The sequence below is a fragment of the Allobosea lathyri genome (assembly GCF_900108245.1).
Lineage (GTDB): Bacteria > Pseudomonadota > Alphaproteobacteria > Rhizobiales > Beijerinckiaceae > Allobosea > Allobosea lathyri.
In genome coordinates, this window is record NZ_FNUY01000012.1 from 1 (window position 1) to 112,669 (window position 112,669).

Annotated in this window: 106 protein-coding genes, 1 tRNA gene and 2 pseudogenes (1 of these 109 cut by a window edge); 58 read left to right on the forward strand and 51 right to left on the reverse strand. The window is 64.8% G+C overall.

The genetic code is table 11. The features are described from left to right. The coding region (locus tag C4S73_RS28530) for a hypothetical protein (RefSeq protein ID WP_210201406.1) at positions 1–192 on the forward strand (192 nt) is incomplete at its 5' end. Between the two features lie 19 nt (positions 193–211). Here C4S73_RS28530 and C4S73_RS22705 read toward each other — a convergent pair. Together C4S73_RS22705 and C4S73_RS22710 are read right to left on the reverse strand one after the other, a co-directional pair. Then, complete coding sequence (locus C4S73_RS22705) at positions 212–1,036, reverse strand: OmpA/MotB family protein (protein ID WP_103874881.1); 825 nt, start codon at positions 1,034–1,036, stop codon at positions 212–214. 13 nt (positions 1,037–1,049) lie between these two features. Continuing rightward, on the reverse strand, positions 1,050–1,820 hold the full coding sequence (locus tag C4S73_RS22710; protein ID WP_103874882.1) for a motility protein A: 771 nt from the start codon (positions 1,818–1,820) through the stop codon (positions 1,050–1,052). Positions 1,821–1,957: 137 nt separating this feature from the next. Here C4S73_RS22710 and C4S73_RS22715 point away from each other — a divergent pair, with 137 nt between their 5' ends. The 3 genes from C4S73_RS22715 to C4S73_RS22725 all read left to right on the forward strand — a co-directional run bounded on the left by C4S73_RS22715 (position 1,958) and on the right by C4S73_RS22725 (position 5,539). Continuing rightward, positions 1,958–3,781 (forward strand): glucan ABC transporter ATP-binding protein/ permease, encoded by a 1,824-nt coding sequence (locus C4S73_RS22715; RefSeq protein ID WP_103874883.1) that lies wholly within the window; start codon positions 1,958–1,960, stop codon positions 3,779–3,781. Between the two features lie 124 nt (positions 3,782–3,905). Then, complete coding sequence (locus tag C4S73_RS22720) at positions 3,906–4,250, forward strand: DUF1330 domain-containing protein (protein ID WP_103874884.1); 345 nt, start codon at positions 3,906–3,908, stop codon at positions 4,248–4,250. A 164-nt stretch (positions 4,251–4,414) separates the two neighbouring features. Beyond that, positions 4,415–5,539 (forward strand): calcium:cation antiporter, encoded by a 1,125-nt coding sequence (locus C4S73_RS22725; RefSeq protein ID WP_103874885.1) that lies wholly within the window; start codon positions 4,415–4,417, stop codon positions 5,537–5,539. Between the two features lie 16 nt (positions 5,540–5,555). On the opposite strand, the gene aroB is transcribed toward C4S73_RS22725, so the two are convergent. Next, positions 5,556–6,695: a 3-dehydroquinate synthase gene (gene aroB, locus C4S73_RS22730; protein ID WP_103874886.1), complete on the reverse strand. Its 1,140-nt coding sequence runs from the start codon at positions 6,693–6,695 to the stop codon at positions 5,556–5,558. Then, positions 6,692–7,297, reverse strand: a complete 606-nt coding sequence (locus tag C4S73_RS22735) for a shikimate kinase (RefSeq protein WP_425290369.1) — start codon at positions 7,295–7,297, stop codon at positions 6,692–6,694. Before C4S73_RS22735 ends, aroB begins: the two co-directional genes overlap by 4 nt. Before the next feature lie 186 nt (positions 7,298–7,483). Between C4S73_RS22735 and C4S73_RS22740 the strand changes: the two genes are divergently transcribed. Beyond that, positions 7,484–7,630 (forward strand): histidine kinase, encoded by a 147-nt coding sequence (locus C4S73_RS22740; RefSeq protein ID WP_103874888.1) that lies wholly within the window; start codon positions 7,484–7,486, stop codon positions 7,628–7,630. After that, a complete protein-coding gene (locus C4S73_RS22745) occupies positions 7,627–8,571 on the forward strand; it encodes a site-specific tyrosine recombinase XerD (RefSeq protein ID WP_103874889.1) in 945 nt (314 codons plus the stop codon). Before C4S73_RS22740 ends, C4S73_RS22745 begins: the two co-directional genes overlap by 4 nt. 110 nt (positions 8,572–8,681) lie before the next feature. Here the strand turns inward: C4S73_RS22745 and C4S73_RS22750 are convergent, their stop codons facing one another. Beyond that, positions 8,682–9,569, reverse strand: a complete 888-nt coding sequence (locus tag C4S73_RS22750; RefSeq protein WP_103874890.1) for a LysR family transcriptional regulator — start codon at positions 9,567–9,569, stop codon at positions 8,682–8,684. After that, on the reverse strand, positions 9,566–10,441 hold the full coding sequence (locus tag C4S73_RS22755; protein ID WP_103874891.1) for a LysR family transcriptional regulator: 876 nt from the start codon (positions 10,439–10,441) through the stop codon (positions 9,566–9,568). The genes C4S73_RS22750 and C4S73_RS22755 overlap by 4 nt, the downstream gene beginning before the upstream one ends. 117 nt (positions 10,442–10,558) lie before the next feature. Here C4S73_RS22755 and C4S73_RS22760 point away from each other — a divergent pair, with 117 nt between their 5' ends. Genes C4S73_RS22760 through C4S73_RS22775 form a run of 4 tightly spaced genes read left to right on the forward strand, consistent with a single transcriptional unit; the run spans position 10,559 to position 14,856 of the window. Continuing rightward, a complete protein-coding gene (locus C4S73_RS22760) occupies positions 10,559–12,085 on the forward strand; it encodes an ABC transporter substrate-binding protein (protein ID WP_103875028.1) in 1,527 nt (508 codons plus the stop codon). A gap of 43 nt (positions 12,086–12,128) precedes the next feature. Continuing rightward, positions 12,129–13,064: an ABC transporter permease gene (locus tag C4S73_RS22765; RefSeq protein ID WP_103874892.1), complete on the forward strand. Its 936-nt coding sequence runs from the start codon at positions 12,129–12,131 to the stop codon at positions 13,062–13,064. Positions 13,065–13,068: 4 nt separating this feature from the next. Next, positions 13,069–13,881: an ABC transporter permease gene (locus tag C4S73_RS22770; protein WP_103875029.1), complete on the forward strand. Its 813-nt coding sequence runs from the start codon at positions 13,069–13,071 to the stop codon at positions 13,879–13,881. A gap of 36 nt (positions 13,882–13,917) precedes the next feature. After that, complete coding sequence (locus tag C4S73_RS22775) at positions 13,918–14,856, forward strand: serine hydrolase (protein ID WP_103874893.1); 939 nt, start codon at positions 13,918–13,920, stop codon at positions 14,854–14,856. A 237-nt stretch (positions 14,857–15,093) separates the two neighbouring features. On the opposite strand, the gene C4S73_RS22780 is transcribed toward C4S73_RS22775, so the two are convergent. From C4S73_RS22780 to C4S73_RS22790, 3 genes are all read right to left on the reverse strand, one after another. Then, entirely contained in the window at positions 15,094–15,465 is a 372-nt protein-coding gene (locus tag C4S73_RS22780; protein ID WP_103874894.1) for a response regulator transcription factor, read from the reverse strand. A gap of 61 nt (positions 15,466–15,526) precedes the next feature. Further along, entirely contained in the window at positions 15,527–16,132 is a 606-nt protein-coding gene (locus tag C4S73_RS22785; RefSeq protein ID WP_103874895.1) for a response regulator transcription factor, read from the reverse strand. Position 16,133: 1 nt separating this feature from the next. Then, positions 16,134–18,278 carry a sensor histidine kinase gene (locus C4S73_RS22790; protein ID WP_160115880.1) on the reverse strand — a complete coding sequence of 715 codons (2,145 nt, stop codon included), beginning with the start codon at positions 18,276–18,278 and terminating at the stop codon, positions 16,134–16,136. A 527-nt stretch (positions 18,279–18,805) separates the two neighbouring features. On the opposite strand from C4S73_RS22790, the gene C4S73_RS22795 reads away from it, so the two are divergent. The 5 genes from C4S73_RS22795 (at position 18,806) to C4S73_RS22815 (ending at position 23,466) form a co-directional block, all read left to right on the forward strand. Then, entirely contained in the window at positions 18,806–19,150 is a 345-nt protein-coding gene (locus C4S73_RS22795) for an HdeA/HdeB family chaperone (RefSeq protein ID WP_103874897.1), read from the forward strand. A 29-nt stretch (positions 19,151–19,179) separates the two neighbouring features. After that, complete coding sequence (locus C4S73_RS22800; RefSeq protein WP_244595737.1) at positions 19,180–20,169, forward strand: formylglycine-generating enzyme family protein; 990 nt, start codon at positions 19,180–19,182, stop codon at positions 20,167–20,169. A gap of 15 nt (positions 20,170–20,184) precedes the next feature. Then, positions 20,185–21,930: an arylsulfatase gene (locus C4S73_RS22805; protein ID WP_103874899.1), complete on the forward strand. Its 1,746-nt coding sequence runs from the start codon at positions 20,185–20,187 to the stop codon at positions 21,928–21,930. A gap of 92 nt (positions 21,931–22,022) precedes the next feature. Then, positions 22,023–22,247 (forward strand): hypothetical protein, encoded by a 225-nt coding sequence (locus C4S73_RS22810; RefSeq protein ID WP_146071470.1) that lies wholly within the window; start codon positions 22,023–22,025, stop codon positions 22,245–22,247. A 181-nt stretch (positions 22,248–22,428) separates the two neighbouring features. After that, positions 22,429–23,466: an HAD family hydrolase gene (locus C4S73_RS22815; RefSeq protein ID WP_103874901.1), complete on the forward strand. Its 1,038-nt coding sequence runs from the start codon at positions 22,429–22,431 to the stop codon at positions 23,464–23,466. Positions 23,467–23,472: 6 nt separating this feature from the next. On the opposite strand, the pseudogene C4S73_RS22820 reads toward C4S73_RS22815, so the two are convergent. Then, positions 23,473–23,674, reverse strand: a pseudogene (locus tag C4S73_RS22820) (DDE-type integrase/transposase/recombinase); the annotation flags it as partial. Between the two features lie 483 nt (positions 23,675–24,157). On the opposite strand from C4S73_RS22820, the gene C4S73_RS22825 reads away from it, so the two are divergent. The 9 genes from C4S73_RS22825 to C4S73_RS22865 are packed head-to-tail and all read left to right on the forward strand — an operon-like array spanning position 24,158 to position 33,465. Beyond that, on the forward strand, positions 24,158–24,961 hold the full coding sequence (locus tag C4S73_RS22825) for an ABC transporter ATP-binding protein (RefSeq protein ID WP_103874902.1): 804 nt from the start codon (positions 24,158–24,160) through the stop codon (positions 24,959–24,961). Continuing rightward, the gene (locus C4S73_RS22830; RefSeq protein WP_103874903.1) at positions 24,958–25,815 is read left to right on the forward strand and encodes an ABC transporter permease; all 858 of its coding nucleotides are present in this window, start codon (positions 24,958–24,960) and stop codon (positions 25,813–25,815) included. The genes C4S73_RS22825 and C4S73_RS22830 overlap by 4 nt, the downstream gene beginning before the upstream one ends. Before the next feature lie 18 nt (positions 25,816–25,833). Beyond that, complete coding sequence (locus C4S73_RS22835; RefSeq protein WP_160115881.1) at positions 25,834–26,847, forward strand: ABC transporter substrate-binding protein; 1,014 nt, start codon at positions 25,834–25,836, stop codon at positions 26,845–26,847. Positions 26,848–26,873: 26 nt separating this feature from the next. Then, positions 26,874–28,520, forward strand: coding sequence for a phytoene desaturase family protein (locus C4S73_RS22840; RefSeq protein ID WP_160115882.1), 1,647 nt, complete (start codon positions 26,874–26,876; stop codon positions 28,518–28,520). Further along, a complete protein-coding gene (locus C4S73_RS22845; RefSeq protein WP_103874906.1) occupies positions 28,520–29,527 on the forward strand; it encodes a LacI family DNA-binding transcriptional regulator in 1,008 nt (335 codons plus the stop codon). Before C4S73_RS22840 ends, C4S73_RS22845 begins: the two co-directional genes overlap by 1 nt. Positions 29,528–29,560: 33 nt before the next feature. Beyond that, positions 29,561–30,592 carry a dipeptidase gene (locus C4S73_RS22850; RefSeq protein ID WP_103874907.1) on the forward strand — a complete coding sequence of 344 codons (1,032 nt, stop codon included), beginning with the start codon at positions 29,561–29,563 and terminating at the stop codon, positions 30,590–30,592. A gap of 31 nt (positions 30,593–30,623) precedes the next feature. Next, positions 30,624–32,051, forward strand: a complete 1,428-nt coding sequence (locus C4S73_RS22855; RefSeq protein WP_103874908.1) for an aldehyde dehydrogenase family protein — start codon at positions 30,624–30,626, stop codon at positions 32,049–32,051. Then, positions 32,048–33,043, forward strand: coding sequence for an amidohydrolase family protein (locus tag C4S73_RS22860; protein WP_160115883.1), 996 nt, complete (start codon positions 32,048–32,050; stop codon positions 33,041–33,043). Before C4S73_RS22855 ends, C4S73_RS22860 begins: the two co-directional genes overlap by 4 nt. Positions 33,044–33,081: 38 nt before the next feature. Then, positions 33,082–33,465, forward strand: coding sequence for a RidA family protein (locus tag C4S73_RS22865; protein WP_244595739.1), 384 nt, complete (start codon positions 33,082–33,084; stop codon positions 33,463–33,465). A gap of 540 nt (positions 33,466–34,005) precedes the next feature. Here C4S73_RS22865 and C4S73_RS22875 read toward each other — a convergent pair. Beyond that, positions 34,006–34,698 (reverse strand): carbonic anhydrase, encoded by a 693-nt coding sequence (locus tag C4S73_RS22875; RefSeq protein WP_103874910.1) that lies wholly within the window; start codon positions 34,696–34,698, stop codon positions 34,006–34,008. A gap of 72 nt (positions 34,699–34,770) precedes the next feature. Beyond that, positions 34,771–35,112: a DUF167 family protein gene (locus C4S73_RS22880; protein ID WP_342210589.1), complete on the reverse strand. Its 342-nt coding sequence runs from the start codon at positions 35,110–35,112 to the stop codon at positions 34,771–34,773. A 127-nt stretch (positions 35,113–35,239) separates the two neighbouring features. Here C4S73_RS22880 and C4S73_RS22885 point away from each other — a divergent pair, with 127 nt between their 5' ends. Both C4S73_RS22885 and C4S73_RS22890 read left to right on the forward strand, forming a co-directional pair. Continuing rightward, positions 35,240–36,733, forward strand: a complete 1,494-nt coding sequence (locus C4S73_RS22885; RefSeq protein ID WP_103874912.1) for an amidase — start codon at positions 35,240–35,242, stop codon at positions 36,731–36,733. A gap of 77 nt (positions 36,734–36,810) precedes the next feature. Beyond that, positions 36,811–38,397: an ABC transporter substrate-binding protein gene (locus C4S73_RS22890; protein ID WP_103874913.1), complete on the forward strand. Its 1,587-nt coding sequence runs from the start codon at positions 36,811–36,813 to the stop codon at positions 38,395–38,397. Between the two features lie 51 nt (positions 38,398–38,448). On the opposite strand, the gene C4S73_RS22895 is transcribed toward C4S73_RS22890, so the two are convergent. Then, on the reverse strand, positions 38,449–40,053 hold the full coding sequence (locus C4S73_RS22895; protein ID WP_103874914.1) for a gamma-glutamyltransferase: 1,605 nt from the start codon (positions 40,051–40,053) through the stop codon (positions 38,449–38,451). A gap of 240 nt (positions 40,054–40,293) precedes the next feature. Next, a complete protein-coding gene (locus tag C4S73_RS22900; protein WP_103874915.1) occupies positions 40,294–40,584 on the reverse strand; it encodes a YggT family protein in 291 nt (96 codons plus the stop codon). 121 nt (positions 40,585–40,705) lie between these two features. Here C4S73_RS22900 and C4S73_RS22905 point away from each other — a divergent pair. Both C4S73_RS22905 and C4S73_RS22910 read left to right on the forward strand, forming a co-directional pair. Next, positions 40,706–40,781: transfer RNA gene (locus tag C4S73_RS22905), tRNA-Ala, on the forward strand. Between the two features lie 667 nt (positions 40,782–41,448). Further along, a complete protein-coding gene (locus C4S73_RS22910) occupies positions 41,449–50,643 on the forward strand; it encodes a glycerophosphodiester phosphodiesterase family protein (protein ID WP_103874916.1) in 9,195 nt (3,064 codons plus the stop codon). 355 nt (positions 50,644–50,998) lie between these two features. On the opposite strand, the gene C4S73_RS22915 is transcribed toward C4S73_RS22910, so the two are convergent. Then, positions 50,999–51,649, reverse strand: a complete 651-nt coding sequence (locus tag C4S73_RS22915; RefSeq protein ID WP_103874917.1) for a Vgb family protein — start codon at positions 51,647–51,649, stop codon at positions 50,999–51,001. 9 nt (positions 51,650–51,658) lie between these two features. Beyond that, positions 51,659–52,879 carry a helix-turn-helix domain-containing protein gene (locus C4S73_RS22920; protein WP_103874918.1) on the reverse strand — a complete coding sequence of 407 codons (1,221 nt, stop codon included), beginning with the start codon at positions 52,877–52,879 and terminating at the stop codon, positions 51,659–51,661. A gap of 131 nt (positions 52,880–53,010) precedes the next feature. Between C4S73_RS22920 and C4S73_RS22925 the strand changes: the two genes are divergently transcribed. Both C4S73_RS22925 and C4S73_RS28495 read left to right on the forward strand, forming a co-directional pair. Next, positions 53,011–53,781 (forward strand): DUF899 domain-containing protein, encoded by a 771-nt coding sequence (locus C4S73_RS22925; protein WP_103874919.1) that lies wholly within the window; start codon positions 53,011–53,013, stop codon positions 53,779–53,781. A 5-nt stretch (positions 53,782–53,786) separates the two neighbouring features. Further along, a complete protein-coding gene (locus C4S73_RS28495; protein ID WP_425290367.1) occupies positions 53,787–54,068 on the forward strand; it encodes a hypothetical protein in 282 nt (93 codons plus the stop codon). Here the strand turns inward: C4S73_RS28495 and C4S73_RS22935 are convergent. From C4S73_RS22935 to C4S73_RS22980, 10 genes are all read right to left on the reverse strand, one after another. Continuing rightward, positions 54,025–54,312, reverse strand: coding sequence for a hypothetical protein (locus tag C4S73_RS22935; protein ID WP_103874920.1), 288 nt, complete (start codon positions 54,310–54,312; stop codon positions 54,025–54,027). The two genes, C4S73_RS28495 and C4S73_RS22935, sit on opposite strands and share 44 nt — an antisense overlap. A gap of 47 nt (positions 54,313–54,359) precedes the next feature. Further along, positions 54,360–54,629, reverse strand: a complete 270-nt coding sequence (locus C4S73_RS22940) for a hypothetical protein (protein WP_146071471.1) — start codon at positions 54,627–54,629, stop codon at positions 54,360–54,362. Between the two features lie 174 nt (positions 54,630–54,803). Beyond that, on the reverse strand, positions 54,804–55,199 hold the full coding sequence (locus tag C4S73_RS22945) for a PRC-barrel domain-containing protein (protein WP_103874922.1): 396 nt from the start codon (positions 55,197–55,199) through the stop codon (positions 54,804–54,806). A gap of 162 nt (positions 55,200–55,361) precedes the next feature. Next, the gene (locus C4S73_RS22950) at positions 55,362–55,952 is read right to left on the reverse strand and encodes an HdeD family acid-resistance protein (RefSeq protein ID WP_103874923.1); all 591 of its coding nucleotides are present in this window, start codon (positions 55,950–55,952) and stop codon (positions 55,362–55,364) included. A gap of 332 nt (positions 55,953–56,284) precedes the next feature. Continuing rightward, positions 56,285–57,229: a threonine ammonia-lyase gene (locus C4S73_RS22955; RefSeq protein WP_103874924.1), complete on the reverse strand. Its 945-nt coding sequence runs from the start codon at positions 57,227–57,229 to the stop codon at positions 56,285–56,287. Further along, positions 57,226–58,266: a succinylglutamate desuccinylase/aspartoacylase family protein gene (locus C4S73_RS22960; protein ID WP_103874925.1), complete on the reverse strand. Its 1,041-nt coding sequence runs from the start codon at positions 58,264–58,266 to the stop codon at positions 57,226–57,228. The genes C4S73_RS22955 and C4S73_RS22960 overlap by 4 nt, the downstream gene beginning before the upstream one ends. A 220-nt stretch (positions 58,267–58,486) precedes the next feature. Further along, positions 58,487–59,287 (reverse strand): transporter substrate-binding domain-containing protein, encoded by an 801-nt coding sequence (locus tag C4S73_RS22965; RefSeq protein ID WP_103874926.1) that lies wholly within the window; start codon positions 59,285–59,287, stop codon positions 58,487–58,489. Between the two features lie 47 nt (positions 59,288–59,334). Continuing rightward, the gene (locus C4S73_RS22970) at positions 59,335–60,066 is read right to left on the reverse strand and encodes an amino acid ABC transporter ATP-binding protein (RefSeq protein WP_103874927.1); all 732 of its coding nucleotides are present in this window, start codon (positions 60,064–60,066) and stop codon (positions 59,335–59,337) included. Next, positions 60,053–60,703, reverse strand: coding sequence for an amino acid ABC transporter permease (locus C4S73_RS22975; protein WP_103874928.1), 651 nt, complete (start codon positions 60,701–60,703; stop codon positions 60,053–60,055). Before C4S73_RS22975 ends, C4S73_RS22970 begins: the two co-directional genes overlap by 14 nt. Then, entirely contained in the window at positions 60,700–61,362 is a 663-nt protein-coding gene (locus C4S73_RS22980; protein WP_103874929.1) for an amino acid ABC transporter permease, read from the reverse strand. Before C4S73_RS22980 ends, C4S73_RS22975 begins: the two co-directional genes overlap by 4 nt. A 170-nt stretch (positions 61,363–61,532) precedes the next feature. Between C4S73_RS22980 and C4S73_RS22985 the strand changes: the two genes are divergently transcribed. Then, positions 61,533–62,318, forward strand: a complete 786-nt coding sequence (locus C4S73_RS22985) for an IclR family transcriptional regulator (protein WP_160115884.1) — start codon at positions 61,533–61,535, stop codon at positions 62,316–62,318. A 130-nt stretch (positions 62,319–62,448) separates the two neighbouring features. Here the strand turns inward: C4S73_RS22985 and C4S73_RS22990 are convergent, their stop codons facing one another. Next, positions 62,449–63,705: an aminopeptidase gene (locus C4S73_RS22990; protein WP_103874931.1), complete on the reverse strand. Its 1,257-nt coding sequence runs from the start codon at positions 63,703–63,705 to the stop codon at positions 62,449–62,451. Between the two features lie 273 nt (positions 63,706–63,978). Between C4S73_RS22990 and C4S73_RS22995 the strand changes: the two genes are divergently transcribed. Next, positions 63,979–66,408 (forward strand): transketolase-like TK C-terminal-containing protein, encoded by a 2,430-nt coding sequence (locus C4S73_RS22995; RefSeq protein WP_103874932.1) that lies wholly within the window; start codon positions 63,979–63,981, stop codon positions 66,406–66,408. A gap of 152 nt (positions 66,409–66,560) precedes the next feature. Here C4S73_RS22995 and C4S73_RS23000 read toward each other — a convergent pair whose 3' ends face one another. The 3 genes from C4S73_RS23000 to C4S73_RS23010 all read right to left on the reverse strand — a co-directional run bounded on the left by C4S73_RS23000 (position 66,561) and on the right by C4S73_RS23010 (position 68,831). Further along, positions 66,561–66,866 carry a hypothetical protein gene (locus tag C4S73_RS23000; protein ID WP_103874933.1) on the reverse strand — a complete coding sequence of 102 codons (306 nt, stop codon included), beginning with the start codon at positions 66,864–66,866 and terminating at the stop codon, positions 66,561–66,563. 89 nt (positions 66,867–66,955) lie between these two features. After that, positions 66,956–67,726: a hypothetical protein gene (locus tag C4S73_RS23005; protein WP_146071472.1), complete on the reverse strand. Its 771-nt coding sequence runs from the start codon at positions 67,724–67,726 to the stop codon at positions 66,956–66,958. Positions 67,727–67,751: 25 nt separating this feature from the next. Further along, entirely contained in the window at positions 67,752–68,831 is a 1,080-nt protein-coding gene (locus C4S73_RS23010) for a hypothetical protein (protein ID WP_146071473.1), read from the reverse strand. A gap of 499 nt (positions 68,832–69,330) precedes the next feature. On the opposite strand from C4S73_RS23010, the gene C4S73_RS23015 reads away from it, so the two are divergent. Both C4S73_RS23015 and C4S73_RS23020 read left to right on the forward strand, forming a co-directional pair. Continuing rightward, the gene (locus tag C4S73_RS23015; protein WP_103874936.1) at positions 69,331–70,365 is read left to right on the forward strand and encodes an aspartate-semialdehyde dehydrogenase; all 1,035 of its coding nucleotides are present in this window, start codon (positions 69,331–69,333) and stop codon (positions 70,363–70,365) included. Positions 70,366–70,752: 387 nt separating this feature from the next. Continuing rightward, positions 70,753–71,661, forward strand: a complete 909-nt coding sequence (locus tag C4S73_RS23020) for a DMT family transporter (RefSeq protein WP_425290368.1) — start codon at positions 70,753–70,755, stop codon at positions 71,659–71,661. Positions 71,662–71,683: 22 nt separating this feature from the next. On the opposite strand, the gene C4S73_RS23025 is transcribed toward C4S73_RS23020, so the two are convergent. Further along, positions 71,684–72,346, reverse strand: a complete 663-nt coding sequence (locus C4S73_RS23025; RefSeq protein ID WP_103874938.1) for a TetR/AcrR family transcriptional regulator — start codon at positions 72,344–72,346, stop codon at positions 71,684–71,686. Between the two features lie 143 nt (positions 72,347–72,489). Here C4S73_RS23025 and C4S73_RS23030 point away from each other — a divergent pair, with 143 nt between their 5' ends. The 7 genes and pseudogenes from C4S73_RS23030 to C4S73_RS23060 all read left to right on the forward strand — a co-directional run bounded on the left by C4S73_RS23030 (position 72,490) and on the right by C4S73_RS23060 (position 77,799). Then, positions 72,490–73,689 carry an HlyD family secretion protein gene (locus C4S73_RS23030; RefSeq protein WP_103874939.1) on the forward strand — a complete coding sequence of 400 codons (1,200 nt, stop codon included), beginning with the start codon at positions 72,490–72,492 and terminating at the stop codon, positions 73,687–73,689. 22 nt (positions 73,690–73,711) lie between these two features. Continuing rightward, entirely contained in the window at positions 73,712–75,295 is a 1,584-nt protein-coding gene (locus C4S73_RS23035) for a DHA2 family efflux MFS transporter permease subunit (RefSeq protein ID WP_103874940.1), read from the forward strand. Positions 75,296–75,442: 147 nt separating this feature from the next. Then, positions 75,443–75,976, forward strand: a complete 534-nt coding sequence (gene irrA / locus C4S73_RS23040) for an iron response transcriptional regulator IrrA (protein WP_103874941.1) — start codon at positions 75,443–75,445, stop codon at positions 75,974–75,976. Next, the gene (locus C4S73_RS23045) at positions 75,973–76,260 is read left to right on the forward strand and encodes a (2Fe-2S)-binding protein (RefSeq protein ID WP_200828078.1); all 288 of its coding nucleotides are present in this window, start codon (positions 75,973–75,975) and stop codon (positions 76,258–76,260) included. The genes irrA and C4S73_RS23045 overlap by 4 nt, the downstream gene beginning before the upstream one ends. Positions 76,261–76,365: 105 nt before the next feature. Next, a complete protein-coding gene (bfr, locus tag C4S73_RS23050) occupies positions 76,366–76,851 on the forward strand; it encodes a bacterioferritin (RefSeq protein WP_103874942.1) in 486 nt (161 codons plus the stop codon). A gap of 190 nt (positions 76,852–77,041) precedes the next feature. Further along, a pseudogene (locus C4S73_RS28795) lies at positions 77,042–77,149 on the forward strand (Crp/Fnr family transcriptional regulator); the annotation flags it as partial. Between the two features lie 107 nt (positions 77,150–77,256). Next, complete coding sequence (locus tag C4S73_RS23060) at positions 77,257–77,799, forward strand: MOSC domain-containing protein (protein ID WP_103874943.1); 543 nt, start codon at positions 77,257–77,259, stop codon at positions 77,797–77,799. Positions 77,800–77,897: 98 nt separating this feature from the next. Here the strand turns inward: C4S73_RS23060 and C4S73_RS28955 are convergent, their stop codons facing one another. Continuing rightward, positions 77,898–78,548, reverse strand: a complete 651-nt coding sequence (locus C4S73_RS28955) for a cold-shock protein (RefSeq protein ID WP_103874944.1) — start codon at positions 78,546–78,548, stop codon at positions 77,898–77,900. A gap of 313 nt (positions 78,549–78,861) precedes the next feature. On the opposite strand from C4S73_RS28955, the gene C4S73_RS23070 reads away from it, so the two are divergent. Then, entirely contained in the window at positions 78,862–79,464 is a 603-nt protein-coding gene (locus tag C4S73_RS23070; RefSeq protein ID WP_160115885.1) for a GNAT family N-acetyltransferase, read from the forward strand. Between the two features lie 18 nt (positions 79,465–79,482). On the opposite strand, the gene C4S73_RS23075 is transcribed toward C4S73_RS23070, so the two are convergent. Further along, positions 79,483–80,190 carry an AprI/Inh family metalloprotease inhibitor gene (locus tag C4S73_RS23075; protein ID WP_244595741.1) on the reverse strand — a complete coding sequence of 236 codons (708 nt, stop codon included), beginning with the start codon at positions 80,188–80,190 and terminating at the stop codon, positions 79,483–79,485. A 174-nt stretch (positions 80,191–80,364) separates the two neighbouring features. Here C4S73_RS23075 and C4S73_RS23080 point away from each other — a divergent pair, with 174 nt between their 5' ends. Further along, positions 80,365–80,772, forward strand: coding sequence for a RidA family protein (locus C4S73_RS23080; RefSeq protein ID WP_103875032.1), 408 nt, complete (start codon positions 80,365–80,367; stop codon positions 80,770–80,772). A gap of 14 nt (positions 80,773–80,786) precedes the next feature. On the opposite strand, the gene acs is transcribed toward C4S73_RS23080, so the two are convergent. From acs to tsaD, 5 genes are all read right to left on the reverse strand, one after another. After that, positions 80,787–82,739: an acetate--CoA ligase gene (gene acs, locus C4S73_RS23085; protein ID WP_103874946.1), complete on the reverse strand. Its 1,953-nt coding sequence runs from the start codon at positions 82,737–82,739 to the stop codon at positions 80,787–80,789. A 326-nt stretch (positions 82,740–83,065) separates the two neighbouring features. Further along, positions 83,066–83,473 carry an EVE domain-containing protein gene (locus C4S73_RS23090; RefSeq protein WP_103874947.1) on the reverse strand — a complete coding sequence of 136 codons (408 nt, stop codon included), beginning with the start codon at positions 83,471–83,473 and terminating at the stop codon, positions 83,066–83,068. Continuing rightward, positions 83,473–83,802: a hypothetical protein gene (locus C4S73_RS23095; protein ID WP_103874948.1), complete on the reverse strand. Its 330-nt coding sequence runs from the start codon at positions 83,800–83,802 to the stop codon at positions 83,473–83,475. Before C4S73_RS23095 ends, C4S73_RS23090 begins: the two co-directional genes overlap by 1 nt. Positions 83,803–83,813: 11 nt before the next feature. Beyond that, positions 83,814–84,812 carry an NAD(P)H-dependent glycerol-3-phosphate dehydrogenase gene (locus C4S73_RS23100; RefSeq protein ID WP_103874949.1) on the reverse strand — a complete coding sequence of 333 codons (999 nt, stop codon included), beginning with the start codon at positions 84,810–84,812 and terminating at the stop codon, positions 83,814–83,816. Further along, on the reverse strand, positions 84,809–85,912 hold the full coding sequence (gene tsaD, locus C4S73_RS23105; RefSeq protein WP_103874950.1) for a tRNA (adenosine(37)-N6)-threonylcarbamoyltransferase complex transferase subunit TsaD: 1,104 nt from the start codon (positions 85,910–85,912) through the stop codon (positions 84,809–84,811). Before tsaD ends, C4S73_RS23100 begins: the two co-directional genes overlap by 4 nt. A 213-nt stretch (positions 85,913–86,125) precedes the next feature. On the opposite strand from tsaD, the gene C4S73_RS23110 reads away from it, so the two are divergent. The 4 genes from C4S73_RS23110 (at position 86,126) to rpoH (ending at position 92,135) form a co-directional block, all read left to right on the forward strand. After that, positions 86,126–88,126 carry a uroporphyrinogen-III synthase gene (locus C4S73_RS23110; RefSeq protein WP_160115886.1) on the forward strand — a complete coding sequence of 667 codons (2,001 nt, stop codon included), beginning with the start codon at positions 86,126–86,128 and terminating at the stop codon, positions 88,124–88,126. 16 nt (positions 88,127–88,142) lie between these two features. Next, positions 88,143–89,921 carry a heme biosynthesis protein HemY gene (locus C4S73_RS23115; protein WP_103874952.1) on the forward strand — a complete coding sequence of 593 codons (1,779 nt, stop codon included), beginning with the start codon at positions 88,143–88,145 and terminating at the stop codon, positions 89,919–89,921. Positions 89,922–89,985: 64 nt separating this feature from the next. Then, on the forward strand, positions 89,986–91,026 hold the full coding sequence (locus C4S73_RS23120) for an RluA family pseudouridine synthase (protein ID WP_103874953.1): 1,041 nt from the start codon (positions 89,986–89,988) through the stop codon (positions 91,024–91,026). Positions 91,027–91,238: 212 nt separating this feature from the next. After that, complete coding sequence (rpoH, locus tag C4S73_RS23125; RefSeq protein WP_103874954.1) at positions 91,239–92,135, forward strand: RNA polymerase sigma factor RpoH; 897 nt, start codon at positions 91,239–91,241, stop codon at positions 92,133–92,135. Positions 92,136–92,413: 278 nt separating this feature from the next. On the opposite strand, the gene C4S73_RS23130 is transcribed toward rpoH, so the two are convergent. Further along, entirely contained in the window at positions 92,414–93,460 is a 1,047-nt protein-coding gene (locus tag C4S73_RS23130; protein ID WP_160115887.1) for a DUF2125 domain-containing protein, read from the reverse strand. Between the two features lie 139 nt (positions 93,461–93,599). Here C4S73_RS23130 and C4S73_RS23135 point away from each other — a divergent pair, with 139 nt between their 5' ends. After that, positions 93,600–94,163 (forward strand): gamma-glutamylcyclotransferase, encoded by a 564-nt coding sequence (locus C4S73_RS23135; RefSeq protein ID WP_103874956.1) that lies wholly within the window; start codon positions 93,600–93,602, stop codon positions 94,161–94,163. Positions 94,164–94,187: 24 nt separating this feature from the next. On the opposite strand, the gene C4S73_RS23140 is transcribed toward C4S73_RS23135, so the two are convergent. The 5 genes from C4S73_RS23140 to ftsE all read right to left on the reverse strand — a co-directional run bounded on the left by C4S73_RS23140 (position 94,188) and on the right by ftsE (position 98,038). Beyond that, positions 94,188–94,580: a hypothetical protein gene (locus tag C4S73_RS23140; protein WP_103874957.1), complete on the reverse strand. Its 393-nt coding sequence runs from the start codon at positions 94,578–94,580 to the stop codon at positions 94,188–94,190. Between the two features lie 104 nt (positions 94,581–94,684). Continuing rightward, positions 94,685–95,449 (reverse strand): lysophospholipid acyltransferase family protein, encoded by a 765-nt coding sequence (locus tag C4S73_RS23145; RefSeq protein ID WP_103874958.1) that lies wholly within the window; start codon positions 95,447–95,449, stop codon positions 94,685–94,687. Between the two features lie 50 nt (positions 95,450–95,499). Next, on the reverse strand, positions 95,500–96,276 hold the full coding sequence (locus C4S73_RS23150; protein WP_244595742.1) for a YdcF family protein: 777 nt from the start codon (positions 96,274–96,276) through the stop codon (positions 95,500–95,502). Between the two features lie 153 nt (positions 96,277–96,429). Next, positions 96,430–97,392 (reverse strand): cell division protein FtsX, encoded by a 963-nt coding sequence (locus C4S73_RS23155; protein ID WP_103874959.1) that lies wholly within the window; start codon positions 97,390–97,392, stop codon positions 96,430–96,432. Further along, on the reverse strand, positions 97,379–98,038 hold the full coding sequence (ftsE, locus tag C4S73_RS23160; RefSeq protein WP_200828079.1) for a cell division ATP-binding protein FtsE: 660 nt from the start codon (positions 98,036–98,038) through the stop codon (positions 97,379–97,381). Before ftsE ends, C4S73_RS23155 begins: the two co-directional genes overlap by 14 nt. 283 nt (positions 98,039–98,321) lie before the next feature. Between ftsE and C4S73_RS23165 the strand changes: the two genes are divergently transcribed. The 3 genes from C4S73_RS23165 (at position 98,322) to C4S73_RS23175 (ending at position 100,238) form a co-directional block, all read left to right on the forward strand. Next, positions 98,322–99,137, forward strand: coding sequence for a zinc-ribbon domain-containing protein (locus C4S73_RS23165; protein WP_160115888.1), 816 nt, complete (start codon positions 98,322–98,324; stop codon positions 99,135–99,137). Positions 99,138–99,290: 153 nt separating this feature from the next. Continuing rightward, positions 99,291–99,851 carry a hypoxanthine phosphoribosyltransferase gene (gene hpt / locus C4S73_RS23170; RefSeq protein ID WP_103874961.1) on the forward strand — a complete coding sequence of 187 codons (561 nt, stop codon included), beginning with the start codon at positions 99,291–99,293 and terminating at the stop codon, positions 99,849–99,851. Positions 99,852–99,863: 12 nt separating this feature from the next. After that, on the forward strand, positions 99,864–100,238 hold the full coding sequence (locus C4S73_RS23175) for a response regulator (RefSeq protein ID WP_103874962.1): 375 nt from the start codon (positions 99,864–99,866) through the stop codon (positions 100,236–100,238). Between the two features lie 126 nt (positions 100,239–100,364). On the opposite strand, the gene C4S73_RS23180 is transcribed toward C4S73_RS23175, so the two are convergent. Continuing rightward, positions 100,365–100,874: a TspO/MBR family protein gene (locus tag C4S73_RS23180; protein WP_103874963.1), complete on the reverse strand. Its 510-nt coding sequence runs from the start codon at positions 100,872–100,874 to the stop codon at positions 100,365–100,367. Between the two features lie 113 nt (positions 100,875–100,987). Between C4S73_RS23180 and C4S73_RS23185 the strand changes: the two genes are divergently transcribed. Beyond that, on the forward strand, positions 100,988–102,142 hold the full coding sequence (locus C4S73_RS23185; RefSeq protein WP_103874964.1) for a trans-sulfuration enzyme family protein: 1,155 nt from the start codon (positions 100,988–100,990) through the stop codon (positions 102,140–102,142). A 93-nt stretch (positions 102,143–102,235) separates the two neighbouring features. Here the strand turns inward: C4S73_RS23185 and C4S73_RS23190 are convergent, their stop codons facing one another. Together C4S73_RS23190 and C4S73_RS23195 are read right to left on the reverse strand one after the other, a co-directional pair. Next, positions 102,236–102,829 (reverse strand): glycoside hydrolase family 19 protein, encoded by a 594-nt coding sequence (locus tag C4S73_RS23190; RefSeq protein ID WP_103874965.1) that lies wholly within the window; start codon positions 102,827–102,829, stop codon positions 102,236–102,238. 133 nt (positions 102,830–102,962) lie between these two features. Beyond that, a complete protein-coding gene (locus C4S73_RS23195) occupies positions 102,963–103,484 on the reverse strand; it encodes a cysteine dioxygenase (protein WP_160115889.1) in 522 nt (173 codons plus the stop codon). Positions 103,485–103,681: 197 nt separating this feature from the next. Between C4S73_RS23195 and C4S73_RS23200 the strand changes: the two genes are divergently transcribed. After that, complete coding sequence (locus C4S73_RS23200) at positions 103,682–104,152, forward strand: Lrp/AsnC family transcriptional regulator (protein WP_103875035.1); 471 nt, start codon at positions 103,682–103,684, stop codon at positions 104,150–104,152. Between the two features lie 88 nt (positions 104,153–104,240). After that, positions 104,241–105,545 (forward strand): aminotransferase class V-fold PLP-dependent enzyme, encoded by a 1,305-nt coding sequence (locus tag C4S73_RS23205; RefSeq protein WP_103874967.1) that lies wholly within the window; start codon positions 104,241–104,243, stop codon positions 105,543–105,545. A gap of 136 nt (positions 105,546–105,681) precedes the next feature. Here the strand turns inward: C4S73_RS23205 and C4S73_RS23210 are convergent, their stop codons facing one another. From C4S73_RS23210 to C4S73_RS23225, 4 genes are all read right to left on the reverse strand, one after another. Beyond that, complete coding sequence (locus C4S73_RS23210) at positions 105,682–107,304, reverse strand: peptide chain release factor 3 (RefSeq protein ID WP_103874968.1); 1,623 nt, start codon at positions 107,302–107,304, stop codon at positions 105,682–105,684. A gap of 77 nt (positions 107,305–107,381) precedes the next feature. Beyond that, positions 107,382–108,143: an ABC transporter permease gene (locus C4S73_RS23215; RefSeq protein ID WP_103875036.1), complete on the reverse strand. Its 762-nt coding sequence runs from the start codon at positions 108,141–108,143 to the stop codon at positions 107,382–107,384. A gap of 11 nt (positions 108,144–108,154) precedes the next feature. Continuing rightward, positions 108,155–109,081, reverse strand: a complete 927-nt coding sequence (locus C4S73_RS23220; protein ID WP_103875037.1) for an ABC transporter ATP-binding protein — start codon at positions 109,079–109,081, stop codon at positions 108,155–108,157. Between the two features lie 318 nt (positions 109,082–109,399). Further along, positions 109,400–110,026 carry a hypothetical protein gene (locus C4S73_RS23225; protein ID WP_103874969.1) on the reverse strand — a complete coding sequence of 209 codons (627 nt, stop codon included), beginning with the start codon at positions 110,024–110,026 and terminating at the stop codon, positions 109,400–109,402. A gap of 245 nt (positions 110,027–110,271) precedes the next feature. Between C4S73_RS23225 and C4S73_RS23230 the strand changes: the two genes are divergently transcribed. The 4 genes in view from C4S73_RS23230 to C4S73_RS23240 are tightly spaced (at most 34 nt apart) and all read left to right on the forward strand, a layout consistent with a single transcriptional unit that may run on beyond the window. After that, complete coding sequence (locus tag C4S73_RS23230; protein WP_103874970.1) at positions 110,272–110,643, forward strand: DMT family transporter; 372 nt, start codon at positions 110,272–110,274, stop codon at positions 110,641–110,643. 9 nt (positions 110,644–110,652) lie between these two features. Beyond that, the gene (locus C4S73_RS28960) at positions 110,653–110,784 is read left to right on the forward strand and encodes a hypothetical protein (protein ID WP_280177617.1); all 132 of its coding nucleotides are present in this window, start codon (positions 110,653–110,655) and stop codon (positions 110,782–110,784) included. Between the two features lie 34 nt (positions 110,785–110,818). Continuing rightward, the gene (locus tag C4S73_RS23235) at positions 110,819–111,823 is read left to right on the forward strand and encodes an NAD-dependent epimerase/dehydratase family protein (protein WP_103874971.1); all 1,005 of its coding nucleotides are present in this window, start codon (positions 110,819–110,821) and stop codon (positions 111,821–111,823) included. Next, positions 111,820–112,669, forward strand: the 5' portion of a protein-coding gene (locus C4S73_RS23240) for an aspartate aminotransferase family protein (protein ID WP_103874972.1). The gene runs 605 nt beyond the window's last position; 850 of the gene's 1,455 nt are visible here — the first part of the coding sequence; its start codon is at positions 111,820–111,822; its stop codon lies off the right edge, out of view. Before C4S73_RS23235 ends, C4S73_RS23240 begins: the two co-directional genes overlap by 4 nt.

Here is a 112,669-nt window from a genome sequence, read left to right on the forward strand (position 1 = left end):
AAGAAAGCTCATCACCGTCCTCAACGCCATGCTCAAAACAAACACAGCCTTCCAGACATGACCCCAAACGACACAGTTGCCGGATCGGCGCCGCTATGCTCTGTCCGGGATGACCAACCGCTTCGACTTGAACGCGAAATGATCGAACTGTCCTTTCGAGACGCCATTTCTGCGAAATGGCTCCTCAGGTGAGGGTTCGGAGAAGGAAACGCTACGGCGTGATCCCGAAGAGCAAAGACGGCGCGTCCGCCTTCAGCACTATGCCGACACGGCGGTTGAAGGCGAGATAGGGATTGTCCTTGACCAGCGCCTCGGTGTCGCCCTTGCCGGTGACCGAGGCGAAGCGCTCGTTTGGCACACCGGCATTGGCGAGGATCTCGCGGACCGCTCCGGCCCGGCCGACGGACAGCGTCCATGGGTCGCCCTCGGGGGCGGCTCCGGGGCGCGGTGTCGCGGTGTGGCCTGATATTGCGATCTTGTTGGGCATGCGCCGCAGCGTCGGCGCGACCGCGGCCAGCACCTTGCGCATGCGCTCGTTGGGCTGGACCGAACCTTCGGCGAACATGGCGCGGCCGTCCTGATCGACCAGCTGGATATCGATGCCGGCCTCGGAAACCTCGACCAGAATGTTGCGCGAGATCTCGGCGATCTCCGGCATCTCGCGCAGGGCCTGGCGCAGCGAGGCTGCGGCGAGCGCAAAGCCGCGGTCATGCGTCGCTGCGATCAGGCCGTCTTCCTTCTGGGTGTTCTGGTTGGGCGCGGTGTTGTCGGAGGCGTCATCGAGCGGACGCACATAGGCATTCTTGATGTGCGTCTTGGTTGGAATGCCGTCGAGCTCGACGATACCGGCGAGACGGACGTCCTTTTGCGTGCCGAAGGCCTCCCGCATCGAGCCGGCGACGATCTGGAGCTTCTGCTTGTCCTGGCTCGAATAGGCCGCGACCATGACGAAGAACGCCATCAGCAGCGCCATCAGATCGGCGAAGGTCACGAACCAGCCGTGACCGCCATGGGCGCCGCGTTTCTTTTTCGCCATCGCTAGGCCCTGATCATGCCGCTGCGGCCATCTCTGCGCGATGGTGATCTGGCAGATAGGCAAGCAGCATTTCACGCACGAGGGTCGGGCTCTTGGCGTCGCGCATCTGCAGCACGCCGTCGATGATCAGCGTGCGCGAGATCTCCTCCTCCTCCAGCTTGATGTGCAGCTTGTCGGCGATCGGGAGGGTGAACATATTGGCGACCATCGCGCCGTAAAGCGTTGCCAGCAGCGCCGTTGCCATGGCCGGGCCGAGCTTGGACGGGTCGCTCATATTGGCGAACATCGTCACCATGCCCAGAATCGTGCCGATCATGCCCCAGGCCGGGGCGCAGTCGCCGATGGCGCGGTAGACCTTGGAGCCTTCGTCGAGCCGCTGCAGGAAGTTGTCGCGGTCGCGCTCCATCGTGTCGCGGATGAAGTCCTTGTCGTAGCCGTCGGCGATGTAGCGCAGGCCCTGGGCCAGGAAGGGATCGGAGACCTGGACGTTTTCCAGCGCGACCGGGCCGCTCTTGCGCGCGATTTCGGCGACGCGCGTGATCTCGTCGATCAGCTCGCGCGGGTGGATCGAGCGCATGGTGAAGGCGAAGCGGAGGCCCATCGGGAGGCCGTGGGCGATGACCGAAAAGGGAAAGCGCAGCATCGTCGCCGCAGAGGCGCCGCCGAAAATGATGATCGCGGCGTGCTTGTCCCAATAGGCGGCGAAGTTGCCGCCATCGATCATGATGAGCGCGACGATCGTGGCGATGCCGCCGATAATGCCCGCGCCGGTTGCGATATCCATGGAAAGCACCCTGATGCGCGCGACGCACCGGAGCTGGCGGTCGGCTCTTCGCAGTGGAAACCATAAGAGGGGTGGATTGAACGAAGCCTTAAGGTTCAGGCCTTGTTCGCGCGATGCGGTCGGTTAAGAGTTGGCCGATGTCATTGTTCTCGATCTACGCCCGCGTCCTCGGAGAGCTTGGCCCTGAAAAGCGGCTCGGCCTGATCCTGGCGTTCGCCAACATCCTGCTCGCGGCGGCCGCTTTCGCCGAGCCGATGCTGTTTGGCGCGCTGATCGACAAATTGTCGTCGGTGCAGGGGGCCGGCCATAAGCTCGCCTGGAGCGATCTCAACACGCTGATCCTGGCCTGGGTGGGCTTTGGCCTGTTCTCGATCGCAGCCAGCGTCTTCGTTTCCCTGCAGGCCGACAGGCTGGCGCATCGGCGCCGGCTCGCCGTGATGGCGAATTATTTCGAACACGCGCTGACCCTACCGCTGGCCTATCACACGCAGACCCATTCCGGCCGCGTGCTCAAGGTCATGCTCGACGGCACCAGCGGCATGTGGGCGCTGTGGCTGTCCTTCTTCCGCGAGCATTGCGCCAGCCTGGTCGCGCTGTTCATCCTGCTGCCCTTCACCTTGTGGAAGAACTGGCAGCTCGGGCTGCTGCTGATCTCGCTCGTCGTGCTGTTCGGCTCGCTGACGGCCTATGTGCTGCGCAAGACCGACAAGCTGCAGAGCAATGTCGAGGCCTATCATTCGAACCTCGCCGAACGGGCCTCGGACGCGCTCGGCAACGTGCCGGTGATCCAGAGCTTCACCCGGATCGAGGCCGAGGTGCGCGGCTTGCGCTCGACCATCGCCAATCTGCTCGAGGCGCAGCTGCCCGTGCTGTCCTGGTGGGCGATCGCGACGGTGGCGACGCGCGCCTCGGCGACCCTGACCGTGCTCGCGATTTTCGTCGTCGGCGCATGGCTGCTGATGCAGGGGCTCACCACCGTCGGCGAGATCGTCACCTTCATGGGCTTCGCGACCATGCTGGTCGGGCGTCTCGAGCAGATCGTCGCCTTCGTGAACTTCATCTTCATGCAGGCGCCGAAGATGCGCGAGTTCTTCGCGGTGCTGGATACGTTGCCGGCTGTGCGCGATCTGGCCACCGCAAAGGATGCCGGCCGGCTCGCAGGGGCCGTCGCCTTCGAGGATGTGTCCTTCTCCTATGATGGCAAGCGCGCGGCCGTGCGCGATGTCTCCTTTGCGGTGAAGCCGGGCGAAACCATCGCCATCGTCGGCTCGACCGGCTCTGGCAAATCGACGACGCTCGGGCTGCTGCATCGCGCCTTCGATCCGCAGTCTGGCCGCATCACCGTCGACGGGATGGATATCCGCGACATCTCGCTGATCTCGCTGCGCCGGAACATCGGCGTGGTCTTCCAGGAGCCGATGTTGTTCGCGCGCTCGATCCGCGAGAATCTCACTGTCGGCAAGCCCGACGCGACCGATGCCGAGATGATGGAGGCGCTCGACCGGGCCCAGGCCAGCGAGGTGATGGCGCGCCAGAGCGAGGGGTTGGACACGCTGGTCGGAGAGCGCGGCCGCACGCTGTCGGGCGGCGAGCGCCAGCGTCTCTCGATCGCCCGCGCGCTCCTGAAGAACCCGCCGATCCTGATCCTCGACGAGGCGACCTCGGCTCTGGACGCAGCGACCGAGGTCAAGCTCCAGAAGGCGCTGGAAGAGGTGATGAAGGGCCGCACCACCTTCGTCATCGCCCACCGCCTCGCCACCATCCGCAACGCCGATCGTATTCTGGTGTTCGAACACGGCGAGGTGCTGGAAATGGGCTCCTTCGAGGAACTCGTCGCCAAGGGCGGTCGCTTTGCCGCGCTGGCGCGGGCGCAATACCTCGTGACCGACAAGGCTCCGGAGAAGGCGCCGGTCGAAGTCGAGGTGGTGAGCCCGCTGGGCCAGAAGATCGACGTCGATTGACGCGCTGGCGGGCGGCCGCGCGCTGGATCGACTACCCCCGAGGTAGTCGACCGGAGGCGGCGGCCCAAGCATCATCATTCGCAGCGGTGGCCTTGCCGCCCCATGTGAATGATGGAGAAGACCAATGGCTTCCTATGCAATCGGCCGGCTTCGTGATGTGCGGCTCGGGCCGCAAATTGTCGCCTATCTCGAGCGCATCGATGCCACGCTGGCGCCTTTCGGCGGCCGCTTCCTGATCCATGGCGACCCGCCGGAGGTGCTGGAAGGCGCCTGGACCGGCGATCTCATCGTCATCGCCTTTCCCGATCGCACGCAGGCGAGAGCATGGTACGCGTCGCCGGCCTATCGGGCTATCCTGCCGCTGCGGACGGGGAACTCCGTCGGTGACGTCATCCTGATCGACGGCGTTTGCGAAACGCATCGAGCGGTCGACGTGCTCAAGTCGGCTGCCTCCGAAAGCGCGGCATGAGCGCGCGGAAGCGCGGTTTTGGTTCGGTGCCGAACGAAAACGTGCTTCATGGGTTGGATATCGTAAGACTATCCTCCCGACGGCCGGTTTTCTGCCGCCGGTTCCCCGAGCCAAGTCATTTCCGCCCACGCTGTTTTTGAAAGAGTACCGATTTCGTGTCGAGCATGATCATCCGCCTCGTCTGCGCTTGGGCGACTGTCGCCGCATTCCAGCTCTTCGGAGGCAGTTTTCTCGGCCAGCTCGGCGCGCCGCTGGTCTCGGCCCTGATCTTCGTGTGGCTCCTGGGTGTCATCATCTGGGCGGCGTTCGGGGTGGTGCATGAAGCGGAGATCCTCGCGACCCGGTTCGGAGAGCCCTACGGCACGCTGATCCTGACCCTCTCGATCGTGATCATCGAGGTCGCGCTTATTTCCGCCGTGATGCTCGGCGCCAAGGGCGCGCCGACGCTTGGTCGCGACACCATGTTCGCCGTTCTGATGATCGTGCTCAATGGCGTCGTCGGCATTGGCCTGCTGCTCGGTGGCCAGCGTCATTTTGCGCAGAGTTATAATCTGAAGGGGGCCTCGTCCTATCTGGCGGTCATCATTCCCTTGACGGTCATTCCGCTGGTGCTTCCCAACTTCACGACCTCGACTGCGAACGGCACGCTGACGACGCTGCAATCGGTCAGCTTCTCGGTGTTCACGGTGGCGCTATATGGCGCCTTCCTCGTGCTCCAGACCGGACGCCACCGCACATTCTTCCAGGAGCCGACCCGAGATCAGGCTCCGAAAGCGCGCACTGCCGGAGAAGAGGACGGCTTCGAGGAGGACGATCATGGCCATCCTGATCCCGGCGGCGCGACCTTGACGCATGTCGCGCTCCTGCTGGCCAACATCCTGCCGATCGTCATCCTGGCCAAAAGTCTGGCCACCGTGCTCGATTTCGGCATCATCAAGCTTGGCGCGCCGGTTGCGCTCGGCGGAATTCTGATCGCGATGGTCGTGTTCACGCCGGAATGCATCGCGGCGCTGCGCGCGATCACCGCCAACCAGCTCCAGCGCGCCATCAATCTGTGCCTTGGCGCGGCGGCGTCGACGCTCGGGCTGACCGTGCCTGCCGTGCTGGCTATCGGCCTGTATACCGGTCAGGAGGTCGTGCTCGGCCTTTCCGGCACCAACATGATCATCCTCGCCATGACGCTGCTGCTGAGCACCCTGACCTTCACAGGCACGCGCACGACGATGCTGGAAGGTGCGGTGCACCTCTCCGTGTTCTTCGTCTTCCTGGTGCTGGTGTTCAGCCCCTGAACCTGCGCGTGCCGCGTCAGGCGGCGAGCTCGGCCTCGACAAAGGCTCTGACCTCGTCGGCTGCGACGCCGGGCGCGATGAAGCTCTTGCCAATGCCGCGCGCCAGGATGAAGGTCAGCACGCCGCGCTTGACCTTCTTGTCCTGCGCCATGGCCGAGACGATCTCCTCCGCATTGCCCGCTCCGCCGGGAACCTGCTGAAGACTGCTCGGCAGGCCGACCGCATCGAGATGGCGCGAGACGCGCAGTGCATCCTGACCGGGGCAGAGATCAAGCCGCTGCGAGAAGCGGAAGGCGAGGGCGAGCCCGATCGAGACCGCCTCGCCATGGACCAGTCGCTTGGAATCGTAACCCGTCAGGCGCTCCAGCGCATGGGCGAAGGTGTGGCCGAGATTGAGCAGGGCCCTGTCGCCCTCCTCGCGCTCGTCGCGGGCGACGATCGCTGCCTTGGCGCGGCAGGAGACCGCCACCGCATGGTCGCGTTCGGGCCCGCCGGCGAGGATGCGGCTCCAGTTGGCTTCGCACCAATCGAAGAAGTCGGGATCGTTGATCAGGCCGTATTTCACCACCTCGGCATATCCCGCCTTGAACTCGCGCTCGCTGAGCGTGTCCAGCAAGGCGGTGTCGGCGATGACGAGCGCCGGCTGGTGGAAGGCGCCGATCAGGTTCTTGCCATGCGACGAGTTGATGCCGGTCTTGCCGCCGACCGAGGAATCGACCTGGGACAAAAGCGTCGTCGGCACCTGCACGAAGCGCACGCCACGCCGCAGTACAGCCGCGGCAAAGCCGGTGAGATCACCCACGACGCCGCCGCCCAGCGCGATGACGAGGTCGTTGCGCTCGATCTTGGCCTCCAGCAGCGCGTCGCAAAGACCGACGAACTGAGCATAGGATTTCGAGGCCTCGCCGGGCGGGATCGTGATCCGCGTCGTCGCGATGCCTTCCTGATGCAGGCAGGTTTCGAATGCCGGCGCGTGCAGTTCCGCGACGCTCTCGTCGGTGACCAGCGCTGCCTTGGCACCGGGTGCGAAAGCGGCGATCAGCGCGGCGGCCTCGCAAAGCTGGTGGCGGCCGATATGGATGTCGTAGGCGCGTCCCTCCAGCGCGACGGACACCACGATCCGTGCGCCAGGAGCTTCTTTCGTCTTGGTGGTCATGGCGTGTCCGATCTGCCGGGTGTCGCGCGCAAGTGCTGCTCGAGCGCAGCGACGGCGTCGGCGACGACGACATCATGGGGGGCGTCGCGCGACATCAGCGTCAAATCCGCCAGAGCATAGAACGGTTCACGCTCGGCCAACATGTGGCGCAGGGTCTCCTCGGGGTCGGCGGTCTGGAGCAGCGGCCGGTTCGAGCGCTTGCGGACGCGACGCATCAGTACATCGGCCTCTGCCTTGAGCCAGATCGAGATGCCGTATTGCGCGATGCGCGCGCGCGTCTCCGCGTTCATGAAAGCGCCACCGCCAGTCGCCAGCACCAATGGCGCACGCGTCATCAGGATGCGGCTGATCACCCGGCGCTCGCCGTCGCGGAACTCGGTTTCGCCGCGCTGCGCGAAAATCTCCGGGATCGTCATGTCGGCGGCGGTCTCGATCTCGGTGTCCGCATCGACGAAGGGAAGGCCGAGGCGTGAGCTCAGGCGCCGTCCAACGGAGCTCTTGCCCGAGCCCATCATGCCGACCAGCACGATGGCGCGCTGGCCGAGCGCGGCGCGCAACTCCGTGTGATCAAGGCTCTCGATGGGTTCGGCTATGGTCATTATGGCATTTCCTCAGGAGCGCGTTTAGCATGAGTGATCACGTGACGTCATGCCCTCCGCGCGGCGGATTCGTCTGGTGTCGTGACGCATTTGCTCTTGCGTCCCGCATCCGGCCTCGGGAATAACCGCCCGGTTCCGTCTCGCATGGTTTTGCCCTGGGGCAGCGAGAGAGTTCGAGGGCCGCCTGCCGTGCCGACACTGTTCCGATTCGTCGCTTTCGTCGCCATCCTCGGCGGGCTGGTCTTTGGCGGCATGATCGCGCTCGTGACCTTCGTCCAGCCGGTGCCGCGCGAGATGGTCGAGATCGTGCCGCCTGCCAAATTGCAGCCGCGATGAGCCGGCTGGCGCGCGCAAGGCTCGTCACCTTCCTCGACATGCTCGCAGCCGAGCGTGGCGCCGCCCGCAACACGCTCGAAGCCTATGAGCGTGATATCGACGACTATCTCGAGTTTCTGGGTGGACGGGGCCTGGGCGATGTCACGGCCGATGATATCCGCGGCTGGCTCGGCGACATTGCGGCGCGCGGATTGAAGGCGTCGTCGGCGGCGCGGCGGCTTTCCGCTGTGCGCCAGTTCCACCGTTTCCTCTATACCGAGGGCCTTTCCGCCAACGATCCCTCCGCCGCCATCGAAGGGCCGCGTCAGGGCCGCCCCCTGCCGAAGGTGATCTCGGTTGCGGATGTCGACAGGCTGATCGAGACCGCCCGGCTGATGTCCGAGCAGGAAGGGCTGTCGAAGGCGGCCCGGCTCAAGGCTCTGCGCATGCGCTGCCTGATCGAAATGCTCTACGCCACGGGTCTGCGCGTTTCGGAGCTGATAGCGCTGCCGCTATCGGCCGCGACGACGCGCGAGCGCTTTCTCGTCGTGCGCGGCAAGGGCGACAAGGACAGGCTGGTGCCGTTGAACGATGCGGCGCGCGATGCCGCCCGCGCCTGGCTTGCGGCGTTGCGCGATACGGGCGTCAGCGACGGCCGCTGGCTGTTTCCCTCCGACGGGGAGAGCGGGCATCTGACCCGGCAGGCCTTTGGCCGCGATCTGAAGAGTCTGGCTGGCGCTGCTGGCCTTTCGGCCTCGGCCTTGAGCCCGCATGTGCTGCGCCACGCCTTTGCCAGTCACCTGCTGCAGAACGGCGCCGATCTGCGCGTGGTGCAGGAGTTGCTGGGGCATGCCGATATCGCGACGACGCAGATCTACACCCATGTTCTCGACGACCGGCTGAAGAGCATGGTGCGCGATCTGCACCCGCTGGCGGATGATCTCGAATCTCACCAAAAGTGAGACTGAAAGATTCAGAAGGTCCGGTTCCGGGCGACGATCCAGGGTCCGCTCCTGGCGCAACGGAGCCCCGGTAAAGCTCAATGCGGCGATCTGGGTAACGAACAAGTCGGTTAGCTGGGCTTCCGATCTCCTACGAGGATCTCGACGAAGCGCGCCGCCAGTCGGGTCAAAGGCCGGCTCCGCACCGTCATCAGGCATATCGTGATCGGCAGTTCCGGCGTCACATCCAGCCTGACCAACCCCTCGAAGCGCTGGGCCTGGGTCAGCAGGCTGTCGATCAAGATGACATCGCCCTGGCGCGCCAGCAGATGGGCGGCGGAAATGCTATAAGGCACGGTCATGAAAGGCGCATAGGCGATACCGGCCTGCTCATGGGCGCGGGCGATCAGCCATCCCAGCGGCGATTTCTCGCGATCGAAGCAAATCAGCCGCCGGTCGCTGAGCTCGGGCAGGCTAACCCGGCCGCGATGGGCCAGCGGGTCGTCCTCGCGCACAACGGCGATGATCGAGGCCTGCGCGAAGGGTGTCAGGGCGATGTCGTCGGTGACGCGGGGCGAGAACATCACACCGAGATCGGCAGCGCCCTTCGACAGCTCCGTCGGCGCATCACCCATGATCAGCTCGATGCGAGCCTGGGGATAGTCCGTCACCAGCCGCCGGATCGCCTGCGCGATGAGCCCCTGGCCGATACTGGGCGTCGATGCGATCCGCAGCGGCAGGGCGCGCCCGGATCGCACGTCGCCGACGGCTCCACGCAAGGCGCGCCACTCCTGCTCGACATGGCCCAGCGCCGACATCAGGCTCTGGGCCTCGGGACGCAGGACGAGGCGGCCATCGCTGCGATCGAAGACCGGAACGCCGAGGGCCACTTCGCTGCGGGCGATAATCTTGCTGACGGCCGACTGCGTCAGGTGAAGCTGCCGCGCAGCCTCGACGGTGGTGCCGCAACGGTCGACGGCGCGCAGCACGGTCGCGTGAGATGGCGTCAATGCCTTCATGCGCCCGCTCCCACGAGATGCTCTAGCAGGACGCGCGCAGCATAGTCGAGCGGCGCGCTGTCACGGTGATGCGCGAAGGCCGTGACGAGGGGGCTCTCGTCGAGCGGCCGCACCGCCAGCCCTTGCGTCAGACCGCTGCTGATGACGAAGCCGTCGACGAGGGCGATGCCGACGCCCTCGCGCGCCAAGTGGCAGGCGGTGTCGGTGTGACGGACGGTGATCGCGATCCAGTCCGACAGGCCGATCCGGCCCAGTGCGTCCTGAAAGCTGTCGGCCAGGCTGATGCCATCGGGCCCATAACTGATCAGACGCTGGCCTTCGAGCGCCTCGCGCGACAGCTTGTCATAGGCAGCGAGCGGATGCGTCTCGTCGAGCACGCAGACGAGCGGACTGCTGCGCAGCACAATATCCCGCAATCCTTCCGTCGCCATCGGGCCGTAGGAAATCGCGAGATCGACTTCATTGGCGCTGAGGTGATCGCGGACGTGGTCGAACATCACTTCGACGGCGGCCCGGTCGGCCAGGTCGCGGCGCGCACCGGCGATGGCCGGTGGCAGGATGCTGTGCGCCAGTCCAGGCACGGTCGCGATCCGCAGGCGATCGGCCATGCCGACGCGGATCATATCAGCTTCATGATGGGCCCGGCGCAAGGCGCCGAAGGCCGGCCGGGCGAGCCGGTTCAATTCCAGCGCCTCGGGCGTCGGGGTCAGCCGCCCCTGGACGATCGCGACGAGGCTGAGATCGAGCTCCCTTTCGGCCAGGTGCAACGCCTTGATCACAGCGGACTGGCTGACGCCGAGCCCTTGCGCAGCTTCGCCGGTGCCGCCAAGCCGGACGAAGGCGTCGATCACCTGCAGCGCACCCAGCTTCATCTAGGCTATTCCATTTAGTTGATAATCTCGCCCAATGTTTCATTTGCGAGACTAGGTGCGCCTGTGGAAGGTTGCAAGCTGCCGCCGAGGCAGAGCGGCCAAGATCAGGGGATCTCGATGACCACATTCCGTTCCATGGTGTCGGCTGCCGCGCTTGCGCTCTCGATTTTCGGTCCGGCTCTCACCGCCGCGCCCTCCAGCGCCTTGGCTCAGGGCGTCCTCAAGTTGGCGCAGACGCAGGACCTTGTTTCGCTCGATCCGATCGCCACCAGCGACAACCCGTCGATCCACGCCCAACTCCTGATCTACGACACCTTGCTGCGCCCAAGCACGGACGCCACCAAGCTGGAGCCCGGCCTCGCTGAGAGCTGGACCGTGAGCGAGGACGGCCTGACCTATACCTTCAAGCTCAGGGCGGCGAAGTTCTCGGACGGCACGCCTGTCACCGCCGCCGATGTCGCGTTTTCGCTGAAGCGCGCCGGCAGCGACGCGTCGAGCTGGAAGCGATTCTTCGCCGGGATCGGTGCCATCGAGACGCCCGACGAGCGCACCGTCGTGCTCAAGCTCAAGACCGTGTTCACGCCGCTGCTCAACAACCTCGCCCTGTTCTCCTCGGCGATCCTGCCGCAGAAGGCGTTCGAGGCGGCTCCCGACAAGTTCTTCGAGAAGCCGATCGGCTCCGGCCCCTTCACCGTGGCGGCCTGGAACAAGGGGCAAGCGCTCTCGCTGAAGAAGAACGCGCATTACTGGCAGGCAGGCAAGCCGAGCCTCGACGGCGCCGAGATCCTCGTCCTGCCCGAGGGCAACAGCCGTGTGCTGAAGCTGCAGGCCGGCGAGATCGACGCCGCGCTCGAGATCCCGCTCAACCAGATGCAGAGCCTCGGCCGCGCTGGCACCATCAAGACCGCCGTCGCGAATGTACTGCGCACCGATTTCGTGCTGCTGAACACCAAGAAGAAGCCCTTCGACGATGCCCGCGTCCGGCAGGCGCTGAACTACGCCATCGACAAGGAAGGTCTGGTCAAGGCGCTGCTCTACGGCGCCGGCAAGGTGGCGAACTCGCCGATGCCGCTGATGGCCTATGCCGATCCCGATCTGAAGCCCTATGCGCATGACATCGCCAAGGCCAAGGCCCTGCTCAAGGAAGCGGGCTATGGCGACGGCTTCAAGACCTCGCTCCTGGTGCATTCGGGCCGGCCATTGCACCGCCAGGTCGGTCAGGCGCTGCAGAGCGCGCTCGCGCAGATCGGCGTCACCGCCGAAATCCGCCTCGTCGAGGGCGGCACGCATTGGTCGACCACCAAGGCCGGCGACTACGAGATGGCCGTCTCCTACGCCTCCAGCGACACGATCGACCCTGACCAGATGGCCGGCTTCCTGATCGTCAACCCGGAGCGCGCCAACGCCTACCACACCGAGTGGAAGAACGAGCGCGTCAACGAACTTTACGCGAAGGAGCGCGCCGCCAAGGACGGGCCCGAGCGCGGCGCGATGTTCAGGGAGATGGTCAAGCTCTCGCATGAGGGCGCCCCGTCGATCTTCCTGTTCTATCCCGGCACGCCTTACGCGCATCGCAGCAATGTCAGCGGCTTCGAAGTGCTGCCGACCGGCAATTTCCGCCTCGAAGACGTCAAGTTGAAGTGAGGAAGGGGCGTTCTCCGGCTGCCCTGCTCCCTGGCCTGCAGCCATGCTGACCTACATCCTCAAGCGGTTCGTCCAGCTCGTCCCGGTGCTGCTCGGCATCACGCTGGCCTGCTTCTTCCTGCTGCGGGCGTTGCCGGGAGACCCGGCGACGCTGCTTCTGGGCGCGCGCGGCGGTCCCGAAGAGATCGCGCTGATGAAGCAGCGGCTCGGGTTCGACCTGCCGTTGTGGCGGCAATACCTGCTCTTCCTCGGCGACATCCTGTCCGGCAGCCTCGGCCGTTCGGTCGTCTACGGCCAGCCGGTGATCTCGCTGGTACTGGAGCGCCTGCCGGCGACGCTGTGGCTCGTGGCCTATTCGACCGTGATCGCGATCGTGCTAACGATCCCGCTGGCGCTGTGGTCGGCAGTCAAGCGCGACCGGGCGCCGGATATCCTGGTCAAGCTCGTCTTCACGGTCCTGCTCGCGATCCCCTCCTTCTGGCTCGGGCTCGTGCTGGTCATGATCCTTGCCATCTGGGTGCCGCTGTTTCCGACCTCCGGCTACGGCACCGGCCTCTTCTCGCGCCTGCATCACCTGACGCTGCCGGCCTTCGTGATCGCGTTGGCGACGGCCTCGCTGACGATCCGCAGCCTGCGCAGCGGCATCCTCAACGTGCTCGGCTCGGACTATGTCACCACCGCCCGCGCCAAGGGCAACACGACCGGGCGCACCATGCGTGTCCATGTGCTGCCGAACGCGCTGATCAGCTCGATCTCGGTGCTCGGCGCCCATACCAGCTGGGTGATCGGCGGGACGGTGGTGATCGAGACCGTCTTCGCGCTGCCCGGTCTCGGTTCGCTCTTCGTCGAGTCGATCTTCGCCCGCGACTACCCAATGATCCAGGGGCTGACAATCGTCTTCGCCGTGCTGGTCGTCCTGATCAATCTCGCGACGGACATCGCCTATGCGCTGGCCGATCCGCGCATCAGGCTGGATTGAAGCGATGAGCCAACGCCGCCTCGATCCGACGCTTCTCGTCGGCCTCGTCATGCTCCTGCTGCTCGCCCTGCTCATCGGACTCGGGCAGGTCTGGACCCCGCATGACCCGTTCCTGGTCGATTACGGCAACACGCTGCAACCGCCTTCCGCCAAGCATTGGTTCGGCACCGACGATCTCGGCCGCGACGTCGCATCGCGGGTGATGGCCGGCGGCCTGGTCGACCTGCGGGTCGCGCTCATCTGCGTCATCGCGCCGGCGCTTCTCGGTATCGCGATCGGCGCGCTTGCAGGCTTCGTCGGCGGGCGGGTCGACACCGTGATCATGCGGATCACCGACGTCTTCTGGGCCTTTCCCTTCCATGTGCTGGTGATCGCCATCGTCGGCGTGCTCGGGCCGGGCGAGGCCAATCTCTATCTCGCCTTCCTGCTGGTGAACTGGATCTCGTTCGCCCGCATCACCCGCGGCGAGGTGCTGGTGCTGCGCGAGCTCGAATATGTGCAGGCGGCGCGCAGCTTCGGCTCCACCGATAGCCGCATCATCGCCGCGCATATCCTGCCCAATGCGGTGACGCCGGCGATCGTCTACGCCATGGCGGATGTCGTGCTGACGATCCTGGCCGTGACCTCGCTCTCCTTCCTCGGCCTCGGCATCCAGCCGCCAACGCCGGAATGGGGACTGATGATCGCCGACGGGCGCCAGTTCATGTTCGACGCCTGGTGGATCGCGACTGCTCCCGGCCTCGCCATCATCTACACCGGCGTAACCTTCGCCCTGATCGGCGAAGGCCTCGACACCGCGCTCCGTCCCAAGGGCTGACCCATCTTCCAGACCGACCTACCTCGCGAGACGACCATGAGCTTCTTCACCGACAGTTCCGACCTCCAGCGGATCGGCGCCCTGATCGAGGCCCATGCGGCCCCGATCTATGCGGCGCGCAACATCCCCTTCACGCAGTTCGCCTATGTACTGACCCAGCCCGGCCAGGAGGGCGCCGCCAAACCCAAGGGCGCCGCGCTCCGGCAGGATTGGCGTGCCTATCCCTGTTCGCTGGTAAAGGTGTTCCATCTCGTCGCCGCGCAATTGCGGCTGGAGGACGGGCGGCTCTCCGCCCATGGCGAGCTCGACCGAGCCATGCGCGACATGATCCTGTGGTCGTCCAATTCCGCGACGAACTACATCATCGACCTGCTCACCGGCACGACCGGCGATACGCTGCTGAGCGACGCGGAGATGAGCGCCTGGTGCGAGCGCCGCGAGGAGATCAACCGGATCTTCGCCGGGCTGGGCTGGCCGGAACTCGCCGGCATCAACCTCAACCAGAAACTGATGGACGATCTACGCTACGGCCGGGAGAAGGTCGCGCTCGATCGTTCGGCAGCCGGGCATAACTGCCTGACGCCGATCGCCATGGCACGGTTGATGAACGAGATCTTCAGCGACTCCGCCCTGTTGCCGCCGGCGCGCCGCGCTGTCATCCGCGACTATCTCGCCCGCGACGCCAACGATCCCGACCGCGGCCGCGGCGCCTATCAATTGCTCGGCTATCTCGGCGACGCGCTGCCGGAGGGTACTCGAATCTGGTCCAAGGCGGGACGGACACGCTGGCTCGGCGACGACCGCGCCTCCTTCCGCCGGCACGACATGCTGCGTGCGATCCTGCCCAACGGGCAGGAATTCCAGCTCACGGTCTTCACCCAGGGCGAGGCCATCGCCGAGGACGACACCTTCCTGCCCGGAATCGGTGCGCTGGTCGCGACCGCGGTGTCGTCTCTCTCGCGGGAAGGGTCCTAATGCCGTCCGCAGCTCTGGAGTGACTGGTGCCTATTCAGCGCCGACCTCCGGACGTAAAGTTCGCAATGTCCGGTTTCAGACCAATGCTCAATGTCCGAAAATGGCGGCCCTCAGCAGAAGTCGAGATGATGCGCTGCGCTACGATTGGCGCTGTGGCGACGGTTCCCGCAGACGAATCTGCCGAAAGCATCATCTCAGGAGGTCATCGTTAGGAATCGATTGTCAGGCGCCCAAACATTATTTTTCGCCGATCGCCAGATTGATCGCGCCAAATAGCTCCGTATTGAGCAGTGGTTTCGTAAGAACCGCAGTGATGGCTTTAGATTCAGGGCGTTCCAAAATCCTGCTGGTATTTGCCGTAATCACGATTGTTGGAATGTGGATTCCGGCGGTCATCAAATGCTGGATCAGCTCTATACCGGTCATACCGGGCATCTGCACGTCGACGATCAGGCATGCAGGTGTCTTACCGGTGAGCGATGCTAGGAAGTCGCTAGCGGATTCATAGGCGTAGGTTTGGTACCCGCGAACTCGCAACGTCCGGCTCAAGGATTTTAATACGGACGGATCATCGTCCACGATCGCAATGCAAGTCAGCTCTTGCGCCATGCGCACAAAATGCAGCTATTACTGCCGGCTGTCGACCTGACCGTTGGGCCAGTACCATCACCTAAGTGGCAATGCCGGCCTTCTGCGCGATTCGCAGGAGATCGGTGACGGAGCGGACGCCAAGCTTTCTCGTAATCGCGCTGCGGTGAAATTTTATAGTTTTTTCGACTGTCCCCAGATCGCTAGCGATCTGCTTGTTGAGCTTTCCGACCACGACGTGAGTTAGCACTTCGCGCTCGCGTGGGGTCAGAGTTGCTATTCTAGCTTCAATGGACGTCAACTCGGCTTGAGCCTGGCGCGCCCGGTCATCCAATTCCTCCGCGCGCTGTATCGCTCCAATCAGATTGCTGACGCTCACGGGCTTGGTGAGGAAATCCACGGCACCTGCCCTCATGGCACGAACGGTGGTCGGAATGTCGCCCTTGCCAGTCAGGAAAATGATAGGCCGATCTACTCCCGCAGCCGACAATGCGTGCTGCAGCTCGAGACCGTCTAGACCCGGCATGGAGACATCTAACACGGCGCAGCCGGGAACCGACGCATCGTGATGGTTCAGGAAGTCCCGCGGCGATGTGTAGGCCTCGGCGTTGTAGCCTTTCACCCGCACGAGCCGCGACAACGCCTTGACCACCCTGGCATCGTCATCGACCAGAAAGACTGTGAACATGTCACTGGGCCGCGATAAGCAACGAGCGCACCGGAAGCGAAATCATCGCGACGGCCCCGCCAAAGTTATCGTTCGAGAGTTCGATGTTGCCGCCATGCGCCTCGATGATTGTCGAACAGATCGGCAATCCCAGGCCGAGGCCGTGGGCTTTGGTCGTATAAAACGGCTCGAAAATACGGCTCTCTCCCGCGGGTGGGATGCCGGGACCGCAATCCTTTACCCGTACAACGATTGCATTCGCTCGCCACAGAAGCGTCGACACAGTGACGAGTCTTTGCGCCACCGCCGTTGAAGCCATTGCATCCATCGCATTCATCACCAGGTTAAGCAGGACCTGTTGCAATTGCACCGGATCCCCGATCGTCGTGGGCAATGATTGTGTTAAATCCAGCTTGACGCTGATCCTACGGCTAATCAATTCATTGTTCAGCAACCTGAGCGTCGACGTGACCAGTTCATTGACGTCGACTGACGCGATCGTCGCCTGATCCTTCTTCAGCAGGTTGCGGAGGCGCTGGATGACCTCGCTGGCCCGGCGGTTGTCGTCAACGATATCCTGGAAGACGTCGCGGATCTCGATTAGGTCCGGGGTGTCCGCCGCAACTAGGTCCAGTCCCGTTTCCGCATTCGACTGGATCGCGGTCAACGGCTGGTTGATTTCATGCGCAATCGCACCTGAAAGTTCGCCGAGCACGGAAACGCGCATGAGATGGGCAACTTCCTGCCGCTGCAGGGCGGTCTCAATTTCAGCCGTCTTCTGTTCGGTGATGTCGACGAAAACGCCGCTCAACTGCTTCGGCGCGCCTTGGTCGTTGGGGTGGAAGCGTGCCCGAATCCGGATCCAGCGCTGCTTTCCATCCCGCGCGACGCGAACATCGGTGACTGCTGATTGATCCTCTCTCGACGCCTTGCTGAACGAGGCGAGAGCCGTTTCACGATCCTCAGGAAGGATTGCGGTCAGGAACGCCTCCCGGGTGAGCGGAATGCCGCTCCCGAGGCCGAACAGCACCCGAGAATGCTCCGTCGCCCACAGCTCGCTGGTTTCGCGATCGAATTGCCAGATGCCAATATTCACGGACGCGGCCGCCAAGGTCATGCGCTCTTCGCTCTCCTTAAGCAGTGTCTCGGCACGGCGACGCCTGCGTCTTTGGATCAGCAGCGCGGCGGCGACGCTCGTCTGCAAGGCGAACATGAAAACCGAAGCGAGCACGAGATTGCGATGCGCCTCCCAAATCGTCGGGGCTTTGAACAGGACGATCGTGCCCGTTGGAAGATTACTTTCGCGAAGGTTCCAGCGTTGCAGTGCTCTTGCATCGACCCTGAAGGCTTGTCCCGGACTGACGCTGGGCGGAATGGTGGCGGGGTCTTTGCCGCCCATGATATCCAAGGTCAGGTCTGCGGCAGCGGTGCCAATCGATTCAAATGTATCGACGGAGCCGCCTATAACGCCGTTACCGAGGAAAGTGTCATAGGGCGAGTAGGTCGGGGCGGGAGAAAGAGCTGCAAGCGCAGTGGCGACTTCGACGGGGACAAAGGCCTTGCCCGAGCCATCAAGGAAAACTGTCAAGATGATGACGATTGCGTCGGGAGGAACGCGTTTCAACTCCGCGACAAGCGCGTCATAGGATAGTTCGAAAAGGTAGGTCGTCTCGAACCTGTCGCCGCGCCCACCCATCAGGGTCCGCGCTTGAGTCTGCCATCGGCGGTCGACACCGCCGCTCCCTGCTATGAACACGACCTGGCGTGAGCTGGGCTGCAGCGCTTCCGCCAATGCAAGTGTCTTCGCCAAGTCAAATTCCGTTAGGATCCCTGTCATGTCAGGTGGGGGCCGCGATGCCGAAAAATTGGCGGGCGAGATTCCTGCGAAAACGACCGGGACCGAGGGCGTGATGGCCTCGCGATGCTTGACAATGAACGGTAAAGCCGAGCTGCCGAGTGCAATCACAACATCAGGCTGCTCGCCGCTATATTTTTCACGAAGGAACGAGACAAGGCGATCCTCGTGGCCCGGCCCTGAATGACGGGCGAGGTCAAGGAACTCTGCGGCGATCTCGAGTTTGTGCTCGGAGCGTTCGAGTAGTCGTTTGCGAACAGCGTCTCCGCTAATCGTTGTGGCAGGGAAAGCGTGATTGAATGCATGCAGCATCAGGACGCGCCGAGGTCGTTCCTCTGCGCGAACGCCAGACGATGAGATCACGATTATAAGAAAAAGCACGACTTCCGGCTTCCGGAAGGCATGCGTCACGACACGCCAAAGACCACGAAACGGTGCCTTCATGTCTCCAGATCGCAATCCTAAGGCATTTCACTCTATGAGCCTACGGGCGCTCTAATCACAGTCACAAATTGCTAAGTCAGGGCAATTCGCGACGTAGAAAGTTGGGGAATTACGTCAGAATTTAAATAAAAACACTCGAATACCGAGGCTTTGAACGAACCCGGAATAACCCAGCGTAGCAGGCAATGGGACCCGGGTCATCCGGATACTGGGCCTTGGTCCAGTAGATGGCTGCTGCTTTACCCGGTACCCCTGCTTTGGTGAAAATCCCGCTGAACGTGGGAGCGCTGTAGCAAATACTGCGGAGACCTGCCTCCACGGGCGTCTTCGCGTCCCGCTCCCTGTAAATGCGGCTGTAAGTCGCTCGGCTTGGCACCAAACGAAGGAAATATCCAATGCGCAGCGTTACGCTTGTCTCCGCTATCATGGCAGCATTAATCGGAACCGTTTCGGCTACACAAGCGCAGGTCGGATTGAATACCTATGCCGACTCCAAGGGCTTCATTGATGTTCAGAAGCTGACCTGCGCCCAGCTTGCCGGAACCTTCCAGGAAGACGCCGATTTCCTCGGGGTCTGGTACAGTGGCTGGTATAACGGCCTTGCCAAGAAGCACGCCATCAACATGCCTCGCGCCAAAGAGGGCATCCATGAGGTCATCGTCCATTGCAAGGCGAACCCGACCAAGCGGGTCATCCAGGCCATCGATTTCGTTCTGAAGAGTGAGAAAAAGGGTCGATAGGCGCGGCACGGCGGATGGGAGACCCCGATATGACGATGGCCTTGCACGCTTCTGCTGCAGAAACAGGAGCCGTCGGGATCACAGTGCCGATGGTCTTCATCGCTGGCGGCACTTTTCATATGGGGTCTGACTCGCACTACCCCGAAGAAGCGCCGGTCCACCGCGCCACCGTCGACAGCTTCTGGATGGACCGCACGCCGGTCACAAACCGCCAGTTCAAGCAGTTCGTCCGCGCGACCGGGCACGTCACCTTCGCCGAGAAAGAGCCTGATCGCACCAACTACCCGAGCGCACTGCCGGATATGCTGTTCGCCGGCTCGCTTACGTTCACGCAGCCATCGCGTCCGGTCGACCGGCGCGACCTGCGAGAATGGTGGACGCTGCTGAAAGGCGCGGATTGGCGGCATCCATACGGCCCCAAGAGCAACATCAACGCGCTCGACAATCACCCCGTCGTGCATGTCACCTTCGCCGACGCACTCGCTTTCGCGCACTGGGCTGGCAAGGAGCTGCCAACCGAAGCGGAATGGGAGTTCGCCGCGCGGGGTGGGCTGGATCGTGCCGAATACGCTTGGGGTGACGAGTTGACGCCTGGAGGCAAGCACCTTGCCAATACCTGGCAGGGCGAGTTTCCGCAGCAGAACCTGACAGCCGACGGCTTTGACCGCACGTCGCCGGTGACCGCGTTCCCGCCCAACGGCTACGGCCTGCACGACATGATTGGCAATGTCTGGGAGTGGACCACCGACTGGTACTCGCCCAGACATACGGCCGATGCTCCCAAGGCCTGTTGCATCCCGGTGAACCCGCGCGGCGGGCGCGAAACCGAGAGCTTCGATCCGGCGCTGCCGAAGATCAAAATTCCACGCAAGGTCATCAAGGGCGGCTCGCATCTCTGCGCGCCGAACTATTGCCGCCGTTACCGCCCTGCTGCGCGCCACGCGGAGCCGGTCGACACGTCCACGAGCCATCTCGGATTCCGATGCATCACGCGCGGAACCTCCGGTGCATCTTCGTAAGAGGAGGAGAACCATATGTTTGACTGCTTATTGAAGGAAGCGGCGCCGGATCCCACGGAAGGCGTGAGGCACAGGTTCAGTGGCTGGCGTTCGAGATCCTGCGCCGCCTTTGTCGGGGCGACGACGTGGGCGTTGCTCGGACTGACCGGCACTGCGCAAGCACAGGCTCAGCCTGCGCCGACCCAGCAACGGCCCAACATCATCATGATCGTGTCGGATGATACGGGCTATGGCGATCTCGGACCCTATGGCGGCGGCATCGGCCGTGGCATGCCGACCCCCAACATCGACAAGCTGGCGGCGGAGGGGATGACATTCTTTTCCTTCTACGCCCAGCCGAGCTGCACGCCCGGCCGGGCCGCCATGCAGACCGGCCGCATCCCAAACCGCAGCGGCATGACCACCGTGGCCTTCCAGGGCCAGGGTGGCGGTCTGCCAGCAGCTGAGTGGACGCTGGCTTCCGTGCTCAAGACCGGCGGCTACAAGACCTTCTTCACCGGCAAATGGCATCTGGGCGAGGCCGACTACGCAATGCCCAATGCGCAGGGCTATGACGAGATGAAGTATTGCGGCCTCTATCATCTCAACGCCTACACCTATGCCGACCCGACCTGGTTCCCGGACATGGCGCCGGAGCTTAGGGCGATGTTTCAGCGGGTGACGAAGGGCGCCTTATCGGGCAATGCCGGGCAGCCGGCGCGGGAGGAGTTCAAGATTAACGGCCAGTATGTCGATACGCCGGTCATCAACGGGCGCGAAGGCGTTGTCGGCATCCCCTTCTTCGACGGCTACGTCGAAAAGGCGGCGCTTGAGTACATCGACCGCAACGCGAACTCGGCCGAGCCGCTCTTCATGAGCATCAATTTCATGAAGGTGCATCAGCCGAACCTGCCGCACCCGGACTACATCCATAAATCCATGTCCAAGAGCAAGTACGCCGACTCGGTGCTCGAGCTCGACTCGCGCATCGGCCGCATCATGGACAAGGTCCGCGCCAACCCCAGGCTGGCCGGTAATACGCTGGTGTTCTACACGACGGATAATGGTGCCTGGCAGGATGTCTACCCCGACGCCGGCTATACCCCGTTCCGCGGCACCAAGGGCACCGTGCGCGAGGGCGGCAACCGCGTCCCCGCGATCGCCTGGATGCCTGGCAAGATCGCGCCCAATGCGAAGAACCACGAGATCACCGGTGGTCTCGATCTGATGGCGACCTTCGCCTCCGTCGGAGGCGTCCGGCTGCCGACGCAGGATCGTGCCAACCAACCGATCGTCTTCGACAGCTTTGACCTTTCGCCGGTCCTGTTCGGCACGGGTCCCTCACCGCGCACATCGTGGTTCTACTTTACCGAGGATGAGCTTTCGCCCGGCGCCGCGCGCATCGGCAACTACAAGGCCGTCTTCAACCTGCGCGGCGACAACGGCGCCTCGACCGGCGGCCTCGCCGTCGACTCTAATCTCGGCTGGAAGGGAGCGGAGAAATACGTCGCGACGGTGCCGCAGGTGTTCGACCTCTGGCAGGATCCCCAGGAGCGTTACGACATCTTCATGAACAACTACACCGAGCGCACCTGGACCATGGTGACCATCAGCGAGGCAATCAAGAACCTGATGAAAACCTATGTGCAGTACCCGCCGCGCAAATTGCAAAGCGAGGTTTACACGGGGCCGCTGACGCTCTCCGATTACGAGAAGTTCCAGAGCGTTCGCGAGGTGCTCGAGAAGGAAGGGATCAAAATGCCGATGCCGACCGGGAACTGATCGCAACAGCGGCAACAATCCAGCCGGGCCGCCCCATCTCGGAGTGCGGCTCGGTGATCCGAATGCGCAGGCTTGTCACAGAGGAGGCGATTATGACGACCGCTCGACTGATAGCTTTCACGATCTTGTCTGGCATGGCCTTGTCAGGCTGCCAGACACCGCAGGCCCGCCAGGCGCAACTCGCCACGATTTGTGCGGATCCGGTCAACCGGCAGCCCGGGAACTTCTACTTCAACGAATGCCAGTCGATTAAACCTTCGACCAGTCGGCAGCTTCAAAAGGACTATACGCTCGGCGCCCCGACTGGTGATGACTGAGGCTCATCTTCTACGTCGCTGAGGGTTGAACCTTTCATCCGACTGCCGCCCGCTTTTGCCTGGACCGGTTTTCCATGTCGGCACCCAGGCTGGTTGGGCGCAGGCCAGATGCCTCTGCATGGCGCATGCGATGCCGTTTGACTGATCTTGTTCGCAACACGGATATCGGAAGGAGGCAACCATGAAGCCAATCAGATCCTCTGGGGATCTCAGTCGTCGCGTCCTGCTAAACGCCCTGGCAACTCTGCCGACTGTTCTGGTACCCCTATCTCTCACGTCTTCGTCGGCCTACGCGCAGACCGACCCGCTGTCATCCTGGAATGACGGCCCGACCAAGGCCTCGATCACCGGTTTCGTCGCGCGCGTCACCACTCAAGGCGGACCCGACTACGTTGCTCCGACAGAGCGCATCGCGGTCTTCGACAATGACGGGACGCTGTGGGCCGAGCAGCCAATGTACGTCCAACTCGCGTTCATACTCGATCGCGTCAAGGCGCTTTCCCCGCAGAACCCGGGCTGGAAAACGAAACAGCCTTTCAAGGCCGTGCTCGAAGGCGACATGCGGGCGCTGGCTGCCTCCGGCGAGCAGGGCTTGATGCAACTCATTGCAACCACCCATGGAGGAATGACGTCGGACGAATTTGCCAAGATTGCAACCGACTGGCTTGAAACCGCGCGCCATCCGCGTTTCAAACGTCCCTATACCGAGTTGGTCTACCAGCCGATGCTGGAGCTGCTCTCCTACCTCCGGGCCAATGGCTTTAAGACCTATATTGCGTCCGGCGGCGGCGTCGAGTTCATGCGACCATGGACCGAAAGGGTCTACGGCATCCCGCCAGAGCAGGTTCTCGGATCCTCCATCAAAACGAAATTCGAAATGCGGGACGGCCGGCCCAGCATCGTCCGTCTGCAGCAGATCAACTTCATCGACGACAAAGCCGGTAAGCCCATCGGTATCAATCAGCAGATCGGACGCCGGCCGATCGCCGCCTTCGGTAATTCCGACGGCGATCTCGAAATGCTTCAATGGACAACGATGTCCGGCGGGGTGCGCTTTGGGCTGGTCGTTCACCACACCGACTCCGACCGCGAATTTGCCTACGACCGCCAGGCCCATTTCGGAAAACTGGACAAGGCGCTCGACGCCGCGGCCGTTAACAAATGGACCGTGGTCGACATGAAGAGAGACTGGAAGAAGGTCTTTCCGTTCCAGGAATAGCGGGGTGGCGGGGGCGCAACGACGGGACCGAGGCGGAGCGAAGAGATTGCGGAGCACGGAGAAGACGCGACGAAGCGTTGCAGGCCTCCTGGGCATCGAAAGCGCTGCATCGCGCGCTCGCGCTTTCGGAGCGGCAGGTGCGAGTTCTCGGCCCGGTTGTTGAGGCCCTCTGCGCGCGATGCTCGATCGCCGGCATAATCTGGCGGCGACCCCGGATCGCGTTCGAGAGCCGGATGCGCTGGCGCATGAGCATCACCCGAATCCGATCGTGACTGCCAGACCACGCTCTCCTCCATCTTTACGAGAGCCTATGCTCCCGCGGGGCTGGAGAGCCGTCCACAGCATCAAAAGCAGACGCTGCCTGGAAGCCGACCATCCGGCCCGCAACATGATGTCTATCGGCCGTCCATTCGGTCGAGCGGTATACGTGGCAGCGTATACGAGCACTTCGTCCAGCCGCGCTCGCGATGTCGCCGCTAAACACTCGACGCCCTAGGCGCGCGCGCCAACGCATGATCGTCTGCCTGAAGCAAGAGCGGCTAGTTCACGACAAGGCTGGCGAGCTCGGCAAGTGGATGTCCGCAGCCCTCAACGCGATAGGGCGCTTGACCGCCCAAAACAATCATGACAACGTCATCATTGTAAATGACAACGATTTCATAGCGGCCAACAGGCTGCGGAGTGGCGCTGCATGCTGTCTGCCGACCAGCAATCAACTGACTCTGAACGGCCCGAGGCGGCGGCCCTGCCGATCGTGCTCGAAGGGGTCGAGAAGTTTTACGGCGGCATGCAGGCGATCGCGCCGGTGAGCCTCACGCTCGCCGGGGGTGAGGCGGTTAGCATCGTCGGCCCCAGCGGCTGCGGAAAGAGCACGCTGATGCGCTTGATCGCCGGGCTCGATCAACCGTCCGGCGGCGAGATCCGCATCGGCGAGACGGTCGTCGCCGCACCCGTTGCAGATATGGGCATCGTGTTTCAGCGTGACCTGCTGCTCGACTGGCGCAACGTGTTGGACAACGTGCTCCTGCCAGCCGAGATCAAGGGATTGCAGGGCATGACGCCACGCGCGCTCGAGCTGCTGCGCGAGCTCGACGTCGCGGATTTCGCAAAGTCCTATCCCTGGCAATTGTCGGGGGGCATGCGGCAGCGGGTCGCCATCGCGCGGGCGCTGCTGGCCCATCCCGGCCTGATCTTTCTTGACGAGCCTTTCAGCGCGCTCGATGCGCTGACGCGCGATCAGATGAATGTGCTTCTCCAGCAGGTTCAGGCCAGCCGCAATGCCACGACTCTGTTGATCACGCACAGCATCTCAGAGGCGATCTTCTGCGCCGACAGGGTGATCGTCATGTCCGGCCGACCCGGAATGATCCTCGACGACATCCGCGTGCCCTTCGAACGGCCCCGGCGCCTCGCGATACGCGAAACCGCCGAGTTCACCGCCATCGGGCGACGGATCCGCGAGCACTTCGAAAGAGCGGGGGACCTCGTCGGATGAACATCGACACCCAGCCATTGGCCGTCCGGAACTCGCGCCCAAAACCGAACACCCAGCAGACGAGCGTGCTCGATCTCGCCGGCGGCATGCTTTGGCCGCTTCTGAGCGGCGCCATCGGACTTGGGCTCTGGGAAGGCATGGTCCGGGCCTTCCGCGTCCCTGTCTTCATGGTCCCGGCGCCGAGCCAGATCGTGCTGACGATCATGGAACACTGGCAATACCTGCTCACGCAGTTGGCGATCACCACATTTGCCGCAGGTCTTGGCCTGATCCTGGCCGTTACCTTCGGGCTTTTAGCCGGCGCGGCGATTGCCGGCTCGCGGCTGGTCGACCGGATGCTGACGCCGTGGCTCGTCATTGCTCATGCTGTACCGAAGGTGGTGATCGCGCCGCTTTTTCTGGTGTGGTTCGGTTTCGGTCTGCAGAGCGAAGTGTTCTTCGTCGTCGCGTTCACCTTCTTCCCGGTCATCGTCAATACGGTATCGGGCCTGAAGTCGGCTGACCCCGAACAACTCGTCATGGTCCGCGCGATGGGGGCCACCCCCGCGCAAACGCTGCGGAAAATTCAATTCCCGAGCGCGCTGCCAAGCATCTGTGCCGGTGTGAAGCTTGCTGTGACGCTCGCGCCGGTGGGGGCCGTAATCGGCGAGTTCGTGGCGTCGAACAAAGGCCTCGGCCATCTCCTCATCAGGGCGGTTGGCGACATGGATACTCCGCTCGCTTTCGCAGCGGTCACGGTTTTCTCGATCTTCGGTGTGCTGCTGTGGCGCGCCGCGGAATGGGTCGAGAGCCGTGTGCTGCCCTGGCATCCGAGCCAACGCGCTTCATTCCTGCTGCGTAACGCCAGCACCTGACAGATGGGAGAGAGCACGATGACCCGACGCATTCCGCTTATCGCGGCAAGCCTTCGCACCGTTCTGCGAGCCGGCACCCTCGCCGCCGCAACCTGGGCCGCAAGCCCGGTGGCCGCCCAACCGCTCACCCCTGTCAAGGTTCTGCTCGACTGGGCCTGGCTACCCTACCACGCGCCTTTCCTGATCGCGCAGGAGCGTGGCTTCTACAAGGAGGCCGGCCTCGACGTCGCGCTCGAACAGGGCCGCGGCTCGGCCACCACGGCGCTGTTGCTGTCGCAGGGCGGCTTCGACATCGCTCATCTCAACATCACCAACGCAGCCCAGATGATCGGTAAGGGCGGAACGCTCAAGGTCGTGGCCCTCTACCAGCACAAGACGGCTGCGGCCTTCATCGGCATCAAGGGCAAAGTCAAACTGGAGGGCGCGCAATCCTTGAAAGGCATCAAGATCGGCAGCACCCCTGGCGGTTCCGATGCGTTGAGCTTGCGCATCTTTGCGCGCGCCAACGGCATGAAGACCACCGATCTCAATGTGGTTTCGCTTGATTCCAACGCGAAGACTACTGCTCTTTTCGGCAATACGATCGACGTCGTCAGCGGCGACAGCCCAGCCTATAATTCCTATGTCCGCGCAACCGCCCAGGAGCCGGAAACGTTCCTTCTTGCAGATGCCGGCGTGCCTCTGCTCGGCTTCGGGTTCGCAGCAAACAACGCCTACCTGACCAAGAATCCAGAGATCGTTCGCAAGTTCCTGGCAGCAACCAAGCGCGGCTTCATCGAGGCCGCCAAGGATAACAAGGCCGCCTGCGAACTGATCCAAGCCAAGGTCCATCTGGCAGGAACGGTCGAACGATGCGTCGACTACAATCAGGGCTTGCTCGCGCTTTCGACGCAGCCGGGCGCTCCGGATTGGGGCCTTCAGTCCGAGGAGGAGTGGACGAAGCTTCTTGCAACGCTCAAATCCGTCGGCGAATTGCCCGGCGACGACCGCCCGGCATCCGCGTTCTACACCAACGAATTCCTGCCGAAGTGACCGAAGGCGCGTCGACGATGCCAGCCATGCTGACCTCCTCTAGCTCGCGATACGATGCGATCGTCGTCGGGGGCGGACATAACGGCCTTGTCGTCGCCGCCTATCTCGGTCGTGCGGGCCTGAAAACGCTCGTCGTCGAAGCCAGCCCCCGCCTCGGTGGCCCGGCCGCCACGGTGGAATTCATGCCGGGCTACTCAACCACCCTCGCCAACTCGCCGGGATCGCTCGAACCCAAGATCGTGCGTGAGCTGGAGCTCGAACGCTACGGGCTGAGCTTCGTACGTCCTGATCCCACGCTCGTGCAGCCGCTCGGTACGGACGCGCTGTATGTCGGCTGGCGAGACCCGGCGCGCAACAATGCCCAGATCGAGGCTTTCGCGCCTGGCGAGGCAGCCCGCTACGCCGCCTTCTTTGCCTATCTACAGAACTTTGCCGACCGGCTCGGCATCTCGATTTTCGAGCCGCCTCCATCCCTGCAACATCTGACCCGCAACCTGTCCCGGCTCGAGGATCAAGAGGCGTTCAGCCGTATCTTCTTCGGCAGCGTCCGCGACCTGATGGACGAGTTCGAACTGGCGCCGCAGACGAAGGCCCTGATTGCACCGCTGGCCGTCGTCGGCGGCCAGGCGGCGCCGTCCACACCCGGCACTCCGTTCAATCTGATGATGCGTCCGCTCTCGCTGGCGTCGCTGCGCGAAGCCGGAGGCCAGGATCCCCGGCTGATCCCGCTGCGCGGGTCGACGGGGCTGCCGGTCGGCGGCATGGGCGCAATCATTAATGCGCTGCGCGATAGCGTTATCGCGCATGGCGGCACGGTCATGACCAGTGAGCCTGTCGCCTCGATCCGTACGAACGGCGAGGAAGTCTTGGGCATCGTCACTGCCGGTGGTCTTGCATTCGAGGCGCCGATCGTCGTGTCCGCGATCAACCCGCGCACCACTGTTGCGACGCTGCTCGACGACGTAACGAACTGGGGCGAACTTAAGCCCAAGATGATGCGCAAATCCCTGCGCGGCCGGGCCTTCAAAGTGGTGCTCGCTCTCGATGGCATGCCGCGTTTCGCTGGCGCCACCTCCGATGCCGAAGCGGCGAGCTTTGCTTGCACACAGTTCCGGATCGCGCCGACCCTCGACTATCTTGAGCAGGGGCACATGGACATGCTGGCAGGTCGGCTGTCGGACAAGCCCGTGATCTGGGGGCTGTGCCCGTCTATGACCTCACCCAGCCTGGCACCTGCCGGCAAGCACGTCCTCAGTCTCAATGTCGGCAACGCACCCTATCATCTCCGCGACGGAACCTGGGCCGAGGGACGCGACATCCTGGCGAAGCGCGCAATCGCCAAGCTCAGCGAGTTCATGCCGACTCTGCCCGGAATGATCAGCGACTATCGGATCATCGACCCGACCCAGTTCGAGAGCGAGTTCGGGCTGGTCGAGGCGAACATCACCCATGGCGACACGCTGCCTGCCAACATGTTCTGGATGCGGCCGATGCCGGGCTTGCACGCCTATCGGACGCCGACGCGCGGGCTCTATCTCAGCGGAAATGGCAGCTGGCCGGGCAACTACATTTCCGGGATCGCGGGGCACAATACCAGCCAGGAGGTCCTTCGCGATCTGCAGGCCCAGCGCCGCCCGGCGACGCAGGTCCTCGCCGGAGTGGGGAGCCACTGATGGTCAGCGTCGTCGCCGTCGCAACGCATGCCGGGGTGTCTCCCGCGACAGTCTCGCGCGTCCTGTCGGGGCGAATCGTCGTCGCCCCGGAAACGCGGGCCCGGGTGCTCGAAGCCGTCAAGGAACTCGGTTATCGGCCCAACGAGATGGCCCGGAGCCTGCGCGCCGGGCGTGGCCGGGGCGTCGCGCTCGTCACCGGCGACGTCGAGCAGGGTATCTATGCCGCCCTCGCCAAGCATGTGCAGGCAGAGCTAGAGGCGCTTGGTCTGGATCTCCTGCTGTTCAACCTCGGACATCGCGAGGACCGGCTGCGTCATTTCCTGGAGCGGGCGCCGTCGCTGGGCCTGCGCGGTGTGCTCTTGTCCTCGCCGCATATCATGGACATGGCGGAGTTGATGCCACTCATTCTCACCGCGACCGCGAGCGGAATCGACGTGATCTCGGTCAGCCAGGATCTCAGCGCCTACGGCATCGCGTCGATAATTCACGACGATGTCGGGGGAGCCCGGGCCGCTGCGGAACATCTGATCGCACAAGGCCGGACGCCGATCGCGTTCCTTGGTCGCATCGCGACCTCGGCGATCGGTCGTGCACGCTTCGAGGGCTATCGCGACGCTCTTCTTGCTCATGAACAAGCGATCGACCCGGACCTGGTCTGGGACATCTCCGAGGGCTATCGCGCTGATGCCGGTTACCAGGCGACCTCGAATGCGCTGGCAAAGGGCCTGCATTTTCGAGCTGTTCTCACTGCCAGCGACGAGCTTGCGCTGGGAAGCATGGCTGCCGCCACCGACCGTGGCCACTCGGTACCTGGCTCGGTTGCGTTCGTTGGCTTCGGCGGTCTGGGCTGGGGCGTTTTCTCGCGTCCCTCGATCACCACCGTCAGCCTCGATGTCGGCGCCGTCGCCCGAGCTGTCAGGGACAGGTTCAAGGGCGAGGACGAGGTGCCGTCGACGCCTGAGCGCATCGTCGTGCCCGCCAGACTTGTCCTGCGGCAATCCGCATAATCACCGATACGGGACTTACAAGGGTTCGAAGTCATGCTGATCGATGGCCTGCAATGCGGGCATTTCACCCGCGACGTCTTCACTGAGCTGCGGCAGGCGAATGTCGCGGCTGTCACCGTGACCTGCGGCTTCTGGGAGGGGACGGTCGAATCCCTGGACTCGCTCGCCCGCTGGCGCGATCTGGTTGCAGCCAACAGCGACCTCGTCGCAATCGCCACGACGGCAGCCGATATCGAAGCCGCGGCGGCTGCGGGCCGCACGGCAATCGTGCTCGGCTTTCAGAACGCCAACCTCTTCGAGGGCCGGATCCGCTTCGTCGAACTGTTCGCCGAACTCGGCGTTAGGGTCATTCAGCTGACCTACAACAACCAGAACGAACTCGCGGGTAGTTGTTACGAAGAGACGGATTCCGGGCTGGCCCGTTTCGGCCGCGAGGTTATCCGCGAGATGAACCGGGCCGGCATGCTGGTCGATCTCTCCCATGTCGGCAACCGCTCGACGCTGGATGCGATCGACTGCTCCGACAAGCCCGTCGCCGTGACGCATGCCAATCCCGACAGCCTGTTCACGCATAAGCGCAACAAGACCGACGATGTCTTGAAGGCGCTGGCCGGAAAGGGCGGGGTGCTGGGCTGCGCGACCTATCGCAACATCACGGGCGACCACTATTCGAGCTCGCTGCAGTCCTGGTGCGAGATGGTCGCCCGCACGGTCGACCTGATGGGCATCGACCATGTCGCGATCGGAACCGACCGGAGCCACAACTTCACCAAGCCGGATTACGACTGGATGCGGATGGGCCGCTGGACCCGTGGCGTCGATTATGGCGCCGCCTCCGCGGCCAGCCCCGGCAAGGCACCCCCGCCATCCTGGTTCACCCAGGTTCATCACCTTGGACTGTTGCCCGACGGGCTTCGCGGCGTCGGCTTCAAACCGAACGAGGTCGAGAAGATCACCAGCGGCAACTGGTTGCGGCTCTATGGCGAGGTCTTTGCGGACGGACGCCCGGCGCAGGCGGCAACGCCCGGCTTCGTCCAGAGCGATCCGGTTCTGGCCCTGTCCTGAGCCCTTTGACGACCACCGTTTTGAGAGCATCATGAACCATTCCAGGCAGTTCTATATCGATGGCGACTGGGTCGCTCCGTCGACCTCGCGGACCCTCGCGGTTGTCGATCCCGCGACCGAGACGGCCTTCGTCGAGATCGCAATGGGTGCGAAAGCCGATGTCGATCGCGCCGTCACCGCGGCACGGCGCGCCTTCGAGAGCTTCTCGCAGACCTCGCGCGCCGAGCGGGTCGCGCTGCTCCAGAAGATCGTCGCCGGCTTCGAAGCGCGCGCCGATGAACTGGCCCGGACGATCTCGCGCGAGATGGGGGCGCCGCTTCCCTTCGCGCTAAGCGCCCAGGTCGGCAGCGGCCCCAACCACATCAAGGAGATGATCCGTGTCCTGGAGCGATTCGAATTCAACGCGCCCCATGACCGCACGATGATCGCGAAGGAGCCGATCGGCGTCTGCGCGCTGATCACGCCATGGAATTGGCCGATCAACCAGATCGTCTGCAAGGTCGCGCCGGCGCTGGCAGCCGGCTGCACCATGGTGCTGAAGCCGAGCGAGATCGCACCCCTCAGCGCCATTATCTTCGCCGAGATCCTGCATGACGCAGGCGTCCCGGCCGGCGTCTTCAATCTCGTCAACGGGGATGGGCCAGAGGTCGGGGCCGCTCTGGCCGGCCATCCCGATGTCGACATGGTCTCCATCACCGGCTCGACCCGGGCGGGCGTGCTTGTCGCGAAAGCGGCGGCGGAAACGGTCAAGCGCGTCGCGCAGGAGCTCGGTGGCAAGTCGCCGAACATCCTGTTGCCGGATGCCGACATGAAGCGCGCGACCGAGCTCGGCGTCGCGCGCTGCTTCAGCAACACCGGCCAGTCCTGCAGTGCTGCGACGCGCCTGCTGGTGCCCGCAGAACGGCACGACGAGATCGCAGGCTATGCCAAGGCAGCAGCGGCGACCTTCGTCACCGGCGCCCCAGATCAGGAGGGCACGACACTAGGGCCGCTCGTCAATGCGGCTCAGTTCGACAAGGTTCAGCTGCTGATCGAAAAAGGCATTGCCGAGGGGGCAACGCTCGTAACCGGCGGCCCGGGGCGGCCAGAAGGCCTGGAGCGCGGCTATTATGTGCGTCCGACCGTCTTTGCAAATGTTCGCCCCGACATGGCGATCGCGCGCGAAGAGATCTTCGGGCCCGTGCTCGTGATCATCCCCTATCGGGACGAGGACGAGGCGGTCGCGATCGCCAATGACACGCCTTACGGCCTGTCGGCCTATGTCCAGGGCGGCGATCTGGATCGGGCGCGCCGCGTCGCAAGACGCATTCGCGCCGGCAATGTCCACATCAACTACCCTCCCATCGATCGCGGCGCGCCTTTCGGCGGCTACAAGCAGTCGGGCAACGGCCGCGAATGGGGTGCCTGGGGCCTCCACGAATTTCTCGAGATCAAGGCGATCATGGGCTACCAAGCATGAGCGCGAACATCATGGACCAAGCGGAGCCGGAACGGATCGCGCTCGATATCCATGCACATCTTGCGCCCGTTCTGCCGGAGCGCCTGGGCGCCATCCCCGGGGTCGACTGGAATGCCGATCCGGGCACGTTGACGATCGACGGCTATACGCTGGCCGCGCCGTCGGTCTATCGGGCTGAGGCGCTGATCGGATGGATGGACACCAACCGCGTCGAGCGCGCCTGGATATCGATCCCGCCGCCGCTCTATCGGCTCGATCTTGACGAGGCGGCCACCCGCAGCTGGACGCTCTACGTCAATGACGGCCTCGATGCGCTGGCCGCCCTCTTTCCCGAGCGCCTGGCCCCGCTGCATCATCTTCCGGTCAGTCATCCGGCCCTCGCGGCCGAGATCGCGACCGACCGCGCCGGTCGCGGCGTCGCGCGATTCGCGATGCCCGCCGGATCGCAGGCTCGGGAGATTATCCTGTCCGACCCGGCCTATGCGCCGCTCTGGGCCACCTTGGACGAGTCTCGCGCCTTTCTCTTTCTGCATCCATGCAAGGGCTGCGATCCACGCTACGAGCCGTTCTACCTGCACAATCTTATGGGATCCCCAGTGGAGACGGCGCTGGCCGCGGCCCATCTGGCAATGTCGGGCGTGCTGGAACGCCACCCTGGCATGCGCGTCTGCCTCGCCCATGGCGGCGGAGCGGCCGCTGCGGTCGCGGGACGCCTCGAGCGTGGGCAGCTAACAGGCCGTCCCGGCGCCGACACTGGTGCACAAAAGCCCCGCCTTGCGTTTCGCCGGTTCTGCGTCGACTGCATTACGCATGATCCCGCGGCCTTAAGACTGGCGACCGAGATTCATGGCGAAGGCCATGTGCTGTTCGGGTCCGACTGGCCCTTCTCGATGGGCCTTCCCGATCCGCACGCGCAGCTCAGCGACACCGACCCTGCTCTGCGTCGGAAGATTTTCCACGACAACCCGGTCGCGCTGGGGCTGCTGAAATAGCTGCACCCAGACTCGGCTGTTCCTCCCCACGCCGCGGCGTGCTCTTCAAGGCGGTCTTTCTCATGACAATTCAGCATATTGGAATAGGGCCGCGGGCAAGTGAGGCGGTCATTCATAACGGCGTGGCGCACTTCGCGGTCACGCCCGAGCGCCCTTATGATGGTGGGCTCGATGCCGGCGAGCAGACGCGCCAGCTGCTGGCCAGGCTCGACGCCAAGCTTGAGAAATTCGGATCCTCCAAGTCCAAGGTCATCTTTGTCACGATCGTGCTGGCGGACATGGCGAGCAACGCTGCGGTCAATCACGAGTGGGACCAATGGATCGATCCGAATGCGCCTCCCTCGCGGGCCTGCATCTCCGCCGCCTTGGCAAGCCCGGCGATGAAGGTCGAGTTCATCGTCCAGGCCGCCGTTGATGCCTGATAGCGTGATACTCAATCACAACAAGGAGGATGTCGAAAAGTTGGCCAGCTGGCCAAGTTAACACACTGAAGCAGGGTGTTTCGACTTCGCGGGGGCAAGGCATGATTTTGGGGCGGATAATTGTTCGGCCGCTCGGATGGGCGGTCGTGTAGCGTGCATATTGGTCGATGCCGTCCAGCCTGGCTGGCTAAGCGCCCTCCACCTGAGATCTCCTCGGGTTCATGCTTCGGTCCGCGGTCAGCGCAGCGGCTGCCAACATGATGCTGGTCCAATACGGCGTCCGATGTGCCTATCTCATAGGTGCGCTCGACCGAGGTCGGCGACAGTCCTGACCACGGCATCAATCGGAACCGCGTCCCGGTGGGGACCTCGAAGGCCTGCGTTACTCAGGCAGGGTTCAACGGCAGTTTTCGACCTGGCAAACGGCGGTCAGGTCGTCATAGCGGCCGGCGGAAAGTCGGGCTGGAACATGGTGCCGTCACTCCACATCCGGTGCAAAATTGAGCCTATGCGCCGCGCCAGCGCTACCATTGCGCGCTTCTAGTCGCAGCGGATCGTCTGGACCTTCTTCGGCATTTCGCCGACCGCCGGAATGAACTGTCCGGTCGCGGGGTCGAGCAGCATCAGGACGCCGGTCGCAACCGCGAAATAGGCGCCGTGCAGATGCAGCCTGCCCTTGCCCTCGAGAATCTGGACGCAGGGGAAAGTCCGCAGATTGTTCAGCGACTGCTGGATCGAGGCCAGTGCGAGACGCTCGACATAGCTTTCGAACTCCTCGTGGCGTCCGCGCCCGCCGGTGCGCTCCGCGGCGGGGCTGATCAGCGTGATCCATTTGCCGATGAAGTCGCCGGACGAAAGCGGCCCCTGCGTATCGTCGGCGAAGGCGCGGATGCCGCCGCAGCGGCCATGGCCGAGCACGACGATATGTTCGACCTTGAGCGCCTGTACGGCATATTCCAACGCCGCGGACGTTCCGTGGAGCTGATCGTCGGGCGAAAAGGGCGGTACGAGATTGGCGACGTTGCGGGCAACGAACATTTCGCCGGGACGGGCATCGAAAATGACTTCCGGCGACACGCGGGAGTCGCAGCAGCCGATCAGCATGATCTTCGGCGTCTGTCCGCTCTCGGCTAGCTCCTCGTAGCGATTCTTCTCTCGCGAGAAGCGGTCATCAAGAAAGGCGCGATAGCCTTCCGTCAGGCGATCTGGAAACGGAGCCACTGGTTTTTCCATAAGCCATGTCGAACAGCAGATCGACCGGTTCGTCAAGATCATGTTGCGTCGCGGTATCGCGACGCCGCGCCGTCAGGACGCTGTCAACTTCGCCTGCAATCGCGCGCTCAGTTCTTGAGAAACGCCGGAAACCGCCACCGTCTTGAGGCGGGCGCTGGCGCCGGCGACGAGCTGAACATGCGAGCGTGGAACCTCGAACAGCCGCGCCAGCAGGGCAATCAGTGCGGCGTTCGCTTCGCCCTCGGTCGGTGCGGCGCGAACCCTGACCTTCAGCACCTCGCGGCCATCGGACAGTTTTTCGATGCCATCGAGCGCGTCGCGACCGCCGCGCGGCGTCAGCCGGATGGAGAGGCTCAAGCCATCCCTTACTTCGCGCCAGGCTGGAAGGCCCATCTCAGCTGCCCGACTCGGCATGATCGTTCCGGTACAGCCATGCGTCGGCGTGACCTCGACATGCGCGCATGGATCCTCAAGCCCTCTATGTCTCGCCTGACGTGGCATATAGCTTGCTCAGGCTTCCACGCAATGAGAGGCCTATCCGTTGACCGAACCCTGCGAACTCAGCGCCGTCGAGGCGCGTGCCCTGATTGGGACCAAGACGCTTTCCGCCTCCGAACTGCTCGAAAGCTGTATCCGCCGGATCGACGCTGTGGATCCTGCCGTCAACGCCATGGTCGCTCGCGATGACGAGCGCGCGCGCGCCGCAGCCAAGCAGGCGGACGCTGCAACGATGCGAGGCGACGCGCTCGGGCCGCTTCATGGCCTGCCGATCGGGATCAAGGATCTCGAGAACGTCGCTGGCCTGCGCACAACCTATGGCAGCGAGCTCTATCGCGACCATGTTCCCGCCGAGGACCAGCTGATCGTCGCCTCGGTGAGGAAAGCCGGCGCGATCGTGCTCGGCAAGACCAACACGCCAGAATGGGGCGCCGGCGCCAACACGCGCAACGCCGTCTATGGCGCGACCGGCAACCCGTTCGATCCATCGAAATGCGCGGCGGGATCGTCGGGTGGCTCGGGCGTGGCGCTGGCGACCGGCATGGTTCCGATCGCGACGGGTTCGGATACCGGCGGCTCCCTGCGCAATCCCGCCGCCTATAACGGCATCGTCGGCTTCCGGCCCTCGCCGGGTTTGGTGCCGAGCGAGAAGCGCCTGCTGGGCTGGAATCCGCTGAGCGTGCTGGGGCCGATGGCGCGGACCGTGCCCGATCTCTGCCTGTTGCTGTCGACGATGGTCTCCGACAATGCGGCCGACCCGCTGGCCACGACGATCCACGGCAAGACGGTGCGCCGCCCCGAGGATTTCTTCCGGCCCGAGCCGATCGATCTCGCAACGCTACGGGTGGCGGTGACGCCCGATTTCGGCTTCGCACCGACGGAACGCCATATCCGCGAGGTCTTCGCCGAGAAGGCCGGCCGGTTCAGCCATCTCTTCGCGAAGACTGAAGAGGCGACGCCCGATTGCAGCGGCTCGGACGAAACGTTCGAGGTGCTGCGCGCGGTCAATTTCCTCGCCGGCATGTATGAGCGCGTGCGCGACACGCCCGAGATGGTCGGCCCCAATGTCAGGGCCAATGTCGAGGAAGGCCTGGGCTATGGCGCGCTCGACATTACCCGCGCGCTCAAGCAGCAGACGGTTCTGTACAAGAACTGGCAGGGCTTCTTCGCGGATTACGACGTCATCCTGTCGCCGGCCGTCACCTTGAGTCCGCGGCCCTGGTCCGAGCTTTATCCGGCGGAAATCGACGGCACGCCGACCCGGACCTATTTTCACTGGCTGGCGCTGGCTTACGCCGTCACGAATGTCGGGCATCCCGCGATCTCGCTGCCCGTGGGGCTCGATCGCAACGGCATGCCCTTTGGCCTCCAGATTGTCGGCCCGCGTGGCGGGGACGCCAAGGTGCTGGCCGTCGCGGCGGCGCTGGAAGCCGCGCTGGCCGGCGATGCGCTGACCTGCCGGCCCGTTCCCGACATCGCGAAGCTAGCGGCCATGCCGCGCCTGAGCGACAGTCCGGGCTTCCTGGGATTCGGTTGAGCGATAGCGCTGGGTTGAATGATAGCTTTGGATTGAACTGCGAGCGTCAACGACACGACAATAAGGGGACCATGCCAATGAAACGTCGCGCACTCCTGCAGGGAGCCGCTGCCGCCGCGCTGCTCGGTCCCCTGACAATCCGCTCGGCCCTTGCGCAAAGCGCCAGTCCCGACGTGCTCAAAATGGCGCCGCAGTCCAATCTGACCTCGCTGGACCCGATCTGGACGACGGCGACGGTGACCAACAACCATGGCTATTACGTCTTCGACACGCTCTATGGCGGTGATCTCGACCTGAAGCCGCAGCCGCAAATGGCGGAAGGTCACGAGATCTCCACCGACGGCAAGACCTGGCGTATCCGTTTGCGCGACGGCCTGACTTTTCACGATGGCGCCCCGGTCAAGCCTGCCGACTGCATCCAGAGCCTGAAGCGCTGGTGCCAGCGCGACCCTTACGGCCAGTTGCTGGCCAAGGTCGTCGAGGCCTGGAATGCGCCTGACGAGCGCACCATCGAGATCAAGCTCACCCGGCCGTTCCCGATGATGCTCGATCTGCTCGCCAAGGCCGACAACCCGCCCTTCATCATGCCCGAGCGGCTGGCGCAGACCGATGCCAACAAGCAGGTCACGGAGATGACGGGCTCCGGCCCCTACAAGTTCGTGCCGAGCGAATATGTTTCCGGCAGCCGCGCCGTCTATGAGAGATACGAGGGCTACAAGCCGCGCAGCGAAGCGCCGAGCCGCAATGCCGGTGGCAAGGTCGCCAATTTCAAGCGGGTCGAATGGCATATCCTGCCCGATCCCGCGACCGCCGCCAGCGCCCTCACCAAGGGCGAGATCGATTGGTGGGAACGGCCGCTGGCCGATCTTCAGCCATTGCTGGCGAGAAGCGCCGACATCAACCGGGAGGTGATCGACAAGGCCGGCCGCGGCTCGATCATGCGGCTCAACCATCTCCAGCCGCCCTTCAACAACCCGAAGGTTCGCGCTGCCGTCCGCCTTGCGGTCAATCAGGAAGACTATATGCGGGCGTCGCAGGGTGATGACAGCTCGACCTGGCAGATCTGCCGTAACCTGTGGTGGCGCGGCACGCCCTATTACACCGGCGAGCAGGAGGATCTGATGCCGCAGAGCCTCGCCAAGGGCAAGGCGGCGCTGAAGGAGTCCGGCTATAATGGCGAGAAGGTCGTCATCATCAACCCGACAGATTTCCCCGATATCGGGCCGCTCGGCGACGTCACCTTCGACCTGCTGAAGCAACTCGGCATGAACGTCGAAATGGCGGCCAGCGACTGGGGCACGGTGATCCAGCGCCGCAACAGCCGCGAGCCGGTCGAGAAGGGGGGCTGGAGCATCTTCCACACCACTGGCGCGGCCATTGGCTGGGGCAATCCGGCGCTTTCGAATCTGGTGCGCGGTCCTGGCGCCAAAGGCTGGTTCGGCTGGTGGGACAGCGCGCCCGCAGAGGTGCTGGCCGAGGAATGGCTCTATGCGCCCGACGAGGCCACCCAGAAGAAGGCGGCCGCCACGTTGGGTCGATTGGCGCTCGAAGAGGTGGCGACGATCCCGCTCGGCCAGTTCGTGATCCGCACGGCCTATCGCAAGAGCCTGACGGGCATGCTGCCGGGATCGGCGCCCTATCCGTGGGGCCTGAAGCGCGCCTGATCGCGGCCGCGCAGGGGGCGGAGTTCTCGTTCCGGCCCCCTGCTGGCGTGGCTAAGCCGTTGCTGCCACCGCCGCCGACCAGGGCGAGACGACATCGCTGCAGCCTTCCGCCCCGTCCCTGTCGACGCGGATGAAGTTCGGGCAAGCGAAATTGATCGGCAGCACGCTGTGCTCGACAATGGCGAGCGGGCCGGCGGCCTCAAGCGCCGCCAGCACATCGGCCGGCAGACGCAGATCGGCGCTGGCTGAATCGGGGCCGGACACGTCGATGCGCGGCTGATGCGCGACGTCGTCGACATCCATGCCGAAATCGAGCGACCAGGCCAGGGTCTGGTAGACGCTCGCCAGAATGCGCCGCCCGCCCGACGCTCCGACTGCCATGCGCGGCCAGCTGCCATCCTTTGGCGTCACGACGACCGGGCACATGTTGCAGAGCGGCCGCGCGCCGGGCGCGATCGCATTGGCGCTGCCGGGGCGCGGGTCGAACCACATCATGCCGTTGTTCATCAGCACGCCGGTGCGCGGCAGAACCACGCGGCTGCCCATCGAGGACAGCAGCGTCGTGGTCACCGCGACGAGATTGCCCTCGCCATCGACCACCGTGAGATGCGTGGTGCAGGTGTCGCCCGGCTCCTGTGCCGCGGCCTGCGCCGCGCCAAGGCCCTCGAGCCGGCTGCGATAGGCCTGCCGCATGACGGTGGACAGCTTGGCGAACCAGGCGGCGTCGGGGCCGTCCTTGCTAGCCTTGGTGCCGGCCATGCCCTCGACCACCTCTGCGAGTGTCGGGGCAGCGGTCAGCCCGCCGGCGGTGTGCAGCAGATGGGTGCCGCGCCACTCGATCACCGGCGCCTCGCGGACCGTCGCCGCGCAGGCCTCGAGGTCGCGCATGTCGACCACGCCGCCGGCCTCGGCGATGTCCTGGACCAGCAGCCGGCCGGTTTCGCCGGTATAGAAATCGCTCAATCCGGCCTTGGCCAGCCGTTCGAGAGTGGTGTGCAGTTCGCCAAGCGGGAAGAAGCCCGGCGTGCCCTGATAGGGCGGCACCGGCGGCAGTCCTCCCGGCAGATAGATGCGTGCGCTTTCCTGATAGAGACGCAGCACCGAGGCCGAGGAGGCGACCTTGAGCGTGGTGTACCAGTCCTGCGGCAGGCCGCGCTTGGCCAGCGCGATGGCAGGCGCCAGCAGCTCCGCCAGCGGCAGCGACGAGCCGAATTCTTCCTTCAGCCTGGCATAGCCCGCGACTGATGAGGGAATGCAGAAGGAGAGGGGGCCGTGAATGTTGCGGTCGCCCTCGACCTCCGGCCAGGTGAACAGGTCCTTCTTCATCGCCCCGGTCAGGGGGTAATCGGCGGGATCGGCGCGGTGCGGCGCGACAGGGCCGAAATCGACGACCTGCGCACGCGTTTCGCCAGCCTTGAGGACGACCGCAAAGCCGATGCCGCCGAGCCCGCTGTTCCACGGCTCCAGCGCCGCCAGCGCAAAGCAGGCGGCGACCGCCGCATCTGCCGCATTGCCACCGCTTTCCAGGATCGCGACGCCGGCCTCGGCCGCCTCGCGGTTCTGGGAGACGACGATGCCGTGGCGGCCTCGCGCGGAGGGCTTCGTCAGGTGCCAGTTTTGCGTGCGGTGGGGGCGGGCAGGTTCGACATGGGCCATGGCATCACTCGCGATTTCGATGGCGCATAGTGACACGCCCGCGATCACGCCGTCGAATGCGCGAAGTCGGTGGCGGGGGCCAGCGATTTGCAGGTCAGGGGCCGGGGCTTTCTTGTCGGGCGGCCAACCGCTTCGTCGGCAACCCCACGAAACATGCGCGCATTTCGGCAGCCGACCGATCGCGCAATGCGGACTGCGGGATGAGGGTCGGGTCGCTGGGCGACCCGCCGTGAGGCGGCGTCAGAACACGTTCGGGTAGATGTAGCGAACGATGACGCTCTGGATGAAGAAGATCAGCAGCAGCAGGATGATCGGCGAGATGTCGATGCCGCCGAGATTGGGCAGCCTCTGACGGATCGGTCTCAGCGCAGGCTCCGTGACGCGATAAAGCGAATCCCAGACGGTGGCGACGAACTGGTTGCGCGTGTTCACCACATTGAAGGCGATCAGCCAGCTCAACACCGCCGAAGCGATCAGAATCCACGTGTAGATGTTCAGCGCCAACAGCACGACATCGAGAACGGCACGCATAGGCATCCCTTTTTGAGCTTCATAGACCGGGAACGCAGAATGTTTCGCGCCCGGTGACCGAAAGTCGTGGCGCAGACGATTGACATTCACGCGACGCACGGCCTAGAAGGCCAGCGCCTTCGGGGCTGTAGCTCAGATGGGAGAGCGCTGCAATCGCACTGCAGAGGTCAGGGGTTCGATTCCCCTCAGCTCCACCAAGGCTTTCATCTAACGTGATGAAAGCCTTGGTGATTTCCGAAGTGCAATTCTCCCGGCCCTATTTTTCCACCTTGGTTCCCGTACTGGATCAAGCCGCCCGCCTACGGGCGGCTGCGACCAATTCGCGGAGAATCTGCGGCACGCATGCCGCAGGCTGCAAATCGCCTTCGTCGCCCGAGGGCACTGCCGGATGCTGAGGCCGGCACTGGCTCGTCTCCGGCACGCAACCTGCCGGCTCTCGCAGCGGCAGGATGGCTCGCTACGAGCCGATGATCCATCGTGGTCAGCGCGACGCTATGTGGCTTGCGCTCGAACAGGCTGACGCCCGCGTCGTCGTGGCGATGCGCGCAGCACCCAGGCGCAGCGTGCCTTTATTGGGAGCTGCTCTCGCAATCTCCATAGGCAGGTTTTGGCTGCAGAATTGTGACGTTCGCCCCATCGTCTAGGTCGATGGCGGGTATTGAAAGTTCGCATGAGGTGTATCACGGGCATTTTCAAGAAATCGTCATCGATCATCCCTAACGAAACGTTACCAAACGCTGGGTCAGCGTCGGAAATGTAATGGCGGGCCGGCGGGTAAAACTGCCGGCATGCGTGGGCTGTTGTACCAGCCCATTCGCCCGCTTGCATCCGAGTTGAGCCCATCCCGCTCGATGAGGATTGATCATGGTCACGTTCACCACGGCTTCGGCGCTCGGCGCTTTCTTTCCCGCGGATTCCCAAGACTGGGTCCTGAACTTCCCGAAGACCTCGAACGCCCAGGGCTACGAGATCAAGACCGGGCTGAGCGGGGCCATCTCTCAATACACGCTCGTCTATGATGTGCTGATGCCGGCTGCGACCATGGGCGGCTATGTGTCGTTCCTGCAGACCAATCTCAATAATTCCAACGATGGCGACCTTTTCGGCAAGAAAAGTGCCGCCGGCTATGGCATTGGCATTTCCGGCAACTATCAGGGCGCCGCTTCGCTGGACGCCTGGCATCGGGTCGCCTTCACGATCTCCGCCAGCACCAGCGCCTTCGGTAGCTCGACGATCACCAAATATATCGACGGCGTCAAAGTCGGCACGCAATCGGTCGGCGGCGGCACGCGCTATCTGATCGAAGCCGGCAATGAGCGCTTCTTCATCATGGCCGATGAGGACAACGAGACGTCCGCCGGCAAGCTGAGCAGCGTCTTCTTCGCCAACAAGGTGCTGAATGACAGCGAGATCGCCGCGCTCGGCGGCCCGAAGGCGGAGGGCGTCATGGCTGGCGCCCCCCAGGGCTATGAGGCCACGCAGTTCGACTTCGACAATGGCCAGTTGACCGCGAGCTTCGGCAAGGGCGCGATCGCGCGCCGGGGCGATACCTCGGACACGATCACGACCGCCGCTGCCGCGAACCTGCCGGCGCTGCCGGCGAGCCCCGCCGATTCCGGCGTGCTCGAAATCTCGACCCCGGCCAAGAAGAGCAACGGCTTTCTGTTCGATCCCGATATCGAAGGCACGGTCACGACCTTCACCATGGTCTACGATGCGCTGACAAAGTCCGGAGCTGCCGCGCCCGACGCCTGGCATCGTATCGCTACGACCGTGACGGCCAATGGCGACGGCACCTCGACGATGCGCCGATACATCGACGGCGTCGAAGTCGGCAGCGGTTCCAGCAATACCGCCGATCTTACTGTTTCGGACACGGGCATGCCGCTCTTTGCCAGCGATGACGGCGTGGATGTTCCTTCGCATCTCAACAGCTTCCTCTTCGCCGATCGCGCCATGACCGCTACCGAAATCATGGCGCTCGGCGGCGCCAAGGCCGGCGGCGTGCTCGCGGCTGCGCCATCCGAGGGCAATGTCACCCAGTTCGACTTCGACGCCGGAACGCTCGCCGCCAGCTTCGGCAAGGGCACGCTGGCCGCCATTCCCGAGCCCGAGATCGAGCAGCCCGCCGGCGTCGCCGAGGTGTTGACGCCCGGCAGGCTCAGCGATTTCCTTGTGATCGCCCATCGCGGCGCCCAGGCCTATCGCCCAGAGCACACGCTCGAGGCCTATAAGCTCGCCATCGATATGGGTGCCGATTTCATCGAGCCCGATCTGGTCTCGACCAAGGATGGCGTGCTCATCGCGCGTCACGATCCCTGGCTCGCCTCCGTGAAGCTCGATGCGAGCGGCAACATCCTGCGCGACGCGAACGGCCGGCCTGTCGTAGCCAGCAGCAGCACCAATGTCGCCGATATCGAGAAGTTCGCCGACAAGCTGACGGTCAAGGACTATGCGGGGGGCAAGGTCGGCGGCTGGTTCGTCGCCGACTTCACGCTCGCAGAGATCAAGGAATTGCGCGCCCGTGAGGATCAGCCGCAGATCCGTCCGGAATCGGCGGGCTATGACGACAAGTTCGAAATTCCGACACTGACCGAGATCCTTGATCTCGTGAAGGAGACGGAAGCAGAAACCGGCCAGAAGGTTGGCATTTACCCTGAGACGAAAGACCCGATCTTCCACAAGATTCAGGGTCTCGACACCAGCAAGATGCTGATCGACGTGTTGAAGGCGGAGAACTTCGTCGATCCCCAGCGCGTCTTCATCCAGTCCTTCGAATTCGCCAATTTGATCGAGCTCAAGACGAAGATCATGCTGGCGGCCGGAGTGGATCTCCCGCTCGTGCAATTGGTCTATTTTGAATATCCCTACGTTCCCGACGATATCGCCTATAATTTCTCCGGCGCGCCTGGAGCCGATCCTTCGGTCTATGACGTGCTCGGCCTCAACCTTTCGGCCAGCTCGACCTATCAGGCCTTCGCGACCCCACAGGCCCTGAAGACGATCGCCGATCTCTATGCGTCGGGCCTCGGCCCGGACATGCCCTTCGTCATCGACCTCGCGACCGGCGCGCCCAAGCAGCTTCTCGCCGACGCCCACGCGGCCGGCCTGAAGGTGCATCCCTATACGCATCGCGACGACAGCCTCGGCGCCAACGCGAAGAACCTCGTCGATGCGCTGATCAAGGCCGGCGTCGACGGCGTCTTCACCGACAACACCGATACGGTGGTCAACGTCGTTCTGACCTCGCAGCCGGTCCAGAACGCGGCTGGTGTGTTCATTGGCGTGCCGTCGCTCGGCGGTGATCCGGGCGTGCTCGATACGGTCGCGCCGGCCAAGGCGACCGACGGCTTCCTGTTCGACCCCGCCATCGAGGGCACGGTCACGACCTTCACCATGGTCTTCGACGTGATGGTGAAGTCCGGCGAATTCGCTGGCGATTGGAACGGCCTGTTCCAGACCAACCTCGCCAATTCAGACGATGCGAAGTTCTTCATGAAGAAGGACGGCGCGAGCTTCGGCATCGGCAAGGGCGATTATCACGGCGCCGCCGCGCTCGACGTCTGGCACCGCATCGCCGTGACCCTGACCGCCGATGGCGACGGCAAGTCGACGATGCGCAAATATATCGACGGCGTCGAAGTCGGCACCGGCACCTACGAGACCGCCGAATACACCGTCTCCGACAAGGGCGTGCTGCTCTTCGCGGATAATGACGGCGAGGGCGTGCCGTCGCATCTCAACAGCTTCCTCTTCACCGACAAGGCGATGAGCGCGGCCGAGATCGGCGCGCTCGGGGGAGCCAAGGTCGGCGGCGTTCTCACAGTCGAGGCTGTGCAGGGCAATGCCAGCCAGTTCGACTTCACCGCCGGGGCGCTCACGGCCAGCTTCGGCAAGGGCACGATCGCAGTGGCGCCCGCCATCGCGCCTGAGACGCCGGTGCCCGGCGCCCAGTCGGTTACGTTCGGCACGACGACGGCCCTCGGCCTGCCTGCCCTTCCGGATGGCGAGGGCAGCGCGCTCAGCGCTCCGCGCTTCGATCCGGAATACGGTCTCGCGCTGAAGCCAGGCTTCGCACCGCAGGATGGCGGCACCAATTTCGACAGCTATACCGTTGTCTACGACCTCTATCTGCCGAAGCAGCTCGGGCTCGGCTCGATCTTCCAGAGCGATCTCAGCAATCGCAGCGATGGCGATCTCTGGCTCGGCTTCCGCGACGGCTTTGCTGTCCTCGGCACCGACAATCAGGACGAAGGTCAGATCACGGTCAATGCCTGGCATCGCGTGGCCTTCACGGTCGAGCGCGTCGGCAACGGCCCGAGCTTCACGCTGACGAAATATGTCGACGGCGCGAAGATCGGTCAGCAGGTCGTCACGGGCGACTACGAAGTCAGCGCCAACGGCATGCTGCTCTTCGCCGATGACAGCGGCGAAACCTCGCTCTTCTCGCTGTCTTCAGTCGCCTTCGTCGAGAAGGCGTTGAGCGAGGCCGAGGTCACCGCGCTCGGCGGCCCGACCGTCGCCGGTCCCTTCACGAAGCCGATAGAGGGCGTGAACGGTGTCCAGTTCGATTTCAGCAAGGGCAACTTCGCGCCGAGCTTCGGCACCGGCAGCCTGATCGCCCGCGCCCCGGAGGTCACGACGCCGCTGGAACCGGTGGTGCTGAAGGTTATCGCCCCGATCAAGGACCTGCTGGTCACGCCCACCAGCGATGACATGGTCATCGACCTGGCTGGCGTCTTCAACGGCACTGGCCTGACCTACAAGGTCGAGACGGCCGAAGGCCGGGTGGTGAATGCCTCGGTTGCAGACGGCAAGCTGACGCTCGACTTCGGTGGGCTCGGCCATTCAGACCTGCGCATCACCGCGACGGATGCCGAGGGGCATTCCGCCGCCGACGTCTTCCGCGTCCGCGTCGCCGGGCCCAACGCCTATACGGTCGCGGTGCTGCCCGACACGCAGGACTATACCGACAATGCGCAGCGCGCGCCGATCTTCGGCAGCATGACGCAATGGCTCGCCGATCAGCAGGACAGCCGCAACATCCAGTTCGCCATCCATGTCGGCGACATCACTCAGAACAACCGTCCGGAGCAGTGGGACGTCGCCGAGTCGGCCCTGCGCACGCTCGACGGCAAGATCCCGTATTCGCTGCTGCCCGGCAATCACGACCAGGCTGATGGCGGCTCGGCCGCCAATCACAGCTCGGTCTATCTCGACCAGCGCTTCTCGCCGACCAAGCAGGAGGAGGTCGCTCCCGGGAATTTCGGCGGCGCCTATGACCAGGAAAGCTCGAGCGCGCGCAATACCTACTCGACCTTCTCCGGCACGGACGGCACGAAGTGGCTGGTCCTGTCGATGGAGTTCGGACCGCGCGACGACGTGATCCGCTGGGCTGGCGACGTGATCGAGAAGAATCTCGACCATCGCATCATCCTGGTCTCGCATTCGCTCACGGACTATGCGGGCCGTCACGATCCGCTCGGCCTGGCGCTTTATGACGAAGGCGCCGGCTATGACTACGGCATCGGCAAGGACCCGCAGGGGGCCAATGACGGCGAGACGGTCTATCGCGAACTTTCGGCCAAATATCCGAATATCGTGATGACCTTCTCCGGTCATATCTTCGGCGACGGCGCCGAGACCAATGTCAGCTACTCGCAATACGGCAACCCGGTCTTCGAGATGCTGGTCAACTACCAGAACGGTATTTCGCGCGAGATCACCGGCAATGGCGACGAATCCAAGGGCAATAATGGCGGCAACGGCGCCATGCGCCTCGTCACCATCGATCCCGACAACAAGACCGTTTCCACCGAGACCTATTTCACAGTCTTCGACGACTATCTCGACGGCTATCGCGTCAAGCCCGAGCTCGATCGCGACGGCCTGACCGGTTCCTATCGCGGCCACCAGGAGACCTTCACCGGCGTCGATCTTGGCACGCCCACGCTCTATGCCATGGCCAAGGCGGGTGATGATCTCGTCGTCGCTGCGGCGGATGGCCAGACGAAGGCGCAGGTCGGGCTCGATGCCTCGAAATCGCTCAATCCGAAATCCGAGGCGCTCAGCTATGAATGGCACGATGCGGATGGCGACGTCGTCGCCACCGGCGTCAAGACGAATGCAGCACTGGGTCTCGGCAAGCATGAGCTGACGCTGAAGGTTACCGACGCCGCAGGCGTGGTCACCTCGGACAAGGTCGAAATCGTGGTGCGCGGCAGCGAGACGCTGCTCGTCGAGACCTTCAACGATGGCACGGCGGATGGCTGGGCTCCGGCCCAGGCGGCAGCGGTCACCAAGAAGATCGTCATCGATACCGCCGCAAAACTCGGCATCCCCGGCCTCTCGGCCGACGATAAGATCGCGTTTGTTCCGGCCCTGGCCAAGGAGGACAAGCTCGTCCTGGTCCCGCCGGCCGGCGTGCCTTCGCTGAAGGTCGGCGATTATGCCCTGGTCTTCGACATCTATGTCCCCTCGGCGACGGCGAGCGAATACACGGCGCTGGTGCAGACCGACACCAGCAATGGCAGCGATGGCGAAATCTTCATCAAGAAGACCGGCGCGACCACCGGCGCCATCGGCATCTCCGGACAATATGAGGGCACATTCCAGTTCGATGCCTGGCAGCGGCTCGCCTTCGTGTTCGATGTCGAGGGCAGCCAGATCAAGCTGTCCAAATACATCAACGGCACCAAGGTCGGCACGCAGATGGTCGACAAGGATCGCTTCTCGATCGACCTGTCGAAGGGAGCGCTGCTGTTCTCGGACGAGGATGGCGAGACCTCGCCGCTCTATCTGTCGAATGCCTATGCGACCTCGAGCATCAGCATAACCCAGGCTCTTTTCGGTTCGGCGGCGTCCTCGCCTTCGCTGACGGACGAGCAGGTCAAGGATCTCGGCGGCCCCTCGGCCGGCGGGATCAAGCCGGGCACCTCCAATCAGTTCTCCGGCGGCTTCGATTTCCAGGACGGCTCCCTCTCGCCGGCCGGACAGGCGTTCTCGCTGGACTTCGTCCCCGCCGGCGGCAATGGCAGCTCCGCCCAGAACAATTTCCTGCTGAAGGGCACGGTGTTTTCGCGGCCCACCGCCGAGGCCGGGCTTGCCGCGCCTGAAGCGGCGCTGTGGGAGATGTCGGACTCCAAGAACAACAAGCTGCTCTGGACAGGCGCGGGATCGCAGGACTGGTCGGACTATGTCGTCGAGGCCGGTCTGACCTCGATGGATAACGACGCGATCGGCCTGGTGTTCTACTATCAGGACGACAACAACCATTACCGCTTTACGATGAATGGCGAGACCAACCGCCGCGAACTGGTCAAGGTTCAGAACGGGGTCGAAACCATCCTCGCCTCCACCGAGATGGGCTACCAGTTCAATGTCGAACTGAAGCTCAAGATCGCGGTGGTCGGCAACGCCATCAATGTCTTCCTCGGTGACCGCAACGTCTTCGACGGCCCGGTGGTCGATGCCGCAAACCCGCTCGCCAGGGGTACGATCGGCCTCTATTCCAGCGAGCAGCGCAGCTCGATCTTCGACGATGTCGTTGTCACCCGCGTCGGCCTGTCCGCCGAGGCCGGAGTCGACCAGCGCGTCCTCGATCTCGATGGCAATGGCAAAGCGAGCGTGACGCTCGACGGTGACGGGTCCTTCGGCCGCTCCAACATCACCTCCTGGCGTTGGACGGATGAGCACGGCAATGAGATCGCCACCGGCAAGAACCCGGTCGTCGATCTCACGACAGGCCTGAACAAGCTGACGCTGACGGTGACCGACGCCGCCGGCAACGCTTCGACGGATCGCGTCGATGTCGAGGTCGTCGCGCAGAACCGGATCCTCGTCTCCGACAGCTTCTCATCGGCCCAGTCGCTCGCGAAATGGACCGTCGTCGATGAAGGCGAGATGGGTGGCATCGGGCCGGAGGGGACATCTTCGGAATGGCTGGTCAGCGAAGGCGTCCTCAAGCAGACCACCGATCTGCAAAGCCGCGAGCTCACCTGGAATGGCGCGTCCAACGCCGATTACTGGAAGCGCGGCTGGAGCCCGCTCGGCGACGGCGTGAATGTGCTGCGCACCGGCACCTATGCGCTCTACAACGACCCGAAGGCGCTCATTTGGGATGATTATTCCATCGAGGCGACGATCAAGACGCCAGACGATGACGGCCTCGGCTTCCTGTTCCACTACACGGACGCGAAGAACTACTACAAACTCGAACTCGATGCTGAAGGCATGCTCGACCGTGCGCCCGGCAACGGCGCCGGCAGCATCTTCAACCTGATCCGCATGCGGGCTGGCGTAGAGGAAATCCTGGGGCAGGTTCCCGGCAAATACGAACCGGGCAAGGCCTTCACCTTGCGGGTCGACATCATCGCCAACAAGATCACGGCCTTCCTCAATGGCGAAGCCATCTATGCCTATGCCATCGAGGATCACGGCAATGAGAAGGGCACCTTCGGGCTCTATTCCTGGGGCAATCAGGGTCTCAGCTTCGACGACGTCACGGTCGTCGACCTCACCCCGGTCGTGGCGGCCCCGATCCTGGCCGGCACCGAAGGCGATGACATCATCAGCGGCAGCGCCGGCGACGAGGTGATCCGCGGGCTGGACGGCGACGATGCGCTCGCTGGCGGGGCCGGCAATGACCGGATCGAAGGCGGCGCGGGCGACGACACGCTCGACGGCGGCGACGGTAATGACCGCATCGAAGGCGGCGCCGGCGATGACGTCATCAGCGGCGGCAACGGGGCCGACCTGATCTTCGGCGGCGAGGGCGACGACCGGATCGACGCCGGCGCCGGTGACGATACGATCGAGCTCGTGATCGCGGCTGGCGCGCCGGCTTTGATCGATGGCGGGGAGGGCTCCGACAGCCTCATCCTCTCGGGCACCGGCACGCTCGACACCGTCACCGGCGTCGAGCACCTGGTGGTCGGCTCCGGCAGCTGGTCGGTTGCGGCAAGCGAGGCTTTTGACGACATCCGCGTCAAGGCCGGCGCGGTTCTCGCCAGCACGGCGGTGTTGACCGGCAGCCATCGCCTGACGGTCGAGGCCGGCGCCACGGTCGCGGCGGTGGCGCTCAGCGGCGCGCTCGATGGCGCGAAGCTCGACAATGCCGGCGCGATCAGCGGCGGCATCGCTGCCGATGCGACCGCGACCGGCACGCTGACGCTGGTCAATAGCGGCAGGATCGCCGGCGGCATCGTCACCGGTGCCGGCGACGACAGCGTCACGCTGCTGGAGGGCTCGGCGGTGACCGGCGCGATCGCGCTCGGCGCCGGCCAGGACGTCTTCACCGGCTCGTCGGGCAACGAGACGGTCGATGGCGGCGCCGGCGATGACGTGCTGAAGGGCGCGGGCGGCGACGATACGATCGCGGGCGGGGCGGGCTTCGATACGCTCGATCTTTCCGACGCGACCGGTTCGGTGAGCGTGAACTGGCAGGCGGGCACGGCCTCGGGAGGCGGCATCGGCAACGATCGCTTCACCGGCATCGAGAGCGTGCGGCTCGGTTCGGGCGACGATCAGCTGCGCGGCAGCGCGGCTGACGAGGTCGTCGATGGCGGCGCGGGCAAGGACACGCTCGATGCCGGCTCGGGCAACGACGTCATCGCGGGCGGCGCCGGCGACGACGCGCTCAGGGGCGGCTCGGGCGACGATGCGCTCGAGGGCGGCGACGGCAAGGACCTGCTCGAAGGCGGCTCCGGCAACGACCGGCTCTCGGGCGGCGCCGGCGAGGACGACCTCAGGGGCGGCTCGGGCGACGACCGGATCAACGGCGGCGCCGGCAACGACCGGCTCTCCGGCGGCTCCGGCCACGACGTCTTCGTCTTCGAAAAGGGCTTTGGCCGCGACGTGATCAGCGACTTCCAGGCCAGCGGCAGCAGTGCCGACCAGCTCGAATTCGCCACGAGCCTGCTTGCCGACTACGCCGCCTTCACCGCGGCGGCGACGCAGGCCGGACGCGACGTCGTCATCACGCTGGACGCCGAGACCGCGCTGACCCTGACCAATGTCACGCTCGCCTCGCTCCAGGCCGACGACTTCCGCTTCGTCTGACCAAGCATTCGTCTGACGAAGCCTTGGCCCGGCGCTCGCGCCGGGCCCGGACACCACGACCAGCAACGCAACAGGAAGGGGCGCCCGAAAGGCGCCCCTTTTCAGATCATGTTGGGTTTTCGTGGAAACGCGAGTCATTCCGGCCGGAGCGCAGAGTCGGGATCCTCGCCGGAACGTTGACCGCAAGCACTCCGGCATGGATCCCGGGTCAAGCCCGGGATGACGGCGTGTGTCCGAGTGAAATCAGCATGCTCCAGATCATCGGACCGGATATCGTATCCGGCCCGACGATCTAGCTCTTTGTTTTTGCATCGGCTTTTTCCGAAAACCGCATCCCACTTTTCGGGCCGATGCTCTAGCGGGCCGTCGAGCTTCGGCCGGGCCGGCGGACGGCTCTTACCTTGCCGCTCGGTCCGCCTCCACAGAAGAACTGATCGCCGCCATCGGCCTCAAGCCCCGACACGCCCATGCCCGACGGCATGTCGAGGGTCTCCAGAACCTCTCCCGTTCGAGGATCGATGCGCCTCAGATCGCTCTCGTCTCCTTCCCAGGTCGCGTGCCAGAGTTCTCCGTCGCTCCAGGTGACTCCGGTGACGAAGCGGCTGGACTCGATGGTGCGAAGAATCGCTCCTGTATGCGGATCGATCTGATGGATCTTCCGGTCCCGGTACTGCCCCACCCAGAGCGTCCCCTCGGCCCAGGCGAGTCCAGAGTCACTGCCGCCGCCGGGCGCCGGAATCGTGGCGAGCACGCTGCCGGTCTTCGGATCGATCTTCTGGATGCGGTCCTCGGCGATCTGGAACAGGTGCTGGCCGTCGAAAGCCGTTCCCGCATGCGCGGCAACCTCGATCGAGCGCACCGTTTCTCCGCTTGCAGGATCGAAGGCATTCAGCCTGTCTCCGGCGGCGATCCAGACGTGCTGACTGTCGAATGTGACGCCACCCACCTGGTCGACGCCGGGAAAGGGGCCATATTCGCGGAGGATTTCGGCTTCTGATCGTTTCATTCCGCTATCCTACTCACTCGGCACAGGGGGAGGGAGTAACAACGTCGTCGTGAATCCCGGCATGGGCGGGGTGATCCAGCGACGCGCTCGCCCTTGACCGAAGGATTGCACCTTGCCGGTTGCCGCAAGTGCGTCCAGTGCCCGCTGCACGCTGCGCTGGCTGGTGCCAAGCGCGAGCGCGAGCGCCGAGCTCGACCACGACTCGCCATCGGCAACGAAGGCGAGCACCCCCGCATGCCGCTCCTCGACGGGCCGCGCCAGCACGACGATCTCGCTTGCGCGGCTTGGCGACAATACAAAGCCGCGCTTCGTCGCGTTCAGGCGGGCCAGGTCTTGCAGCAGCATGCGCAGACGTCCGATTTCGACGCGCAACCGTGCGCGATGCGATTCATCGGCCTGCTTCGCCCCGAAGGCCCGCGCGACGAGCATGTCGCGGGATGCGTCCCCGGGCCACGCCTCGGCCAGCGTGCGCGCGAGCGCAAACAGCACCGGGCGCGTGGCGAGCGAGATCGCCATCCCGGGATCGCGCACCACATGCCGGCATGCATCCACCACGAGAACATTCGACGCCTGCAGCGCCTCGACCTCTTCGAGCAGGAGCGGGCGTTCTTCGCCCCGTGCAATCAGGCGCGCCGCAGTTGTTCTCAGCAGCAGAGAGGCGCTTTCGACCTCCGCCGCCAGCGCAGGGATACCGGCGCGGCGTGCGGCGACTTCGGCTAAAGCGAGAGCGGCGCGCGCGGCCTTCGTCTGGAGACGCCGCATTGCGATACCTGCCACCACCAGCTCGTGGACGGTCCGCAATGCGGGCGGGAAAGGCGCTGGGTCGAGTTCGGAAAGCTTGCGCTCGGCCTCATCGAGGCGTCCGATCAGGAGGAGGCGGCGGACCTCGAGATGCCGTGCATGAGCGCCGTTCAGTCGGTCGCCATGCTGTTCGAGCGTTGCCCGGGCGGCGTCGAGCGCTTTCGCGGGCCAGCCCAGGTCGCGCGAGGCGAGCGCGATCTCGGCCTCGGCGACGATGCATCGGGCCCGCGCCACCGCCTCTTTTGGACTGAAACTGCGCGCCGCACGCCGCAGGAGGGTCTTCGCCAGAACGAGATCGCCGAGCTGCGCCATCGCGATGCCTCGCAGCGCAAGCGCGGGCGCGTCGTCGCGCAGGGCGACCCGATTCAAGGCGCCGAGGGGATCACCCGCGGCGAGCGCGCGCGCTGCGGCGGTGATCAGCGAGTCCATCGGAATCCCGCCACACTTGTCACTCCCACCCCGCGATGCCCTGTCCGTATCAATCCCATCACCGCCGACCACCAAGTCGTCTCGCCAGCTGAGCGAGCGGCGAAGGTCACCCGACGACAGGAGTGATGACAATGACGATACACATGACCGGGACGCGTGAAGAGTGGCTGGCTGCCCGACTTGGGCTGCTCAAGGAGGAGAAGGAGCTGACGCGGCGCAGCGACGAGCTGGCACGGCGGCGGCAGGAACTGCCCTGGGTGCGGATCGACAAGGAATACCGGTTCGAAACCGATGCCGGCAACGTTGCGCTGCCGGAGCTCTTCCAGGGGCGTTCGCAGCTTCTCGTCTACCACTTCATGTTCGGGCCCGACTACAAGGCGGGTTGCCCGTCCTGCTCAGCGATCGCGGACGGGTTCAACGGCTTCCATCTTCACCTAGGGAACCACGACGTCACGCTCATGGCGGTGTCGCGGGCGCCGCTCGCGAAGTTGCAGGCGTACAAGCAGCGGATGGGCTGGACGTTTCCCTGGGCCTCGTCCGCCGGGGGCGACTTCAGCCACGACTTCAACGTCTCGTTCACCGAAGAAGAGCAACGCTCGGGGGCGATCGACTACAACTACCGGCGCGGGGGCTTCGTGATGGACGCGTTGCCGACCACTGGACCCGTCGCCGATTTCGCGGCCATGTCGGGAACCGACGTGCCCACCTATACGCGCGACAGGCCGGGCATGAGCGCCTTCGTGCTCGAGGACGGCGTCGTCTACCACAGCTATTCCACCTATTCGCGCGGGGTGGACGGCATCTGGAGCATGTATCCGTGGCTCGACCGGGCCCCCAAGGGGCGCAACGAGGCCGGTGGCCCCTGGTGGCGCCGCCACGATGAATACGGCACGGCTGAGTGAAGGCCGTGGCGATCCATGGTGAAAGCGGCGCTGCCGAGTGGCTGTGCCTCGCGGCCGCGCCGACCTTCGCGATCATGGCGCTGCTGACGGGGATGTCGGGAGGCGGCCAGGCAGATATCCTCTGCTCGGCCGCGCAGGGCGCATCACTGCTGAGCGGAATGGTCCCGATGTACGTGCTGATGAGCGTCTTTCACTCGGCGCCCTGGCTGAAGCTGATCGTCAGTTGGCGCAGCTGGCGCACGCTCAATCGTCCCAATACGGCCCGCTCTTGCAGCGATAGCCGATGAAGCAAGCCGGCGTGTCCCTGCTCTCGACCCAGGCCGGTTCGGTATATTCATCGAACTGGCAAAAGCCGCGGTCGCGGACGAAGCGGTCATAAGTGTAGCCGCCGGTACCGAGCACGACTGCACCGCTCGCCACCACGCTCTGTCGGTTGACGGCGCAAGGCCGGTTGACTGTCGATGGCCTGGATTGCCCAATGGCGGCGCTGGATGCCAGCGTCAGAACGAGCGCAATGACCAGTCGGTTCATGTGCACCTCCCGTGGCGCATGTGCACCTCTCCGAAGCGAGCGACGCCTCAGTGAGCCGCTTTCGCAACTTGCGGCGAGGTGCTCTCACCGCGCGCGGTGACAGCACTCAGCCCGTCCCCGTCGGTGCGCATATCCCGATTGGTCGCGCAGAAAAGCTCCGCCTGCCGTCGAAAAAGCGTCCAGTTGGCCGGTGCGACAGCCGTGCCGGGATATTGCAGCATCATTGTATACGGGCCCTGCGGCGCCGGTTTGTCGGGATCCATGCGAGCGGCCCTGCACATCGCCCTCGCAATTCTCTCGATGCGGTCCTCGTCCATGACATCGACCTCCGCTTTCGGCAGCCATTCAACGTTCGAGCCGATTGGGCAGTTCCGTCGCATGAGAGAAAAATCGGCGGGCTTTGCCGGCGCGCATCGCCTCTGTTCCGGAGCGCTTAAATTGCTCCGCTATCCGCCGCCCGCAAAGGACGGCGGATAGCGGTCATGGCTAGGTCACTTCGCGAAGCGGCCTTCATATTTGAACTGGGGAGCCGCCTTCAGCTGGTCCTTGGTCGCGTTGATGCGCGCGTTCCATTTCTTGTCTTTTTCGTTCCAGGTGATGGCAAGCGAAGCCGGGCTGACCGCGACATAATGCGTGCCCATGCCGAGGAAGCCGCCGACCGACAGGATGTAGGACGCCAGGGTGTTGCCGACCACGACGACGTCCTCGATCTCGCCGACGTTCTCATCGCCGGCATTGCGCACGTTCAGGCCCTTGAGGCTGCTTCCGAGTGCGGAGGCCTGATTGACCTCGGTGAAGATCGGGGCCTTGTCGAGCGTCGGCGCAGACTGGGCCAGGGCAGATGTCGAAAGCAGGGCAGTGGCGAGCGTAACGGCGATATAGCGCATTGTGTTGTGAACCTTCGCATTGTGACGCCCGCAGACAGATCTGTCGCGAGCGGCCGGCTGATCGGAGCCGGCGGTCAAAGGAATGCGCGAAGGCGTCAAACGTTCCGGAGACATTCGCCGGAAGGTAGCTATAAGCCGTTGCCGGGCGGCGGCCGGTCGAGCTCAGCCGCCGACCGTGGCGCGATGCGTCTTCAGACGAAACGCGAGCCCGACCAGGAGCACGCCAAACAGCAGAGCGTAGCTGCCGATCAGCCAGATCAGCGCCAGCGCGCCGCTTGCCGGCCAGGCGAGCACGGCGATGCCGAACAGGACCGACAAGGCTCCGGCGAGGAGGAGCATCCACTCGTGGTCGATCTGCTTGCGCAAGGCGATGGCGCCGATGATTTCGAGGATGCCATGGCAGATCGACCAGGCTCCGATCAACAGCACGAGAAAGAGCGCGACCTGACCGGGCCAGAGAAAGGCTATGGCGCCGGCGGCAATCCCGAGGACGCCGATCAAGGCGAGCCACCAGCGCAAAGCCGGAGCGCCGCCCGATATCGCAGCGACGAGGGCCAGAACACCATCTGCCAGGGCATAGCAGCCATAGAGCATCACCAGCGCCAGCAGGCTGGCGCCGGGCCAGACAAAAGCCAGGACCCCGAAGATGATGGCGGCGATTCCGCGCAGCAGGACCAGCCACCAATGGCCCGACAGGGCCGACAATAGAGGATAGATCTGGCGGGGGGCGTTCTCATTGCCGAGGGTCGTCATGCATCACCTTTGGGGTCGGGGAGGGACGGGATCGATCCAGGTTGGAGAGGCAATGAAGCAATTGGCGGACGGAGGGCTGGACGCTAACGACGCCGCCGCTTCGCGGAGTGTCGGGGACTTCCGGGCAAAGTGAAATCGGGGGGAACCCGCTAGAATGGCGAGGATCCCCCTGACCCGCCCTCTCTTCGCTATCCCCGTGCGCCGGTTCTAGCGCCGGAAGCCGCCGTGAAATCCGCCACCGCCGTGAAGGCCGCCGCCCCCGTACCGGAGCTACAGCGCAGATCGATGACCGTGCATAACGATACGTTTGGCCGGATGCGCTGCGGGGCGCCTCAGCTGGCAGTGCCGTCCGTTCCGGCGCCGCAGATCAGGGCGCAGACCTTGCTTCCCTGAGCAGGCGTAAACCGTCCCGATTGCAACGCAGCCAGCGAGGCTGCGCCGGAAAGGTCGGCCGCGATGCCGAACTCGAACCAGAGCGAGCGCGCGGCCTGCTCCATCTCGTAATCGCTCACGAGCACGATCTCGTCGACATTGCGGCTGACGGTTTCGTAGATCGCCTGATCGGTCTGCCGGCAGGACATGGTGGCGACGCGCGTTTCCAGCTTGTCGAGGCCGACGAGCCGGCCAGCCTCGAGGCAGGCGTGCAGCGTCGGAGAGCCGATGGGCTCGATGCCGATGATACGGGTGTCGGGCTTCAGCGCCTTCACGGCGGTCGACAGGCCGGTGATCAGGCCGCCGCCACCGATCGCAACCAGGATGACATCGACATCGGGCATGTCGTCGAGGATATCGAGGCCGAGCGTGCCCTGGCCAGCAACCACGATCGGATCGCTGAAGGGGTGGGCGTAGGTCGCGCCGGTCCGGGCGGCGTGAGCGAGGGCGGCCTCATTGGCGTCGTCCCAGATCTGGCCGACGATCTCGACCGTCCCACCCCATTGCCTTAGCTTGGCGACCTTGTCGGGCACCACGGTCACCGGCAGGAAGATTGTCGCCTTGACGCCCAGGACATGGGCGGAGCGCGCAATGGCAAGGCCGTGATTGCCGCCCGAAGCGGTGACGACGCCATGTTCGAGCTGTTGGGCTGAGAGCGTCAGCAGACGGTTCATGGCGCCGCGCGCCTTGAACGATCCTGCCGCCTGCAGCAGTTCGAGCTTCAGGGTCACGCCGCCGCCAAAGCTCTCGGCCTTGCTGGTCTGGGCGAAGGGCAAGGTGGGCGTGCGCCGGATATGGGGCGCGATGCGCGCGCGGGCGGCGCGGATGTCTGAGAGATCGATCACGAGAGGGTTCCCCGATAGGGCGCGGCGACGATCAGGCAGCAATTGCCGGGTTTGACGCGGCCCGGCTGGCGGCGGCCATAGAGAATGCCGTCGGCGGCGTAGTGGAGGGTCTCCGGCGGCCGGGTCGGGTCCCAGGTGCAGTGGATACGGCCTGCGGGCTGGCCGGCGCTGACGGTCGTGCCATTGGCGTGAAACGGTTCGAAGACGCCGTCTACGGTGGCGTAGACATAGGCCGAGATGCCCGGAAGTTCGAGCACCTTGCCATCGCCGCGCTTCGGCTCGGGCGCGTCGAGCGGCAGCACGCCGAGATGGTCGAGCACATTGCGCACGCCGCGACGGCAGACCTTGAGCGCGTCCAGGGACACCGTGCCGGCTCCCGCCATCTCGGTGCCGACGGTGACGAGGCCGGCCCTGCAGGCCGCGGCGGTGGCCGTGCGTGGCTCGCCGAGATTGCTGATCACCACGGTCATCGGGGCATCGAAGGCCTGCACCGCCGCGACATTGCGCTTGTGCAGGGCCGGGTCGTCGGTCGGCTCGACGATGGCGCTGGGGATGATGTCGAGCGAGGAGCCACCGGAATGGAGGTCGAGGAAGGCATCGCCGAGCGGCAGGATGTAGTCGCTGACATAAGCCGAGATCTGCTGGGTGATGGTGCCGCGCGGATCGCCCGGAAAAGTCCGGTTGAAATTCAGCCCGTCGACCGGCGAAGTGCGCTGACCCGCGATCACGGCGTGGACGTTGTTTGCCGGCATCAGGATCAACCGGCCCTGGATGCGGCCGGGATCGAGATCGCGGATCAGGTCGCAGATCGTGATCGGGCCCTCATATTCGTCACCATGGTTGCCGCCTTCGAGGATGACGGTCGGGCCTGAACCGTTCTTGATCACCGCCACCGGAATCCGGGTGGCGCCCCAGGCGTCGTCATGGGGCGAATGCGGGATCATGACGAAGCCGGCCTGTTTGCCGTCGCGCTCCGGGTCGATCGTCAGGAAAGCGCTGGAGGGGCGGGGGGCAGGCTTCTGGCTGGCGCTGGTCATGGCTGGCTCGCAGTGGAGGCGTTCGGGATTAAGCGCGGGGAACCCCTCTCCTGTAAGGAGAGGGGCAGGGGTGAGGTGTCGGCCGTTTGACGCTGTGGCTGTGGCCTCACGGCGGCTCGGCAGCAGCCAGCTGGACTTCTGGCCTACACCTCACCCTGCCCTCTCCTTACAGGAGAGGGTTCCCCGCGCCTGATTTGACAGGTGTGTTGAGGTCGCGGACTCAGAGCGTCGGCAGGGGATCCATCGGCATGTCCAGATATTTGCGGTGCAGACGGTCGAGCTCGCCGTTCATCGAGTTGAACAGGATGAAACCGTCGAGCCAGCGCACCAGATTGTGCTGGTCCATCTGCACGCCCATATGGGCCGGGCTGCGGCGGATAGTGAATTTGCGCTCGAACTCCTTGCTCGGGTTCTGCTTGGCGAGTGCCTGGGCGACGATGCTGTTGGTGGCGAGCAGGTCGGCCTGGCCGGTGATGTAGGCGGCAGCGGCCGTGGCATCATCCTCGGTGCGCATCAGGCTGGCCTTGGGCGCAGCCGCGCTGATCGCCAGCTCCTGCGTCGTGCCCTTGGCGGCGGCGATGCGGGCCGAGCCGATGGTCTCGGCGCTGCTGACGGCGGAGGCCTTGGGTCCGTAGACCGCCAGGAAGGTGTTGGCGTAGGGCGCGGTGAACTGGATCTGCCGGGCGCGTTCCGGCGTCAGCCCCATCACCGAGATCACGATGTCGACCTTGTCGGTCAGCAGGAACGGGATGCGGTTGGCGCCGGTGATCTGCTGCATCTCGAGCTTCACGCCGAGGCCCTTGGCGACCATCTCGGCCATTTCGATGTCGAAGCCGATCGGCTTGCGGTTCTCGTCCTGCGCGCCGAAGGGCGGCGCATCGAGGGGCACGCCGATCCGCACGACGCCCTTGGACAGGATGTCCTGGAGCTTGTCGGCGCGAGCTTCGGGCGCGCCGAAGGCGGCGACGGCGAGAGCTGCGATGCCCGCCAGAATGGAACGGCCCTTGAAGTGTGAACGCATGATTTGTCTCCCCTCGTTGTGATGTCTGGTCGTTGCCGGTCTTTTCCTCAGTGCAGCACCGCGCTGAGGAAGGTCTGGAGTTCGGGGGTCCTGGGCTCGGCGAGCACGGCGGCCGCCTGACCCTGTTCGTGAATGCGGCCCTCATGCATGAAGACCAGGCGCGAGCCGAAGCGGCGCGCGAAGCCCATCTCGTGCGTGACGAGGATCATGGTCATGCCGTCCTGCGCCACGGATTCGAGCACCTTCAGCACCTCGCCGGTGAGCTCGGGATCGAGCGCCGAGGTGACCTCGTCGAACAGCATCAGCTTGGGTTGCATCGCCAGCGAGCGGGCGATGGCGACGCGCTGCTGCTGGCCGCCGGAGAGCTGCGAGGGATAGGCGTCGAGCTTGTCTTCCAGCCCGACCCGCCGGAGCACCTCGCGGGCGATCTCGCGGGCCTGCTCGGGCGCCTGCTTCTTCACGACGCGCGGGGCGAGCGTGATGTTGTCGCAAACGGAGAGATGCGGGAACAGGTTGAAGCTCTGGAAGACGATCCCGACCTCCTGCCTGAGCTTGCGCAGATTGGTCTTGGGATCGTTGACCTTGACGCCGTCGACGCTAATCGAGCCGGCCTGGATCGGCTCCAGCCCGTTGATGCAGCGAAGCATCGTGCTCTTGCCCGAGCCGGAGCGGCCGATCACCGCGATGATCTCGCCCTTGGCGACGTCGAGCGAGACGTCCTTGAGCACCTGGACCGAGCCGTAGCTCTTGCTGATCCCTTGAATTTCAACGAGCGACATCGAGCCTCCGCTCGAGCGAGCGGCTCCATTGGGTCAGAGGGAAGCACATCAGGAAGTAGATCACGGCGACGGTGATGTAGACCGCGAAGGGCTTGTAGGTGCCCGCTGCCGTGAGCTGTCCCTCGCGGGTCAGCTCGACCAGCCCGATCGTCGCCGCAAGCGAGGTGTTCTTGATCAGTTGCACGAGGAAGCCGACGGTGGGCGCCACCGCGATCCGGATCGATTGCGGGACGATGATGTGGCGCAATTGCTCGGCCAGCGAGAGGCCCAGCGAGGCCCCGGCCTCCCATTGCGTTTTGGCGATCGAGACCAGCGCACCGCGCCAGATCTCGCCGAGAAAGGCGCTGCCATAGACCGAGAACGCCACGGCCGCCGCAAGCCATGGATTCACGGATATGCCGATCAACGGCAGGCCGAAGAAGATCAGGAACAGCCAGACCAGCAGCGGCGTGCCCTGGACGACATAGATATAGGTGGCGGCAAGCCAGCGCAGCGGCGCGAAGGGCAGGATGCGCATGATCGCGAGCACCATGCCGAGCAGGGCGGAGCCGGCGAAGGCGGTGACGGTCAAAGCCACCGTCCAGCGCGCCGCGCTGACGAGGTACATCACATCGATGAGGCCAAAGCTGCGGATCATCGCTGTACGAACGCCACGCGGTAGATGACGGCGAAAAGGCCGCGGAAAGCGAAGGCGAGCCCGAGATAGAGCACGCCGATCACGGTGTAGACCTCGAAGTCGCGGAAGGTGCGCGACTGCACGATGGACGCCGCATGGAACAGGTCCTCGACCGAGATCTGCGAGACCACGCTGGTCGCCAGCATCAGCAGCACGAACTGGCTGGCGAGCGCCGGGAACATCGCCTTGAGCGACGGGTACATGACGATGTAGCGGAACACCTGCAGGCCCGAGAGCCCAAGCGAATGGCCCGCCTCGATCTGCGCCTTGGGCACGGCCTCCAAACCTGCGCGGACGATCTCGGTGGTATAGGCGCCGAGATTGATGACCAGGGCGATGATCGCGGCCGTCAGTCCGTCGAGCCGGACGCCGAAGCTCGGCAGGCCGAAGAAGATCAGGAAGAGTTGCACCAGCAGCGGCGTATTGCGGATGATCTCGACATAGGCGACCACCAGACGGCGAATGAGCGGCGGTCCATAGACCCGTCCGGCGGCACAGGCGACGCCGATCACCAGCCCGCCGAGCATGGCGCAGGCCGAGAGGAACAGCGTGATCCAGACGCCGTCCAGAATGGACTCCCAGGCCGCAAACACATCTCGAAACTGGAGTCCGTATTTCATGGGGTCAGGCCGATGCGCGTCGCGGTGCGGCGTGAGCGCACATGAAACAGCTGGACTGCGGGATCGGCGTCGGCGTCATTCCTGCCCTCTTGTCATTCTTGACCCTCTTTACGTGAAAGCTAGTTTGGGTTCTTATTTGATGTCAAGCTTCATATATGAAACAGAGCGACATGTCTGATCTCCCGGATACCGATGGCGGCGACAAAACCTCCTATGCCGCTCCGGCGCTGGAGAAGGGGCTCGATATTCTCGAACTGCTGGCGGAGGTCGGCGAGCCGCTTTCGACGCGCGTCATCGCCGAGCGATTGCAGCGCTCGAAAAGCGAGATCTTCCGGATGGTTTTCGTGCTGCAGCAGCGCGGCTATCTGGAGCGTGAGGCCGGCACCGATCGTCTCGCTCTGTCGCGCCGGCTGTTCGATCTGGGCATCAGGACGCCCGGTGGCAGGCAGCTGACCTCGGTCGTGCTGCCGCTGATGGAGCGCTTCAGCGAGGAAAGCGGGCAGGCGGCGCATCTCGTCGTGCTCAGCCGGGCGCAGACCGTGGTGCTCGCCACGACCTCGGGCCATCTCGACGCCAGCGTGATCGTGCGGCCGGGCTATGGACGTCCGGCGCTCGATGCGAATTCCGGCCTGCTCATCCTGGCCTTCCAGTCGGCGGCCCAGCGGCTGATGCTGATGAAGGATGCCGATCCTGCCGAGCAGGCGCGGCTGAGCGAGCCCAGCGTCGCCGAGATGTTTGCGGGGATTCGCACGCTCGGTCACCGGGTCGCGCCCAGCCGGGACATCCTGGCTGTCACCGATATCGCCTGCCCCGTGATCGGGCCGGCGGGCCATGCGCAGGCGGCGATCCTTGTGCCCTGCCTGCAGCGCCATGGCGTCATGACCGACGAGAACGCGATTCTGCAGGCCCTCAAGGCCTGCTGCGTCGAGGCGGGTTCACAATTATCCTATGGCTGAGCGCGCGAAGGGCTAGAGCATCGGCCCGAAAAGTGGAGCGCGGTTTTCGGGAAAGCCGATGCAAAATCAAAAGCTTAAAGCATAGAGCCGAATAGGATATTCGGTCCTATGCTGTAAGCCCCGAGGGCGTTCAGGCCCATTCGCCCTTGCGGAATACCGGCACGCGACGCCCATCGGCATGGACGCCGTCGATGTCGACCTTGTCGGAGCCGATCATCCAGTCGATATGGATGAAGCTCTTGTTGCCGCCCTGTGCCGCGATCTGCTCGGGGGTGAGGCTTGCGCCATCGACGAAGCATTTCGAGTAGCACTGGCCGAGCGCGATGTGGCAGGAGGCGTTCTCGTCGAACAGCGTGTTGAAGAACAGCAACCCGCTCTTCGAGATCGGGGAGGAGTGCGGCACCAGCGCGACCTCACCGAGGCGACGCGCGCCCTCGTCGGTATCGAGCACCTTGTTCAGCACCTCCTCGCCCCGCGCGGCCTTGGCCTCGACGATGCGTCCCGCCTCGAAGCGCACCGAGATCTCGTCGATCAGCGTGCCCTGATAGGAGAGCGGCTTCGTGCTGCTGACGTAACCGTCGACCCGCCTTGCGTGGGGCGTGGTAAAGACCTCCTCGGTCGGGATGTTGGGGTTGCAGGTGATGCCGTTCTTGGCGGTCGAGGCACCGCCCTGCCATTCATGGCCTTCGGCGAGCCCGATCGTCAGGTCGGTTCCGGGGCCGGAGAAATGCAGGGCGTGGAAACGCTGGCCATTGAGCCATTGCGAGCGAGTGCGCAGCGCCGCGTTATGGGCGGCCCAGGCCGCGACCGGATCGTCATTGTCGACGCGGGAGGCGGCGAAGATCGCCTCGGCCAGGCGGCCGACCGCGACGTCCTCCTCATCGCCCGGGAAAACCTCGCGAGCCCAGGACGCGCCGGGATAGGCGATGATGTTCCAATTGATGTCGAAGCCGGCAATCTTTTCCAGCGCCGGCTGATAGGCCATCGAATTGGCCTTGCTGGCGCGCGAAACCTTGGCCGCATCCTGGCCCGCCATCAGCATCGGGGTGTCGCCGACGATGGCGAGGCGCGCGGTGTTGGTCGCGAAGGCCTTGGCGACGCCGTCATGGAGCCAGCCGGGCGCCTTGTCGAAGCTTTCGTCGGGAGCGAAACGATAGCGTGCCAGCGTGATCTCCTCATCGGAGAAGATCGGCGTGACCAGGCCGGCCCCGGCCTTGTAGGCGTGCTCGGCGATCTTGCGCACCAGAGGCAGGGCCACGACCGGCGCCGTCAGGAACAGGTCCTGCCCAGGCTGGAGATTGAGCCCGACCCTGACCGCGGTTTCGGCAAGCCTGTCGAGTTTCACCGGATCGATCGAGGCGGGGAGGGTGCGCTGGTGCATGGTCATCGAAACTCGCCTGGAATGAACATTCGCTTGAGAATGCCGACCGCTGATACCGTCCGCCCGCCCGGCTGTCAGCTAGAACCGGCAATCGGGATCGACCGCCGCGGTCCGGTCAACGGCCGCTGACCGCCAGGGCATATCGTCCGCGCTGGTGTTTCCTCGCGCTGTGAGCCCTGAGTTTGGTAGAAATCGCCAAGATGGGATGCCGGCGAACTGATCTTTGGCTCATAATGCTCGCGCATTCGTGCATGATCGAAACTTCGCTGGAGCTTTTCGATGTCCGATCCTCGCCTGCCCCATGATTCGCGCTTGCCCCATGATTCGCGCCTGCCCGTCCTTGCCGAGCTCGAGAAGAAGATCCTCTGGCTCGCGTCCTGGACGATCCACAACGCCAATCATATCCGCGCCAGCGATGATGGCATGAAGGTAGGCGGGCACCAGGCGTCTTCGGCCTCGCTCTGCACGATCATGACCGCGCTCTACATGGCCGCGCTGCGCCCGCAGGATCGGGTCGCCGTGAAGCCGCATGCCTCTCCGATCTTCCATGCCATCAACTATCTGATGGGGTTGCAGACGCGAGAGAAGCTGGAAAATTTCCGCGGCTACAAGGGCGCGCAAAGCTATCCCTCACGCACCAAGGATATCGACGATGTCGATTTCTCGACCGGCTCGGTGGGCCTGGGTGTCGCGCAGACGCTCTTCTCCTCGCTCACGCAGGATTATGTGAAGGCGCATGGCTGGGGCGGGGACCGGCCGGACGGGCGCATGGTCGCGCTGATCGGCGATGCCGAACTCGACGAGGGCAACATCTTCGAGGCCCTGATGGAGGGCTGGAAGCACGGCCTGCGCAACACCTGGTGGGTGATCGACTACAACCGCCAGTCGCTCGACGCGGTCATTCGCGAGGGGCTCTACGACCGCTTCGAGCAGATGTTCAAGAATTTCGGCTGGGACGTCGTCACGCTGAAATACGGTTCGCTGCAGCAGGCCGCCTTCAGGGAGAAGGGTGGCGAGCGCCTCAAGGCCTGGATCGATTCCTGCCCGAACCAGCTCTATTCGGCGCTGACCTTCCAGGGCGGTGCGGCCTGGCGCAAGCGCCTGATGGACGATCTCGGCGATCAGGGCCCGGTCACCAAGCTGATCGAGAAGCGCAGCGATGCCGAACTTTCGAAGCTGATGTGCAATCTCGGCGGGCACGATCTGCCATCCATCCTCGAAGCCTTCGAGGCTGTTGATCACGACCGGCCGGTCTGTTTCCTCGCCTACACCGTCAAGGGATTCGGCCTGCCGCTTGCCGGGCATAAGGACAACCATGCGGGGTTGATGACCAAGGAGCAGATGGAAGGCTTCAAGACCGCCAATGCGGTCCGTGCGGGGCATGAGTGGGATCTGTTCGAGGGGCTCGACCTGTCGGAGGCCGAGATCCGCACCTTCCTCGACAAGGTGCCGTTCTTCTCCGAGGGACGCCGGCGCTTCAGCGCGCCGCGGCTGCCGGTGCCCGAAAAGCTCGACGCGGGCATCCAAGCGACGATGTCGACGCAGATGGGCTTCGGGAAGGTGCTCGACGACATCGCCAAGCGCGGCGGCCCGCTGGCCGACCGCATCGTCACGACGGCGCCCGACGTCACGGTTTCGACCAATCTCGGGCCGTGGGTGAACCGGCGCGGCCTGTTCGCCAAGGCCTCGATGGCGGACACTTTCAAGGACGAGCGCATCCCCTCGATGCAGAAATGGGAGTTCTCTCCCAAGGGACAGCATGTCGAGCTCGGCATCGCCGAGATGAACCTGTTCATCAACCTCTCGGCGCTGGGCCTGTCGCATTCGATCTTCGGCGAGCGGCTGATCCCGATCGGCACGCTCTACGACCCGTTCATCTCGCGCGGCCTCGATGCGCTGAACTATGCCTGCTACCAGGATGCGCGCTTCATGGTGGTGGCGACGCCCTCCGGCGTGACGCTGGCGCCAGAAGGCGGGGCGCATCAGTCGATCGCGACGCCGCTGATCGGCATGTCGCAGGATGGGCTTTGCGCTTTCGAGCCGGCCTTCGTCGACGAACTCGCCGTGATGATGCGCTGGTCCTTCGACTACCTGCAGAAGGACGGCGAGGGCGACCCCGACGAGCGCACCTGGCTGCGCGACGAGACCGGCGGCTCGGTCTATCTCCGGCTCTCGACGCTCCAGCTCGAACAGCCCCAGCGTGTGATGACGCCGGAGCTGGAGGGCGAGATCATCGACGGGGCCTACTGGCTGCGCAAGCCCGGCCCCAACGCCTCGGTGGTGATCGCCTATACCGGCGCCGTCGCGGCAGAAGCGATCGAGGCCGTGGGGCTGCTCGGTGAGGATCGGCGCGATGTCGGCCTGCTCGCCATCACCTCGGCTGACCGGCTCAATGCCGGCTGGCAGGCCGCCGAGCGAGCGCGCCAGCGCGGCAACCATCAGGCGACCAGCCATATCGAGCGCCTGCTCGGGGATTTGTCACGTGATTGCGGGATCGTCTCCGTGCTGGACGGCCATCCGGCGACACTGGCCTGGCTCGGCAGCGTGCACGGCCACAGGCAGAAGGCGCTCGGCGTCGAGCATTTCGGCCAGACCGGAACGGTTGCCGACCTCTACCGGCATTTCGGTATCGATGCGAATGCGATCGTGCACGCGGCGCAAGCTGCAGCTCCGGGCCGGCCGGTGCGCTATCTCAAGGCGCTGCCGTAACAGGCGCCAAGCATGGTCGGCGGCGTGCCGACCATGTCGATCGCACCCAGAGCGAAGATCGCGTTCAAAACGAAAATGCTCGCCCAAGGGCGAGCATGACGCGGGAACGTTGTCGTCTCACCGAGATGCCCGGGGCGCGACAACGGAAGACGTCAGAAGCGCGGGGTCGCGAAGGTATTGGCGAACGGGTTGCGGCCCGCGCCGATGCGGGCGGGCAGGACGCCTTCGCCGTAGAACTCGGCCGTGCTGGCATAGACCGGCGAGGTGGTGAAATGCTGGCTGGCATACTGGTTCATCGACCCGACCGGGACGACGTTGCCCATATCGAAATAGCTGCGCTTCTGCACGGTGATCCGCAGCGGCCCGCGGCGGCTCTGGGCCTCCGCCAGGGTGGCCATGACGGTCGACGCCGCCATCGATACGGCGAGAACGGCTGCGAGGCGCTTGAGCGAAAGCATGACGACGACTCCAAAAAAAGCGGCGACCCGCTGAATATAAGTACGAGAAGGGCTGGTTGAAGCCTAGCCTACCGTAGTTAACGATTTTGTCAGTTCGACCACAGCGGAAACGCTTCGCCCGAGCGGCCGTTCATCCGGACGACGCCACCATTGCGATCGCGGACGACCTGGCGCGTGCCCGATGGATAGAACGTCGAGTTCGAGCAAGTCGGCGCCTTCGTGGCCCGGGCAGCGAGATAGGCCAGCGCCGGCGATTTGCGCTCGCCCTGCTGAAGTTTCAGGCGATCGATCATGCAGGCAAGGGGTCCGGCATCTGCGGTCTGCAGGCCGGCCGCGCAATAGAAACCACCGAGCGCGAATTCGGAGGTCTCGAAAGCGTTGCGGAATGCAATGCAGGTTCGGGTGCGCCCGTCGTTCTCGCGATAGATAAGGTCGCGCCCCGTAAAGCGGCCCCAGCGGGTGGTCATCTCGTAATGCGGGCCGCCGATCCGCGGCGACAGCACGCGCAAGGCGTCAAACTGCCAGAAAACCGGCGAGTTCAGGGTAAAGGGGTGTCCGCTTTCGCTCGGCTCGGCCAGCACCATGGCTGCGAAGGCCTGGCCGGTGCCGGGGCCACCGAACAGCCAGCCTTCCTCGCGTCCGCGGGCGGGGTGGGTCGCGATCAGCGGCGCTGCCCTGCCGCTCGCGAGCGGCTCGACAGCCCATGAGATCGTGGGCTGGCCATTGCTGATTGTCGAGACATTGCGTGAGAGCCACCAGCCGACCAGCAGGACGAGCAGAAAGACCAGCGCGCCCAGGAACAGGAAGAAAAAGCGCGCCGTGCCCATGGCGACGCGGCCGGTCGCGCCAATGATCGACATGGTCTGCAGTCTCGTCTCCGGCATGTTACCGCTTGGCGCTCGATTTCGGCTTGGCCGGCTCGGCGACAGCCGCGCTTTTCGTGCGCAAGGCTGGCGCCGTGCCGTCCGCATCGAGCCAGGAGACCTTGCGACCGGTGGCTGAAAGCCGTTGCGGTGCGCAGGCCGGCTGGCGGTTCGTTTCGGTTCTGGCGAACTCGCTGCGAAGAACATTGTCGTCGCCGGCATTGAGCAGGTCGAGCCGATCGATCAGGCAGATCAGCTGCTGCCTGTCGGCGGGTTTCGCCGCGCCGCACCACCAGCCGCTCATGGCGAGCGGCACGGAGCCTGGGCTCATCCGGAAGGCGATGCAGGTCCGGTCGACTGCGCCATCGCTCAGCACGGTGTCGGTGGTTTCGGCGGGGCCGAACCGCGTCTGGATCGCGATCGGGGCGCTGCTGCGCTGAACCGCCATGCCGCGCGCGGCGGCCTCGCGCACCAGCGCGATCATGAAGGAATGGGGCTGATCGCCGCCTCGATGCTCCACCTGGAGGCGCAGCAGGAGATGCGGCTTCTCCTCGGCGAAGGCGCCAAAAGCCAAGACATCCTCGCGCCGCGAACCATCCTGGTTCCGGCGTGCCTCGTAGGTTGTCGGTTCGCGGTCGAGCTCCGGCGATTGCAGCCCGAACATGGCGATGGGGCGTTCGATCCTGACCCAGCTGTCGGCGCCGCCGGGCAGATGGCGTGGGTCCCGGCGCACGTCGCGAACGGGGTGGACCTCCTGCTCCGGCTGAACGGAGAGGCTGGCCAGCGTCGCCTCGCCGCCATTGGCCGAGAGCCCGGTCACGAGTGCGGCCGCCAGGCCGATCCCGCTCATCGCGGCGACACTGCGCCAGAGAAGGCCACCTGTCAGGCTCAGGCCCCGGCGCCTCGCCAGGGCAGCGAGGCCACGCAAGATCAACGTAAAGCCGGCTTCGATCATGTCGGCGACCCGGATCAGCGCGCCGGCCAGATCGGCTTTCGCAAACTGTGAGCGAGCCTTGCCCGCCAGACGCGCGATATCCCGAGCCAGCAGCCTGAGCAGCAGCCTGATCCGCGTAAGCAGAAGCGATGGAATATGACCCGACACGACCTGCACCCGAACTCCAGCGTCGCGCCAGGCGCGACCGTCCACTCATACTCGACTGCATCGTGCTGGAGCGGGCGTCGCTGTCGCGTTACCGCGCGGCGGGAATCGGCGGGCAGCGTGAACGGCCGGTCAAGAAGCAGGGTTAATGTGAGGAGCCATGAAGATCTGACCGTCCGGACCGGGTCATGCGCAGGTCTTGCGGGGAGATTGACTTTTCGTCGCCGCGGGTGTTCTGAGACGGGCGTGGCGCGCGGGAGAACCCTCGGGCGCCGCCGCGAATGTTTCAGCCCTTCGGGATTGGCCCTGTGACTGTCCGTCTTACGACGAAACGCACGACCAAAACGACGACCGGTAAAACGGTTACGTCGCGCTGACGCTTCGCCTCGGTTCCGGGCCCTCCCCCCCCGGCGGGGGTAGTCCGCCAAACCCGCCAGATGCGATGCGCGGGCCGGCATCCCCGGGGGAGACCAAACGGGTTTCATCCAAAAGGAACATCACAATGAGCTTCAAGGTCGCGATCGTCGGCGCCACCGGCAATGTGGGCCACGAGATGCTCGACATCCTGGCCGAGCGCGCCTTCCCGGTCAGCGAAGTCGTGGCGCTCGCATCCTCCCGCTCGATCGGGACGGAGGTCTCCTTCGGCGACAGGACGCTGAAGGTGAAGGCGCTCGAGCATTACGACTTCTCCGACACCGATATCTGCCTGATGTCGGCCGGCGGCGAGGTGTCCAAGGAATGGTCGCCCAAGATCGGCGCGCAGGGCTGCGTCGTGATCGACAACTCCTCGGCCTGGCGCATGCACCCCGACGTGCCGCTGATCGTTCCCGAGGTGAATGCAGCAGCCGCTGCCGGTTTCACCAAGATGAACATCATCGCCAATCCGAACTGCTCGACCGCGCAGCTCGTGGTGGCGCTGAAGCCGCTGCACGACAAGTATGTGATCAAGCGCGTCGTCGTCTCGACCTATCAGTCGGTCTCTGGCGCCGGCAAGGAGGCGATGGATGAGCTCTTCAACCAGACGCGCTCGATCTTTGCCGCCGGCGAGATGGTGACCAAGAAGTTCCCCAAGCGCATCGCCTTCAACCTCATTCCGCAGATCGACGTCTTCATGGAGGACGGCTTCACCAAGGAAGAGTGGAAGATGATGGCGGAGACGAAGAAGATCCTCGATCCCAAGATCAAGCTGACCGCGACCTGCGTGCGCGTGCCGGTCTTCGTCAGCCATTCCGAGAGCGTCAACATCGAGTGCGAGAAGCCGGTCACGGCCGATGAGGCGCGCGAGCTGCTGAGGACCTCGCCTGGCGTGCTGGTGATCGATAAGCACGAGCCCGGCGGCTACATCACGCCTCATGAGGCGGCCGGCGAGGACGCGACCTATATCTCTCGCATCCGCGAGGACAATACGGTCGAGAACGGGCTCGCCTTCTGGTGCGTCTCCGACAATCTGCGCAAGGGCGCGGCGCTGAACGCGGTGCAGATCGCGGAAGTGCTGGTCAACCGCAAGCTGATCCAGCCGCGCAAGCAGGCCGCCTGAGGCTGCCGGACGGCGCTGTTGTTTTATAAAGGCGGGCCGCGTGCCCGCCTTTTTCATATTCGCCGTTTCCTCGGCGCGCTTCTTGGGTCTCAGAGATGCGTCGAGATTGCCCTCAGCCCTCATCCTGAGGAGCTATTCGCCGAGGATGGCGTCTCGAAGGATGCTTCAGGAGGCTCCTGCGACAGCTGGACCATCCTTCGAAACGCCGCTTCGCGGCTCCTCAGGATGAGGGCTCGAATTCTTTGACATCTGCCAGTGGTTTCCCGTCGCGCCCGCGCATGGGCGCCGTGCCGCCTTTGCGCGGCGGTTGCGCGTCGAATCTGCTAGCGTTCGGGATCATCACGACGTGCCAGTCCCTTGCCCCGCCCCATTCCCTCCGAAATGCCCGTGCCGCTGCGCGTCGAGACCATGCCGCCGGGGCCGCCGCGGCGGGACAATGTCTTTCGAGGCATCGGGCTGATCCTGCTCACGACCTGCTTCTTCACCACGTCGGACGTCGCGTCGAAATATCTTGCCGACCATGTGCCGGCGCTGCAGATCACCTGGCTGCGCTATTGCGCGTTTCTCGCGATCATCCTCGCGATCGCCTTTCGCACGGGCAAGGCGCGGTTGCGCACGAAGCGCCCGGTGCTGCAGGTCCTGCGCGGTCTCGGCGTCGTCGCCTCCTCCATCCTGTTCGTCTCGTCGCTGAAATATCTGGCGATTGCGGATGCGACGGCGACGAGCTTCGTCACGCCGCTCTTCGTCACCGCGCTTTCCATCCCGCTGCTCGGCGAAACGGTGGGCTGGCGGCGCTGGCTGGCGACTCTGGTCGGGCTTGTGGGGGTTCTGATCGTGGTGCGTCCGGGCGGTGCCGGTTTTCAACTGGCGTCGCTGCTGCCGGTTGTCTCGGCGCTGAGCTGGGCCTTCGGGCTGATCATGACCCGCATGATGAGCACGACCGAGAACCCGATCACCACCTTGGCCTATTCGGCGATCGTCGGCTTCATCATCCTGACCGCGATGCTGCCGCTGCAATGGCAGCCGCTTTCAGGCCAGACCATCCTGATCGGCATGTTCATCGGCATCGCCTCGACCATCGGCCATTGGCTCCTGATCCTGGCCTATCGCCATGCGGATGCCTCGCTGCTGGCGCCGTTCTCTTATGCGCAGCTGCTCTGGGCCTCGCTGTTCGGGTATTTCCTGTTTGCGGTCCTGCCCGATATCTGGACGCTGGTCGGCGCGGTGATCATTGCGGGTTCGGGTCTCTACACAGCCCATCGCGAGCGCATCCGGGCACGTCTGATCAAGGCGTGATGCTGGATCGGCGTTCCGGTTTTCACCGCCGCGTCGCGTAGCGCGCCAGGAACATCTCGACGGCGGAGGCCACCACCCGGGCGATCTCGGCTTCCGATGGCGGCTTGCGCACCGCATTGAACAGGCGCGGGCGCAGCAGCGTCGCCTGGCACAGGTCGAGGAACTGCACGGCCGCCAGCGCAGTATCGTCGATCTCCAGCTGGCCCTGAGCCACCTTGCGGTCGAGATAATCGGCGATGCGCCGTGCGCCCTGCATCGGCCCGTTCTCGTAGAATTCGCGGCCGAGCTCCGGCATGCGTTCGGCGACGCCGATCACGATGCGGTGAGCGCTGAGGGCGAAGTCGCTGACCAGGAGGCGCAGCAGCCGCTCGCCGAAATTCGACAGCGCATGCGCGAGATCTGGATCTTCGTCGAGCGCTTCGAAGGCGCCGCGCTTCTGGGCCTCGCGCTCACGCTCGATCAGCGCGACAAAGAGGTGCTCCTTGTCCTCGAAATACACATAAAGCGTGCCTTTCGAGACATTCGCGGCAGCAGCGATGTCGTTCATGCTGGCGGCGTCGAAGCCCCGCGCCTTGAAGACGTCCAGCGCGCCATCGAGAATCTGCCGGCGCTTGTCGGGATCGGTGCCCGCAATGCGGCGATTGCGGCGTGCCTGCTTAACGGGGGGCTCAGCAATATCGGTCATGGTCTCTTATACCCCACTCGAGTGGGGTCGCTCAAAAAATAATCGAACCGGCTGGTTCGATTTCACTTGATATGCGTCATCGGCAGAGCTATTTCAACTGAAATCGAACCCGCTGGTTCGAATTCAATTCGTCAGGACCTATCATGTCTGCCGAGAGCATCCCCGATACTCAGCCTCGTCGCGACCGGCTGAAGCTGGTCGACCCGACCCTGGAGACCGCGCAGCCTCCGGCTCACGCGCGCCAGAAGGATGACCGTCCAGCCGAAGCGGCCGAGAAGCCCGCCCAGCCCGCTGGCAAGCGCAGCGGCCTGCGCCGTGCCGGCCTGATGCTGCTCGCGACGGCTGCGGTGGGAACCGGCCTCTGGTTCGGCGTCGACTGGTGGCGCAATGGCCGCTTCATCGTCTCGACCGACGACGCTTATGTCGGCGCGGAGATGGCGACGATCTCGGCCAAGCTCGCTGCCAATATCGCAACGATCTCCGTGACCCAGAACCAGGAGGTCAAGGCCGGGCAGCCGCTGGTCGCGCTCGACGATGGCGATTGGCGCATCGCGCTTGACAGCGCCAGGGCCAAGAGCGCCACTGCCGCCGCCACGCTGCTGCGTATCGACAGCCAGATCGAGTCCGGCCGGGCCAGCCTGCTGCAGGCCCAGGCTCAGCAGAATTCGGCGCAGGCCGATGTGACGCGGACCATCGCCGATTTCGACCGCGCCAACAGCCTCGCCGCCAAATCCTATGGCTCGCAGGCGACCCTGGATGCCGCCACCGCCGCTCGCGACCGGGCGCGCGCGGCGCTCGTCAGCTCGCAGGCCGGCGTCACCGCCGCGCAAGCCAATATCGAAGTGCTCAAGGCCCAGCGCAACGAAGCCGCACGCCAGGCCGACGAGCTCAAGGTCGCCGAACAGAAGGCCGAGCGCGATCTGACCTTCACCAGGGTCGCCGCGCCGATCGACGGGCTCATCGCCAACACCAATGTCCAGCTGGGCGATCTCGTCAGCGCCGGCAAACGGCTGATGTCGATCGTTCCGCTCGACAAGGTCTATGTCGATGCGAATTTCAAGGAGACGCAGGTCGGCCCGCTGAAGATCGGCGACAAGGCCACGATCACGGTCGACGCGCTGCCGGATCAGGTGTTCAAGGGCACCGTCAGCGGCATCGCCGGTGGCACCGGCTCGGTCTTCACGCTGCTGCCGCCCGACAATGCGACCGGCAATTTCACCAAGATCGTCCAGCGGGTGCCGGTGCGTATCGCGCTCGATCCTGAATCGGCTGGCAAGCACGTCTTGCGGCCCGGCATGTCGGTCGTCGTCAAGATCGATCCGCGCGCCGCCGCACAGCACTGAGCGCCCTCCAAAGGAGGCCGTCATGGCCACCGCCACCCTGACCAGCGCAGCCGGCGTTCCGCCGGCCGAGGACGCTATTCCGAGGCGCCGGATCTTCGCGTTCATCGCGATGGTCTTCGGCATGTTCATGGCGATCCTGGACATCCAGATCGTCTCGGCCTCGCTGGCCGAGATTCAGGCCGGCCTGTCGGCTTCGTCGGACGAGATTGCCTGGGTCCAGACAGCCTATCTGATCGCCGAAGTGATCATGATCCCGCTATCGGGCTATCTGAGCCGGGCGCTCTCGACGCGGGTCTTCTTCTCGATTGCGGCCGGTGGATTCACCATCGCCAGCATCCTGTGCGCGACATCGTCCTCGATCAACGAGATGATCCTGTGGCGCGCGGTCCAGGGCTTCATCGGCGGCGGCATGATTCCCGGCGTCTTCGCGGCCGCCTTCACTATCTTTCCGGCTTCGAAGCGGCCGATCGTCTCGCCGATCATCGGGCTCGTCGCGACGCTGGCCCCGACCATCGGCCCCACCGTTGGCGGCTATCTCAGCCATGCCTTTTCCTGGCACTGGCTCTTCCTGGTCAATGTCGTTCCGGGCATCTGCGTCACGATCGCGGCCTGGACCCTGATCGATTTTGACAAGCCTCAGGCCGGGCTCCTGAAGCGCTTCGACTGGCTGGGCCTCGCCGGCATGGCGGCCTTCCTTGGCAGTCTCGAATATGTGCTGGAGGAAGGCACGCGGCTCGACTGGTTCGAGAGCCATGAGATCGTGTTCTTCTCGTTCGTCATGGTCGCGGGCGCCGTGCTGTTCTTCTGGCGGGCGCTGACGCGCGACGATCCGCTGGTCGATCTGCGCGCCTTCTCGGATCGCAACTTCGCCTTCGGCTCGCTGTTCTCGTTTTGCATGGGCATCGGGCTTTATGGGCTGACCTATCTCTACCCCGTCTATCTCGGGCGCATCCGCGGCTATGACGCGCTGATGATTGGCGAGACCATGTTCGTCACCGGCCTGTGCATGTTCCTGACGGCGCCGATCGCGGGCAAGCTTTCGCAGAAGATCGACCCGCGCATTCAGATGATGATCGGCTTCGCCGGTTTTGCGCTGGGCACCTATATCGCGACTGGAATCACCGCCGATTGGGATTTCCACGAGCTCCTGATTCCGCAGATCCTGCGCGGCGTCTCGCTGATGCTGTGCATGGTGCCGATCAACAATCTCGCGCTCGGCACGCTGCCGCCGCACCAGCTCAAGAACGCGTCGGGCCTCTATAACCTGACCCGCAATCTCGGCGGCGCGGTGGGGCTGGCCGTGATCAACACGATGCTGAATACGCGGACCGACCTGCACATCACGCGGCTGCATGAAGCAGTCTCCGCCGGCCGCCAGATCGCGGAGGAGAACCTTGCGTCGATGATGCAGCGCTTCGCCGGTTACGGCGATGCCGCCGAGTCGATGGCGCTGGCCCTGCTGAATCAGCGCGCTCACAAGCAGGCGCTGATCATGGCCTTCGGCGATGTCTTCCTCGCTCTGACCGTGATCTTCGGCAGCCTCGTGCTGCTGGCGCTGTTCATGCGCAAGCCGCCAGCGGCGGCTCCGGCAGGGGCGGGACACTGACGCAAGCTGGGGACGACTGACGTCATGTCGCACCCGCGAAGATTGACATTGGACTGCCTTTGCGACAAATATAACAACAATATCAGTAGTTTAGATATTTTCTAAACTGCGTGGCCGGGGGAACCGGTATTGTTGGAAGGCGTTTTGATGAGCGTTTTGTCCGTCAAGGATCAGGATCAGCCCCGCGTCGCCGCGGACCATATTCCGTGGCCGCAGAAAAGCCCGACATCCTGCCCGATCAGCGCGGTCAAAGCGCGCCTGCGCACTGCGGGCCTGCGCCCGACACGCCAGCGCATGGCTCTGGGCTGGCTGCTCTTCGCCAAGGGCGACCGCCATGTCAGCGCCGAGATGCTGTACGAAGAGGCCATTCGCGCCCGCGAGCCGCTCTCGCTGGCAACGGTCTACAACACGCTGCGCCAGTTCTCGGAAGCCGGTCTGCTGCGCCAGGTGTCGGTCTCCGGTCCGAAGACTTTCTTCGACACCAATGTCTCCGAGCACCATCATTTCTACAATGAGGATGATGAGACGGTCGTCGATATTCCCGGCTCGACCATCCAGGTCGCCGGCCTGCCGGATGCGCCCGAGGGCATGATGATTTCCTCGGTCGAGGTCATCGTGCGCCTGCGCCGCCTGGACGGCGAGGAGGTCGAGACCAAGCGCGTTGTGAGCCACCACGCGTGATCGTCTGTTCCTGCAACGTCATTTCCTGCACGCAGATCAGGGGCACCATCGCTCCTGACGGCAGCGGACCTGTGACGGCCGGGCAGGCTTATGACTGCCTCGGCTGCAGCCCCGATTGCGGGCGCTGCGCCCGAGAGGTGCGGGCGATCCTGGCGGAAGCCCGCGCGGCCTGCATGACGCAGTGCGGCAGCTGCGCCAGCCGCGACATCGAATGCGCGGTGCATGTCTCCGTCGGGCATATGCTGGACGGTCTCGATCTGTCCGAGGACCGCGCTGCAGCCTGACACGTTGCGCGCGAAAATCGTCGGCCGGTCGTCTTTTTCGCTTCCCTTCGAGTCGACCTCCCCATACATTAGGATCATTCTAATGTAGTGCCAAGGAGCGCGGCCATGAAGGGTGACAAGAAAGTCATCGAATATCTCAACCGGGGGCTTCGCTCGGAGCTGACCGCGATCAACCAGTATTGGCTGCATTACCGGATCCTCGACAATTGGGGTCTGAAGGAGATGGCCAAGACCTGGAAGAAGGAATCGATCGAGGAGATGGTCCATGCCGACCGCTTCGTCGACCGCATCCTCTTCCTCGAAGGCTTCCCCAACATGCAGACGCTCGATCCGCTGCGGATCGGCGAGAACGTCAAGGAAGTGATCGAGGCCGATCTCAAGGCCGAGCTCGAAGCGCGCTCGCTTTACCAGGAGGCCGCCGGCTATTGCCGCGAGGTTGCCGATTATCCGACCGAAGAGCTGTTCAAGGCCCTGATGAAGGATGAGGAAGGCCATATCGACTTCCTGGAGACGCAGCTCGAGCTGATCCAGCGCATCGGCCTGGAACTTTATACGCAGAAGCATATGGGCGGGCTCGAGAGCGACCACTAAGCCTTTTCGCGACTGTCGGCTTATCGCGCCGGATCTGCCAGGCAGATCCGGCGTTTTATTTTGCGATGCCCATCGAGGCGAGGCTCAAGGCCCGGCAGGGTATCAGCGCCGGGCGGCCGGATCGGGCCCGCCCGTCGTATAGCCGCGTAGACGCGCATAGCTCGTGACCTGCTCCGGCGTCTCGCTAAGGGGCGATCTGCCACCGAAGGGCCAGTGGCATCGCCTGGCGTCCGAGATCGGCGTCACGTCGGAGGCGCTCTATCGAGAGCTTGCACGGCGCCGGCGACAGCACCCCTGACATGCTGGTCGTGGAAGCGGCGTAGCTCACAAGGCCTGATCGAGGGTCTTGCGCTGGAAGACGAAGGCGTGTTGGAACGGCAGCGAACACCAGGGAGCCAAGGCGTCATGACCCCGACAATTGCCGCTGTTTGCGCTGGCGCGGGGCATCGCTTCAGCAAGCCTCCCTTATTGTCTATCCGCCTGCTGGAGGGGCTCGGCGTCGAGGGCGACGCGCATTGCGGCGTGACGGTGAAGCATCGCTCGCGCGTCAGGGTCGATCCGACACAGCCGAATCTGCGGCAGGTCCATCTGCTTCACGCCGAATTGCTGGACGAGCTGAACGCGAAAGGCTTCTCGGTTGCGCCCGGCGCGATGGGCGAGAATGTGCTGACACGCGGTCTCGACCTGCTCGCTTTGCCGGTCGGTGCACGATTGCATCTGGGCGCGACGGCGCTGGTGGAAATCACGGGCCTGCGCAACCCATGTGCCCAGATCGAATCATTTCAGCCGGGATTACTTGCCGCCGTGGTCGGACGCGATGCCCAGGGCCGGATCATCCGCAAGGCCGGCATCATGGGGATCGTGCTGGCAGGGGGCGATATCGGTCCCGGTGACGCGATCGGACTGACGCTGCCGCCAGAGCCGCATCGCGCGCTCGACAGGGTCTGACGGCGGGCGGCCACTGCTCCCACAAAAAAGGCCCGCCAGTGGCGGGCCTTTATCTTGTAAGGCAGCTCAGATCCTGGAAGGCAACTCAGGCCGTTGCTTCAGATGAAGCTGACATTGGCTGCTTCGGGTCCCTTCTTGCCGGCGCGGATCGAGAAGCGCACGCGCTGCCCGTCCATCGGCGGCTGCAGGCCGCTGCGGCCGAGCGAGCTGACATGGAGGAACACGTCCGGCCCGCCCCGATCGGGGGCGATGAAGCCGAAGCCGCGCTCGGTGTTGAAGAACTTCACGGCGCCGTCATAGGGGCCTTCGACCGGAGCATTGTCGCGGTCGCCGAAGCCGCCACGATCGCCGCCGCGGTCGTTATAGCCGCCACGGCTGCCACGATCGGCATAGCCGCCACCGCCGCCGCCGCCATATCCGCCACCGCCGAAATCATCGCGGGGAGGGCGCGGCGAGAAGGCGGCGCGCGGAGCGGCCTGAGTCGCGGTGGAGGCGTCGATCTCGTGGACAGCGACGACCTGGAGGCCGCGCCGACCCTCGCCGAGATCGGCGATGATCGTGGCGCCGGGCTGCAGGTCCTGCTGGTCGAGCGGGCCGATGGCGGAGATATGCAGGAAAACGTCGCCTGAGCCATCGGCCGGCGACGCGAAACCGAACCCCTTTTCGGGGTCGAACCATTTAACCTTGGCTTCGATATTTTCGTGGGTGACGAAGGGCTGGGCGGCAGGAGGCTTGCGACGATCGAACATGGAGACTTCAAGTGTGGAGTGACCGGGAGAGCGCAATCTAGCGGAAGCCAAGCGCGTCGTCATCGGGGTCGAACTCGAAATTATCTCATGGATTTTCCTGTTCGCTCAGCGCGCTTTCGCGCGAGTCCACAGCTTGCTCGAAGCCGTCCGGACCGGCCGGAAATGGCATCCAAGCCGGCCCGGAGGACGAAAATGCCGCAGATTTGGCCACTTGTAATCAAGTTGCGAGGGCGCATCTCTAGCCGTGAGTTAGGGAAGATACGCCTCCTGGTGGGTAGCGCGGCACTCAGCGCTGTTACAGGAGATGATTATAGTGGCTCGTTCCAAGAAGGCCGGCATCGTGACCGGCCAAGGCGAAATCCGCCGGCTTTGGCCAGCGGAGCGCGATCTGTTCAAGGCCCATTTGCTGAGGCTCGACGCGGTGACGCGGCGCGAGCGCTTTGGCACGGCCGTGAACGATGAATTCCTCGAAAACTATGCCGTCACCACCTTTGGGGTGGGCGGGCTCGTCTATGCCTATATCGAAGCTGGCGAGGTGCGCGGCGCGGCCGAACTGCGTGGCTTGGAAGACATCGTCGCACAGACCGGCGAGGCTGCTTTCAGCGTCGAGAAGGCGTGGCGCAGGCGGGGGCTTGGCGAAACGCTGTTCAGCCGCCTGATCATGGCAGCCCGTAATCGCGGCATCGGCACGCTCTACATGACCTGTCTGCCGGAGAACGTCGCGATGCGGCGGCTGGCGCGCAAGTTCGAGGCCGATCTCGTCGGCGGCTATGCCGATGTCGAGGGTGTCATCGCCACGGGCGGGCCGACGCCCTTCACCGTTCTCGACGAAGCCCTGGACAATGCCAAGGGCTTCGCGACGCTGGCCCTGTCGTTGCAGCGCCAGTTCTGGTCGCCCGCCTTTCGGTGGGCGTGACGGCGCGCGTTTACGCTGTCAGCGATTGAGAGACAGCGCGGCGCCTGACTTCGTGACCGCGCCGTCCATGGCGCCGCCGCTGCTGGTGCGCAGGCGGGCAACCACCGTCCCGCCCTGCTGGTAGAGATAAACCTCGCCGTCGCGGTAATCCCAGGCCGTGATCTTCTGCAGGTCGCGATTGGCGCAGCCGGCCGCGTTGGCGCGGTAGAGGTCGAGCGTCGGCGAGCTCGAAAGCTGGACGCGGCACGAGCCGCCCGTGGCTTCGCGCGCCGTCCAGTTGCCGATGACGCTGTCACGCGAGGTCACTGCGCCGCGCGAGGAGCCGGCGCCGGCGCTCGCTCCGCCTCCGGCACCCAGCGTCGCGATCTGGCCGCTTCCGCCGCGCAGGGTGGGAACCTCCGTCGAGCGCGGCTCGGCTGGCGGCAGCGCCGAGCCTTGCGGCGCCTCTGGGCTGCCCCCGTAATAGGGCTCCTGCGGAGGCAAGCCGCCAGGCGCGCCCTGCGGCGCGGAGGCGACGGGATAGCCGCCCGGAGGTGGCAAGGGTTCCGAGGTGACGGGGGCTGAGCTGATCGGGGGCGCCGATTGGAGCTGAGGCTGCGTGTAGACCGGCCCGCCCTGGGTTGGACCGACGAAGCGCTGCGAGCCCGCACAAGCGGTCAACGCCAGCAGAGGCAGCAGGGCGGCAGCCTTCAAGGCCATGGCCGGTGTTGCGGTCTTCGTGGTCATGCGGCGTCCGTTCCGATCGTGAGCATGCAATGCATGCGCCCTTTTTAAGCCAGTCCGGTGAACGTGGCATGAGCATGATCTAGCTCAAGGCGTGTCATTTGCGAACCCGCCGCGCATGATCTGGTTCCGCTGGGGCTGTCGATGCATAGTTGCAAGGACAGCCCGGAGAACAACATGAAATCCCTCGCGCCCGCCTCGATCCGTCCGCCCTTCGCCCGCTACAGCCATGGCGTGGAGGTGCCGATAGGTCATCGACTGGTATTCTGTTCGGGCCAGCTTGGCGTTGCCGCAGACGGCACTATCCCCGAAAGCGCTGGCGCCCAGGCCGATCTGTGCTTCGCCAACATCGCGGCAATCCTGGCGGAGTCCGGCATGGGCCTCGCCGACATCGTGCGCGTCAACGCCTATGTGACCGATCGCGCCCATATGAGGGCCTACATGGATTCGCGGGATGCCCATGTCGGCACGCCGCCTCCGGCCTCGACCCTGATGATCGTCTCCGGCTTCACGCTGCCGGAGTTCAAGGTCGAGATCGAGGTCGTCGCGGCGGCGCCGGAGAAGCGCAAGGCGCCGCGCGCGTGAGGTTGGCGCGACGCTCAGGCTGTCTTGCGCTTGTTCTGGCGGTTCTCGATGAGATCATCGACCACGGCGGGATCGGCCAGGGTCGAGGTGTCGCCGAGCGCGGAAAACTCGTCCTCCGCGATCTTGCGCAGGATGCGGCGCATGATCTTGCCGGAACGCGTCTTGGGCAGGCCGGGTGAGAACTGGATCAGGTCCGGCGATGCGATCGGGCCGATCTCGTTGCGGACATAGGCGACGAGTTCCTTGCGCAGCGCATCGCTGGGCTTCTCGCCGGTCATCAGCGTGACATAGGCGTAGATGCCCTGGCCCTTGATGTCGTGGGGATAGCCGACGACGGCGGCTTCCGACACGGACGGATGTGCGACCAGCGCCGATTCGACTTCGGCCGTGCCCATGCGATGGCCGGAGACGTTGATCACGTCGTCGACGCGGCCGGTGATCCAGTAATAGCCGTCAGCGTCGCGCCGGCAGCCGTCGCCGGTGAAGTACTTGTTCGGATAGGTCGCGAAATAGGTCTCCTCGAAGCGCTTGTGGTCGCCATAGACCGTGCGCATCTGGCCGGGCCAGCTCTCGGAGATGACGAGGTTGCCTTCGGCCGCACCCTCCAGGACCTTGCCCTCGGCATCGACGATCTCGGGCTTGACACCGAAGAAGGGCCGCGTCGCCGATCCCGGCTTGAGCTTGGTGGCGCCCGGCAGCGGCGTGATCAGGATGCCGCCGGTCTCGGTCTGCCACCAGGTGTCGACGATCGGGCAACGCCTCTCGCCGACGACGCGGTGATACCATTCCCAGGCTTCCGGGTTGATCGGCTCGCCGACCGAGCCGAGCAGGCGCAGCGACTTGCGCTTGGTCCGCTTCACCGGCTCCTCGCCAGCGCCCATCAGCGAACGGATCGCGGTGGGGGCGGTGTAGAAGGTGTTGACCTTGTGCTTGTCGATCACGTCCCAGAAGCGCGAGATCGTCGGATAGGTCGGAATGCCCTCGAACATCAGCGTCGTCGCGCCATTGGCGAGCGGGCCGTAGACGATATAGCTGTGGCCGGTGACCCAGCCGACATCGGCGGTGCACCAGTAGATGTCGCCGTCATGATAGTCGAAGACGTATTGATGGGTCATCGCGACATAGACGAGATAGCCGCCCGTCGTATGCAGCACGCCCTTGGGCTTGCCTGTCGACCCCGACGTATAGAGCAGGAAAAGCGGGTCTTCCGCCTTCATCTCCACCGGGGGGCAATGGCCCGAGACCTTCGCGGCCTCCTCATGATACCAGACGTCGCGGCCTTCCTGCATCGAGACATTGCCGCCCGTGCGCTTGACCACGATGACCTTGCCGATGCCGCCCTTCACCTTGGCATCGGCTAGGTCGACATTCTTCTTCAGGGCGATCGAACGACCGCCGCGCAATCCTTCATCGGCGGTGATGACGATCTTCGAATCGGAATCCTCGATCCGGCTTGCGACGGAGTCCGGGGAGAACCCGCCAAACACGATCGAGTGGACGGCGCCCAGACGCGCGCAGGCCAGCATCGCGTAGGTCGCCTCCGGGATCATCGGCATGTAGATGGTGACGCGGTCGCCCTTCTTGACGCCGTTCGCCCTCAGCACATTCGCGAACTTGCAGACCTCGGTGTAGAGCTGCCCGTAGGTGATCTTCTTCGACTCGGAGGGGTCATCGCCCTCCCAGATGATCGCGGTCTGCTTGGCGCGGGTGGCAAGATGCCGGTCGACGCAGTTGTACGAGACGTTCGTCGTGCCGTCCTCAAACCATTTGATCGAGACCTTGCCCGGCTTGTAACTGGCGTTGCGGACCTTCGTGTAGGGCTTGAACCAGTCGATCCGCTTGCCCTGCTCGCCCCAGAACTTGTCCGGGTCCTTGATCGAGGCCGCATACATCTTCTTGTATTTGGCGTCGTTCAGATGCGCCTTCTTGGCCCAGGCGGCCGGGACGTCATAGATCGTTTCGGACATTACAGGCGTCTCCCCAGACTTGGACCGCAATCAGCCCATCTTCGTCGCGGCTCATGAAATGAGTGCCGGATTCTTCGGCAAGAAACGACCGCTTCTTTCGAATTGCGCGCATCATAAAGCGCGAAAGAGCGGCGGCAAGCCGTCAGCCCTCGCACTTTGGTTTCAAAGACTTTTGGTGGGGATAGGCGGGGCAAAGCGTGGCGAAAAACGGCAGGCGGCGAGCCCGGCAATCGCGAGCCCGCGGGCAGCCCGGCTGCGCCATCGGGGAAGACCATGCGAATACAGGCGCGCGGCCAGCGGCCCGGCCGGTCAGGGTCGGGCGGGGCTCAGAGCCCGCCCATCTTGCAGACCAGCTTCCATTCGTCGTCCGTCACCGGTTGGACCGACAGGCGGAAGGAGGTGACGAGCGCCATCTTGGCCAGTTCCGGCGTTGCCTTGACCTGTGCAAGCGTCACCGGCCTGGGCAGGGGCTTCACGGCCTTGAAGTCGACGAGAACCCAGGGCTCTCCGGGGATCCAGATATAGGCTTCCTTGATGACCTCGACGATGCCGACGACCTCGAGCCCCTCGTTTGAGTGGTAGAAGAAGACCTGATCGCCCTGCTTCATCGCGATCAGGTTGAGCTTGGCGGTGTGGTTCTTCACGCCGTCCCAATGCGTGCCCTTCGCGCCGGCCTCGACCTGCTGGTCCCAGGACCATTTCGAGGGTTCGGATTTGATCAGCCAATGTGCCATCAGGCTTCGTCCTCTTTCAGCGGAGCGGGCGGGCGCGATGCCGCTTCGCCCTGTTCATTCCAGAACCGCACCATCTCGCGGGTCAGCGCGGCATAATCCTGCGGAGCGAGCTCGACGCGGACCTCTCCCTCGCCGAAGGGCAGGATCAGCACGAAACGGTGCGTATCCTCGGTGCGGCGCCGGCGATGCTGGATCACGGGACCTGCCGGCACGCGGCCTGCCAGTGCCACGGGCATGCTCTCGGCGACCAGCTCCGAGCCCGTCGTCTTCTTGACCTCCTTGAGGCCTCGCGCCACGCGCTTCGTCAGGTCCGACCAGTCGCCTGCCATTGCGTTCTCCTTCAGATCTCGGCGCGGATCGGCCGTGCCAGCAGGCCTGCCACCGATTCGCGTACGCTGACATGTCCGGCGATGATCGCGGTCACGGCATCGGCAATCGGTGTCTCGACGCCGCGCGCCAAAGCCATTTCCGCCAGAATCGAGGCGGTGAAGGCGCCCTCGGCGAGCTTGCCGCCGGCTGCTTCCGCCGCAGTCTTGCCCTGTCCGAGAGCAAGACCGAAGGCGAAATTGCGCGATTGAGCCGAGGCGCAGCTGAGCACGACATCGCCGAGGCCCGACAGGCCCATCAACGTCTCGCCCTGCGCGCCGTAAGCTTCGCCGAAGCGGCGCAGCTCAGAAAAGCCACGCGCCACCAGTGCCGCGCGCGCGCTTTCGCCATAGCCCAGCCCGATCGCGATGCCGGCTGCGATGGCGAGGACGTTCTTGGCGGCACCGCCGATCTCGACGCCCCGTGGATCGGCGCTGTGATAGATGCGGAAAGCCGGCGAACTCAGCGCCTGCGCCAGCGCCTGAGCGAGATCTGGATCCTCGGCCGCGAGCGTCACGGCCGTGGGCAGGCCGCGCCCGATATCGGCGGCGAAGCTTGGCCCTGAGAGAATGGCGGTGGTCGAGCCCGGCCAAGCCTCAGCGATCACCTGCGTCGTGAACAGCCCGGTCGCCTGTTCGATGCCCTTGGCCGCCGAAATCACCGGGCGTCCTGCGGGCAATGACCGCGCCATGGCGTCGCAGGCCTGCCGCAGATTCTGGGTGGGGACTGTGACGATCAGCGCCTGGGCTTCGGCGAGATTGGCAAGCGAGCTTGTCACCGAGATCGAGTCGGGCAGGGGGACGCCGGGAAGGCGCGGGACTTCGCGATTGGTTGCGATCGCTGCGACGGTGGCCTCGTCGCGTGCCCAGAGCAGGACCTTGCGGCCGGCACGGGCTGCAGCCAGTGCGAGAGCCGCGCCATAGGCGCCGGCACCGGCGATGCCGATTGTCTGGAACTCCGCCGCGCTGCTCATGTCCGCGCCGCGAGGTCCTGGCCAGCCGGTTCGGGCATGGCGGGAGCCGGCTTGGGCGTGTCCTGCGGCCGGAGTTCATCGAGCGGCCAGCGCGGGCGGGCAAGCGCGCTCATGTCGTCGACCATGCCGAGCCGAAGGCGTTCCAGCCCGGCCCAGGCGATCATCGCGCCATTGTCGCCGCAGAGCGCCATTGGCGGGGCTATCATGGGCAGACCGGCTTCCGTGGCAAGCCGCGTCAACCCGCGCCGAATCGGTTGGTTGGCCGCGACGCCGCCTGCCACGACCAGTGCCGACGGTGTGATCCCCGCAGTGCGGCAGGCGCGCAATCCGGCACGCGTGCGCTCGACCATGACATCGACGACAGCCGCCTGGAACGAGGCGCAGAGATCGGCGACGTCGCGATCCGACAAGGGCGCAATCCGCTCGGCGACCAGCCGCACGGCCGTCTTCAGGCCCGAGAGCGAGAAATCCGGGTTGGGGCGGCCCGCCATCGGGCGGGGAAAGTCGAAGCGCTCGGGATCGCCCTTCTCGGCTTCCCGCTCCACCGAGGGGCCGCCGGGATAGGCCAGGCCGAGCATTTTCGCGATCTTGTCGAAGGCTTCGCCGACGGCGTCGTCGATGGTGCCGCCGAGCTTGAGATAATCGCCGACGCCGCGCACGGCGAGAAGCTGGGTGTGGCCGCCCGAGACCAGCAGCAGCAGATAGGGGAAAGCGAGATCGTCGGTCAGGCGGGCGGTGAGAGCGTGGGCCTCGAGATGATTGACCGCGATGAAGGGCCGCCCGGTTACGAGTGCGATGGCTTTGGCGGTGGTCAGGCCCACCATCACGCCGCCGACGAGACCCGGCCCGGCCGCGGCCGCGACCGCATCGATGTCGGAGGGCTTGAGGCCGGCCGTCTCGAAGGCACGCGCGACGATGCGGTCGATCGCCTCGACATGGGCGCGCGCCGCGATTTCGGGAACGACGCCGCCAAATGCGGCATGCGCGGCAATCTGACTCAGCACCTCGTTCGAGAGGATTTTGGCCTCGCCGGAGCGCTCGATCGAGACGATCGCAGCCGCCGTCTCGTCACAAGTCGTCTCTATCCCAAGAACACGCATGATCGGTCGACTGGTCTCGCGGGTGATAAGGGGGCGGGGGTGGATGAAGGCCCGGCGGTTTCGCGCCGGCAATTCCTTCGTATAGTGCGCAGGCGGGCATAAGGCCAAGGGGTAGCTGGGTGGGGTGGCACTATCGCCCGTTTGGCCACGACTTGCGTGTTTGCCCTGCGCGCGGGATTGATGCGTGGGCGTGCCGAGGCGAGAGGAGACCATATGCGCATCTTCGTGTTCCGCCCCCGAGCCGATGCCGAGCGCACGGCGCGGGCTGTCCGCTCGCACGGATATGATCCGATCATCGCGCCGCTGTTCTCCGTCGTGCGGCTCCCCGAGCCCGCTCCGGAGGGGCCGTTCCAGGCGCTCGTCCTGACCAGCGGCAATGCCGTTCCGGCACTTGCCGACGTGCCTGCCGCCTGGCGCGACCTGCCGGTCTTCACCGTCGGCGCGCGGACGGCTGCAAGGGTTCGCGATGCCGGACTCGATGATGCCCGCAGCGCCGATGGCGATCGCAACGACCTGATCGGCCTGATCCAGCGCAACCTTCCCACGGGGGCGCGGTTGCTGCTGATCGTCGGGCGCGACCGGCATGAGGACATCCCCGACAAGCTGGCGGAAGCCGGATACGAGGTCGTCAACTGGGTTGCCTATGAGGCGCAGGCCGTAGCAGCGCTACCGGCGGAGGCCGACGCTGCCCTGCGGCAGGGCAAGCCGGACGCGGCGCTGCATTTCTCGGCGCGCGGCGCCCGTACCTTCCTTGCGCTGACGCAGGCGGCCGGGCTCTCCGCCGAGGCGCTGGACCTGACCCATGTCACCATGTCCGCCGATGTCGCGGCGCCACTGATCTCGGCTGGCGCCAGCACGGTGCTGGTGGCCGAGTATCCCGAGGAGGCGGCGCTGCTGGCGGCGCTCGACCAAGTGTCTGCCCGCAATCAAGTGTCTGCCCGCAATCAAGTGTCCGCTCGCAATGGCGCAAGCGGCGATGCTACAGAGAGCGCAGTCGCGCCGCTGGGCGTCGGAACGGATAAGGACCCGATGAGCGAGCCCGAGATTTCTGCGACATCGCGCGGCCGTGCGCGCCGGACCGCCCCGACCATCGCGCTGACAGCACAGGACGTGACGCCGCAGGGCAGCCCGGCTGCGAACGGGGTGGAGAATGCGCAGGCTGCGGCCGAGCCGTCGCCCGGGGCCGCCCCGTCACCGGAAGCGGTGTTGCCGACCGAAGCCCTGCCGGAGGAATTCACGCCGCCGGCCGCCGTTGCCGAGAAACTTGAGCCGGCATCTGAGAAGCCGCGTCTGCCCTTGCCGGCGCTGGCGCTTGCCGGACTTGTCGGTGGCGTGGTTGGCGCGGGGCTCGTCATGCTGGCGGCCAGTCGCGCGACACCGACGATCACCGTCGAGCAGATCGCCGAATTGCGCGGCCGCATCGACACGCTTCAGGCGGGCACGACTGCGCTCGACCGCAAGGTCGCTACCGCGAGCGAGGCCGCAGGCAAGGCTGCCGCCGACGCGCAAGGCGCCCTCGCGCGCACCAGCGAACTCGCACGCGTCCAGGCTCCCGAAGCCGGAGCGGTTGCCGGCCTCGGTGCGCAGGCGCAACGGGCGGAAGCGGCCGCGACCGAACTCGGCCAGCGTCTCGATCAGGCGCTCACCCGCATCGGCAGCGTCGAGACGCTTGCCAAGGCCGCGGGGGCTCCGAGCACGCAAGCGATGGCTGCGGCGCGGATCGTGCTGGCTGAGCGCATCCAGGGCGCGATCGCCTCAGGCAAGCCCTTCGCGAGCGATGTTGCGGCGCTGACCAGAGGCGGCGGCGCGCCGGAGCAGATCGCGGCGCTGAGCACTGTTGCGACCTCGGGGGCTCCGACGCGGGACACGCTGCTGGAGCAGTTCCGGGCGCATCGCACGCTGTTTGCACGCGAGGTGACGCCTGCATCGGGAGACTGGCAGGATCGCCTGCTGGGGCTCGCCAGCCGCATCGTCACGATCCGCCCCATCGGGGACACCGGCGCCAACGATCCGGCGACGCTGCCGATCCGGCTGGAGAATGCGATTGCAGGCGGCAACATCATCGCGGCGGCGGCGTTGTGGGCTCAGTTGCCGGAGCCGGCGCGGCGCGCCAGTGCCGATTTCGGATCGAATTTACAGAAGCGGGCGGCGGCGGATGCAGCGATCGCCAAGATCGCGCAGGATGCCGTTGCAGCGCTCGGCGCGGCCGGCTGACGGAGGATAGAGGTCCATGGTTCGCGTATTGCTCTATCTCGCCGTCTTCGCCTGTCTCGCGATCGGCGCCGTCTGGCTGGCCGACCGGCCGGGCGAAGTTTCCGTGCTGTGGCAGGGCTACCGTATCGAGACCAGCGTCGCCATCGCGGCGATCGGCGTCGTCGTGCTGGCGATGGCGGCGATGCTGCTCTGGGCTGTCGCACGCTTTGTCCTTGGCCTGCCATCCGCTTTCAGTTTTGCCTCGCGTGCCCGGCGCCGGGCGCGCGGGTTCGAGGCCGTTTCGCGCGGCATGGTCGCGATCGGCGCCGGCGACCCCATCGCGGCGGGACGGCACGCGACCGAAGCACGTCGCTTTGCCGGCAATGAACCGCTCACGCTGCTGCTGGAAGCGCAGGCTGCCCAGCTCTCGGGCGATCGTGGAGCGGCCGAGGCCGCCTTCAAGACCATGCTCGACAAGCCCGAGACCCGCGTGCTCGGCTTGCGCGGCCTGTTCGTCGAGGCCAAGCGCCGCGGCGACATGGCCGCTGCCCGCGCCTTTGCCGACGATGCCGTGCGCCGTTCGCCCTCGCTCGCCTGGGCCAATGACGCTCTGCTCGATTTTCACACCAATGCCGGCGACTGGCAGGCGGCGCGCACCGCCGTGGAACGTCGCGCCGCCTTGCGCCTCGCCGAGAAGGCGGAGGCCAAGCGCCAGCGTGCGGTGCTGCTGGCAGCCGAGGCGCTGGAAGCGCAGGGAAGCGAACCCGAAAAAGCGCTCGCCGCCGCGCTCGAGGCGACCAAGCTCGCGCCGGGCCTGACGCCCGCCGCAGCACTGGCCGGCCGCATGCTGGCCGAGCGGGGCGACATCCGGAAGGCCGCCAAGCTGCTCGAAGCGGCCTGGAAAGAGGTTTCTCATCCCGATATCGCCGCTGCCTATCTCGATGTTCGCCCCGGCGACAGCGCGCAGGACAGGCTCGCGCGTGCGGTCACGCTGGCCAAGCTGCGGCCCTCCGATCCCGAGGGCGTGCTCGCGCTTGCGGGCGCGGCGATCCACGCCCGTGATTTCGCCAGGGCGCGCGAGACGCTGAAGCCCTTGCTCGCCGGTGGAGCCTCGGTGCGCGCCTGCCTGCTGATGGCGGAGCTGGAGGAGGCCGAACATGGTGCGGCCGGGCGCGTGCGCGAATGGCTCTCGCGTGCCACCCGTGCGCCGCGTGACGCCGCCTGGGTCGCCGACGGGTTGGTTTCCGACACCTGGATGCCGGTCTCGCCGATTTCGGGCCGGCTCGATGCCTTCGTCTGGACGGTGCCGCCGGCCACGCTTGGCCATCATCCGCAGGCGCTCGACGATGTTCTTGCCGATCTCGACGATTCGACGCCGCTGATCGAGGCGCGGGCCGAGCCTGTGACGACAGTCGAGTCCGTGACGACGCTTGCCGCCGCACCAGTGAAGCCGTCGGCTGTGGAAGAGCCCAAGCCTGAGGTACAGACCAAGCCTGAGGCACAGGCCAAGGCCGTCGCTGAAACATCCGTGGCGGAGCCGGCGGCGAAGCAGGAGCAAAAGCCTGAGCCGAAACCCGAGCCGAAACCCGAGCTCAAGCCGGATCTGAAGCCGGAATCCAAATCGGAATCCAGGCCCGAGCCCAGGCAGGTTGCGGCCGAGGTCCTTGCGCCCGGCCCTTCGGCTCCGGCCTCCACGTCTCGTGCGGGGCATCCCACGCCCGTGATCTTCCCGGTTGCGCATGCGCCGGATGATCCGGGGCCGGAGGATGTGCAGCCTCTTGAGGCGAAAAAGTCGAAGTTCCGGCTTTTCGGCTGAGGCGACTGTCCGTTCGGCGCGAAAAGGCGTGCGGCCCGCCGCCGCGCCCCTTATAGCATCGGGCATGGAACCCGATTTGAACGAGACCGAGGCGACAGGCCCCGGCGTCACCCTGCACGTCACAGCCGAGCAGGCGGGGGTGCGCCTCGACAAGGCTCTTGCGCTTCTGGCCGGCGAAATCTCGCGCGCCCGGCTGCAGCAGGTCATCAAGGAGGGCGGCGTCAGCCTGAACGGCCTCGTTGCCACCGATGGCAGCCGCAAGGTCGTCGAGGGCGATCAGCTCGCTCTGGTGATGCCGGAGGCGAAGCCCGCAGCCCCGCTCGGGCAGGACATTCCGCTTACGGTGGTCTTCGAGGACGACCATCTCATCGTCATCGACAAGCAGGCGGGCCTCGTCGTGCACCCCGCCGGCGGGCATGAGGACGGCACGCTGGTCAATGCGCTGATCGCGCATTGCGGCGAAAGCCTGTCGGGCATCGGCGGTGTCCGGCGGCCGGGCATCGTGCACCGGCTCGACAAGGATACGACGGGGCTGCTGGTCGTCGCCAAGACGGACAAGGCGCATCAGGGGCTGGCCAAGCAGTTCGCCGACCACGGACGTACCGGCCCGCTGCAGCGCGCCTATCTCGCCCTGACCTGGGGCGTTCCGCGCCGGCCGCATGGCACGGTCGACGCTCCGCTAGAGCGATCGCACCGCAACCGCGAGAAGATGGCGGTGGTCGGCGAGGGCAAGGGCCGCGAGGCGATCACGCATTTCACCGTGATCGAGCGCTATCCGCCGCTCCTGAAGAATGGCGAGGAGGCGGAAGCGCTCGCCAGCCTGATCGAGTGCCGGCTGGAAACCGGCCGCACCCACCAGATTCGCGTGCATATGGGACATATCGGCCATCCCCTGCTCGGCGACCAGCTCTATGGCTCGGGTTTCGCGACGAAAGCCAGCCGTTTGCCAGAGACTGCTCGCGACGCCCTGGTGGCGCTCGACCGGCAGGCGCTGCATGCGGCCGTGCTTGGTTTCGCGCATCCGGTGACGGGCGAGGAGGTGCTGTTTGAGTCCGATCCGCCGGCCGACTTTGCAAATCTGCAAGAAGCGCTCGCGAGTCTGTGAGCCGATCTGGCTTCTTCGCCCACTTTCCGCCAAGCTCTCTTGGCATATAATGCCCGTCGGATGCGGATGGCCAAGGGGGCGCCGCTGCGGTGGATCCAGCCGAACCCGGGAGGGTTCCCGGCGTTGGATCGATTGTCATATCCGAAACCTGCGCGAAGGTTGATCGCGCGGTGGGTCTGCCGCGATGCGGGGGCCTGACAAGGAGAACGAGCATGGCGATTGCGTCGCTGCCCGTCCTGTCCGCTGAAGGCGGACTTTCACGTTATCTGGACGAAATCCGTCGGTTTCCGATGCTTGAGCCGAATGAAGAATTCATGCTGGCCAAACGCTGGCGCGAGCATGGTGACCGCGAAGCGGCCCATAAGCTCGTAACGTCGCACTTACGCCTCGTCGCCAAGATCGCCATGGGCTATCGCGGCTACGGCCTGCCGATCGGCGAAGTCGTGTCGGAAGGCAATGTCGGCCTGATGCAGGCGGTGAAGCGCTTCGAGCCCGACAAGGGCTTCCGCCTCGCGACCTATGCGATGTGGTGGATCAAGGCCTCGATCCAGGAATACATCCTGCGCTCGTGGTCGCTGGTGAAGATGGGCACCACCGCCAACCAGAAGAAGCTGTTCTTCAACCTGCGCAAGGCCAAGAGCAAGATCTCGGCACTGGGCGAGGGCGATCTGCGCCCCGATCAGGTCAAGAGCATCGCGACCAAGCTCGGCGTCAACGAGCAGGACGTCATCGACATGAACCGCCGCCTCGGCGGCGATGCCTCGCTCAACACGCCGCTGCGCGAGGATGGCGATGGCGAATGGCAGGACTGGCTGGTCGACGACAGCGAAAGCCAGGAGCGCCGGCTTGCGGACTCGCAAGAGGCCGACAACCGCCACTCGGCGTTGCACGAGGCGCTTTCGGTGCTGAACCCGCGTGAGCGCCGCATCTTCGAGGCGCGCCGTCTCGCCGAAGACCCGATCACGCTGGAGCAACTCTCCGAGGAGTTCGGCGTCTCGCGCGAGCGTGTCCGCCAGATCGAGGTGCGTGCCTTCGAGAAGGTTCAGGACGCGGTGAAGAAGGCGCTGACCCGGATCGAATCGCCGCGCGCGGCGTTGCCGGCAGCCTGATCCGGTCGCGGAGGCCAGAATGTCCAAGGGGCGCGGTTTCGCGCCCCTTTTTCTTGCAGGATGTTCTTTAGCGGGGAAACACGCCGTCATCCTGGACGAGCGGCCCTCGGGTCCTGCCTTCGGCAGGCCCAAGGACAGGCTCCGCCACGCAGATCCGGGATTCCATCGTAGAGGGCTGAGCCTTCCGATGGGTCCCGGAGCTCCGCTTCGCTGCGTCCAGGATGACGCTGTGTTTCCGAGAATAATCGGCTGACGTACGTGCTTTGGCTTTTTTGCGCTCAGTAAAGCGGCGCGAGCGGCTGGAGCGGCAGCCGGATCGGCCCGAGATAGACGCGGCCTTCGCGAAGGACGAGCGCGGGCAGGGGCGTCAGGCCCGGGGCGGCTCCCGGCAGTTGCGCGCTCAGCCGGCCGCCGAGCAGTCCGCCGAGACCCGATGTGAGCCCGCCAACCGGAATGCCGGCAATCTGCTGGATTCCGGCGAGCGCCACCTGCAGGCGCCCCGATGGGCGGTGCGTCTGGTCGAGCAGCAACTGTCCGCTTGCCTCGACCCGCGCAGGGCCCTTGGTCGAGGTCAGCCGGGTCAGCTCGAACTGGCCGCCGGCATTGCGCCAGGCCTCGAGCGCGTCGGGGTTGAAGCCGAGGCGAAAGGCATCGGTCTGCGTCACGCTGGCCTGCAGATCGATATCGCCGGGCTCGCTGGTTCCCAATAGCGCATCGATCGCCGGCAGCACGGTGCCCTTGGCGGTCAGAGCGAGATCGACGACCTGATCGGCCGCGGGGCGCGTCGGGTTGCGGCGGATATGGGTTTCCAGTGTCGTCGCCCGCCAGCTATCGGTTGGGGCGCCAGCCGTGGCGAGGCTGGCATTGGGCTGGGTCATGACGATCGACACCCGTTCGTCGCCGCGATGGATCAGGCTCGCGTCCAGCCCGGTCCAGGTGACATCGAGCGTGCGACCCTCCGGCAGCGTCGCGCGCAGCGGGCTCGTGACCTGAAGGATGACGTGGTTGGGTGAGTAGATCTGGCCGACCGCGACGCTCGGCCCGGTCTCCACCCTGACGGCCTCGCCCCAGCGCGTCGATGTCAATGCCAGCCCGGAGCAGCGCAGCTCGACGCGGAACGGAAAGCCGGCGATCGTCCTGTCATTGCAGGTCCAGGTCCGCCCCTTCTGGACCTCGCGCGCAAGCGCGGTATCGACGGCCTCGGCGACGCGGCCGCGCACCACCAGCCAGAATCCGGACCAGCCGAGGGCCAAAAGCGCAAGCAGGACATAGGGCGCGTAGAGCCAGAAACGGCTGCGGCGGCGCGTCGGCGAAATATCGGTCATGCGGTAGCGATCCATTGCGCAAAGGCGGGGGGATTGTTAGCTCGCGTGGATAGCAAGCGCCAGTACAGGCCGCTGTGGCGACAGCGATCTGCGGCAGACCCGATCAAGCAGGCCGTCGCGGCCAAATTATGGGGCGGTGATGACAGCGGAACTCGGCGCGGCTGATCTTTGGGTCTTCGGCTACGGCTCGCTGATCTGGCGGCCGGGCTTCAGCTTCGAGGAGAGCGTGGCGGCCAGACTGCATGGCTATCATCGTTCGCTCTGCGTATTCTCGCATGTCCATCGCGGCACGCCCGAGCGGCCTGGCCTGGTGCTCGGCCTCGATCGCGGCGGGCTATGCCGCGGGCTGGCTTTCCGCGTCGCGGCCGAACAGGCGCAGGAGACGATTGCCTATCTGCGGGCGCGCGAGCAGGCGACCATGGTCTATCTCGAACGCCACATGCCGGTGCGTCTCGACGATGGCCGGCAGGTCAAGGCGCTGGTCTACGTCGCTGATCGCAGGCATCTGCAATATGCCGGGCGCCTGCCGCCGAACGAGTTGCTCGCATTGGTGCGACAGGGTCGTGGCAGTTCCGGCGAGAACCCGGACTATGTGCTGAAGACGCACGAACATCTGCGCAAGATGGGGATTTTCGATCCCGTTCTGGCCGCTCTCGCGCAGGAACTCGCGCCAGGGCTGGGTGAGCCCCGCGCGCATCTCTAGGGGCTTTGGCGTCTTCGGACGACTTCAGACTTCCGGCATCAGATCGAGCAGCGCCGCGCGCCGGCTGATACCGTCCTCGGCCAGCAGATGGACGTGGATTTCATGGGCGCCGGCCTCGGCGACCGAGCGCTGCCACCGTGTCAGTGCGGCCTCGATGCCGAGGGGGCCGCTGTCGCGCGCGGCGATGATGCGCCGGTCGGCCGAGACGGCGAGCAGCACGGCGTCCGTGAAGCCCAGCGCGTGCTGGTCGGCAATTGCGAAGATCGAGGCGACATAGCGCCGGCCGGAGCGGCCGCGCCAGGCGGTGAAGCGCCGCTCGCCCAGCGCAGCCGTGCTGCGCATCGGCATCTCCTGTGCCGCAGGCGGCGTACCTTCGGCGAACAGGTCGTCTTTGAACTGATAAGCGAGAGCGGCCATGCCGTTCCTCCTTTGTTCAGAACAAAATGAGAACGAACGTGACCTGTGTCAAGGAGATTGCAGCGGCGCCTGTCAGGCTGCTGTCACTAGGTGTCAGGAGCTTGTCAGCGACGCTCCGCCAGGGGATCGAGGCCAAGCAGGGCCAGTTCGGCGCGGCCCTGCGCCAGCAGGCGATCGCTGGCGGTCTCGATCTGTTCCTGCACGACGCGCTGGAATTCGGCCTTGGGCAATCCCGTGGGAATTGGCGGCAGGAACTCCATGCGGATGGTCCCGGGCAGGCGCATAAACTTGCGACGCGGCCAATAGAGGCCGGAATTCAGCGCCACCGGCACACAGGGCACGCTGAGCTCGCCATAGAGATGAGCTACGCCGAATTTGTAGGCCGGAGGCGCGCCGGGCGCGCGACGCGTGCCTTCCGGGAAGATCAGAAGCTGGCGGCCCCTCTCGCCGAGCTCGCGCTTGGCGCGGCGTGCCACCTGGGCAAGCGCGCGCGCTTTCCCGCCACGATCGACCGGGATCATCTCGAGTTTGGTGAGGCACCATCCGAAGAAGGGGATTCGCGTCAGCTCGCGCTTGAGGATGAAGACCGGATCCGGGAACAGCGTGATCAGCACGAAGGTCTCCCAGAAGGACTGGTGCTTGGCCGCCACGATCAGCCCGCCCTTCGGGATGTTTTCCAGGCCGGTGATTTCGTAGCGCATCCCGGCGGTGATGCGCATCAGCCAGAGCGCGCTGGTCGCCCAGCCGATGGCGACCTTGTGGAGGTAGCGCCGTGGCAGGAGCAGCGCCGGAAATGCGGCGAAGACCAGCCAGAGCGACAGGTTGATGTAGAACAGGATGTTCGAGAGGAGCGAGCGCAGGATCAGCATGGCGCGCAAAGACCCTGCCGGCCGTCCGCCGTCAAGCGCGTCGTGTGGCTTCAGGCATCGCGCCGGCTGCTTTGCAGGCGGGTGCGCTTTTCATGCTCGGGGCCGAGCATGCTTGCCGGCTTGGGCGAGATCGGCTTGCGGCCACCGATGATGATCGAGAGCCTCGAAGTTTCCGGGTCCTTCTCGAAGACGCCGCGCAGGCGTGCGACGAGATATTTGGCGTATTCCGGCACGAGCACCCTGACGGTGCGCCACTGGTTCCACCAGCCGGAGGTGTCGATCTGATCGGTCACGACGGGGTGCGGAACGAAACGCACATTGGGCATCGCATGGGCGAATTCGGCCAGCGTGCGCGGCATGTGGTAGTTCGAGGTGACGACCAGCAGTGAGCGGAAATCGTGCTGGCGCACCCAGCGGCGGGTCTCGATGGCGTTGCCGATCGTATTGCGTGCGCGATAATCGAGGTCGACGCAGCAGGTGAGGAGTTCGCGCGCCGAGGGGTTGAGCTTTGCGAGCTCCTCGCGGCCGATCTTCTCGTTGACGCCGCTGATCAGGAGGCGCGAGCCGCGCTCGGCCCCGAGCAGCCCGATGGCGTCGCCGACGCGCTGCGACCCGCCGGTGACGACGACGATCGCATCGGTGCGCGGCACCGACGCCGGCTCGCGTGCGTCGATGGCCGAGGCAAAGCGGACATAGCCGAGGCCCAGCAATGTCAGGGAGGCGAGGAGGCCGATCCAGGCCACCGTCAACAGGATGCGCCACAGCGAGGCCGGCGCCCGCCGGGCATCCGCCGACCTGCGCGGCGATATCGCCAGAGGGTCGTTCATGCTTCCTATCATCGCCATGACATCAACAGGATACATCCGTATTCGGGCATAACGGCGGCATGGAAAGTCCGTCCCTTGCCGCAGGCGTTAAGACTTCCTTTCCCTGGTAGCAGCGGGGCCTTTTCCGAAACTGGTTCCTGGTTGCCTGTCATCTCAGGCCAGAATGCGCAGATAATGCCGCACCGTGAAGCGCGACACGAGTCCGGCAATCGCAGCCACGACCGTCGCGACCAGAATTACCGCCGCATAGCCGCTCCAGCCGATCTCGAAGGCGCCAAACAGCGCCTGCAGTTGTTCGGCTTCGGGCGCGGCGCTCAGGCTCGACGCCAGCCATCCCAGCAAGGCGATCACCACGATTGCCGCCAGCCCGCCGATGGCGCCGCCTCTCAGGCCGAGCCTGACGAAGCGGCTCTGGAATTCGCGCGCGATGAAGGCGTCATTGGCGCCAACGAGATGCAGGACCTCGACACTGTCGCGGCTCCCGGCCATCGCCCCGCGCGTTGCAAAGGCGACGGCGAGCGCTGCTGCCGTCAGCACCAGCAGCACCACGACCGTGCCCGACAGGATGATCGTGCTCGCCATGGTCGACAGCCTCCTGACCCAGAGCCGATGATCGTCGAGGATCGCGGTCGGCAATTCGCGGCGGAGCGCCGCCCCGAAGCTGGCGAGATCGGGGCTGGCATTGCTCTTCAGCTTCAGCACGATCAGCCGCGGCACCGGCAATTCGACGAGATCGAGCCCCGTGCCAAGCCAGGGCTCCAGTAATTTGTCGGATTCGGCCTTGGGCACGGCGCGCACCGCTTCGATACCATCGACCGCCTGCGCCATGGCGACGGCTCGCGCGACATCGCTCTGTGTGTCGCGGCGCGAGTCGGGGCGGATCTGGATCGTCATCTCATTGGCGACGGCGCCGCGCCATTGCTCGGAGGCACGGGCGGCGAGCACGGCGGCGCCGGCGCTGAGCGCGGCCAGGAAGGTCAGGATCGCGATGACGGCCATGAGCGCGCGGCCGGCGACGGAGTCGACGGGGACGAGCGGCTGGTCGCGCCGAAGGTTCGACGGCAAAGCGCGCTCTTCATGCTCGTGCTCATGCCCGTCAGGCTCATGCATCGACATGCAGATGACCGTCGGCGAGAACCAGACGCGGTGCGTCGTAGAGTTCCATCAAAGTGAGATCATGGGTCGCGATCACCACCGCTGTGCCAAGTGATTGCAGCTCCATGAACAGGCGCAGCAGCCGGCGGCCGAGGCCGGGATCGACATTGCCGGTCGGCTCGTCGGCGAGCAGGAGTTCGGGGCGGCCGATCAGGGCGCGGGCGATGGCGGCGCGCTGTTTCTCGCCGCCCGACAGGACCGGCGGCACGGCATGCATGCGCTCGCCGAGGCCGACCCAGCGCAGCAGCTCGACGACCTCGGCGCGATAGCTCGTCTCCTCCTTGCCCAGCACGCGCAGGGGCAAAGCGACATTCTCGTAGACCGTCAGATGATCGAGCAGGCGGAAATCCTGGAACACGACGCCCATGCGGCGGCGAAAAGCGGTGAGCGTATCGGCGTCGAGCCGCGACACGTCCTGGCCGAACAGGTTCACGAGGCCGCGCGTCGGCTTCAGCGCCATCAGCACGAGGCGCATCAGGGTCGTCTTGCCTGCACCCGACGGCCCGGTGAGGTACTGGAACGAGCGCGGCGCGATGCTGAAGTTGATGTCCTTCAGTACCTCCGGACCCATGCCGTATCGCAGGCCGACATTTTCGAACCGAACCAATCCCCGTTCCTTTACCCGTTCCGCGAATCTCGCACCTGTTCCGCGAATCTCGTCCGTCGATCCTACACCGCAAGCCCTCGCCGGAAAGCCAATGGGCTGAAAGGACCATGCCGCAGAGTTTCTTCACGCAGCGTTAACCATAAATCGCGCCAATGGAGAGGCGTGTCCGCAGGAGCGGGCGGCAGAGCTTGAACCGCCGCCTCGCGCTGGTGAAAGCTCTTCTGGCGCGCCCGCTATGCGGCGTCGCCATCCGTCATCATCGCGAAGGAACCGTCTGGCTGTCATGCTGATCGTCTGCCCGTCCTGCGCCAGCCAATATGAACTCGACGCGGCCAAACTGGGGCCGGCCGGGCGCAAGGTGCGTTGTGCCGGTTGTCAGACCTCCTGGCATGTCGAAGCGGCACTGGAAGTCCCTGTCGCCCCGACGGCGGAGGAAACCAAGGCGCTGCTCAATGACGAGCTGGAGCAGGCCGCGCTCATCGAGGCGCAGGTGACGGCGCTGGCGGCCGAGCGTGGGGAGGCGTCGGATCTGGAAGCCGCGGATGTGCAGGACAACGCACAGGACCATGATGTCGCACCGCCCCGCCCCAAACGTGCGCCCGCCCGCAAGGCGCGCGGCGGTGCCGCCAAGCCCGCAACGGCGAGATTTGGCGGGATGTTTGCGCCTGCCGCGCTGACGCTTGCGGGCGTTGTGCTGGCCGGGACGCTGGTCTGGCAGCGCGACCTCGCGGTGCGCGGTGCACCGCAACTCGCCGTGCTCTTCGAAAAAATCGGTCTTCCCGTGAATGTGCGTGGTCTCAGCCTCACCGCCGTCGAAAGCGGGCTGGTCGAGGATGGCCAGGGCCGTTTCCTGGTCGTCGAGGGCGATGTCACCAACATCGCCAAGGGCAGCACCAGGGTGCCGTTGATCGAGGTCGCCGTGAAGGATGCCTCAGGCCAGACCCTCTACACATGGACGACAGAGCCGCCGCGTCCTAATCTGGAGCCGTCCGAACTGATGCGTTTCCGGGCCAGACTGGCATCGCCGCCGGCGAATGGACAATCCGTGCAGGTGCGTTTTACGTCAGAAGGGCCGGCGAATCTCGCAAGCGTACGCTGACGCCGCCGCTCGGCCGGGTTTTTGCGTCTCCGTCGTGCCGGCTGCACTATCCGATCCGGCGAGATCGTATAAACCTGCCGCCCAGACACATCACGCAGCAATTGAACAAGCCGGTCGCCATCGTCGTGGCAACCGCGAAAGGAAAGCGAGACCATGCCAGAGCCACACCGCATCAGGGTGCTCTTCGACGAGGCCGCGATCGCGCGCCGCAACGAGGAGATGGCTCAGACCATTGCCGCCAATACGCCGGCCGACCTGCTTGTGGTCGCCGTGCTGAAGGGCAGCTTCATGTTCGTTGCCGACCTGATCCGCGCCATGCACCGCGCCGGCATGTCGCCGCAGGTCGAGTTCATCCACCTGTCCAGCTATCGCAGCGGCACGGTGTCCTCCGGCCAGGTCGAGATCCTGCGCGACGTGCAGAGCGATGTGCGCGGACGCGAGGTCCTGCTGGTCGACGACATCCTGGAATCGGGCCGCACACTCGCTTTCGCGAAGGACCTGCTGGCGGCGCGAGGCGCGGCGAAAGTCTCGAGCGCGCTGCTGCTGGAAAAGCCCGGCAAGCGCGCGGTCAACATCAAGGCCGATTATGTCGGCTTCGAATGCCCCGATTATTTCGTCGTCGGCTACGGCATGGACGTCGCCCATTCCTATCGGCAGCTGCCCTATGTCGGTGTCATCGAGATGACCGACCAGGCCGGCCTGCCGGGAATCTAGGGGTCAGCGATCATGTCTCGCATTCTGGTCGTCGATGACGAGGAGCCCTTGCGGACGCTGGTCGCACGCGGGCTGACCATGGACGGTCATAGCTGCCTGACGGCGTCGGACGGCGCCGAGGCGCTTGAGATCCTGATCGCCGAAAAGGGCCGCTTCGACCTTCTGCTGACGGACATCCGCATGCCGCTGATGGACGGGATTGCGCTGGCGCTGGCGGCGAAGCAGGAATTCCCCGACCTCACGATCATGCTGATGACCGGCTATGCCGAGCAGCGCGAGCGGGCCAAGAGCCTTGAGGCGATCGTTTCCGAAGTGATGGCCAAGCCCTTCACCATCGCCGAGCTGAGGGCGACGGTGCTCCGCGTGATCGAGCGCTCAATCAGCTGAGGCCGTCTCGAAACTCTACTCCGGCGGCCGCTTGACGTAGCCTTCTGCGCTTCCGCTGCTCACGGACGAGAAGTCCGCTGCGCTCCGATTCTCGAAAGCCACGCCAGTTGACTCACCGGAGCGCCTTTAGCGGTTCAACCACCAGATCGAGACAGTGAGCAGCGTCGCGAACGAGACCCAGGCGACATAGGGCCAGAGCAGCTTGGCCGCGAGTTGGTCGAGCGGTCGGAAGCGCGCGATCGTGACCAGGATCATCGCCAGAAGCGGGACGATGACGAGAATGCCGCCGAGCGGGCTGTTCAGCCCGAAGAAGACGCAGGACCACAGCACGTTCAGCGCAAGCTGGATGTGATAGGCCGCCAGCGCCTTCGTCTTGCCCTCGGTTTCCGCAGGCAATCTCAGGATACGAAACGCCGCATAAGCCATCATGGCGAAAAGCGCGGTCCAGACCGGGGCGAAAATCCAGTTCGGCGGGTTGAAGGGTGGTTTGGCCAGCGTCGCATACCAGCCCGGAATCTGCGGCACGGTCACCGCGCTGCCGATCAGCGAAGCGGCGACGACCGGCACGATCGCGATGAGGAGATCGATCCAGATGGATCGCTGCGCGGTGGGGGCGTGGGCAGGGCTCGTGCTCATGCTTGCGAGATGGGGCGTGGTTGCGTGGGCGGCAAGGTCAACAGGCTTGCATAGCCCCTGCCGCCTGCGCCAGATGGGTATTCCAGTCCCTCATGGAACTTTCGGGATCCCCCATGTCCAAGCGCCAGCTCCACCCCCGCTCACTCGCCGCTCAGGCGATGGGCAAGATCGATCCGCTGACGAAGGGGGTGGTCACGCCGATCCATATCGCGACGACCTATATTCGCGACGAGGACAACGCCTATTCCTCCGGCTTCGTCTATGGCCGGCCCGACAATGAGACGGTGCGCGAGGCCGAGAGCGTGCTCGCCATGCTGGAGCAGGCCAAGGCCGGCGCGCTGCTGTTCGGCTCGGGAATGGCGGCGGCAACGGCCGTGTTCCAGGCGCTGTCGCCGGGCGATCATGTCGTCGCCTCCAAGGTGATGTACTGGGCGCTGCGCTCCTGGCTTTTGACCGAAGCGACGCGCTGGGGCCTGAAGATCGATTTCGTGGAGACCGACGATCTCGTTGCGCTGAAGGCTGCGGTGAAGCCCGGCGTGACCAAGCTGGTCTGGGCCGAGACGCCCTCGAACCCGCTCTGGACGATCACCGATATCGCGGCCGCCGCGGAGATCGCGCATAAGGCCGGCGCGAAGCTCGCTGTTGATTCGACCTGCGCCTCGCCGGTGCATACGCAGCCTCTGCTGCTCGGCGCCGACATCGTCATGCACGCGGCGACCAAGGTTCTGAACGGCCATTCCGACGTCGTCGCCGGGGCACTTTGCGCGCGCGAGGATGATGAATTCTGGGGCCGGGTGAAGACGGTCCGCAAGATGCAGGGCGGCATCCTCGGACCGTTCGAGGCCTATCTGCTGATGCGCGGCATGCGCACGCTCCATGTCCGGCAGGAGCGCCAGTCGGCCTCGGCGATGGCCCTGGCCCAGAGGCTTTCAGCCCATCCGCTGGTGGCGCGCGTGCTCTATCCCGGCCTGCCGCAGCATCCCGGCCACGATATCGCCGCTCGCCAGATGGCAGGCGGCTTCGGTTTCATGCTCTCGGTTCAGGTCACCGGCGGCGAGCAGGCTGCGATCAAGGCGGCGGCTCATGTCGAACTCTACAAGCGCGCGACCTCGCTTGGCGGCGTCGAGAGCCTGATCGAGCATCGCGCCTCGATCGAGGGCGCCGGCTCGCCATGCCCGACCGATCTGCTCCGGCTGTCGACCGGAATCGAGGATGTCGAGGATCTCTATGCCGATCTCGATCAGGCGCTGAAGGTGGGGCACGCGTAGGGCATCATAGGCGTGATGGTCGGGCCTGTCCCGACCATCTCCTGCCGGAGATTCTCGGGTCTGCGCTTCGCTCCGCCCGAGAATGACGGGCTCTCAAACCCAGACCCGTTTAGCCACTTCCAGCAAACGCGCGCGCTCGGCCAGTCCGTTGCGCCCGCCATTGATCAGTTTCGTGACGCCGGCCACATCATCTGCATCCGCGGCGGTGTTGATCCTGCGTTCTCGCCAATAGGCGAAGGCGACAGCGAGGGAAATGTCGGGGGCTTCCGCCAGTTCCGGCTCGGCTTCGAGGTCGACGCCGAGGATCGCTCCGAAGCGGCGATAGTTACCCCGGCCCGTCAGCTGGAAGATGCCACGGCCATGGTAGCGGATGCCGTCGCCGGCCTGGGAATTGCCGAGATCACGGCGACCCTCGTAGCGGCTGAAATAGGCCGAGCCGCCATATTCCCTTAGCGTCCGGAAACCATCGGTTTCGTGCGCGGCCTGTGCCAGGAAATGGCAGACGCGCAGGCGTGTCGTGATGCCCTGTTCCCGCGCCAGCCGGTCGAAATGTCCGGCCAGGCCGGAGATGATCGCGGGCTTGCCTGAAGGGGAAAGATGCAGCAAGCGCTCTGCGGTGACGGCGAGCGGCGGTTGGGATGGCGCGACGGGAGGCGTGGATGCGCCGCCGGTTCCTCGCATCGACATGGCCTGTTCCTCCTTTTGAGGAGGCCATCATCGTTGCCGGTGAGGTGACGGGGATAAGGTGGTTTTCCTGTCCCGCTTCCGCGAGGTGGTCGCCTTGGCAAAGTCGAAGGGGCCAAGGCTGATCTGGCGACCCTCAGCCGTTGACGGCGGTGTACTGGGTCTCGATCGAAGACGCATGGGCCTCATGGTCGAAGCCGTAAATGTGGATCGAGATGGCGTCGCCCGCGCCCAGATTCTGCATGCGGTGGATGTTCGGACCCGAGGGCAGCATGCAGGCGACATAGCCGGCCTGGCGTTCCTGCTCCTCGACGGGGACGGCGCGCGTCGCGTCTATGGCGCGATACCAGGTCTCGGTGACGGTGCCTGAGACGACGCCGAAGCAGCAGGAGCAATGGTGGTCGTGGATGCAGGTGGTCGAACCCTCGCCCCAGACGATCGCCCAGATGCTGACGGCGTCGTTGCCGGCGAGCAGGTTACGGGTGTAGCCGCCGGCCTTGCGCTCGAGCGGCAGGCGCTGGATCAGGTCGGGCATGGCGACGAGTTCGCGCAGGACATTGCGCGCCGCAGTCAGATAATCGCGCGAGAGCGTACCCTCATCCGTCCGCAGGCTGCGCAGCACAGCACCGCGTCGCTCTTCGCTCAGAAAATCCTGCACGTGCATCCCGTTCCGCTCCGATCCATCGACAGGGACATGATAGCGCCATGGGCCGAAAACGGTTTGCGATCTCGCGCGGAATTCCCTCAAATTTGGAAACGAATGCTACGAATGAATCGATATTGAGAAAGTTATTGCGCCGTTTCGTCGTGAGGCGATAGTTGCGTTCCGATTCAAGTGAGGTTCCCTTGGCCAAGCTGGACGCCTTCGATCTTCGCATTCTCTCGCGGCTTCAGGCGGATGCGAGCCTGCCGCTGGCGGAACTGGCGGAAGCGGTCGGGCTGTCGCCGACGCCGTGCTGGCGGCGCGTGCAGAAGCTCGAAGGCGCCGGCTACATCAAGCGCCGCGTCGCGTTGCTCGATCGGGATCGGCTTCAGGCGGGCGTCACCGTCTTCATCGCGGTCAAGACGGCGCGCCACTCGATGGAATGGCTCGAACGCTTTCACGCGGCGGTGCAGGATCTGCCTGAGATCGTCGACTTCTACCGGATGAGCGGCGAGATCGATTATCTGCTCAAGGCCTATGTCTGCGATATCGCCGCCTATGACGCGCTCTACAAGAAGCTGATCTCGCGCATCGATCTCAACGACGTCACCTCGATGTTCGCCATGGAGGAACTGAAGTCGACGACGGCGATTCCGCTGGGGTTCGCGGCGCTCGGATCTTGAGGGGCAAGCCGGCTGACGCCATGACCCGTCACAGGGCCGAGACAATTCCCCGATAACCCCGTGTTCGTCATCTCAGGAGATCACGAACATGTCGGGCCACATTCCGCAGACCAGCCGCCGCGCTTTGTTGGTGGGCCTGGGCACCGCCGTGCTGGCGGCGCAGGCCGTGCCGGTTCTCGCGCGCTCCCTGCCGGCGCTGCCGACTTCGAACCTTGGCGCCGATACAGGTTATTGGAATGCCGTGCGCGGCCTCTACAGCGTCACGCCCGAGATGGTGAACCTCGAAAACGGCTATTGGGGCATCATGGCCGATCCGGTGAAGGCAGAATACAAGCGCCTGACGGATTTCGTGAATTTCGAGAACACCGTCTATGCGCGAACCAAGATCGGCAAGGATCTCGACGATGTCCGTACTCCGCTCGCGGAATTCCTCGGCGTCGCCCGCGAGGAGATCGCGCTGTCGCGTGGCGCGACCGAGGCGCTCCAGGCGCTGATCTCCGGCTACAACAAGCTGAAGGCCGGCGACACAGTGCTCTACGCCGATCTCGACTACGACTCGATGCAATATGCCATGAACTGGCTGAAGGACAGGCGCGGCGTGAACGTCGCGAAGTTCGACATTCCCGAGCCTGCGACCCGTCAGGGCGTACTCGACGCCTATGATGCGGCGCTGAAGGCCAATCCCGGGACGAAGCTGCTCCTGCTGACCCATATCAGCCACCGTACCGGGCTGATGATGCCGGTGAAGGAGATCGCGGCGATGGCTAGGGCGCGTGGCGCCGACGTCATCCTCGACGCCGCCCATAGCTGGGGCCAGATCGACTTCAAGGCCAAGGATCTCGGCGTCGATTTCATCGGCTTCAACCTGCACAAATGGATCGGCGCCCCGCTCGGCGTCGGCATGATCTATATCGCCAGGGATCGCCTCGCCGACATCGATCCTTATATGGCCGACGAGGATTTCAAGGCCGACGACATCCGCTCACGCCTGCACACGGGTACGCCGAACTTCGCGGCGCAGCTTGCCGTCCCGGCAGCGCTTGCGCTGCATCGGGAGATCGGACCCCAGGCAAAGGAGGCGCGTTATCGCCACCTGCGCAATTACTGGGTTGCCAAGGCGCGCGAATTGAAGGGCGTCGAGATCCAGACCCCGGACGATCCGAGCATGGTCGCCGGCATCACCTCCTTCGCCCTGACCGGCAAGCGCGCGCCGGCCGAGACGAATGCGATCGTCGCGGCGCTGCGCGACCAGCACAAGGTCATGACCGTGCGGCGCGGCGGCGTCGCCAAGGGCAACACCATCCGCATCTCGCCCGCGCCCTATATCATGGAGGCCGATCTCGACCGGTTCGTCGCCGCGCTGGCGGTGGTTTCGGGCAATCGGGCGGGGTGAATTCGCGCGTTTGTCCCTCTCCCCTTGGGGGAGAGGGTGGCCCGGCGAAGCCGGGTCGGGTGAGGGAAGGGTTGCACCAAACATCCCTCATCCGCCCCTACGGGGCACCTTCTCCCCCAAGGGGAGAAGGGAAGGCTCAGCCCTTCGCGACCTTCTGGTAGTCCTTCACGTCGGAGAAGGTGATGTCGGGCGCGCGTTCCGCGTCGTATTTCAGCGTGAACTGGCTGGACGCCATGAAAACCGGATCGCCGTCGAGATCATCCGCCATCGAGGACGGCTTCAGGCCGACGAATTTCTGCAGGGCGAGCTTGTCGTCGGACGAGACCCAGCGCGCGATCGAGAACTGGCAGGGCTCGAAATCGACGGGCAGCGAATATTCGACATCCATGCGCTCCTTCAGCACGTCGAGCTGAAGCGCGCCGACGACGCCGACGATGGCGGGGGCGCCGTCATGGGGCAGGAATAGCTGGACGACGCCTTCCTCGGCCATCTGCTGGAGGGCTTCGCGCAGCTTCTTGGCTTTCATCGCGTCCTTGAGTTTGACGCGGCGCAGGATTTCAGGCGCGAATGATGGCACGCCCTTGAAGACGATATCCTCACCCTCAGTCAGCGTGTCGCCGATGCGCAGCGTGCCGTGATTGGGCAGGCCGACGATGTCGCCGGCAAAGGCTTCCTCGGCGATCGAGCGGTCGCGAGCGAAGAAGAACTGCGGCGCGTTCAGGGGCATCGGCTTGCCGGTGCGCACCAACTTGGCCTTCATGCCGCGCGAGAGCTTGCCCGAGCACACTCGCATGAAGGCGATGCGGTCGCGGTGGTTGGGGTCCATGTTCGCCTGGATCTTGAAGACGAAGCCGGTCATCTTCGGCTCGTCGGCCTCGATCGGGCGCTTGTCGGCGATCTGCGCGCGCGGGCTCGGCGCATAGAGGCCGAGCGCATCGATCAGGTCGCGCACGCCGTAGTCGCGCAGCGCCGCGCCGAAATAGAGCGGCGTCAGATGGCCCTCGCGGAAGGCCTGGAGATCGAAGGGCTTTAGCCCCTCGGCCGCCAGGAAAACCTCCTCGCGCCAGGTTTCGGCTGCGCCATTGGGCAGCAATTCGTCGAAGAGCTTGTCGTCGGGGCCGGTGACGGCAAGGTCCTGCGCCCGCTCGTCGCCCTTCTGGTTGCGCCGGAAGGTGTTGGCCTTGAGATCGTAGGTGCCGACGAATTCACGTCCACGCCCGACCGGCCAGGTCATCGGCGCGACGTCGAGCGCCAGCGTCGTCTCGATCTCGTTGACGAGATCGAACAGGTCGCGCGTCTCGCGGTCGACCTTGTTGATGAAGGTGACGATCGGGATGTCGCGGAGCCGGCAGACCTCGAACAGCTTCTTGGTCCGGGCTTCGATGCCCTTGGCCGCGTCGATCACCATCACGGCGGAATCGACCGCTGTCAGGGTGCGGTAGGTGTCTTCCGAGAAGTCCTCGTGGCCCGGCGTGTCCAGCAGGTTGAAGACGTTGCCGCCATATTCGAAGGTCATCACCGAGGTCACGACCGAGATGCCGCGCTGGCGCTCGATCTTCATCCAGTCCGACGAGGTCTGGCGCCGGCCGGCCTTGGCGCGGACCTCGCCGGCAAGCTGAATCGCGCCGCCGAAATAGAGCAGCTTTTCGGTCAGCGTCGTCTTGCCCGCGTCCGGATGCGAGATGATCGCGAAGGTGCGGCGGCGGGCGTGCTGCGCCACGGCGCCGGCCGGGCTGTCGAGTGTCGAAAGGTCGGTCATGCGCAGCTTGAAGACAGGATGAGGCCGGGAAGTCAATGACGGCCGATCGGACCGCGTCGATAAGCAGCTGCCCCGCGTCAGTTCTTCAGGCGGTAGCCCGTGCGGAAGATCCAGCCGACGATGGCGATGCAGGCGGTGAGGAACACCAGCGTCATGCCGAGGCTCACGCCCAGGCTGACATCGGCGATGTTATAGAAGCTCCAGCGGAAGCCGCTGATCAGATAGACCACCGGGTTGAAGAGCGTCACCGTCCGCCAGACCGGCGGCAGCATCTCGATGGAGTAGAAGGAGCCGCCGAGGAAGGCGAGGGGCGTCACGATCAGCAGCGGAATGACCTGCAGCTTCTCGAAACCGTCCGCCCAGATTCCGATGATGAAGCCGAACAGGCTGAAGGTCGTCGCCGTCAGCACGAGGAAGAGCAGCATCCAGAACGGATGGGCGATCTGGAGCGGCACGAACAGTGCAGCGGTTGCCAGGATGATCAAACCGAGCAGGATCGATTTCGTGGCGGCGGCGCCGACATAGGCGATCACCACCTCCCACCAGGCCACAGGGGCGGAGAGCAGTTCGTAGATCGTGCCGGTGAATTTCGGGAAATAGATTGCGAAGGAGGCGTTGGCGATGCTCTGCGTCAGCAGCGACAGCATGATCAGCCCGGGCACGATGAAGGCGCCATAGGGCACGCCATCGATCGCCTGCATGCGCGAGCCGATGGCAGCGCCGAACACCACGAAATAAAGCGAGGTCGAGAGCACCGGAGACACGATGCTCTGCAACGGCGTGCGCCAGGTCCGGGCCATCTCGAAGCGATAGATCGCGCGGATCGCGTGCCAGTTCATTCCGATAGCGCTCATCGACGGTCCTTCACCAGGCTGACGAAGATGTCCTCCAGCGAACTCTGGCTGGTGCGCAGATCGTTGAATCGGATGCCGGCATTGGCCAGGTCCTGGAGCAAGGCGGTGATGCCGGTGCGCTCCGCCTTGGTGTCGTAGGTGTAGACGAGCTCCGCGCCATCCTTGGCCAGTGCCAGGGCGTAACCGGACAGCGAGGCGGGCAGTTCCGTCATCGGGGCCTGCAGCGAAAGCGTGAGCTGCTTGCGACCGAGCTTGCGCATCAGCTCGATCTTCTCCTCGACGAGGATGATCTCGCCCTTGCTGATGACGCCGATACGATCGGCCATCTCCTCGGCCTCATCGATATAGTGTGTGGTCAGGATGATCGTGACGCCGCTTTCGCGCAGCCGGCGAACGAGCTGCCACATATCCTTCCTCAGCTCGACATCGACGCCCGCCGTGGGTTCGTCGAGGAACAGGATGCGCGGCTCATGCGAGAGGGCCTTTGCGATCATCACGCGGCGCTTCATGCCTCCCGAGAGCATGCGGATCTGGCTGTCGCGCTTGTCCCAGAGCGAGAGATCCTTGAGCAGGGTCTCGATCAAGGCAGGGTCCTTCGGCTTGCCGAAGAGCCCGCGGCTGAAGGTGACGGTCGACCAGACGGTCTCGAAGGCGTCGGTCGTAAGCTCCTGCGGCACCAGCCCGATCTTGGCGCGGGCGGCGCGGTAGTCCCGCACGATCTCGTGGCCATCGGCCAGCACCTGCCCGGTGCTTGGGGTCACGAGGCCGCAGATGATGCTGATCAGCGTCGTCTTGCCCGCGCCATTGGGGCCGAGCAGCGCGAAGATTTCGCCCCGCCGGATTTCGAGATCGACGGACTTCAGCGCGCTGAAGCCAGAGGCATAGGTCTTGGACAGGCCAGAGACGGAGATGATCGGCTGCATGTGCGGCATATAGGACAGTTCGTGGGCGGTTGCGACGAGTGAAGCATGCGCGGGGCGCGCGGCAGGGAGAGCATGAGCGCCTGTCATCTGGTGTCGGCAGTGGAAAATGCAAATGGCCGGGGCGAAGCCCGGCCATTATTATTCTCAGTTGCGATCGACAGCTCAGCGCATGAAGAACCAGAGCAGGATGATCAGCGGAATCGGAACCCCGAGAAGCCAAAGAGCAATTGAACGCATTTGAAGCACCCCAGTTGGACAAATGATGCAGGGGCAACGCCGAGATGCGCGACAAAGTTCCTCATGGGACTGGCGAATACTTCATGGGGAGTGTTCGGCGCTGACATGCCAGAGCGGAACATAGCCATTGGCCAGGGCGACGACCGTCGATGGCGGGGTCAACACGCTGGCGGTGCCATCTGGTCGCTCGCGAGGGGGGAGATAGCCGGCCGGCGACCAGGGCAGCGCGACATTGCCTTTCAGCGCGAGAAATCCGCCGCCGTCCAGCAGGATAACGACCCCGTCGGGCAGGCTTTTCGCGGGCATCACATGCACGCGCTTGACGCGCCCGATGCGCCGCTCGTCATCGAGCAGATGGTCGATCTCGGGAAAGGACGGAGTGTCCTTCATGCTCAGGCCGCGCATCAGCGCGGCGCGGTAGGACAGCGCGTCGCGGCGCCGGCATTCCATGCAGGGGCGATGGCCGGCGGCCAATGCCGTAACCTCGTCGCAGAAGAACAGTTCGGTGTAGCCCTGTCCCCAGACCTGTCGCCGCCTGTCCTTGAAGGAGAGCACGCAGCAGATCCACTGGCGGCTGGCATAGACCCGCACCGGTGGATCGCGGTGCCGCGGGTCATGAAAACGTCCGCCACGATTGCCGAACAAGCTGCCGCGCGCCGGATCGGCGAAGAGCGAGCCATCGGGCCTGACGCGATTGGGAAGGGGCATGGGCTCGACCGGGCTGAAAGATGCGCGTCCAGGCTAACGCCATCCTGGTCAGATCGCGACAGGATCGGCGGCCTGCGCCCTTCAGCTACGCGCGAGCGGGCGTCAGGCCGGATGGGGCCGAATTCCTGATATTCGAGCAGCATCGTCTTAACGTTACGATGAAGTAAGACCCGCCTCATAAGGCATTTGAAGTATTTTCCGCTGCATCCAGAAGTCCGAGAGCCACACGGAAAAGCTTGCGGTCGATGAACTCCAACATTCCCCTGATCCTGTTCACGGTGCTGACCAATGCAGCCGCACAGCTTATGCTCAAGCGCGGGATGACGACGGGGGTCGGCAATCTCGACGTTGCCAACGACGGACTGATCTCGACCGTCTTCCGGGTCGTCTTCAATCCGTTCGTCTTCGCGGGCCTGTGCACCTTCGTGATCAGCATGGCCTCGCATCTGATCGTGCTGTCAAAGGTTCAGATCAGCTACGCCTATCCGTTTCTGAGCCTCGCTTACGTCGTGGTCGCGGTTTACGCCTATTTCGTCTTCCAGGAGGATCTGAGCCCTGCCCGCATCGCCGGCATCGGGTTCATCGTTCTGGGCACCATCTTCATCGCACAGAGCTGAGGGACTGACATGGACCTGATCGTACGCCTCTTCCTTCGTCTCGGGGTCCTGCTGCAGCCGCCCATGTCGCATCACGTGCTGCGGCCGATCCCGATCCCGGTCCGCAACCAGCGGCCGCGCCTGCCCGGCGGCCTGCGCTGATGCCCTGTCCCATTCACCCTGTGGCGATCTGAACATGAAACATATCATCATCGGCGGAGATGGCTTCGTCGGCTCGCATCTGGCGGCCGATCTTTCGGCTGTCGGCGAGGAGGTGCTGGTCGCCGATATCGTCAAGAGCGGCCATGCGCATTACGCCAAGGTGCCGTTCCACAAGATCGACGTTACGAGCGCAGACAGCGTCAACAGCATCCCGCTCGGGCAGGACGACCTCGTCTATAATCTCTCGGCCAAGATGCTCTCGCCCATCGTGACGCGGGCGGAGCGGCACGCGTTCTTCTGGCCGGTGAACTATCACGGCACGGCCAATATCCTGGCCTGGATGGAGAAGCGAGGGGCCAACAAGCTGGTCCATTTCACCACCGACATGATCTACGGCCATTCCGTGACCGTGCCGCAGGATGAGACCCACCCGGCAAAGCCGCTCGGCGAATATGGCGAGAGCAAGCTTGCGACGGAGACGCTGGCCCAGACCTATCGTGACAAGGGCTTCCAGATCCCGATCTTCCGGCCGCGCCTGATCATCGGGCCGGGCCGTCTGGGCATTCTCGTCAAGCTGTTCAAGCTGATCGACATGAACCTGCCGGTTCCGATGATCGGTTCGGGCAAAAACCCCTATCAGTTCATCTCGGTGTTCGACTGCGCCAGCGCCTGCGTCGCCGCCTGGAAGGCTGATTTCCCCAACAGCGCCTATAATCTTGGTTCGGATGACCCGCCGCCGGTTAGGAAGCTGCTTGGCGACCTGATCAAGCATGCCGGCTCGAAATCGATCCTGCTGCCGACGCCGGCCGCGCTGGTCAAGCTGACGCTGAACGCGCTCGATGCGGTGAACCTGCCGATCATGGACCCCGAGCAGTACATGATCGCCGACGAGATCTGCATTCTCGACACCAGCAAAGCCAAGCGCGAACTCGGCTGGAAGCCGATGCACCGCGACGAGGACATGCTGCTCGCCGCCTACACCGAATACCGCAAGGGCCTCGATGCCCATCAGCAGAGCCAGAGGAGCCTCGCAGCATGAGCATGCCCGCTTTCAAGAATGAAGACGCCGCTATGACGAACGCACCCGCGCGTCCCAAACTCTACAGCGTCGAGGATGCCAAGAACCTCGACGTCAACACGGTGAAGGACCTGTTCACCGCCCATATCAATCCGGGCCAGGTGCATTTCCTCAAGCTGCTCGGCTTCGACAAGATCCTCGTCGATCGCGCCGAAGGCATGCATTACATCACCAAGGACGGCCGCAAGATCCTCGATTTCTTCGGGGGCTTCTGCTCGGTCGCCTTCGGCCACAACCACCCGCGCATCATCGCGGCCCGGCAGAAATTCCAGGACGAGAACCGCCATGAGATCTGCATGGCGTTCATGTCGCAATATGCCTCCGCGCTTGCGGCCAATCTCGCGGCGATCTCGCCCGGCGATCTCGACATGGTCTTTCTGGGCTCGACCGGCTCCGAGGCGATGGAAGCGGCGCTGAAGGTTGCCGAGCAGGCCCAGGGGCCGGCGCGCTCGAAGATCCTGCACGCTGCAAACTCGTTCCACGGCAAGACCAAGGGCGTGCTCTCGGTCACCGATTCCAGCCTTTACCAGTCGCAGTTCAAGCTGGTCGACAACCGGGTCAAGGTGCCCTTCGGCGATATCGAGGCCATCCGACAGGCGCTGGAGAGCGACAAGTCGATCGGCATCGTCGTGATGGAGACGATTCAGGGCGGCGGCGGCATCGTCGAGGCGCCACTCGGCTTCTGGCGCGAATTGCGCGTGCTCTGCGACAAGCATGACGTGCTCTGGGTCGCCGATGAGGTCCAGTGCGGGCTCGGCCGCACCGGCCAGTTCTTTGCCTTCGAGCGCGACGGCGTGGTGCCCGACG

What these genes read in the sequence shown, in the direction of transcription:
- C4S73_RS22705 (WP_103874881.1), bottom strand. Translation starts at nt 1,036, where the DNA reads ATGGCGAAAAAGAAACGCGGCGCCCATGGCGGTCACGGCTGGTTCGTG.
- C4S73_RS23175 (WP_103874962.1), top strand. Translation starts at nt 99,864, where the DNA reads ATGTCTCGCATTCTGGTCGTCGATGACGAGGAGCCCTTGCGGACGCTG.
- C4S73_RS22925 (WP_103874919.1), top strand. Translation starts at nt 53,011, where the DNA reads ATGACGATACACATGACCGGGACGCGTGAAGAGTGGCTGGCTGCCCGA.
- C4S73_RS22755 (WP_103874891.1), bottom strand. Translation starts at nt 10,441, where the DNA reads ATGAAGCTGGGTGCGCTGCAGGTGATCGACGCCTTCGTCCGGCTTGGC.
- C4S73_RS23095 (WP_103874948.1), bottom strand. Translation starts at nt 83,802, where the DNA reads ATGGCAGGCGACTGGTCGGACCTGACGAAGCGCGTGGCGCGAGGCCTC.
- C4S73_RS22890 (WP_103874913.1), top strand. Translation starts at nt 36,811, where the DNA reads ATGAAACGTCGCGCACTCCTGCAGGGAGCCGCTGCCGCCGCGCTGCTC.
- C4S73_RS22915 (WP_103874917.1), bottom strand. Translation starts at nt 51,649, where the DNA reads ATGAAACGATCAGAAGCCGAAATCCTCCGCGAATATGGCCCCTTTCCC.
- C4S73_RS22995 (WP_103874932.1), top strand. Translation starts at nt 63,979, where the DNA reads ATGTCCGATCCTCGCCTGCCCCATGATTCGCGCTTGCCCCATGATTCG.
- C4S73_RS23180 (WP_103874963.1), bottom strand. Translation starts at nt 100,874, where the DNA reads ATGAGCACGAGCCCTGCCCACGCCCCCACCGCGCAGCGATCCATCTGG.
- C4S73_RS23000 (WP_103874933.1), bottom strand. Translation starts at nt 66,866, where the DNA reads ATGCTTTCGCTCAAGCGCCTCGCAGCCGTTCTCGCCGTATCGATGGCG.
- C4S73_RS23140 (WP_103874957.1), bottom strand. Translation starts at nt 94,580, where the DNA reads ATGGCCGCTCTCGCTTATCAGTTCAAAGACGACCTGTTCGCCGAAGGT.
- C4S73_RS22765 (WP_103874892.1), top strand. Translation starts at nt 12,129, where the DNA reads ATGCTGACCTACATCCTCAAGCGGTTCGTCCAGCTCGTCCCGGTGCTG.
- C4S73_RS23230 (WP_103874970.1), top strand. Translation starts at nt 110,272, where the DNA reads ATGAACTCCAACATTCCCCTGATCCTGTTCACGGTGCTGACCAATGCA.
- C4S73_RS22710 (WP_103874882.1), bottom strand. Translation starts at nt 1,820, where the DNA reads ATGGATATCGCAACCGGCGCGGGCATTATCGGCGGCATCGCCACGATC.
- C4S73_RS23155 (WP_103874959.1), bottom strand. Translation starts at nt 97,392, where the DNA reads ATGTCGATGCATGAGCCTGACGGGCATGAGCACGAGCATGAAGAGCGC.
- C4S73_RS22720 (WP_103874884.1), top strand. Translation starts at nt 3,906, where the DNA reads ATGGCTTCCTATGCAATCGGCCGGCTTCGTGATGTGCGGCTCGGGCCG.
- aroB (WP_103874886.1), bottom strand. Translation starts at nt 6,695, where the DNA reads ATGACCACCAAGACGAAAGAAGCTCCTGGCGCACGGATCGTGGTGTCC.
- C4S73_RS22945 (WP_103874922.1), bottom strand. Translation starts at nt 55,199, where the DNA reads ATGCGCTATATCGCCGTTACGCTCGCCACTGCCCTGCTTTCGACATCT.
- C4S73_RS28955 (WP_103874944.1), bottom strand. Translation starts at nt 78,548, where the DNA reads ATGTTCGATCGTCGCAAGCCTCCTGCCGCCCAGCCCTTCGTCACCCAC.
- C4S73_RS22880 (WP_342210589.1), bottom strand. Translation starts at nt 35,112, where the DNA reads ATGCCGAGTCGGGCAGCTGAGATGGGCCTTCCAGCCTGGCGCGAAGTA.
- C4S73_RS22940 (WP_146071471.1), bottom strand. Translation starts at nt 54,629, where the DNA reads ATGGACGAGGACCGCATCGAGAGAATTGCGAGGGCGATGTGCAGGGCC.
- C4S73_RS22795 (WP_103874897.1), top strand. Translation starts at nt 18,806, where the DNA reads ATGCGCAGCGTTACGCTTGTCTCCGCTATCATGGCAGCATTAATCGGA.
- C4S73_RS22910 (WP_103874916.1), top strand. Translation starts at nt 41,449, where the DNA reads ATGGTCACGTTCACCACGGCTTCGGCGCTCGGCGCTTTCTTTCCCGCG.
- C4S73_RS22860 (WP_160115883.1), top strand. Translation starts at nt 32,048, where the DNA reads ATGAGCGCGAACATCATGGACCAAGCGGAGCCGGAACGGATCGCGCTC.
- C4S73_RS22745 (WP_103874889.1), top strand. Translation starts at nt 7,627, where the DNA reads ATGAGCCGGCTGGCGCGCGCAAGGCTCGTCACCTTCCTCGACATGCTC.
- C4S73_RS23080 (WP_103875032.1), top strand. Translation starts at nt 80,365, where the DNA reads ATGAAATCCCTCGCGCCCGCCTCGATCCGTCCGCCCTTCGCCCGCTAC.
- C4S73_RS22965 (WP_103874926.1), bottom strand. Translation starts at nt 59,287, where the DNA reads ATGCGTTCACACTTCAAGGGCCGTTCCATTCTGGCGGGCATCGCAGCT.
- C4S73_RS22835 (WP_160115881.1), top strand. Translation starts at nt 25,834, where the DNA reads ATGACCCGACGCATTCCGCTTATCGCGGCAAGCCTTCGCACCGTTCTG.
- C4S73_RS22830 (WP_103874903.1), top strand. Translation starts at nt 24,958, where the DNA reads ATGAACATCGACACCCAGCCATTGGCCGTCCGGAACTCGCGCCCAAAA.
- C4S73_RS23165 (WP_160115888.1), top strand. Translation starts at nt 98,322, where the DNA reads ATGCTGATCGTCTGCCCGTCCTGCGCCAGCCAATATGAACTCGACGCG.
- C4S73_RS23035 (WP_103874940.1), top strand. Translation starts at nt 73,712, where the DNA reads ATGGCCACCGCCACCCTGACCAGCGCAGCCGGCGTTCCGCCGGCCGAG.
- C4S73_RS22855 (WP_103874908.1), top strand. Translation starts at nt 30,624, where the DNA reads ATGAACCATTCCAGGCAGTTCTATATCGATGGCGACTGGGTCGCTCCG.
- C4S73_RS22715 (WP_103874883.1), top strand. Translation starts at nt 1,958, where the DNA reads ATGTCATTGTTCTCGATCTACGCCCGCGTCCTCGGAGAGCTTGGCCCT.
- C4S73_RS23100 (WP_103874949.1), bottom strand. Translation starts at nt 84,812, where the DNA reads ATGAGCAGCGCGGCGGAGTTCCAGACAATCGGCATCGCCGGTGCCGGC.
- C4S73_RS22980 (WP_103874929.1), bottom strand. Translation starts at nt 61,362, where the DNA reads ATGAAATACGGACTCCAGTTTCGAGATGTGTTTGCGGCCTGGGAGTCC.
- C4S73_RS22805 (WP_103874899.1), top strand. Translation starts at nt 20,185, where the DNA reads ATGTTTGACTGCTTATTGAAGGAAGCGGCGCCGGATCCCACGGAAGGC.
- C4S73_RS22960 (WP_103874925.1), bottom strand. Translation starts at nt 58,266, where the DNA reads ATGACCAGCGCCAGCCAGAAGCCTGCCCCCCGCCCCTCCAGCGCTTTC.
- C4S73_RS22895 (WP_103874914.1), bottom strand. Translation starts at nt 40,053, where the DNA reads ATGGCCCATGTCGAACCTGCCCGCCCCCACCGCACGCAAAACTGGCAC.
- C4S73_RS23115 (WP_103874952.1), top strand. Translation starts at nt 88,143, where the DNA reads ATGGTTCGCGTATTGCTCTATCTCGCCGTCTTCGCCTGTCTCGCGATC.
- C4S73_RS23025 (WP_103874938.1), bottom strand. Translation starts at nt 72,346, where the DNA reads ATGACCGATATTGCTGAGCCCCCCGTTAAGCAGGCACGCCGCAATCGC.
- tsaD (WP_103874950.1), bottom strand. Translation starts at nt 85,912, where the DNA reads ATGCGTGTTCTTGGGATAGAGACGACTTGTGACGAGACGGCGGCTGCG.
- C4S73_RS23090 (WP_103874947.1), bottom strand. Translation starts at nt 83,473, where the DNA reads ATGGCACATTGGCTGATCAAATCCGAACCCTCGAAATGGTCCTGGGAC.
- C4S73_RS22800 (WP_244595737.1), top strand. Translation starts at nt 19,180, where the DNA reads ATGACGATGGCCTTGCACGCTTCTGCTGCAGAAACAGGAGCCGTCGGG.
- C4S73_RS28960 (WP_280177617.1), top strand. Translation starts at nt 110,653, where the DNA reads ATGGACCTGATCGTACGCCTCTTCCTTCGTCTCGGGGTCCTGCTGCAG.
- C4S73_RS22780 (WP_103874894.1), bottom strand. Translation starts at nt 15,465, where the DNA reads ATGGCGCAAGAGCTGACTTGCATTGCGATCGTGGACGATGATCCGTCC.
- C4S73_RS22825 (WP_103874902.1), top strand. Translation starts at nt 24,158, where the DNA reads ATGCTGTCTGCCGACCAGCAATCAACTGACTCTGAACGGCCCGAGGCG.
- C4S73_RS22850 (WP_103874907.1), top strand. Translation starts at nt 29,561, where the DNA reads ATGCTGATCGATGGCCTGCAATGCGGGCATTTCACCCGCGACGTCTTC.
- C4S73_RS23220 (WP_103875037.1), bottom strand. Translation starts at nt 109,081, where the DNA reads ATGCAGCCGATCATCTCCGTCTCTGGCCTGTCCAAGACCTATGCCTCT.
- C4S73_RS22785 (WP_103874895.1), bottom strand. Translation starts at nt 16,132, where the DNA reads ATGTTCACAGTCTTTCTGGTCGATGACGATGCCAGGGTGGTCAAGGCG.
- C4S73_RS22750 (WP_103874890.1), bottom strand. Translation starts at nt 9,569, where the DNA reads ATGAAGGCATTGACGCCATCTCACGCGACCGTGCTGCGCGCCGTCGAC.
- C4S73_RS23235 (WP_103874971.1), top strand. Translation starts at nt 110,819, where the DNA reads ATGAAACATATCATCATCGGCGGAGATGGCTTCGTCGGCTCGCATCTG.
- C4S73_RS22985 (WP_160115884.1), top strand. Translation starts at nt 61,533, where the DNA reads ATGTCTGATCTCCCGGATACCGATGGCGGCGACAAAACCTCCTATGCC.
- C4S73_RS22900 (WP_103874915.1), bottom strand. Translation starts at nt 40,584, where the DNA reads ATGCGTGCCGTTCTCGATGTCGTGCTGTTGGCGCTGAACATCTACACG.
- C4S73_RS23225 (WP_103874969.1), bottom strand. Translation starts at nt 110,026, where the DNA reads ATGCCCCTTCCCAATCGCGTCAGGCCCGATGGCTCGCTCTTCGCCGAT.
- C4S73_RS23030 (WP_103874939.1), top strand. Translation starts at nt 72,490, where the DNA reads ATGTCTGCCGAGAGCATCCCCGATACTCAGCCTCGTCGCGACCGGCTG.
- acs (WP_103874946.1), bottom strand. Translation starts at nt 82,739, where the DNA reads ATGTCCGAAACGATCTATGACGTCCCGGCCGCCTGGGCCAAGAAGGCG.
- C4S73_RS22920 (WP_103874918.1), bottom strand. Translation starts at nt 52,879, where the DNA reads ATGGACTCGCTGATCACCGCCGCAGCGCGCGCGCTCGCCGCGGGTGAT.
- C4S73_RS22990 (WP_103874931.1), bottom strand. Translation starts at nt 63,705, where the DNA reads ATGACCATGCACCAGCGCACCCTCCCCGCCTCGATCGATCCGGTGAAA.
- C4S73_RS23005 (WP_146071472.1), bottom strand. Translation starts at nt 67,726, where the DNA reads ATGTCGATCATTGGCGCGACCGGCCGCGTCGCCATGGGCACGGCGCGC.
- C4S73_RS23060 (WP_103874943.1), top strand. Translation starts at nt 77,257, where the DNA reads ATGACCCCGACAATTGCCGCTGTTTGCGCTGGCGCGGGGCATCGCTTC.
- C4S73_RS22950 (WP_103874923.1), bottom strand. Translation starts at nt 55,952, where the DNA reads ATGACGACCCTCGGCAATGAGAACGCCCCCCGCCAGATCTATCCTCTA.
- C4S73_RS23075 (WP_244595741.1), bottom strand. Translation starts at nt 80,190, where the DNA reads ATGACCACGAAGACCGCAACACCGGCCATGGCCTTGAAGGCTGCCGCC.
- C4S73_RS22810 (WP_146071470.1), top strand. Translation starts at nt 22,023, where the DNA reads ATGACGACCGCTCGACTGATAGCTTTCACGATCTTGTCTGGCATGGCC.
- C4S73_RS23215 (WP_103875036.1), bottom strand. Translation starts at nt 108,143, where the DNA reads ATGAACTGGCACGCGATCCGCGCGATCTATCGCTTCGAGATGGCCCGG.
- C4S73_RS22935 (WP_103874920.1), bottom strand. Translation starts at nt 54,312, where the DNA reads ATGAACCGACTGGTCATTGCGCTCGTTCTGACGCTGGCATCCAGCGCC.
- C4S73_RS22845 (WP_103874906.1), top strand. Translation starts at nt 28,520, where the DNA reads ATGGTCAGCGTCGTCGCCGTCGCAACGCATGCCGGGGTGTCTCCCGCG.
- C4S73_RS23150 (WP_244595742.1), bottom strand. Translation starts at nt 96,276, where the DNA reads ATGAACGACCCTCTGGCGATATCGCCGCGCAGGTCGGCGGATGCCCGG.
- C4S73_RS22725 (WP_103874885.1), top strand. Translation starts at nt 4,415, where the DNA reads ATGATCATCCGCCTCGTCTGCGCTTGGGCGACTGTCGCCGCATTCCAG.
- C4S73_RS22815 (WP_103874901.1), top strand. Translation starts at nt 22,429, where the DNA reads ATGAAGCCAATCAGATCCTCTGGGGATCTCAGTCGTCGCGTCCTGCTA.
- C4S73_RS22775 (WP_103874893.1), top strand. Translation starts at nt 13,918, where the DNA reads ATGAGCTTCTTCACCGACAGTTCCGACCTCCAGCGGATCGGCGCCCTG.
- C4S73_RS23110 (WP_160115886.1), top strand. Translation starts at nt 86,126, where the DNA reads ATGCGCATCTTCGTGTTCCGCCCCCGAGCCGATGCCGAGCGCACGGCG.
- C4S73_RS23210 (WP_103874968.1), bottom strand. Translation starts at nt 107,304, where the DNA reads ATGACCGACCTTTCGACACTCGACAGCCCGGCCGGCGCCGTGGCGCAG.
- C4S73_RS23205 (WP_103874967.1), top strand. Translation starts at nt 104,241, where the DNA reads ATGTCGGGCCACATTCCGCAGACCAGCCGCCGCGCTTTGTTGGTGGGC.
- C4S73_RS22970 (WP_103874927.1), bottom strand. Translation starts at nt 60,066, where the DNA reads ATGTCGCTCGTTGAAATTCAAGGGATCAGCAAGAGCTACGGCTCGGTC.
- C4S73_RS23120 (WP_103874953.1), top strand. Translation starts at nt 89,986, where the DNA reads ATGGAACCCGATTTGAACGAGACCGAGGCGACAGGCCCCGGCGTCACC.
- rpoH (WP_103874954.1), top strand. Translation starts at nt 91,239, where the DNA reads ATGGCGATTGCGTCGCTGCCCGTCCTGTCCGCTGAAGGCGGACTTTCA.
- C4S73_RS22790 (WP_160115880.1), bottom strand. Translation starts at nt 18,278, where the DNA reads ATGCTGCATGCATTCAATCACGCTTTCCCTGCCACAACGATTAGCGGA.
- C4S73_RS23130 (WP_160115887.1), bottom strand. Translation starts at nt 93,460, where the DNA reads ATGACCGATATTTCGCCGACGCGCCGCCGCAGCCGTTTCTGGCTCTAC.
- C4S73_RS23135 (WP_103874956.1), top strand. Translation starts at nt 93,600, where the DNA reads ATGACAGCGGAACTCGGCGCGGCTGATCTTTGGGTCTTCGGCTACGGC.
- hpt (WP_103874961.1), top strand. Translation starts at nt 99,291, where the DNA reads ATGCCAGAGCCACACCGCATCAGGGTGCTCTTCGACGAGGCCGCGATC.
- C4S73_RS22975 (WP_103874928.1), bottom strand. Translation starts at nt 60,703, where the DNA reads ATGATCCGCAGCTTTGGCCTCATCGATGTGATGTACCTCGTCAGCGCG.
- irrA (WP_103874941.1), top strand. Translation starts at nt 75,443, where the DNA reads ATGAGCGTTTTGTCCGTCAAGGATCAGGATCAGCCCCGCGTCGCCGCG.
- bfr (WP_103874942.1), top strand. Translation starts at nt 76,366, where the DNA reads ATGAAGGGTGACAAGAAAGTCATCGAATATCTCAACCGGGGGCTTCGC.
- C4S73_RS22875 (WP_103874910.1), bottom strand. Translation starts at nt 34,698, where the DNA reads ATGGAAAAACCAGTGGCTCCGTTTCCAGATCGCCTGACGGAAGGCTAT.
- C4S73_RS22840 (WP_160115882.1), top strand. Translation starts at nt 26,874, where the DNA reads ATGCTGACCTCCTCTAGCTCGCGATACGATGCGATCGTCGTCGGGGGC.
- C4S73_RS23015 (WP_103874936.1), top strand. Translation starts at nt 69,331, where the DNA reads ATGAGCTTCAAGGTCGCGATCGTCGGCGCCACCGGCAATGTGGGCCAC.
- C4S73_RS23190 (WP_103874965.1), bottom strand. Translation starts at nt 102,829, where the DNA reads ATGTCGATGCGAGGAACCGGCGGCGCATCCACGCCTCCCGTCGCGCCA.
- C4S73_RS23185 (WP_103874964.1), top strand. Translation starts at nt 100,988, where the DNA reads ATGTCCAAGCGCCAGCTCCACCCCCGCTCACTCGCCGCTCAGGCGATG.
- C4S73_RS22770 (WP_103875029.1), top strand. Translation starts at nt 13,069, where the DNA reads ATGAGCCAACGCCGCCTCGATCCGACGCTTCTCGTCGGCCTCGTCATG.
- C4S73_RS22760 (WP_103875028.1), top strand. Translation starts at nt 10,559, where the DNA reads ATGACCACATTCCGTTCCATGGTGTCGGCTGCCGCGCTTGCGCTCTCG.
- C4S73_RS23145 (WP_103874958.1), bottom strand. Translation starts at nt 95,449, where the DNA reads ATGCTGATCCTGCGCTCGCTCCTCTCGAACATCCTGTTCTACATCAAC.